105 protein-coding genes and 1 pseudogene (2 of these 106 cut by a window edge) are annotated in these 113,343 nt (G+C 60.6%); 52 read left to right on the top strand and 54 right to left on the bottom strand.

What is annotated here, in order from left to right; genetic code table 11:
* Together JFU48_RS24815 and JFU48_RS24810 are read right to left on the bottom strand one after the other, a co-directional pair.
* Window positions 1-277, bottom strand: partial view of a methyltransferase family protein gene (locus JFU48_RS24815; protein WP_201137979.1) — the 5' end (the start) only. The gene continues 383 nt to the left of window position 1, outside the view; the window shows 277 of its 660 coding nt (coding positions 1-277); it begins with the start codon at window positions 275-277; its stop codon lies off the left edge, out of view.
* A 221-nt stretch (window positions 278-498) separates the two neighbouring features.
* On the bottom strand, window positions 499-1,461 hold the full coding sequence (locus JFU48_RS24810) for a LysR substrate-binding domain-containing protein (protein WP_201137978.1): 963 nt from the start codon (window positions 1,459-1,461) through the stop codon (window positions 499-501).
* A gap of 113 nt (window positions 1,462-1,574) precedes the next feature.
* Between JFU48_RS24810 and JFU48_RS24805 the strand changes: the two genes are divergently transcribed.
* From JFU48_RS24805 to JFU48_RS24795, 3 genes are read left to right on the top strand one after another with little or no spacing between them, the layout of a single operon-like run.
* Window positions 1,575-2,597 carry an aldo/keto reductase gene (locus JFU48_RS24805; RefSeq protein WP_103520265.1) on the top strand — a complete coding sequence of 341 codons (1,023 nt, stop codon included), beginning with the start codon at window positions 1,575-1,577 and terminating at the stop codon, window positions 2,595-2,597.
* Window positions 2,594-3,391 carry an SDR family NAD(P)-dependent oxidoreductase gene (locus JFU48_RS24800; protein WP_103484697.1) on the top strand — a complete coding sequence of 266 codons (798 nt, stop codon included), beginning with the start codon at window positions 2,594-2,596 and terminating at the stop codon, window positions 3,389-3,391. The genes JFU48_RS24805 and JFU48_RS24800 overlap by 4 nt, the downstream gene beginning before the upstream one ends.
* Window positions 3,392-3,421: 30 nt before the next feature.
* Entirely contained in the window at window positions 3,422-3,832 is a 411-nt protein-coding gene (locus JFU48_RS24795; RefSeq protein ID WP_103520255.1) for an SRPBCC family protein, read from the top strand.
* A gap of 239 nt (window positions 3,833-4,071) precedes the next feature.
* On the opposite strand, the gene JFU48_RS24790 is transcribed toward JFU48_RS24795, so the two are convergent.
* The gene (locus tag JFU48_RS24790; RefSeq protein ID WP_103484695.1) at window positions 4,072-5,466 is read right to left on the bottom strand and encodes a sensor histidine kinase; all 1,395 of its coding nucleotides are present in this window, start codon (window positions 5,464-5,466) and stop codon (window positions 4,072-4,074) included.
* Window positions 5,444-6,127, bottom strand: coding sequence for a response regulator transcription factor (locus tag JFU48_RS24785; protein WP_003223938.1), 684 nt, complete (start codon window positions 6,125-6,127; stop codon window positions 5,444-5,446). Before JFU48_RS24785 ends, JFU48_RS24790 begins: the two co-directional genes overlap by 23 nt.
* A gap of 306 nt (window positions 6,128-6,433) precedes the next feature.
* Here JFU48_RS24785 and JFU48_RS24780 point away from each other — a divergent pair, with 306 nt between their 5' ends.
* The 5 genes from JFU48_RS24780 (at window position 6,434) to hcnC (ending at window position 11,369) form a co-directional block, all read left to right on the top strand.
* Window positions 6,434-7,375, top strand: coding sequence for a hypothetical protein (locus JFU48_RS24780; protein ID WP_003223942.1), 942 nt, complete (start codon window positions 6,434-6,436; stop codon window positions 7,373-7,375).
* Between the two features lie 237 nt (window positions 7,376-7,612).
* The gene (locus JFU48_RS24775) at window positions 7,613-8,152 is read left to right on the top strand and encodes a hypothetical protein (RefSeq protein ID WP_201137977.1); all 540 of its coding nucleotides are present in this window, start codon (window positions 7,613-7,615) and stop codon (window positions 8,150-8,152) included.
* 244 nt (window positions 8,153-8,396) lie between these two features.
* Entirely contained in the window at window positions 8,397-8,711 is a 315-nt protein-coding gene (gene hcnA, locus JFU48_RS24770; RefSeq protein ID WP_047602019.1) for a cyanide-forming glycine dehydrogenase subunit HcnA, read from the top strand.
* The gene (gene hcnB, locus JFU48_RS24765) at window positions 8,708-10,117 is read left to right on the top strand and encodes a cyanide-forming glycine dehydrogenase subunit HcnB (RefSeq protein WP_201137976.1); all 1,410 of its coding nucleotides are present in this window, start codon (window positions 8,708-8,710) and stop codon (window positions 10,115-10,117) included. The genes hcnA and hcnB overlap by 4 nt, the downstream gene beginning before the upstream one ends.
* The gene (gene hcnC, locus JFU48_RS24760; protein ID WP_201137975.1) at window positions 10,110-11,369 is read left to right on the top strand and encodes a cyanide-forming glycine dehydrogenase subunit HcnC; all 1,260 of its coding nucleotides are present in this window, start codon (window positions 10,110-10,112) and stop codon (window positions 11,367-11,369) included. Before hcnB ends, hcnC begins: the two co-directional genes overlap by 8 nt.
* 123 nt (window positions 11,370-11,492) lie before the next feature.
* Here the strand turns inward: hcnC and JFU48_RS24755 are convergent, their stop codons facing one another.
* The gene (locus tag JFU48_RS24755; RefSeq protein ID WP_003223951.1) at window positions 11,493-13,301 is read right to left on the bottom strand and encodes a monovalent cation:proton antiporter-2 (CPA2) family protein; all 1,809 of its coding nucleotides are present in this window, start codon (window positions 13,299-13,301) and stop codon (window positions 11,493-11,495) included.
* Between the two features lie 1,264 nt (window positions 13,302-14,565).
* Here JFU48_RS24755 and JFU48_RS24750 point away from each other — a divergent pair.
* From JFU48_RS24750 to JFU48_RS24700, 11 genes are all read left to right on the top strand, one after another.
* Entirely contained in the window at window positions 14,566-18,213 is a 3,648-nt protein-coding gene (locus JFU48_RS24750) for an indolepyruvate ferredoxin oxidoreductase family protein (protein WP_201137974.1), read from the top strand.
* A gap of 60 nt (window positions 18,214-18,273) precedes the next feature.
* Complete coding sequence (locus JFU48_RS24745) at window positions 18,274-19,350, top strand: AfsA-related hotdog domain-containing protein (protein WP_242486705.1); 1,077 nt, start codon at window positions 18,274-18,276, stop codon at window positions 19,348-19,350.
* Window positions 19,347-20,528 (top strand): oxidoreductase, encoded by a 1,182-nt coding sequence (locus JFU48_RS24740; RefSeq protein WP_201137973.1) that lies wholly within the window; start codon window positions 19,347-19,349, stop codon window positions 20,526-20,528. Before JFU48_RS24745 ends, JFU48_RS24740 begins: the two co-directional genes overlap by 4 nt.
* On the top strand, window positions 20,525-21,298 hold the full coding sequence (locus JFU48_RS24735; RefSeq protein ID WP_201137972.1) for an SDR family NAD(P)-dependent oxidoreductase: 774 nt from the start codon (window positions 20,525-20,527) through the stop codon (window positions 21,296-21,298). Before JFU48_RS24740 ends, JFU48_RS24735 begins: the two co-directional genes overlap by 4 nt.
* Complete coding sequence (locus JFU48_RS24730; protein ID WP_103484690.1) at window positions 21,298-22,116, top strand: SDR family oxidoreductase; 819 nt, start codon at window positions 21,298-21,300, stop codon at window positions 22,114-22,116. Before JFU48_RS24735 ends, JFU48_RS24730 begins: the two co-directional genes overlap by 1 nt.
* 41 nt (window positions 22,117-22,157) lie before the next feature.
* Entirely contained in the window at window positions 22,158-22,472 is a 315-nt protein-coding gene (locus JFU48_RS24725) for a hypothetical protein (RefSeq protein WP_103484689.1), read from the top strand.
* 18 nt (window positions 22,473-22,490) lie between these two features.
* Entirely contained in the window at window positions 22,491-23,846 is a 1,356-nt protein-coding gene (locus JFU48_RS24720) for a long-chain fatty acid--CoA ligase (RefSeq protein ID WP_201137971.1), read from the top strand.
* A gap of 36 nt (window positions 23,847-23,882) precedes the next feature.
* On the top strand, window positions 23,883-24,125 hold the full coding sequence (locus JFU48_RS24715; RefSeq protein WP_103520245.1) for an acyl carrier protein: 243 nt from the start codon (window positions 23,883-23,885) through the stop codon (window positions 24,123-24,125).
* Complete coding sequence (locus tag JFU48_RS24710; RefSeq protein ID WP_201137970.1) at window positions 24,122-25,177, top strand: ketoacyl-ACP synthase III; 1,056 nt, start codon at window positions 24,122-24,124, stop codon at window positions 25,175-25,177. Before JFU48_RS24715 ends, JFU48_RS24710 begins: the two co-directional genes overlap by 4 nt.
* Before the next feature lie 97 nt (window positions 25,178-25,274).
* Window positions 25,275-25,898, top strand: a complete 624-nt coding sequence (locus JFU48_RS24705; RefSeq protein ID WP_201137969.1) for a hypothetical protein — start codon at window positions 25,275-25,277, stop codon at window positions 25,896-25,898.
* Window positions 25,899-25,958: 60 nt separating this feature from the next.
* Complete coding sequence (locus tag JFU48_RS24700) at window positions 25,959-26,873, top strand: LysR family transcriptional regulator (protein ID WP_025111506.1); 915 nt, start codon at window positions 25,959-25,961, stop codon at window positions 26,871-26,873.
* On the opposite strand, the gene JFU48_RS24695 is transcribed toward JFU48_RS24700, so the two are convergent.
* Window positions 26,863-27,630 carry a substrate-binding domain-containing protein gene (locus JFU48_RS24695; protein WP_201137968.1) on the bottom strand — a complete coding sequence of 256 codons (768 nt, stop codon included), beginning with the start codon at window positions 27,628-27,630 and terminating at the stop codon, window positions 26,863-26,865. The genes JFU48_RS24700 and JFU48_RS24695 overlap by 11 nt on opposite strands.
* 12 nt (window positions 27,631-27,642) lie before the next feature.
* Window positions 27,643-28,935 carry an MFS transporter gene (gene tcuC / locus JFU48_RS24690; protein WP_201137967.1) on the bottom strand — a complete coding sequence of 431 codons (1,293 nt, stop codon included), beginning with the start codon at window positions 28,933-28,935 and terminating at the stop codon, window positions 27,643-27,645.
* 473 nt (window positions 28,936-29,408) lie between these two features.
* Between tcuC and JFU48_RS24685 the strand changes: the two genes are divergently transcribed.
* From JFU48_RS24685 to JFU48_RS24675, 3 genes are all read left to right on the top strand, one after another.
* The gene (locus tag JFU48_RS24685; protein ID WP_003223974.1) at window positions 29,409-29,717 is read left to right on the top strand and encodes an RcnB family protein; all 309 of its coding nucleotides are present in this window, start codon (window positions 29,409-29,411) and stop codon (window positions 29,715-29,717) included.
* A gap of 101 nt (window positions 29,718-29,818) precedes the next feature.
* A complete protein-coding gene (locus JFU48_RS24680) occupies window positions 29,819-30,283 on the top strand; it encodes a hypothetical protein (RefSeq protein WP_201137966.1) in 465 nt (154 codons plus the stop codon).
* A 99-nt stretch (window positions 30,284-30,382) separates the two neighbouring features.
* Complete coding sequence (locus tag JFU48_RS24675) at window positions 30,383-30,721, top strand: FKBP-type peptidyl-prolyl cis-trans isomerase (protein ID WP_115990136.1); 339 nt, start codon at window positions 30,383-30,385, stop codon at window positions 30,719-30,721.
* A gap of 82 nt (window positions 30,722-30,803) precedes the next feature.
* Here the strand turns inward: JFU48_RS24675 and JFU48_RS24670 are convergent, their stop codons facing one another.
* From JFU48_RS24670 to JFU48_RS24655, 5 genes are all read right to left on the bottom strand, one after another.
* Window positions 30,804-31,139, bottom strand: coding sequence for a hypothetical protein (locus JFU48_RS24670; RefSeq protein ID WP_201137965.1), 336 nt, complete (start codon window positions 31,137-31,139; stop codon window positions 30,804-30,806).
* Window positions 31,140-31,147: 8 nt separating this feature from the next.
* Entirely contained in the window at window positions 31,148-31,291 is a 144-nt protein-coding gene (locus tag JFU48_RS30360; protein WP_342216051.1) for a pyocin S6 family toxin immunity protein, read from the bottom strand.
* Between the two features lie 246 nt (window positions 31,292-31,537).
* Window positions 31,538-31,987: a GNAT family N-acetyltransferase gene (locus JFU48_RS24665; protein ID WP_003223986.1), complete on the bottom strand. Its 450-nt coding sequence runs from the start codon at window positions 31,985-31,987 to the stop codon at window positions 31,538-31,540.
* Between the two features lie 353 nt (window positions 31,988-32,340).
* Window positions 32,341-32,610, bottom strand: a complete 270-nt coding sequence (locus JFU48_RS24660) for a hypothetical protein (protein ID WP_201137964.1) — start codon at window positions 32,608-32,610, stop codon at window positions 32,341-32,343.
* 157 nt (window positions 32,611-32,767) lie between these two features.
* Window positions 32,768-33,145 (bottom strand): DUF6124 family protein, encoded by a 378-nt coding sequence (locus JFU48_RS24655; RefSeq protein ID WP_201137963.1) that lies wholly within the window; start codon window positions 33,143-33,145, stop codon window positions 32,768-32,770.
* A gap of 696 nt (window positions 33,146-33,841) precedes the next feature.
* Here JFU48_RS24655 and JFU48_RS24650 point away from each other — a divergent pair.
* Window positions 33,842-34,117: a metal/formaldehyde-sensitive transcriptional repressor gene (locus tag JFU48_RS24650; RefSeq protein ID WP_003223990.1), complete on the top strand. Its 276-nt coding sequence runs from the start codon at window positions 33,842-33,844 to the stop codon at window positions 34,115-34,117.
* A gap of 12 nt (window positions 34,118-34,129) precedes the next feature.
* On the top strand, window positions 34,130-35,059 hold the full coding sequence (dmeF, locus tag JFU48_RS24645) for a CDF family Co(II)/Ni(II) efflux transporter DmeF (protein WP_201137962.1): 930 nt from the start codon (window positions 34,130-34,132) through the stop codon (window positions 35,057-35,059).
* Here dmeF and JFU48_RS24640 read toward each other — a convergent pair.
* Complete coding sequence (locus JFU48_RS24640) at window positions 35,056-36,159, bottom strand: cytochrome P450 (RefSeq protein WP_201137961.1); 1,104 nt, start codon at window positions 36,157-36,159, stop codon at window positions 35,056-35,058. The two genes, dmeF and JFU48_RS24640, sit on opposite strands and share 4 nt — an antisense overlap.
* 78 nt (window positions 36,160-36,237) lie before the next feature.
* Between JFU48_RS24640 and JFU48_RS24635 the strand changes: the two genes are divergently transcribed.
* The 3 genes from JFU48_RS24635 to JFU48_RS24625 all read left to right on the top strand — a co-directional run bounded on the left by JFU48_RS24635 (window position 36,238) and on the right by JFU48_RS24625 (window position 39,108).
* Window positions 36,238-36,996: an ArsR/SmtB family transcription factor gene (locus JFU48_RS24635; protein ID WP_201137960.1), complete on the top strand. Its 759-nt coding sequence runs from the start codon at window positions 36,238-36,240 to the stop codon at window positions 36,994-36,996.
* 73 nt (window positions 36,997-37,069) lie between these two features.
* A complete protein-coding gene (locus tag JFU48_RS24630; RefSeq protein WP_003223994.1) occupies window positions 37,070-38,290 on the top strand; it encodes a putative DNA modification/repair radical SAM protein in 1,221 nt (406 codons plus the stop codon).
* Window positions 38,287-39,108, top strand: coding sequence for a TIGR03915 family putative DNA repair protein (locus JFU48_RS24625; protein WP_201137959.1), 822 nt, complete (start codon window positions 38,287-38,289; stop codon window positions 39,106-39,108). Before JFU48_RS24630 ends, JFU48_RS24625 begins: the two co-directional genes overlap by 4 nt.
* 160 nt (window positions 39,109-39,268) lie before the next feature.
* Here JFU48_RS24625 and JFU48_RS24620 read toward each other — a convergent pair whose 3' ends face one another.
* The 5 genes from JFU48_RS24620 to JFU48_RS24600 all read right to left on the bottom strand — a co-directional run bounded on the left by JFU48_RS24620 (window position 39,269) and on the right by JFU48_RS24600 (window position 45,562).
* Window positions 39,269-40,288, bottom strand: coding sequence for a branched-chain amino acid aminotransferase (locus tag JFU48_RS24620; RefSeq protein WP_003223996.1), 1,020 nt, complete (start codon window positions 40,286-40,288; stop codon window positions 39,269-39,271).
* A gap of 319 nt (window positions 40,289-40,607) precedes the next feature.
* Complete coding sequence (gene lpdA / locus JFU48_RS24615; RefSeq protein WP_201137958.1) at window positions 40,608-41,981, bottom strand: dihydrolipoyl dehydrogenase; 1,374 nt, start codon at window positions 41,979-41,981, stop codon at window positions 40,608-40,610.
* A 4-nt stretch (window positions 41,982-41,985) separates the two neighbouring features.
* The gene (locus JFU48_RS24610) at window positions 41,986-43,266 is read right to left on the bottom strand and encodes a dihydrolipoamide acetyltransferase family protein (RefSeq protein ID WP_201137957.1); all 1,281 of its coding nucleotides are present in this window, start codon (window positions 43,264-43,266) and stop codon (window positions 41,986-41,988) included.
* A complete protein-coding gene (locus tag JFU48_RS24605) occupies window positions 43,267-44,325 on the bottom strand; it encodes an alpha-ketoacid dehydrogenase subunit beta (RefSeq protein WP_003224000.1) in 1,059 nt (352 codons plus the stop codon).
* Between the two features lies 1 nt (window position 44,326).
* Entirely contained in the window at window positions 44,327-45,562 is a 1,236-nt protein-coding gene (locus tag JFU48_RS24600; RefSeq protein WP_003224001.1) for a 3-methyl-2-oxobutanoate dehydrogenase (2-methylpropanoyl-transferring) subunit alpha, read from the bottom strand.
* Between the two features lie 185 nt (window positions 45,563-45,747).
* On the opposite strand from JFU48_RS24600, the gene bkdR reads away from it, so the two are divergent.
* Window positions 45,748-46,236 (top strand): Bkd operon transcriptional regulator BkdR, encoded by a 489-nt coding sequence (gene bkdR / locus JFU48_RS24595; protein ID WP_016985245.1) that lies wholly within the window; start codon window positions 45,748-45,750, stop codon window positions 46,234-46,236.
* Between the two features lie 3 nt (window positions 46,237-46,239).
* On the opposite strand, the gene JFU48_RS24590 is transcribed toward bkdR, so the two are convergent.
* Both JFU48_RS24590 and JFU48_RS24585 read right to left on the bottom strand, forming a co-directional pair.
* Window positions 46,240-47,097, bottom strand: coding sequence for a tyrosinase family protein (locus JFU48_RS24590; protein WP_201137956.1), 858 nt, complete (start codon window positions 47,095-47,097; stop codon window positions 46,240-46,242).
* 126 nt (window positions 47,098-47,223) lie between these two features.
* Window positions 47,224-48,087: an MBL fold metallo-hydrolase gene (locus tag JFU48_RS24585; protein WP_201137955.1), complete on the bottom strand. Its 864-nt coding sequence runs from the start codon at window positions 48,085-48,087 to the stop codon at window positions 47,224-47,226.
* Between the two features lie 91 nt (window positions 48,088-48,178).
* On the opposite strand from JFU48_RS24585, the gene JFU48_RS24580 reads away from it, so the two are divergent.
* The 5 genes from JFU48_RS24580 to JFU48_RS24560 all read left to right on the top strand — a co-directional run bounded on the left by JFU48_RS24580 (window position 48,179) and on the right by JFU48_RS24560 (window position 53,717).
* Window positions 48,179-48,520 carry an ArsR/SmtB family transcription factor gene (locus JFU48_RS24580; RefSeq protein WP_007965280.1) on the top strand — a complete coding sequence of 114 codons (342 nt, stop codon included), beginning with the start codon at window positions 48,179-48,181 and terminating at the stop codon, window positions 48,518-48,520.
* 168 nt (window positions 48,521-48,688) lie between these two features.
* The gene (locus JFU48_RS24575) at window positions 48,689-49,933 is read left to right on the top strand and encodes an NAD(P)/FAD-dependent oxidoreductase (RefSeq protein WP_201137954.1); all 1,245 of its coding nucleotides are present in this window, start codon (window positions 48,689-48,691) and stop codon (window positions 49,931-49,933) included.
* Between the two features lie 9 nt (window positions 49,934-49,942).
* Window positions 49,943-50,743 (top strand): sulfite exporter TauE/SafE family protein, encoded by an 801-nt coding sequence (locus JFU48_RS24570; RefSeq protein WP_201137953.1) that lies wholly within the window; start codon window positions 49,943-49,945, stop codon window positions 50,741-50,743.
* A 179-nt stretch (window positions 50,744-50,922) separates the two neighbouring features.
* Window positions 50,923-52,578, top strand: a complete 1,656-nt coding sequence (locus JFU48_RS24565) for an MFS transporter (protein WP_003224008.1) — start codon at window positions 50,923-50,925, stop codon at window positions 52,576-52,578.
* On the top strand, window positions 52,575-53,717 hold the full coding sequence (locus JFU48_RS24560) for an HlyD family secretion protein (protein WP_201137952.1): 1,143 nt from the start codon (window positions 52,575-52,577) through the stop codon (window positions 53,715-53,717). Before JFU48_RS24565 ends, JFU48_RS24560 begins: the two co-directional genes overlap by 4 nt.
* A gap of 121 nt (window positions 53,718-53,838) precedes the next feature.
* On the opposite strand, the gene copD is transcribed toward JFU48_RS24560, so the two are convergent.
* On the bottom strand, window positions 53,839-54,696 hold the full coding sequence (gene copD / locus JFU48_RS24555; protein WP_201137951.1) for a copper homeostasis membrane protein CopD: 858 nt from the start codon (window positions 54,694-54,696) through the stop codon (window positions 53,839-53,841).
* Window positions 54,697-54,699: 3 nt separating this feature from the next.
* Entirely contained in the window at window positions 54,700-55,062 is a 363-nt protein-coding gene (gene copC / locus JFU48_RS24550) for a copper homeostasis periplasmic binding protein CopC (RefSeq protein ID WP_103520729.1), read from the bottom strand.
* Between the two features lie 138 nt (window positions 55,063-55,200).
* On the opposite strand from copC, the gene JFU48_RS24545 reads away from it, so the two are divergent.
* Window positions 55,201-55,821, top strand: coding sequence for a TetR/AcrR family transcriptional regulator (locus JFU48_RS24545; protein ID WP_201137950.1), 621 nt, complete (start codon window positions 55,201-55,203; stop codon window positions 55,819-55,821).
* Between the two features lie 251 nt (window positions 55,822-56,072).
* On the opposite strand, the gene preA is transcribed toward JFU48_RS24545, so the two are convergent.
* The 3 genes from preA to hydA form a co-directional block, all read right to left on the bottom strand.
* Complete coding sequence (gene preA, locus JFU48_RS24540; protein WP_201137949.1) at window positions 56,073-57,347, bottom strand: NAD-dependent dihydropyrimidine dehydrogenase subunit PreA; 1,275 nt, start codon at window positions 57,345-57,347, stop codon at window positions 56,073-56,075.
* Window positions 57,348-58,715 (bottom strand): FAD-dependent oxidoreductase, encoded by a 1,368-nt coding sequence (locus JFU48_RS24535; RefSeq protein WP_201137948.1) that lies wholly within the window; start codon window positions 58,713-58,715, stop codon window positions 57,348-57,350.
* 158 nt (window positions 58,716-58,873) lie between these two features.
* A complete protein-coding gene (gene hydA / locus JFU48_RS24530; protein WP_201137947.1) occupies window positions 58,874-60,313 on the bottom strand; it encodes a dihydropyrimidinase in 1,440 nt (479 codons plus the stop codon).
* Between the two features lie 625 nt (window positions 60,314-60,938).
* Here hydA and JFU48_RS24525 point away from each other — a divergent pair.
* From JFU48_RS24525 to JFU48_RS24515, 3 genes are all read left to right on the top strand, one after another.
* The gene (locus JFU48_RS24525) at window positions 60,939-62,423 is read left to right on the top strand and encodes an NCS1 family nucleobase:cation symporter-1 (RefSeq protein ID WP_201137946.1); all 1,485 of its coding nucleotides are present in this window, start codon (window positions 60,939-60,941) and stop codon (window positions 62,421-62,423) included.
* A 142-nt stretch (window positions 62,424-62,565) separates the two neighbouring features.
* Complete coding sequence (locus tag JFU48_RS24520; protein ID WP_201137945.1) at window positions 62,566-63,849, top strand: Zn-dependent hydrolase; 1,284 nt, start codon at window positions 62,566-62,568, stop codon at window positions 63,847-63,849.
* Window positions 63,850-63,975: 126 nt separating this feature from the next.
* Window positions 63,976-64,893, top strand: coding sequence for a DHH family phosphoesterase (locus JFU48_RS24515; protein WP_201137944.1), 918 nt, complete (start codon window positions 63,976-63,978; stop codon window positions 64,891-64,893).
* A gap of 8 nt (window positions 64,894-64,901) precedes the next feature.
* Here JFU48_RS24515 and JFU48_RS24510 read toward each other — a convergent pair whose 3' ends face one another.
* The 9 genes from JFU48_RS24510 to JFU48_RS24470 form a co-directional block, all read right to left on the bottom strand.
* Window positions 64,902-65,111 (bottom strand): hypothetical protein, encoded by a 210-nt coding sequence (locus JFU48_RS24510; RefSeq protein WP_003224027.1) that lies wholly within the window; start codon window positions 65,109-65,111, stop codon window positions 64,902-64,904.
* A gap of 215 nt (window positions 65,112-65,326) precedes the next feature.
* Window positions 65,327-66,715, bottom strand: a complete 1,389-nt coding sequence (locus tag JFU48_RS24505; protein WP_201137943.1) for an amidohydrolase family protein — start codon at window positions 66,713-66,715, stop codon at window positions 65,327-65,329.
* A 13-nt stretch (window positions 66,716-66,728) separates the two neighbouring features.
* Window positions 66,729-68,084: a nucleobase:cation symporter-2 family protein gene (locus JFU48_RS24500; RefSeq protein WP_201137942.1), complete on the bottom strand. Its 1,356-nt coding sequence runs from the start codon at window positions 68,082-68,084 to the stop codon at window positions 66,729-66,731.
* Window positions 68,085-68,326: 242 nt separating this feature from the next.
* Window positions 68,327-69,367 (bottom strand): CobW family GTP-binding protein, encoded by a 1,041-nt coding sequence (locus JFU48_RS24495; RefSeq protein ID WP_201137941.1) that lies wholly within the window; start codon window positions 69,365-69,367, stop codon window positions 68,327-68,329.
* Between the two features lie 102 nt (window positions 69,368-69,469).
* Window positions 69,470-70,114, bottom strand: coding sequence for a UbiX family flavin prenyltransferase (locus JFU48_RS24490; protein WP_201137940.1), 645 nt, complete (start codon window positions 70,112-70,114; stop codon window positions 69,470-69,472).
* Complete coding sequence (locus JFU48_RS24485) at window positions 70,111-71,496, bottom strand: UbiD family decarboxylase (RefSeq protein WP_201137939.1); 1,386 nt, start codon at window positions 71,494-71,496, stop codon at window positions 70,111-70,113. The genes JFU48_RS24490 and JFU48_RS24485 overlap by 4 nt, the downstream gene beginning before the upstream one ends.
* Before the next feature lie 243 nt (window positions 71,497-71,739).
* Complete coding sequence (locus tag JFU48_RS24480) at window positions 71,740-72,645, bottom strand: amidohydrolase family protein (protein ID WP_003224037.1); 906 nt, start codon at window positions 72,643-72,645, stop codon at window positions 71,740-71,742.
* Window positions 72,646-72,649: 4 nt separating this feature from the next.
* Window positions 72,650-73,579, bottom strand: coding sequence for an amidohydrolase family protein (locus JFU48_RS24475; protein WP_201137938.1), 930 nt, complete (start codon window positions 73,577-73,579; stop codon window positions 72,650-72,652).
* Between the two features lie 337 nt (window positions 73,580-73,916).
* On the bottom strand, window positions 73,917-74,807 hold the full coding sequence (locus JFU48_RS24470; RefSeq protein ID WP_201137937.1) for a LysR substrate-binding domain-containing protein: 891 nt from the start codon (window positions 74,805-74,807) through the stop codon (window positions 73,917-73,919).
* A gap of 118 nt (window positions 74,808-74,925) precedes the next feature.
* Here JFU48_RS24470 and JFU48_RS24465 point away from each other — a divergent pair, with 118 nt between their 5' ends.
* From JFU48_RS24465 to JFU48_RS24445, 5 genes are all read left to right on the top strand, one after another.
* Window positions 74,926-75,390 (top strand): (2Fe-2S)-binding protein, encoded by a 465-nt coding sequence (locus JFU48_RS24465; RefSeq protein WP_103522350.1) that lies wholly within the window; start codon window positions 74,926-74,928, stop codon window positions 75,388-75,390.
* Window positions 75,390-77,603, top strand: a complete 2,214-nt coding sequence (locus JFU48_RS24460; RefSeq protein WP_201137936.1) for a xanthine dehydrogenase family protein molybdopterin-binding subunit — start codon at window positions 75,390-75,392, stop codon at window positions 77,601-77,603. The genes JFU48_RS24465 and JFU48_RS24460 overlap by 1 nt, the downstream gene beginning before the upstream one ends.
* A 5-nt stretch (window positions 77,604-77,608) precedes the next feature.
* Window positions 77,609-78,502, top strand: a complete 894-nt coding sequence (locus JFU48_RS24455; protein ID WP_103484650.1) for a LysR substrate-binding domain-containing protein — start codon at window positions 77,609-77,611, stop codon at window positions 78,500-78,502.
* 187 nt (window positions 78,503-78,689) lie between these two features.
* Window positions 78,690-80,186 carry a helix-turn-helix transcriptional regulator gene (locus JFU48_RS24450; protein ID WP_201137935.1) on the top strand — a complete coding sequence of 499 codons (1,497 nt, stop codon included), beginning with the start codon at window positions 78,690-78,692 and terminating at the stop codon, window positions 80,184-80,186.
* 134 nt (window positions 80,187-80,320) lie between these two features.
* Window positions 80,321-80,578: a DUF1652 domain-containing protein gene (locus tag JFU48_RS24445; protein WP_003224047.1), complete on the top strand. Its 258-nt coding sequence runs from the start codon at window positions 80,321-80,323 to the stop codon at window positions 80,576-80,578.
* A gap of 1,155 nt (window positions 80,579-81,733) precedes the next feature.
* On the opposite strand, the gene JFU48_RS24440 is transcribed toward JFU48_RS24445, so the two are convergent.
* Both JFU48_RS24440 and JFU48_RS24435 read right to left on the bottom strand, forming a co-directional pair.
* Window positions 81,734-82,501 carry an SDR family oxidoreductase gene (locus tag JFU48_RS24440; protein ID WP_007965755.1) on the bottom strand — a complete coding sequence of 256 codons (768 nt, stop codon included), beginning with the start codon at window positions 82,499-82,501 and terminating at the stop codon, window positions 81,734-81,736.
* Window positions 82,502-82,523: 22 nt separating this feature from the next.
* Window positions 82,524-83,591: a phosphotransferase family protein gene (locus JFU48_RS24435; protein WP_103484642.1), complete on the bottom strand. Its 1,068-nt coding sequence runs from the start codon at window positions 83,589-83,591 to the stop codon at window positions 82,524-82,526.
* Window positions 83,592-83,781: 190 nt separating this feature from the next.
* Between JFU48_RS24435 and JFU48_RS24430 the strand changes: the two genes are divergently transcribed.
* The gene (locus JFU48_RS24430) at window positions 83,782-84,177 is read left to right on the top strand and encodes a DUF4280 domain-containing protein (RefSeq protein WP_003224052.1); all 396 of its coding nucleotides are present in this window, start codon (window positions 83,782-83,784) and stop codon (window positions 84,175-84,177) included.
* Between the two features lie 145 nt (window positions 84,178-84,322).
* Here the strand turns inward: JFU48_RS24430 and JFU48_RS24425 are convergent, their stop codons facing one another.
* The 12 genes from JFU48_RS24425 to tssB form a co-directional block, all read right to left on the bottom strand.
* Window positions 84,323-84,865 (bottom strand): toxin-antitoxin system YwqK family antitoxin, encoded by a 543-nt coding sequence (locus JFU48_RS24425; protein ID WP_103521746.1) that lies wholly within the window; start codon window positions 84,863-84,865, stop codon window positions 84,323-84,325.
* A 12-nt stretch (window positions 84,866-84,877) separates the two neighbouring features.
* Window positions 84,878-86,887, bottom strand: coding sequence for a type VI secretion system Vgr family protein (gene tssI / locus JFU48_RS24420; RefSeq protein WP_201137934.1), 2,010 nt, complete (start codon window positions 86,885-86,887; stop codon window positions 84,878-84,880).
* Between the two features lie 49 nt (window positions 86,888-86,936).
* Window positions 86,937-87,452 carry a hypothetical protein gene (locus JFU48_RS24415; protein WP_003224057.1) on the bottom strand — a complete coding sequence of 172 codons (516 nt, stop codon included), beginning with the start codon at window positions 87,450-87,452 and terminating at the stop codon, window positions 86,937-86,939.
* A 59-nt stretch (window positions 87,453-87,511) separates the two neighbouring features.
* The gene (locus tag JFU48_RS24410; RefSeq protein WP_103484645.1) at window positions 87,512-88,147 is read right to left on the bottom strand and encodes a hypothetical protein; all 636 of its coding nucleotides are present in this window, start codon (window positions 88,145-88,147) and stop codon (window positions 87,512-87,514) included.
* A 129-nt stretch (window positions 88,148-88,276) separates the two neighbouring features.
* Window positions 88,277-88,849: a hypothetical protein gene (locus JFU48_RS24405; protein WP_003224062.1), complete on the bottom strand. Its 573-nt coding sequence runs from the start codon at window positions 88,847-88,849 to the stop codon at window positions 88,277-88,279.
* Between the two features lie 58 nt (window positions 88,850-88,907).
* Complete coding sequence (gene tssH / locus JFU48_RS24400) at window positions 88,908-91,448, bottom strand: type VI secretion system ATPase TssH (protein ID WP_201137933.1); 2,541 nt, start codon at window positions 91,446-91,448, stop codon at window positions 88,908-88,910.
* A 1-nt stretch (window position 91,449) separates the two neighbouring features.
* Window positions 91,450-92,475, bottom strand: coding sequence for a type VI secretion system baseplate subunit TssG (gene tssG, locus JFU48_RS24395; RefSeq protein WP_201137932.1), 1,026 nt, complete (start codon window positions 92,473-92,475; stop codon window positions 91,450-91,452).
* Window positions 92,439-94,232: a type VI secretion system baseplate subunit TssF gene (tssF, locus tag JFU48_RS24390; protein ID WP_201137931.1), complete on the bottom strand. Its 1,794-nt coding sequence runs from the start codon at window positions 94,230-94,232 to the stop codon at window positions 92,439-92,441. Before tssF ends, tssG begins: the two co-directional genes overlap by 37 nt.
* Window positions 94,216-94,659 carry a type VI secretion system baseplate subunit TssE gene (gene tssE / locus JFU48_RS24385; RefSeq protein WP_201137930.1) on the bottom strand — a complete coding sequence of 148 codons (444 nt, stop codon included), beginning with the start codon at window positions 94,657-94,659 and terminating at the stop codon, window positions 94,216-94,218. Before tssE ends, tssF begins: the two co-directional genes overlap by 17 nt.
* 15 nt (window positions 94,660-94,674) lie before the next feature.
* Window positions 94,675-95,172 carry an Hcp family type VI secretion system effector gene (locus tag JFU48_RS24380; protein WP_003224073.1) on the bottom strand — a complete coding sequence of 166 codons (498 nt, stop codon included), beginning with the start codon at window positions 95,170-95,172 and terminating at the stop codon, window positions 94,675-94,677.
* A gap of 92 nt (window positions 95,173-95,264) precedes the next feature.
* Entirely contained in the window at window positions 95,265-96,749 is a 1,485-nt protein-coding gene (gene tssC, locus JFU48_RS24375) for a type VI secretion system contractile sheath large subunit (protein WP_003224074.1), read from the bottom strand.
* 29 nt (window positions 96,750-96,778) lie between these two features.
* On the bottom strand, window positions 96,779-97,321 hold the full coding sequence (gene tssB, locus JFU48_RS24370; protein WP_003224075.1) for a type VI secretion system contractile sheath small subunit: 543 nt from the start codon (window positions 97,319-97,321) through the stop codon (window positions 96,779-96,781).
* Between the two features lie 227 nt (window positions 97,322-97,548).
* Between tssB and JFU48_RS24365 the strand changes: the two genes are divergently transcribed.
* Genes JFU48_RS24365 through tssA form a run of 5 tightly spaced genes read left to right on the top strand, consistent with a single transcriptional unit; the run spans window position 97,549 to window position 105,065 of the window.
* On the top strand, window positions 97,549-97,995 hold the full coding sequence (locus JFU48_RS24365) for a hypothetical protein (RefSeq protein ID WP_003224076.1): 447 nt from the start codon (window positions 97,549-97,551) through the stop codon (window positions 97,993-97,995).
* 46 nt (window positions 97,996-98,041) lie between these two features.
* Window positions 98,042-99,373: a type VI secretion system baseplate subunit TssK gene (gene tssK / locus JFU48_RS24360; protein ID WP_003224077.1), complete on the top strand. Its 1,332-nt coding sequence runs from the start codon at window positions 98,042-98,044 to the stop codon at window positions 99,371-99,373.
* A gap of 18 nt (window positions 99,374-99,391) precedes the next feature.
* The gene (locus JFU48_RS24355; RefSeq protein ID WP_103521738.1) at window positions 99,392-100,168 is read left to right on the top strand and encodes a DotU/TssL family secretion system protein; all 777 of its coding nucleotides are present in this window, start codon (window positions 99,392-99,394) and stop codon (window positions 100,166-100,168) included.
* Window positions 100,165-103,986, top strand: a complete 3,822-nt coding sequence (locus tag JFU48_RS24350) for a type VI secretion system protein (RefSeq protein WP_201137929.1) — start codon at window positions 100,165-100,167, stop codon at window positions 103,984-103,986. The genes JFU48_RS24355 and JFU48_RS24350 overlap by 4 nt, the downstream gene beginning before the upstream one ends.
* Entirely contained in the window at window positions 103,983-105,065 is a 1,083-nt protein-coding gene (tssA, locus tag JFU48_RS24345; protein ID WP_003224080.1) for a type VI secretion system protein TssA, read from the top strand. The genes JFU48_RS24350 and tssA overlap by 4 nt, the downstream gene beginning before the upstream one ends.
* Here tssA and JFU48_RS24340 read toward each other — a convergent pair.
* The 5 genes and pseudogenes from JFU48_RS24340 to JFU48_RS24325 form a co-directional block, all read right to left on the bottom strand.
* Window positions 105,062-106,030, bottom strand: a complete 969-nt coding sequence (locus JFU48_RS24340) for a 2-hydroxyacid dehydrogenase (RefSeq protein ID WP_103484407.1) — start codon at window positions 106,028-106,030, stop codon at window positions 105,062-105,064. The two genes, tssA and JFU48_RS24340, sit on opposite strands and share 4 nt — an antisense overlap.
* Window positions 106,031-106,200: 170 nt before the next feature.
* Window positions 106,201-106,629: a hypothetical protein gene (locus JFU48_RS24335; protein WP_003224082.1), complete on the bottom strand. Its 429-nt coding sequence runs from the start codon at window positions 106,627-106,629 to the stop codon at window positions 106,201-106,203.
* Window positions 106,630-106,643: 14 nt separating this feature from the next.
* Window positions 106,644-106,879: pseudogene (locus JFU48_RS30050) on the bottom strand (DUF4822 domain-containing protein); the annotation flags it as partial.
* 357 nt (window positions 106,880-107,236) lie between these two features.
* A complete protein-coding gene (locus tag JFU48_RS24330; protein WP_201137928.1) occupies window positions 107,237-107,761 on the bottom strand; it encodes a cysteine hydrolase family protein in 525 nt (174 codons plus the stop codon).
* Between the two features lie 220 nt (window positions 107,762-107,981).
* On the bottom strand, window positions 107,982-108,365 hold the full coding sequence (locus JFU48_RS24325) for a tautomerase family protein (protein ID WP_201137927.1): 384 nt from the start codon (window positions 108,363-108,365) through the stop codon (window positions 107,982-107,984).
* A gap of 230 nt (window positions 108,366-108,595) precedes the next feature.
* Here JFU48_RS24325 and JFU48_RS24320 point away from each other — a divergent pair, with 230 nt between their 5' ends.
* From JFU48_RS24320 to JFU48_RS24305, 4 genes are all read left to right on the top strand, one after another.
* Window positions 108,596-108,790 (top strand): hypothetical protein, encoded by a 195-nt coding sequence (locus JFU48_RS24320; protein WP_003224085.1) that lies wholly within the window; start codon window positions 108,596-108,598, stop codon window positions 108,788-108,790.
* 49 nt (window positions 108,791-108,839) lie between these two features.
* Window positions 108,840-109,010 carry a hypothetical protein gene (locus JFU48_RS24315; RefSeq protein WP_003224087.1) on the top strand — a complete coding sequence of 57 codons (171 nt, stop codon included), beginning with the start codon at window positions 108,840-108,842 and terminating at the stop codon, window positions 109,008-109,010.
* Between the two features lie 253 nt (window positions 109,011-109,263).
* Window positions 109,264-110,544, top strand: coding sequence for an HAAAP family serine/threonine permease (locus JFU48_RS24310; RefSeq protein ID WP_003224089.1), 1,281 nt, complete (start codon window positions 109,264-109,266; stop codon window positions 110,542-110,544).
* An 81-nt stretch (window positions 110,545-110,625) separates the two neighbouring features.
* Window positions 110,626-112,272: a SulP family inorganic anion transporter gene (locus JFU48_RS24305; protein WP_201137926.1), complete on the top strand. Its 1,647-nt coding sequence runs from the start codon at window positions 110,626-110,628 to the stop codon at window positions 112,270-112,272.
* Window positions 112,273-112,345: 73 nt separating this feature from the next.
* Here the strand turns inward: JFU48_RS24305 and acnB are convergent, their stop codons facing one another.
* Window positions 112,346-113,343: the 3' portion of a bifunctional aconitate hydratase 2/2-methylisocitrate dehydratase gene (gene acnB, locus JFU48_RS24300; protein WP_045122402.1), read on the bottom strand. 1,612 nt of this gene lie beyond the right edge of the window; only the last 998 of its 2,610 coding nucleotides appear in the window; the start codon falls outside the window, past its right edge; it ends in the stop codon at window positions 112,346-112,348.

Genomic DNA, 113,343 nt, shown 5'->3' with positions numbered 1-113,343 from the left:
TGCGGTCGCAGTACGCCGGGAGAAATCCGCTGACCAGCCCAATCACCCCGAACGCTGGAATCACCCAACGATTGGCCCGATCCTCGCGCTCGCCAGAACTCATATTCACAGAGGTAAACAGTGACGCCACCACCATCACCACCGTGGCCAGCGCCACCAGCACCAGCGCCCCATGCGAAAAGAACACCGCCGGCCCGCCAATGCCCCACACCGCAAGGCCCAGGTAGGCGAGGGTGGCCAGCACCGCAACCACGGTCATTTGCACAGACATCTTCATGGGCACCTCACGTCGATAGCTGATCACCTGAGTGTAGATCGCCACCGACTCCCCGCAGGCCTTCGCCTGCTCGCGATGGCGTCAGGTCAGCTGACATCAATGTTGAATGTACCGACCCCTTCGTGAGCAAGCCCACTCCCACCCTGGATCGCGGCCAGCCGAAAATCCCTGATCCACCGGCAATCCCCGGTGGGAGCGGGCTTGCTCGCGAATGCGGACTGTCAGCCGACAGTGATGCTGGATCTGCCAACGCTATCGCCCGCAGGCTGGCTGCCACAGGGGAGTGTGTGTGGGTCGTAGGGGACCGGGTCGGTCAGGACCTTGCGAAAGGTCTCCACCAACGGTCGCAGGTTGATCCGGTGCCACGCCGCCCACAGCGGTGTGGTGAATACCAGCCATGGCACTTCCCGCAGTATTACGCCGGGCGGGGCGTTGTGGCTCAGGCCTTTCTGGATCATCGCGATCCCCAGCCCGGACGCCACCAGTCCCAGCGCGGTGAACGGCTCGGTAGCCTGCATGCGCACATCCGGCGTGAACCCGGCGCGGATGCAGGCACTCACAAACTCATTGTTCGCGCCCTGACGCGATTGCACGCCGATCCATTCCTGATCGGCCAGATCTTCCGGGCGCAGCGCGGTGTGTCGGGCCAGCGGATGTTGTTCCGGCAAAGCCAGCAGCATCGGATCGTCGAGCACCTGAAAACCCAGCAGATCCGGATCGTCGTCGCTCGGCGGCTCGCTCACCAAGGCGATATCGAGGCTCCGCTGACGCAGGCCTTCAAGTTGTTCGGTGGAACTCAGGTTGTACAACGCGACATGCACATTCGGCCGATCGACCCGCAACACCCGCAGGGCATTGGGCAGCACCCCGGCGTGCATGGCGTTCTCGCTATAGCCGATGCACAACCCGCCTTCTTCGCCCCGGCCCAGGCGTTTGCCAAGGGACTCCAGGCGACTGGCGTGGGTCAGCAGGGCGCGGGTCTCGGCGAGAAAGGTCTGGCCATCGCGGGTCAGACGGATGCGCTGCTGGCTGCGCTCGAACAGGGTCAGGCCCAGGCGTTCTTCGAGCTGGGCAATCTGTCGGCTCAGCGGCGACTGGGAAATATGCAGCCGTTCGGCAGCGCGGCCGACGTGTTCTTCTTCGGCGACGGCAACGAAGTAGCGCAACTGGCGGATGTCGATCATGTCAGACCTATAGGGACTCAAGTGCTGCGCATTATGTCTTGGACGGTCTCGGTGTCGCAATCTACGATCTGCTCAACGGTCACACCGACCCAGACACCTGTGAGGACAATTCAATGAGCTTGAAAGACAAACTGCCCGGCCAGCTCGGCTTCGGCACCGCACCGCTGGGCAACATGTTCCGCGCCATCCCGGAAGACGAAGCGCAAGCCACCGTGCATGCCGCGTGGGATGCCGGCGTGCGCTACTTCGACACCGCGCCGTTCTACGGCTCGGGCCTGTCGGAAATCCGCCTGGGTGAGGCGCTTAAACAGTACCGGCGCGATGACTATGTGCTCAGCACCAAGGTCGGCCGAGTGATTCTCGATGAAGTGGAAGATGCAGCCGCTCGCGATCTGGGCGAAAAAAGCGGCGTGTTCGAACACGGTCGCCCGAACAGGATCGTCAACGACTACAGCGCTGACGCCACGCTGCGCTCGATCGAAGACAGCCTCAAGCGCCTGCAGACCGATCGCCTCGACATCGTCTGGGTCCATGACATCGCCCAGGACTTCTATGGCGATCAATGGCTGGAATACTTCAATCAGGCCCGCACCGGCGCGTTCAAAGTGCTGACCCGACTGCGCGAAGAAGGCGTGATCAAGGGCTGGGGCCTGGGTGTGAACAAGGTCGAGCCGTGCGAACTGACGCTCGACCTGACGGAAGCGCAACCCGATGGCTTCCTGCTTGCCGGGCGCTACACCTTGCTCGATCACGAACGTGCGCTACAACGTCTGATGGATTCGGCACGGGCGCAGAACGTCGAGATCGTGGTCGGCGGCCCTTACAGCTCGGGGATCCTGGCCGGCGGCGCGCACTTCGAATACCAGAAGGCCAGCCCGCAGGTCATCGCCAAAGTCGAGCAGATCAAACGTATCGCCGCTACTTTTAACGTCGATGTAAAAGCGGCAGCCCTGCAGTTCTCGCTGGCCAATCCCGCCGTTGCTGCGGTGATTCCGGGTGCGAGCAAACCGGGGCGCATTGCTGAAGATGTCGCGGCATTGTCGGCGCTGATTCCCGCCGGTTTCTGGCAGGCCATGCGTGACGCAAAACTGGTGTCCGAACGTGCACCGTTGCCAATCGATGAGGTGAAAGCATGAAAATAGATCTGAGTGGAAAACTGGCGATCGTCAGCGGCAGCACCGCCGGTATAGGTCTGGGCATCAGTCAGTCGCTGGCCGAAGCCGGCGCCACGGTGGTGGTGATCGGGCGCGAAACGGCCAAGGTCGATCAGGCGCTGGCGAGCATCCGGCAGAAGGTACCGGGTGCGCAACTGCGCGGTCTGACGGCCGATCTGGGTACTGCCGAGGGCGCGGAAAAATTGTTCGCCGCCGAACCTCGTGCGGACATCCTGGTGAACAACCTCGGGATCTTCGACGCGGTGGATTTCTTCGACACGCCGGACAGCGAGTGGACGCGCTTCTACGAGGTCAACGTGATTTCCGGCGTGCGCCTGTCGCGGCATTACGTGCCGGCAATGGTCGAGCAGGGCTGGGGCCGGGTGATCTTCCTGTCTTCGGAATCCGGCGTGGCGACTCCGGCCGACATGCTCAACTATGGCGTGACCAAAAGCGCCAATCTCGCGGTGTCCCATGGCCTGGCCAAACGTCTGGCTGGCACGGGCGTGACGGTCAATGCGATCCTGCCGGGGCCGACCTTCACCGATGGCCTGGAAAACATGCTCAAGGACGCCGCTGCCGAGTCCGGTCGCAGCCTGCGCGATGAGGCCGACGCCTTTGTGCGCAAGGCGCGTCCGACTTCGATCATCCAGCGCGTGGCCGATGTCGCAGAAGTCGCGCATCTGGTCACTTACATCGCTTCGCCGCTGTCCTCGGCCACCACGGGCGCGGCCCTGCGGGTCGATGGCGGCGTCGTCGACAGCATGGCGATCTGAACCCGAACTCTTCTGGAGAAACCTTTATTTATGGCAACTGCATCAGCAACGATCGACATCCCGGCCTCGGCCGATCAGGTCTGGCAATTGATTGGCGGCTTCAACACGCTGCCAGACTGGCTGCCGTTCATTCCCAAGAGTGAGCTGAGTGAAGGCGGACGTGTGCGCACCCTGCAAACCGCTGATGGCGGCGTGGTGATCGAGCGTCTGCAAGCGTTCGATAACGGCGCGAAGACCTACAGCTATTCGATCGAACAGGCGCCGTTTCCGGCGACTGATTACCTGGCGACGATCAAGGTCGAAGCCCAGGGGCAGGGCGCCCGGGTAACGTGGTCGGGACGCTTCAACGCCAAGGGTGTGAGCGAGGAAGAAGTGGTGGCGCTGTTCAACGGCATCTATCAGGGTGGCCTTGAGGCGCTGCGGGCCAATTACCCGGCCTGATCTGACAAAGATCTGAATGTGGGAGCGGGCTTGCTCGCGAATGCGCAGGGTCATCCAATAACGATGTCGACTGACCCGACGCCTTCGCGAGCAAGCCCGCTCCCACAGAGGGATTGTGTTCTGGCAGCGAATTGTAGGAGTGAGCCTGCTCGCGATAGCGGTGAGTCATACAACAAATATGTTGGCTGATTCACCGGCATCGCGAGCAGGCTCACTCCTACATTGCATCGCGGTGATTCTCAGGATTGCGAAATCAGACTCTGTCGACAATCCAGCACCAGCTTCGCGCCCCCCAGCTCACTGCTGCCGACCTCAAGACTGAAGCCATGCAGGCTGACAATCGCCGCCACAATCGACAAACCAAGGCCAAAACCACTCTGCGGTTGCCCACCCTCGGCCCGATAGAAACGCTGAAACACCGCCTCACGCTCGGCCTCGGGGATCCCCGGTCCGGAATCGTGGACCTCGATTCGCGTATGCCCGCCATCATTCACGCCACGCAAAATCACCGTGCCGCCCGCCGGGGTGAACTTGATCGAGTTGCTCAGCAGATTCGCCAGCGCCTCGAACAGCAACGCCCGGTCGCCGTTCAACGGCGGCAGGGTTTCCGGCATGTTCAGTACGAACAGCAGTTCGCCTTCCTCGGCCAGTGGCAGGTAGAACTCATGCAGTTCTTCGAGCAGTTGCACCGGATCGAGCTCGACAAATCCTGAGCGCCGTTGACGGTCTTCCAGCTCGGAAATCCGCAGCAATCCGCGAAACCGCGCCATCAACGTATCCGCCTCGGCCAGCACCAGATCCAGTTGCGCCGCCTCCTGTGAACCTTCACCGGCCTGTTGCTGCATCCGATACAACTGCGCGCGCAAACGCGTCAGCGGGGTGCGCAAGTCGTGGGCGATGTTGTCGCACACGCCTTTGACTTCATGCATCAGCCGCTCGATGCGATCGAGCATGGCGTTGACGATGGCGGCGAGCATGTCCAGTTCGTCGCGGCGATTGGACAGCGGCAAGCGGTGAGTCAGGTCGCCGGCCACAATCGCCTGGGCGCTGTCCTGAATCGCCCGAATCCGCCGCATCGGACGACGGCGCAGCAGATGCCAACCGGCAATCCCCGGCAGGATCGTCAGCGACACACCCCAGAACAACGCGTGCAGAATGATCCGCGTCACGGCGAACAACGAACCGTTATCGCGCAACAACACCAGCCAGCGACCGTCGCGGGTCTGGGTTGCCACCGCGTCGCAGCTGTCGGCGGGCAGGGTCGGGTCGTCGGAATCGGCGCAGTCATCCAGGGTGTGGATCTTGCCGTCCAGCGGCAGGCCTTCGGGCAACTGTTGCAAGGCACCGCCGAGGTACACGCCCTGGGCGTCGAACAGACCGTAGGCGTCGATGCCGCGGATGTCGAAGGTCATGCTCGCGGCGAGCGCTTCTTCCAGCTGCTCACCGCGAAAGTGCGAAAACAGATGCTGACGTTGCATCAGCGAATGTTTGGCGAGGTTGTCGAGGTAGCCGGAAACCTCGAAATACATGACCCCCATGAGGATCGCGCTCCATGCCACGAACAGCGAACTGTACAGCGCCAGCAAGCGGCTGCTGGAGGAACGCCAGCCGTCAGACGGGTTCGGCAATGACATAACCCGAGCCCCGTACCGTGCGAATCAGCGGGACATTGCCGGCCGCGTCGATCTTCTTGCGCAGACGACCGATGTGTACGTCGATCAGGTTGGTGCCCGGGTCGAAGTGGTAACCCCAGACTTCTTCGAAAATCATCATCCGCGACAGGATCTGGCCGCTGTTGCGCATGAGGAATTCCAGCAGCTTGTACTCGGTCGGCAGCAGCGTCAGCACCTGCTCGGCGCGGCGCGCTTCGTGGCTGATCAAGTCCAGTTCGAGGTCGGCGACCTGCAATGTGGTGGCCTGAGTGGCGACGCTGTTCTGGCGGCGCAGCAGCACCTCTACGCGCGCGGCCATCTCGTCGGTGGCGAACGGTTTGGTCAGGTAGTCATCGCCGCCAGCGCGCAAGCCGCGTACACGTTCATCGACATCGGAGAGCGCGCTGATCATCAGAATCGGCGTGGCCACGCCCATGGTCCGCAGCGTGGTAACGATGGCCAGGCCATCGAGTTCCGGCAGCATGCGGTCGAGGGTGATCAGGTCGTAGTTGCCGCTGACGGCACGGTCCAGGCCTTCGCGGCCGTTGTCGACCCAATCCACTTCCAGGCCGTGGCTGCTGAGTTCGGCAACGATTTCACGGGCAGTCACGGCGTCGTCTTCGATGGTCAAAATACGAGTCATAGAGCAGGCCTTGATCGGTTCAAACGGAATGGCAGCATTTTGCCAGGTATTTTCCGGCGCGCTTTAAATTAACTTTCATGTATAGCCTGTCACAAACGCAAATCCGGACGTCTGCGCGATTTGGCAGCAATGCAGAAAACCCGCCGAATTGCCTGGATTGTTGCAAATTGCATGGTCTTAGGAAGTTCATTCTTTTTAACTGATTGAAACCTAACGATTTATTTAAAGTTGGCAAATGGCACGGTCGCTGCAATTCCTCCGATGACGAGTTGTAACACCATTTTTCATGCCTGGAGCACTACAACAATGAATAGATCCTCTGATGGGTTTTATCCTGCCTTCGAAGGAGAGTCGAGCAACGTGTCAGGCGTGTCCTGGGGCGCGATTTTCGCGGGCGCAGCGGCGGCCGCAGCACTGTCGATGATTTTGGTGCTGCTTGGTTTCGGTTTGGGATTCTCTGCCGTTTCACCTTGGGCCGGAGAGGGCGTCAGCGCCAAGAGCCTGGGGATTTCCACGATTGTCTGGCTGGCGGCGACGCAAATCATTGCCTCGGGTCTCGGTGGTTACATCGCCGGTCGCTTGCGCGTGAAGTGGGCCAACATGCACGGTGATGAAGTGTATTTCCGTGATACCGCCCATGGCTTCCTCTCCTGGTGTGTTGCCACATTGGTTACTGCAGTGCTGGTGATCGGCTCGGTCAGCAGTGTGATCAGCGGTGGCGTTCAGGCCGGTGCCAGTGTCGCCGGTGGCGCAGCTAGCGCGATGACTCAGGCTGCCGGTACCGCAGCGGCCAACACCGACAGCAATCAGTACGGGTATTTCATCGACAGCCTGTTCCGCGATGATCGTCCGGCGTCCGTCAGCGATGACGCCGCCCATGGCGCTGTGGCCCGGATCTTCGTGCAGAGCCTGTCCAATGGTCAGCTCAGCCCTGAAGACCGCACCTACCTCGCACAACTGGTTGCGCAACGGACCAACCTGAGTCAGGCCGACGCCGAGAAACGTGTCGATGACGTGTATGCCCGTACTCAGAAAGCCATCGCCGATGCCAAGGTCAAGGCTCAGCAAGCTGCCGATACCGCCGCCAAAGTCGCTGCCTGGACTTCGCTGTGGACATTCATTGCGCTGTTGGCCGGTGCGTTCTTCGCCAGCCTCGCCGCCACTTACGGCGGTCGTCGTCGGGATGCGGTGGAGTACGTCGAAGTCGAGACCTACACCGCTACTACCACACTGCCTCCAGTTCGTTAAACAAGGAGAATCACCATGCGCTCTCTACTACTGTTTTTCCTCGGTGTGCCGATCCCGATCATCATCCTGATCGCCCTGTTCGTACACTGATCCAGATGCTCTATTGAGGTTCATGCCTCGGCCGCTTTCACTTCACGGTGAAAGCGGCTTTTTGCTTTCCGGGGTTCAACAAGGCGAGAATTGGCGGCTGGAGCGCAACGCTCCATCCCTGGATCTCTCTACTTAAGGAAAAGCACATTGGACAAGAAGGAATTCAAACGTCAGGCAATGCAGATGCTGGAGGCCGGGCGCTCGAAAACCGAGACCTTCAAGGCGTTGTCTGGTGGCGCGGTCAAGGACAAGGTGCTGGCCTACTGGATCGGCTCACGCCCGGATCCGCAATTGCTCGAGCGGCATGCCGGCAAAATCAAAATACTGCTCGGGCTGATCTACGCGCAGGCGTTGTTCGGGCTGGTGGGCGGCTATTTTCTGGGACTGACGATCAGCGCCGGTTTTGCAATCGTCCTCGGATTGCTCGCCGGGGGGATTTCGCTATTGTTCGCCTGGGGTTTTTATCGCAACTCGGCGCAGACCTACACCGTGTACACGTTGCTGTCGATCAGCCAGGTGCCACGGATGTTCAAGGATTACGCCGAAGACCCGGTGTCGGTGATCATCGGCGTGGTGACGACGCTGGCCATGGTGTTTTTCGTGGCCTGGGTGAAAAACCTGCTGTTTCCCGACCTCGGTTTCATGGGGTCGAAGAAGATCAAGGGCCAGTTTGTCTTCTCCAACTGAATCGTTGAACAATCCGACCACTTTCACTGGCCTGGATCAATATTTGCGCCGGCAACTTCGCCTAACGTAAATGATCCAGGCCTTTGCTGAGGTATGAACTACAGTGCTTCACGCGCACTTTGCTGCGCTGACGAAGTACCCGCGAGCCCGCCCCGAACCAACAATTAAACGGGCCGCACGGTGTAGAGCAGCAAGGAGCTGACGTAACACTTACCCCTGAACCTTTTCACGGATGAACATCGTAATGCACTGCCTAGAACGCACCTTCGATATCCAGCCCCTGACCCAGGCGGATATGACCGTCCACATCAACGGCCAACCGGTTACCGCGGCCATCGGCGAAACCGTCCTCAGCGTCATTCAGTCCCTCGGCGTGCGTCAGGTCGCACGCAACGATCACAACCAGATCAGCGGCGCCTACTGCGGCATGGGCGTGTGCCAGTGCTGCCTGGTGAAAATCAACGGTCGCCACAAGCGCCGCGCCTGTCAGACCGTGGTGCGCGACGGTATGCAGATTGAAACCCAGGTCAACCGCATCAACGAGCAGGAGGTCGTATGAGCCTGCAACCGGTGATCGTCGGCGGTGGTCCGGCGGGGATGGCGGCGGCCATTGAACTGGCACGCCACGGTGTGCGCTGCACCTTGCTCGAAGAAGCCTCGCGCCTCGGCGGCGTGGTCTATCGCGGGCCGCTGCGTGACGGCGTGCAACTGGATTATCTGGGGCCGCGCTATTCCGAAGCGCTGAACAAACTGCACGGTGATTTCCAGGAGCAATCCGGGCTGATCGATGTGCGCCTCAATCACCGCGTGGTCGGCGCCGAAGGCACCCGCGCGCTGGTGGTGCTCGACGGCGATGAGCAACTGCACGAGATCGCGTACCCGCAATTGCTCCTGGCTGCCGGTTGCCATGAGCGCAGCGTGCCGTTTCCCGGCTGGACCCTGCCGGGGGTGATCATGCTCGGCGGCCTGCAGCTGCAAATCAAAAGTGGCGTGGTCAAGCCGCAAGGGCCGGTGATCATCGCCGGCACCGGGCCGCTGCTGCCGCTGGTGGCGACGCAGTTGCACGCGTCCGGGGTCAAGGTCGCGGGCGTGTATGAAGCCTGCGCTTTCGGCAAGATCGCCCGCGAAAGCCTGGCGCTGCTGAACAAACCGCAGCTGCTCCTCGACGGCCTGAGCATGCTCGCGTATCTGAAACTGCACGGTATCCCGATGAACTACGGCTGGGGCGTGGTCGAAGCGCACGGCGAAGGCGAGCTGAAGAGTGTCACTGTCGCGCCGTATTCGGCCAGTTGGGAACCTGATCTGACCCAGATCGAGCGCTTCGAAGCCCAGACCCTGGCGGTCGGTTACGGCTTCATCCCGCGCACGCAACTCAGTCAGCAGATGGGCCTCGATCACGGCTTCAGCGACGACGGCTACCTGCGCGCCAACTCGAACAACTGGCAGCAAAGCAACGAGCCGCACGTGCACCTCGCCGGCGACATGGGCGGGATTCGTGGCGGTGAAGCGGCGATGCTCGCCGGCAAGATCGCGGCGACCTCGATCCTGCTGCAACGCGGGGTGATCGAAGAAGAACTGGCGCGGGTACGCCGCGACCGTTATCTGGGCAAACTCAAATCCATCGTGCGCTTCCGTGCAGCCATCGACCGCTACACCGAACGCGGCGTCGGCCAGACCGCTTTGCCGGCCGCCGATACGGTGATCTGCCGCTGTGAACACGCGACCCGCGCCGACATCGATCTGGCGCTGGAACAGGGCGTGCAGGACATCGCCAGCCTGAAAATGCGCACCCGCGTCAGCATGGGCGATTGTCAGGGACGGATGTGCGTCGGCTACTGCAGCGACCGCCTGCGCCAGGCCACCGGGCGCAAGGACGTCGGCTGGCTGCGCCCGCGCTTCCCGATCGATCCGATTCCTTTTTCCGCGTTCCAGTCCGTCGGCACGGAGGCCACTTCCCATGAGTAAGTTCTACGACGTGATCATTGCCGGCGGCGGCGTGATCGGGGCGTCCTGCGCCTATCAATTGTCCAAGCGCGAAGGTCTCAAGGTCGCGCTGATCGACGCCAAGCGCCCGGGTAACGCGACCCGCGCTTCGGCCGGTGGCTTGTGGGCCATCGGCGAGTCAGTGGGGCTGGGCTGCGGGGTGATTTTCTTCCGCATGATGTCGGCCAACCGCAAACGCGAAACCCAGGGTGCGGCGGTGGCGGTGGACGCCAGCACCCCGCACATCCTGCCGGAGTCGTTCTTCGATTTCGCCTTGCAGTCCAACGCGCTGTACCCGCAACTGCACCGTGAGTTGATCGACAAGCACGGGATGGATTTCAAGTTCGAAAAGACCGGGCTGAAATTCGTCATTTATGACGACGAAGACCGGCTCTACGCCGAGCACATTGTCAGCTGTATTCCGCATCTGGCCGATCAGGTGCGCTGGCTCGATCAGGCGGCGCTGCGCGAAGCCGAACCGAGTGTCAGCCACGAGGCCCGGGGTGCGCTGGAGTTTCTCTGTGATCACCAGGTCAGCCCGTTCCGACTCGCCGATGCCTACATGGAAGGCGCGCGGCAGAATGGCGTCGACATTTACGTCAACACCAACGTCACCGGCGTGTTGCACCACGGCAGCCGCGTGACTGGCGTGCAGACGGCCGAGGAGGGCGTGTTTCACTGCAAGACCCTGATCAACGCCGCTGGTGCCTGGGCGGCGGATTTGAGCGAGTGGGCCACCGGTGTGCGGATTCCGGTGAAACCGGTCAAGGGCCAGATCCTGCTGACCGAGCGCATGCCGAAAATCCTCAACGGCTGCCTGACCACCAGCGACTGCTACGTGGCGCAGAAGGACAACGGCGAGATCCTGATCGGCAGCACCACCGAAGACAAAGGTTTCGACGTCACCACCACCTACCCGGAAATCGCCGGGCTGGTGCAGGGCGCGGTGCGTTGCTTGCCGGAACTCAAGGACGTCAATCTCAAGCGCACCTGGGCCGGGTTGCGTCCGGGTTCGCCGGATGAGCTGCCGATCCTCGGGCCGATGCGTGGGGTGGAGGGTTACCTGAATGCCTGCGGACACTTCCGCACCGGCATCCTGACTTCGGCGATTACCGGGGTGCTGCTGGACAAACTGGTCAACCACGAAGCACTGCCGCTGGATATCACACCGTTCCTGGCGGACCGGTTTGAGACTGCACCGGTCAAGCAAGAGCGTGAATTGGAAATGGCCTGAGCCCATCCACAATTCCTGTAGGAGTGAGCCTGCTCGCGATGGCGGTATGTCAGTAACAGAGATGGCTACTGATAGATTGCAATCGCGAGCAGGCTCACTCCTACAATTGGAATTGTGGTGAATTCAGGCCTTGCGCGCTTCCTCTTCCAGTTGATCCGACTCGAACAACCGCGCCAGCTCCGCCCGGGCTTCCTGGGCGGTCTGCAGGACTTTGGCGGCGTCGTCGTAGACCGCGTGCTGGGCTTCCAGCACCTGTTCGTCGTGGTGCTTGAATCGCTTGATCCGCGCATCGGCCTGGGCCTGGGTCAGACCGAGGCCGACCAGCGTGCGGCGGCTCATCTCCAGACTCGAATAGTAGGTTTCCCGAATCGGCTCGGCGCCGACATCGACCAAGCGGTGTACGTGCTGACGGTTACGTGCGCGGGCGATGATCTTCATGTGCGGATACAGTTTGCGCACGATCTCGGCCGTCTTGATGTTGGTCTCCGGATCGTCCGTGGCAATCACGAAATACTCCGCCTCGCCGACCTTCGCCGCATGGAGGATTTCCGGGCGCATCGGGTCGCCATAGAACACCGGCACACCGCCAAAACTGCGCGACAGCTCGATGGTTTCCACCGACGTGTCCAGCGCCACGAACTTGATGTTCTGCGCGCGCAGAATTCGCGCCACGATCTGGCCCATCCGACCCATGCCGGCGATCACCACGCGCGGAGCCTCGGTGTCGATCTCGCGGAATTTCTCCGGCACCTCCACCGGCTGCACCTTGGGGCTGACCAGTCGCGCACAGATCAACAGCAGCAAAGGCGTCAACGCCATCGACAGGGTGATGGTCAGCACCAGCAGGTCATACAGGCGCGGCTCGAACAGGCCCTGATCGCGCCCGATCTTGAACACCACAAAGGCAAATTCACCACCCGCCGCGAGCACGATACCGAGGCGAATCGCACTGACCTTGGTCAGCCCGCCGGCCAGACGCCCGACCACAAACAGCAGCGGCAACTTCAAACCGATCAGCAGCAGCGTCAGGCCCAACACGGTGATCGGTGCGCTGAGCAGCAGACTGAGGTTGGCGCCCATGCCGACGCTGATGAAAAACAGCCCGAGCAGCAGGCCCTTGAACGGCTCGATCTGCGCTTCCAGTTCATGCCGATATTCCGAATCCGCCAGCAGCAGGCCGGCGAGGAAAGCCCCGAGCGCCATCGACACGCCGACCAGATCCATCAGCCACGCCGTGCCGATCACCACCAGCAATGCGGTGGCGGTGGAGACTTCCGGCAGACCGGTTTTTGCCACCACGCGAAACACCGGGCGCAACAGATAACGTCCGCCGACCACCACCACGGCGATCCCGCCGAGCACCTGCAAACCATGATTGAGGCTTCCCGCGCTGCTGGTTTCGTGGCCGCCGCCAGCGAGCATCGGCACCAGTGCGATCAACGGGATCGCGGCGATGTCCTGAAACAGCAGAATCGCAAACGCCAGCCGCCCATGGGGGCTGGTCAGTTCCTTGCGCTCGGCCAGACTTTGCAGGCCGAAAGCCGTGGACGACAGCGCCAGGCCAAGACCCAACACAATCGCACTGTTCAGTGGCTGACCGAACACGTACAACGCCAGCACGCCGATCACCGCCGCCGTCAGTAGCACCTGCGCCAGGCCCACGCCGAATACCGACTTGCGCATCACCCACAAGCGGCGTGGCGACAGCTCAAGGCCGATGATGAACAACAGCAACACCACGCCCAGTTCCGAGATATGCGCAACGCTCTGCGGATTGCCGATCAGGCCGAGCACCGACGGGCCAATGATTACCCCCGCCAACAGATAACCGAGCACCGCGCCCAATTGCAGACGCTTGGCCAAAGGCACGGTGAGCACGGCTGCGAAGAGAAACACGACAGCGGCTTGTAACAGGTTGCCTTCATGGGGCATGGACTGACTCCTGACAGCGATACGGCGGGGGTGACAAGGATAAAGGCTGACTTCCTGCCACACCACAAGCACTGTCGGGCAGCGATTCTTTAATCAATGTCTTTTTTTGCGCTAGAACGGCTTGGCATCGATGAGTATCAGGCGCCTTGAAAGTTGTTGCACGGGCAAAGGCGCTTTTCCAGTTATCCGCTTATGTAAAGTAATACTTTGGTCTTAGAGCGCGCGGGCGTGATATTGCCGAGCCATTGCGTGACTAACCGATAATTGCTGGCGATGGACGAAGTTTTGCGTCGAGCAATCGATTGAAGAGTGGCCGTGTGTTAATTCAAAAGTTGGACAGCTGATTCGATAATGTAAAACCTGGAGCATCATGCCATGGGCAATGCACTGTGATGATTGCGTGAACCAGATAGTTCATAGTTTGCGATTTACCATTAAATGTTTGTTACAACGATTGACAAGATGAGCGCTCCGAACCTACTATTTTTTGCCCGAGATGCTGGCTGTTTTATAACGGCTGTAATAAAGCGACCAGGACGGTCGTGTGAAGTTTTCATAAGGAATGAAACTTTGTATCTGGATTCCATTGGATCGGAACCGCTTCGATTTCGGCTCGATCAGCTCGTCCCCGGCATTTGCCCGGGAGCAGCTCAGGATCGTGCAGCGGCTGAAATCGCGACGTCATTGTCGCGTCGTCAAAATCATGACAATTACTCGATAGAACCCCGGGAATTCGTGGGTTCAGCCGAGAACATCTCCTTTTCAAAAAGCCGAAAAGCCCCTGTGCACTCGCTTGCTTTCCAAGCCGCAGGTGACGCATTCGGCTGTGCGGGTCTGTGCGTTGAAAGTAAGGTATTCACAAGGATTTGAGACTTTTTACTTGTATTTGATGGGGCAGTAACTCAAGTCAATCATTTTGTGGTGAACAACTGTTTGCGTGTTTTCCGCAACTATCGCCTGTGCAAAATGGCGAGGCTGAGTTGTGCTCGCATTGGTGAGAATACAAGTAGGTTTAAAGTAAAGTTTTCATAAGGAATTGAAGATTTGTACCGGGTTCTGCGCTGACTATTAAGAAAGATTGAAATAACTCGATGTGTTCCCGAGATGTCGCGGAACCGTGCGAGTGCGTCTTTCTGCGCGTCTGATCAGGTATTCATATCGCCCGAATCACCGTCGTGTTGCGGTCGAAAGTTTTGATGCAACCCTCTGCTGTAGTGCGCAAATAAGCACATTCAATGTGAAGTTTTCATAAGGATTTGAAACTGTGTACTTGGATTCCATTGATTCAGAACGTCAACGCCTGCAACCCGACAAACTCGCCGCTGATGAGGCGCAAACCACCTTATCGCGGATCGAAAACTATGACAGCCGCTCGATGTACTGCCGGGAACACGCGCAGCCCAACGAGCGCATCTTTCTCAGCGGCCAGCAGGCCCTGGTGAGATTGCTGCTGTCCCAGGCTGCCCTTGATCGATCCAACGGCATTCGCACCGCGGGATTCGTCAGTGGTTATCGCGGCTCGCCGCTGGGGGGCGTGGACCGCGAGCTGGTCAAGGCCAAGAGTGTTCTGGAAAACGCGAATATCCGCTTTCTGCCGGCGATCAACGAGGATCTGGCGGCAACGGCCCTGATCGGCACCCAGCGCGTCGAAACCGATCCGCAGCGTCTGTATGACGGCGTGTTTGGCATGTGGTACGGCAAGGGCCCGGGCGTCGATCGATCCGGCGACGCGATCAAACACGGCAGTTCCTATGGCTCGTCGCCCAACGGCGGGGTACTGGTGGTTACCGGCGACGATCACGGTTGCGTGTCGTCGTCGATGTCCCACCAATCCGATCGCACGCTGATGGCCTGGGGCTTGCCGGTGATTCACCCGGCGGGACTGGCCGACTACGAACGCTGCGGCCTGTGGGGCTGGGCGTTGTCGCGTGTGTCCGGTTTGTGGGTGGGTTTCAAGGCAATCACCGAGACGGTCGAGGCAACCACTTCGGTTGAGTCCTCGCCGCTGCCCGAATTCGTCACCCCCGAGATCAATCCGGGACCGGACGGTCTGCACTGGCGCTGGCCGGATCTGCCGGGCATGCAGATCGAACGCCGCACCGCTTTCAAATTCGATGCCGCCCGGGCCTTTGCCCTGGCCAACCCGATCGACACGGCGGTCACCGCGCCGGCACAACCGACACTGGTCATCGCTGCGGTCGGCAAGGCCTATGGCGATGTACGCCAGGCCTTGCAGCAATGCGGCATCGCCCTCGAACAGCTGGAAAATGCCGGCGTCGCATTGCTCAAGATCAACCTGGTTTATCCGTTGTCGCCGGTGCTGGACGCCTGGACCCAGCGCGCCGGCAAGGTGCTGATCATCGAAGAGAAGCAGGCAATCGTCGAAGAGCAGCTCAAGCAGAAGTATTACAACGCTGCCCACGACCAGCGTGCGGTGATCATCGGCAAGACCGACGAAAATGGCGCAGCGCTGATCTCCGATCACGAAGAGCTGCGCCCGTCGCGCATCGCCGCGCTGCTGCAGCAGCGCCTGCCAGCTCTGGGCATCGAACCGAGCCTTCCGGATTTCTGGCTTACGCCCTGCGTTTCGCGGGTTGAAGACTGGATCCGCCGCACGCCTTATTTGTGTTCGGGTTGCCCGCACAACACCTCGACCCAGGTGCCCAAGGGCAGTGAAGCGCGGCTCGGTATCGGCTGCCATGCCATGGCCGCACGCATGCCCGAACGCTCGACCACCGGCAGCGTGCAGATGGGCGGGGAAGGGGTCGACTGGCTGGGGCAGGCGCCGTTTGTGCAGACCCCGCACATCTTTCAGAACATTGGCGACGGCACCTTTTTCCACTCCGGATTCCTCGCGGTACGGCAGGCTATCGCGGCCGGCGCGACCATCACCTACAAACTGCTCTACAACGACGCGGTGGCCATGACCGGCGGCCAGCCTATCGACGGCAAGCTGACGGTGAAAAAAGCCGTCGAGCTGCTCAAGGCCGAAGGCGCCCAGCGAATAGTGGTGGTGGCGGACGACCTGCAACGCTATCAGGCGCATGACAGCCTTCCTCAGGGCATCGAAGTGTTTCACCGTGAAAAGCTCGAGCAAGTGCAGCAGCAGTTGCGCGACACCCGTGGCGTCAGCGTGCTGATTTTCGATCAGGTCTGCGCAGTCGAAGGGCGTCGACGCAAGAAGCAATTGCCGGCGCCGTTGGTGAAGACCGAAGTGGTGATCAACGAAGCGGTCTGTGAAGGCTGTGGCGATTGCCAGGTCAAATCCAACTGCCTGTCGGTGATCCCGGTGCAAACACCGTTCGGCGCCAAACGCCGCATCGATCCGCACTCGTGCAATACCGATCTGTCGTGCATCAAGGGGTTCTGCCCAAGCTTCGTGACGGTGACCGGCAAGCCGCGGCAACGTCCGCGCAAACTGGCCGACAGCGCCGAAGTGCTGGCGCGGGCCGAAGCGCTGGCGCTGCCGCAGGCACCACGGTCGCTCGATAGGCCGTATGAAATGCTTCTGGCCGGTGTCGGCGGTACCGGCGTCGTGACCGTGGCGCGGGCCATTGCCATGGCGGCCCACCTCGACGGCCGTGCCGTCAGCGTGCTCGATTTCACCGGGTTCGCGCAGAAGGGCGGTGCGGTGTTGAGCCATGTGCGTCTGGCCGGTCATGCCGATGCGTTGCACCAGCATCGCATCGATATCGGCGGCGCCGACCTGCTGCTCGCGGCCGATCTGGTGGTGGCCAGCGAAGACGATGCACTGGCAACGCTGCGGCGGAAAAAAACCGTGGTCATCGCCAACAGTGCACTGACCCAGACCGGTGCGATGCTGCGTAACACGCAACTGAATATTGAAACCGACGCGATACAAGCGTTTTTGAAAGAGAAGGTCGGCGCCGAGCAGTTCCACAGCCTGGACGCCGGGCAATTGGCGAACTCGCTGGTCAGCCCGCTGCAGGCCAACATGTTGTTGCTCGGTTACGCCTGGCAGAAGGGCACGGTACCGGTGTCGCTGCCGGCACTGCAGAAAGCCATCGATCTGGCCGGCAGCGCCGCTGCCAACCATCTGGCTTTCGCCTGGGGACGGTTGTGGGCTCAGGATCCGGCGTTTGCCGCGCCTTATCTCGATCAGCCAGTGGATGCCGTGTCGACGATTGCGATCCGCGACATCAGCGACATGCGCGGCCGCCGCGAAAGCCTTGAGCAACTGATCGACAACCGCAGCGAGTTCCTGACGGCCTATCAGAACGCAGCGTATGCGGCGCGTTATCGCAACGTCATCGAGCAGCTGCGGGCGCTGCCGGCGGCCGGTGATGAGAGTGCCCTGACCGAAGCGGTGGCACGCAACCTGTTCAAGTTGATGGCCTACAAGGACGAGTACGAAGTTGCGCGGCTGCTCACCACCCGCAGTTTCACCGACTCGCTCAAAGCCCGGTTCGACGGTGGCATTCGCCTGAAATTCCACTTTGCCTTGCCGCTGCTGCGCAAGAAGCAGGAAAGCACCGGCGAGCCGAAAAAGGTCGCTTTCTCCGGCTGGATTCTGCCGCTGCTGAAAGTGCTGGCCAAGGGCCGAGTGTTGCGTCACACCCGGTTCGATCCGCTGGGCTTTTCCGCCGAGCGTCGCGAAGAACGCCGCTTGCTGAGTGACTACGAGCAAACCCTGCAACGCCTGTTACCGAAACTGAACTCGGACAATCTGTCGGCGTTCGTCGCATGGGCGAACCTGCCGGATTCGATTCGCGGCTACGGCCACGTCAAGGAGCGTTCGATCGCGGCAGCACGTCTGCGCGAGCAACAACTCATTGAACAGATTCTGGCGGACAAACCGGTCATTCACGGTGTCGAGTCGTGGCAGCCATCCACCGTCATCGCCAGGCAACTGAGCGCAGAAGAGGAACGCGACGTAATGGAAGCCTCCTGACGGAGGCTGGCGCCAGCCCCGCACAAGAAAAAATACAACAACTACCGAGATGAGCTGACCATGATGAATAACGACAGCATTTCCCCCGACCTTCTGCACAAGGGTTCGGCTGACGACGTTTTGATTTGTGCACCGAGAGACGCATTGCCGCTGTATGTGAACGAAGCACTGATCGAGGCCAATGGGCATAACCCGTTGGTGCGCAATTACGTCGCGGGCGGCAACCAGCAGCGGCGCTTCGAGATTGCGCCCGTGCTGCAGAAGAAGAGCCGGATGGACGGCGTCGGTGCCGATGATGAATGGAACCAGGTGCGAGCGCTGCCTTACCAGATCGTCGCCGCGCAACTGGAATCGGCTGAAGCCGGGATCGACAGCCTGGAGTTTGCCGTCGCTGCCCTGTGCGAATCGATCGCGCCGATCCGCCGCGCCAGTTCGTTTCGCTTGATCAATAACGCCGACAACTACTTCTTCTATCGCAAGGCGCACGAACATGTGCCGGGGACGATGTTCATCGAAGCGGCGCGTCAGGCGGTCTATCACCATTTGTACCATCACACCGATCATGCACGCGGCGCCGTCACCGTCAGCGTCAATGAGCTGAACGCGAGCTTTTTCGCCTACGCCGAGCTGATGTACCCGATCGAACTGGTGGTCGACAACATGACCCCGAGCGATGCCACCTCACCGAAGAAAATCCATCTGCGGGTTGCGTTCTATCAGCGCCAGACGCTGTTCGCCACGGTCGATACCAAGGCCACGGTGATCGATATGCCGCTGTTCGAAAAGACCCGCAATATCTTCATCTACTCCAATGACTGGTTTGCACCGCTGCAGTCGTCGAAGCTGGCCTGCACGATCAGCGACCAGCAGGGGCGCAAGGCTCAGGTGCAATTGTTGGGCCTGGGCAAGACCGGTTGCGTAACGACCACGGCGGATCTGCCCGACCCGGTCACTCTGCACATCCTCTACGAAGGCAAGCTGAGCTTCACCGCCAGCATCCGTCGTGCCGGACAGGGCGAGCATGCGTCGTGGGAGTTTGCCGAGGTGGATTTCAGCGGTTTGCAGGTGATCAGCGACATGATCAAGCGCGGCTTTGTTCACCTCGATGAGCCGGCGCTGGCGGCGCTGAAGCAATGAGCAAAGAAAACCCAAGCTTGCAGGCGGCCACCCAGGCGCTGCATTTCGGCGCGCATGCAGTGGCGAAAAACCGACTGTATTTTTCTTCGCTCGGCATGGATCTGTGTGACGAACACGGCTTTCCGCTGCCAGCGTTTTTTTCGGTTTATCAAGCCTTGATGGACGGCGGCGCCGGCTTCGGTTTTCTCGGCAATGCCAGCGTGGACGCCGATGCGCGGTACAACAGCCGCGGTCTGCGCCTGACTTCGGCAGCCCACGCGCAGGCCGTGCGGCCGCTGTTTGAAGCGGCACGGGAGCGTGGTTTTCCGCTGGGGGTGCAATTGCAGCATTACGGGCCGCAGTCTTTGCCGTCGAAGCAAGGGATCATTCTGACGCCCAGCGGTATCGCCTCGCCGACAGTGCTCAGTGCCCATCCCCAGGCACGGGCAGTGGCGATGTCAGAGGCGCAGATTCAGCGCTGCATCGAGCAGTTCTGCGCTGCCGCCCGTTACGCGCAACAGGCCGGCGCCACGCTGATTCAGTTGCAGGCGTCCAACGGCTATTTGATCAGCAGCTTTCTCTCGCCAAAGACCAATCAACGCGAGGATGACTGGGGCGGTACGCCGCTCAAGCGCGCGAGGTTGCTGCTGGCGATTGTCGAAGGCATTCGCCAGGCCACCGACCACAAAGTGGCTGTCACCGTGCGCCTGGGCATGGACGACGGCCTCGATGAAGAAGGCCAGCACGCGGCGCTGTTGGGTGACGTCGTCGCGGCGCTGGAAGCCAGCGGGGTCGCAGCGATTACCTGCTCGCTGGGTATCAGCGAGACCTTCCGCTTCTTTTTCAAGAACACCGAACAAGCCTTGGCCATGTCGCGGGAGGGCTGCCGCTATCTGAAACGCTTCGTGCGCATTCCGCTGGGGTTTACCGGCTCGGTGGCAGATGTGGTGCAAGCCAACGAAATCATCGCCAGCGGCGATGCCGATTTTGTCGGCTTCGGCCGCGCCATGCTCGCCGACAACCATTTTGTCGCCAAGCAACTGGCGGGGCGAGCGGATCAGGTCAACCGCTGTCGAGGCGATGCCTTTTGTTTTCGCGACAAAAAAGAACCGATGGCCGAGCGCGTCTACTGCTGCGTCAATCCTGACTATCGACGGCCAGAACAACTACAACAGCACTACGAGGAAAACCTGAAATGAACTTCACCGCCAAGATCGCCCTTGTTGTCGGGGGCACACGCGGGATCGGTTTCGATGTCAGCCAGAAACTCATCGAAGCCGGCTGCATCTGCTACATCACCGGCCGCAACGAAGACGACGGCCTGACGGCGCAAAGTCGCCTCGGCGACAACTGCACGTTCATCAAAAGTGACGTCACCGACGAAGCCTCGGTCATCGAGCTGTTCCGCATCATCAATGACAAACACGGCCGACTCGATCTGGCCGTGAACAATGCCGGCGTCACCTCCAGACATGCACCGATCCGCGACATGGATTTCCCTGACTGGAAACGCGTGCTGGAGATCAACCTGCTGGGCCCGCTGCTGTTGCTCAAGCACGAGACCAATCTGATCTCGAAGCATGCGGGTGGCTCGATCGTGAACGTCTCCTCCTGCGCCGGTCTGCTGGGAGTTGCCAGGCAAAGCGCCTATTCCACCAGCAAGGCTGCGCTGAACATGTTGACTCAGGTTTGCGCGATTGAATGCGCTGAAGAGGCTTTGCCTGAGCGGCATTCGATTCGCGTCAACGCCGTGTGCCCGGGCCCGACGCTGGGCGGCATGAACTCCGAGGAACGCCTGAAAGCCAATCCGGAATCCACCAAGCACAAGTTGCAGGTCACGGCGATGAAGCGCTTCGCCAATCCCGGTGAAATCTCTGCCGCGATCCTGTGGCTGCTCAGTGATGCCTCTTCGTTTGTCACTGGCACCGTAATGCCGGTAGATGGCGGCTTCTCCGCCGGTAAATTCTGATGCACACGGTCAAACGCAATCCCGGCGCTGGCTCGCGCGAGAAGGGCAAACACCGGGTGTTCATCACCGGTGTGAGCAGCGGTATCGGCGAGGCGCTGGCGCAGCTGCATTTGCAAAACGGCCATACGGTTTTTGGCACCGCACGGCGTCAGCCCTATGCACTGATGGACCATCCGAATTTCCGTTTTCGGCCGTTCGATCTCTCGCGGCCGAGTGAGATGGGCGAGCTGTTCAAGGACAACTTTGCCGAGGTTCTGGAGCAAGGCGTCGACCGGTTTTTCCTCAATGCCGGGGTCAGCGGCAACGTGCCGGGACGTGGCGGTGACTTCACCCTCGACGAATTGCAGCATGTGCTCAACGTCAATGTGCTGGCCAACAAAGCCATTCTCGATCTGATGTTGTCTTCGGCCCAGCGGCCGGCGACCTGCGTGCTGTCGGCCTCGATGGCTGGCGTGCGCTTTCGCGCGGGTACGCTGCCGTACAGCCTGTCGAAAGCCGCGCTGGCGGCATTGGCCGGCGTCTACGCCGAAGAAAACCCGGAGATCTTTTTTGCCGTACTCGGCCTGTGCAACGTCGACACCGGTTTGTCGCGGCAGGTAAGTTTCAGCCAGCGCACCGCTGACTTCGCCGACCTCAAGTCGCTGCAACAACGCGCCCTGGCGCCCGGCTACATGGTGTCGCCGGCGCAACGTGCGAAAGACATCCTGGCGGTGATTGACGCGCCCGAAGCTTACGGGATCAAGAGCGGAATCTTCGTCGACATGCGTACGGCGCTGGCCGATCACCAGAAAGCGCACCCGCCATTGTCCCAAGCGTAGTGAACGCAGGGACCTGCATCAGCCAATAAAGGAATGTTGGAATGTTCAATCAAGTCAAAGCGCTGACCGAGTCAGCCGTTCGGCAACAGGATCTGTTGTTGAGCACCCCGATCGATTTGTCCCGTGGGGAAGACAGCCGTCTCTATGGAGTGGACGGCAGCATCGACTCCCTGACCCTGGTTTCGATCATCGTCGATGTCGAGGAAAAACTGCGCAGCCAGCTGGGCGTCGACGTGCGTCTGGCCGATACCACCGACCTGCCCGACACCGCCACACCGTTTGCCACGCTGGGCACGCTGATCGCCTACATCATGGATCGGCTGTCGGCGGCGCAAGCACAAGCTCAAGCGGTTTGATCGAACGACGGGGTGTGTATGCAAGTTGAAGAATTTTTGGCTCATCTGCAAAGCGCCGGCAACCAAGCGGCGATTGTCAGCGATGAGGGGCGCTTTACCTATGATCAGTTGCATCAGCAGATAACCGCCTACGGCGAAGAGCTGGCGGCAAAATCCGTGCGCGATTCGAGTGTGTTGCTGGTCGACAACTACAGCTTCAACAGCGTGTGCATGCTGTTCGCACTGTGGCTGCACAACAACGTGGTCGCGCTTTCCGTACCCAAAGACGAAGAGCAACTGGCGAATCTGGCGGGCGCTGCGGGGGCACGGTTTTCCATGATCGGCGGGGCGCCGGAGTTTGCGGTTATCCGTCACGACAACAGTCGGGTGCCGCCGACCGTCGACGGCCTGCTGTCGCGTCGTCAGGCCGGTTTCATCGTGTTTTCCTCAGGTTCGACAGGTCCGGCCAAAGGCGTGGTGCATGCCATTTCGCCGTTCTTCGAGCGCTACCGGAGTGCCGAGCGTTGCGGCGCGATTCTGGCGTTTTTACTGTTCGATCACATCGGCGGTCTGGTCACGGTTCTGCAGGCGCTGGCTACCCACGGCACGTTGATCCTGCCCAAGGAGCGCTCGCCGCAAGAGGTCGGTCGCTGCATCGAATCGTTCAATGTGCAGAGCCTGCATGTATCGCCGACGCTGCTCAATCTGGCGACGGTCACCGGCGTCTTCCAGAAGTGGGACACTCGTAGCCTGGAGCGCATCTATTTCGGCTCGGAGCCGAGTTCACCGCAAGCGATCCAGCGCATTGCCAGCCTGCTGCCACAAGTGCAGTTGCAGCAGTTGTATGGGATGTCGGAAATTGGCGTGCTGCCATGTCGCAGCAAGGACGGAGACAGCGCGTGGATGAAGATCGACGACCCGAACTACAGCCTGCGGGTGGTCGACGGCATTTTGCAGGTGCGCGGGGCGACCAACATGCTCGGCTACCTGGCCAGTGCCGGTGACCTGTCGAGCGATGGCTACCTGATCACCCACGATCTGGCCGAGGAACATGAAGGCTACTTTCGGGTGACCGGGCGGGCGGTCGATCTGATCAATGTCGGCGGCAAGAAGGTGTTTCCGTCGCACGTGGAAAGCGTGCTGATGGGCCTGGAAAACGTCTCCGACGTGGTCGTCTACGCGCAGCCGAATCCGCTGCTCGGGCAGATCGTTGCCGCGCGGTTCACGCTGATCGAGCCGGAGGCGCTGGAGGCGTTCAAGGTTCGCTTGTATCAACACGTTCGCGGTGTCCTGGCGCAGGAGCAACTGCCCAGGGTGGTCTCCATTGCCGAGACCCCGCTGTACACCAGCCGTTTCAAGAAAATGCGTCACCCCGGCGTTCTCGCCCAGTCGTGAGACCGGTTTACTCATCACGTTATAAGGAAATGACAAATGGTTGATCTGGTAAAAATGCGCAAAAGCATCGCTGAAATCCTGTTCATTTCGCCGGCCGAACTGCGCGGTGAAACCGTGCTGGAAAACAGCGAGAACTGGGACTCGATGGCGCGAATCGGCATCGTCGCCATGGTGTTCGAACAGGCCCGCGTGAGCGTGTCGGGCGAAGAGATCGAGCGCGTGGTCACTGTGCAGGATCTGTTCGATCTGATCGACGGGAAAATCAAGGACGCCGCATGAGCCTGCTGACCATTGAGGGCGTCGCCATCCGTGCGGTCACGGCGGCACTGCCTGAGCGGCGGGTGACCGAGGCGGACTTCGCCGAGCTGTTCGGCGCCAAGGAAGTTGAGCGCATCGCGAAAAGCACCGGCATCCATTCGATCCGCGAAACCAGAACCCTGCACACCTCCGATCTGATCATCGCCGCGTGCCTGAACCTGCTCGATCAAGGGCATGCTGCGGCAGAGGAAATCGATGGTTTGATCGTGGTGACCCAAACCCCGGATTCCTGGGTGCCGGGTGTCGGTTTCGTGGTGCAGCAGGCGCTCGGCCTGCCACAGCATTGTCTGGTGCTGAACGTGGCCGCTGGCTGCTCCGGCTACATCAGTGCGCTGGTCCAGGCGGGCGCGCTGATCTCCTCTGGCGCCTGCAAGAAGATCCTGCTGTGCACTGGCGACGTCACCACGCGGATCCTCGACGAGCGCGACCGTCATGTGAAAATGCTGTTTGGTGACGCCGCTTCGGCGACCTTGCTAGAAGCGGGTGAAGGCAAATTCGAATTCATCTGCGGCGCCGACGGCAGCGGCGGTACTGCGCTGCAGTCCGACATTGCCTACGCCAGAGAGGAGGGCAATCCGGTCTGCGCGACTATCCAGCGCTTGCAGATGGACGGCACGGCGGTGATGAACTTTGCCCTGAACCGGGTACCGCAGACCGTCAAGGCCTTGCTCGATGCCACGGGGTTGAGTCCGGCTACGCTGGACTTGCTGGTGCTGCATCAGGCGAACGAGTTCATGCTCAACTACCTGCGGCGGATGATTGGTGTGGCGGCGGAGAAAATGCCGGTCGACATCGATGGCGTCGGCAACACCAGCTCCACCTCGATTCCGATCGTGTTGTCGCGCCACGCCGCGATGGGTACGCCGCAGGCTGAACACGTTGTGCTGTGCGGTTTCGGTGCCGGGTTGTCGTGGGGCGCGTTGAAGGCGGACCTGCGCCAGACTGTCGCCGTGGCGCCTTGCGATGTGGCGGAAAAAATCGCTCAGGCAGTCAGTGAGCGTTTGCAAGCCTGAATAAAGCAATACACGGCGGCTTCGCGGCGATGCCCGCATCCACCCGCAAAGCTGCCGTGCCCGGGTTCAAATCGACTGATCGAACGAGACAGCTGTCATGAGCCGCACCTTTTTCAACGCACTGGGCATCATCGGGCGCAAGGACAATCTGCTATGGGAATATCCTTCGCCGTTTCTTCCGCTGTTCCAGTTTCACGAGCGCCATGAGTCAGGCCCGATTCGTGCGCAACCCGAGGCCATCATCGCCGCAGTTTGCGCGCTGAACATGCGCGATGACCGCGTCGTCGATGCGCTGCTGTCCCTGCGCGAACTGCCGGGGAAAATACTGCGCACGTTTGGCGACCGAACAGTGCCACAGGAAACTGCGCCGTTCGGCTTTGACGCTTTCACCTTGCTCGAACGCACTTCGACTGAAGTGTCTCTAGGCCTGGCCGGACGCTTCTGGCGCCCTGATCTGAAGACCGGTCATATCGCTGACGCTCAAGCATTCAAAGTCCTGGATGACCCACACGTAGCCAAACTGCTGCTGCGTTTTCAGGTCGTCGAACATCCTCAAGGCATGCGTACGCTGCGCACCGAAACCTTCGTGTATTGCGCCACCACGCGCAGCAAAATGCTGTTTACCCCTTACTGGCTGTTGATTCGTCTGGCCAGCGGCTGGATTCGGCGGCGCAACCTTGCTGCCATCCAGCGGCAATTTTCGACGGAACGGGTTGTGTAAAAACCCGCATCAATTGGTTACATTGATAGCCTCTGCGAATCAGTCTCTCCGAGTCCCGCCATGGCCATCAACTTCGACCTCAACGACCTGCAAGCCTTTCGCGCTGTGGTCGAACAGGGCAGTTTCCGCAAGGCCGCCGACACTGTGCGCCTGTCTCAACCGGCCCTGAGCCGACGTATCGAAAAGCTCGAAGACGCCCTCGGTGTAAAACTGTTCGAACGCACCACGCGCAAGGTCAGCCTGACCCAGGCCGGGCGCGGCTTCATGCCCAGCGTCGAGCGTTTGCTCGATGACCTGGACGTGGCGTTGCTGGGCATCAGCGAAGTGGCTTCGACCCGGCTCGGTCATGTCACCGTGGCCTGCGTGCCTTCGGCGGCGTACTACTTCATGCCGCGAGTGGTCGCCCGCTATCACCAGCAATTCCCGCGTATCAAAGTCAAAGTCCTCGACTCCAGTGCCCACGACGTGCTCAGTGCAGTGGTCAACGGCGAGGCGGATTTCGGTTTGAGTTTCATGGGTACCCAGGAGGCCAAAGTCGAATTCGAACCGCTGGTGCAGGAAAGCTACGTGGTCGCCTGTCGTCGCGATCACCCGTTGGCCGGACGCAGCAGCGTGACCTGGGACGAGTTCTATCAGCAGGATTACATCTCGCTCGACAAGACTTCGGGCAACCGTTTTCTGCTCGATCAGGCCTTGAGCGGCGTCGTGCCGCAACGCCCGAGCATCTGCGAGACACGGCATGTGACCACGATGATTGGGCTGGTGGAGGCGGGGCTAGGGGTGGCGGCGGTGCCGCTGATGGCGATGCCCGGGCCGGATCATCCGATCCTGACCCGGGTGCCGCTGACCGATCCGCAGGTGATGCGCAGTGTCGGCATCATCAAGCGCCGGGATCGTACGTTGACCCCGGCAGCACTGGAGCTGGAACGGCTGGTGGTGGAAATGAAAGTCCAGCCGCCGACGATCAGCGCTTGACCGAATCCAGTCCGGTGGCTTGCACGTCAGCCTGGGCGGCAGGTGCGGCGAGGTAGTCGAGCAAGGCCTTGGCCTCTTTTGGATGCTGCGCGCCGACCGGAATGCCGGCGGCGAAGCGGGTCACCGACTGCACCGACTCCGGAATCTTGCCGACAAAACTCACCCCTGGCACCGGCAGCAATTCGCTGACCTGCTGGAAGCCCAGTTGATAATCGCCCGTGGCAACCACCGAACCCACCGGGACTTTCGGGATCATCTTCGCTTTCGGTTTCAGTTGATCCTCGACACCGAGTTTCTTGAACAGCTCCTTCTCGATGTACACGCCGCTGGCGCTGTCGGAGTAGGCCACCGATTTTGCGTCGAGCAGGGTTTTCTTCAGGCTTTCGACGTTGCTGATGTCCGGCTTCGGCGCGCCTTCACGCACCACCAGACCGATCCGCGAATCCGCCAGTTCGACCCGCGAGGCCGGGTCGACCTTGCCTTGCTTGATCAGGTCATCGAGGGCATAGCCGACCATGATCACCACGTCGGCGTGCTCACCGCGGGCGAGACGGTTGGGGATCGCTTCCGGGGCTTTGCCCATCGATGGCCCGAGCTGGGTATCGAGGGTATTGCCGGTGGCGGCCGCGAATTTCGGGCCGAGGATTTTGTAGGCGGCGGTGAAGCCGCCCGACGTCATCACGTTCAGCTGTTCAGCATGGGCCAGGGCGCTGAAAGCGAAGAGGGCGATGGCGCTGAGATTGATCAGTTTTTTCAAGGTGATTGCTCCTTATGCGGCAACCGCTTGCAAACGGCCGCCTGCGCGGCGATAGAGGTACAGCGTGGCGCACAACGCACACAGTGCGCCGACGCTCATCCAGTAACCCGGCGCTGCCTTGTCGCCGGTGTACTGGATCAGGAAGGTCGACATCGCCGGAGTGAAGCCACCGAAAATTGCGGTCGCCAGGCTGTAAGCCAAGGAAAAACCGGCCACCCGCACCTCCACCGGCATGATCTCGGTCAGCGCCGGAATCATCGCGCCGTTGTACATGCCGTAGATGAACGACAGCCACAACAGCGACAGCAACATGTGACTGAAGCTCGGCGCCTGCACCAGGTACGACAGCGCCGGATAAGTCGTGGCCAGGGCCAGCAGCGACATGGCGATCAACACCGGACGCCGGCCGATACGGTCGGACAACATGCCGCCAATCGGCAGCCAGAAGAAGTTCGAAACGCCCACCAGCAAAGTCACCAGCAGCGCATCGGAAGTGCTCAGGTGCAGCACGGTTTTACCGAAGGTCGGCGCGTACACGGTGATCAGGTAGAACGCGGTGGTGGTCAGCGCGACCATCAGCATGCCGCCGAGCACCACCACCCAGTTCTGGCCGAGGGTGCGGAACACTTCTTTCATGCTCGGACGGTGTTTGCGCGCGGCGAACTCTTCGGTTTCCGCCAGGTTGCGGCGCAGCAGGAAGATGAACGGCACGATCATGCAGCCGACGAAAAACGGAATCCGCCAGCCCCAATCGGCAATCACATCCGGTGCCATCCACGCGTTCAGCGCATAGCCCAACGCCGCAGCCACAATGATTGCCACCTGCTGACTGGCCGACTGCCAAGCGGTGAAGAAACCTTTGCGGCCCGGCGTGGCGATTTCGGACAAATACACCGAAACACCGCCCAATTCCGCACCGGCGGAGAAGCCTTGCAACAGCCGCCCGATCAACACCAGCGCGGGAGCGAACAGACCAATGGTTTCGTATCCGGGCACCAGCACGATCAGGATCGTACCGCTGGCCATGATCGACAGGGTGACGATCAGACCTTTGCGCCGACCGACATCATCGATGTACGCGCCGAGCACAATCGCCCCCAGCGGACGCATCAGAAAGCCTGCGCCGAACACGGCAAAGGTCATCATCAGGGAAGCGAACTCACTGCTCGCCGGGAAGAACACTGCCGCGATCTGCGTGGCGTAGAAACCGAACAGAAAGAAGTCGAACTGTTCGAGGAAGTTGCCCGAGGTCACCCGGAAAATGGCGCCGGCCCGCGAGCCGCCGTGTGGGATTGAGGCTGTCATAGAAAAGAACTCCACCGCTTTTATGACGTGCGCGACGTGGAAGCGGCGCACGGTTGTTATTGCGGCGGATGGTCGCGCAGGTGTTACAGGATGTTAATTGCATTGTTGGCATGGATTGATGTGCAGAGCGGATCAATCCCCTGAAACACCACCAGGCCCTGCGGGAGCGGGGTCGAGCACAAATCTTGTTAGCACCACCAAACCTGTAGGAGTGAGCCTGCTCGCGATGACTTTTGTTCAGGCGATGAAGATGCTGAATGTACCGGCCCCTTCGCGAGCAAGCCCGCTCCCACGGTTTCGCGGGTCGATCACAAATCCTGTTTCATCACGGACCCGGTGGGAGCTGACTTGCCAGCGATGACGATCTGCCGGCCAACTACAATCCCCCAACCAGCCCAGGCAAAAAAACAAGGAATGATTCCCTGACTCAGCAGTCGGAGTACAGGCAAAACCCATCTGAAGGAGGTTCACCGATGAACAGCAAAACCCTAATCGCCAGCCTGGCCCTCGTCGCCGGCATTGCCGGGATCAGCCCACTTGTTCAAGCGGCGCAAACCTCAAGCGAACAGGCTGTCCAGTCGCCGACCAGCGACCGCGAGTTGAAGGTCAACGACCGGGCACCAGACATTTATCAGCGCAGCGACAAAGCGTTGAAAAACTGGAAACAGAAAGGCCTGAAAGCCCCGGTCGATCAGGCGCAATGGGTGCAGATCAACGACAAGTACGTGATGGTCATGATCACTAACGGCACCATCGTTGAGATGCAGCCTGTCGAGCGTTAAGCGCTTCGGCAACAATTGGCCATGGACGGTCGATTGCATTCGGGCGCCATTCGGGTAAAACGCGAAGGGCGTTTCGAGTGACTGGATGTCAGGAGCAATCGTTGGAAAAGAAACCGCTTTATCGCAAAGTAAATACCACCGCCCATAACGTCTGGCGCAACAATCAGGGCAGTCACTATCGGTATGAGCGTAATACCAAAGCCGAGAAACGTAGCGAGGCGACGCGGGGTTCGATGCATGGGATCAAGCATCACGGCTACGATTACACGCCATTATTTCGCTTTCTGTTATCTCGTGTCGGAGGTAACTGGGATGAGATTTACAGCGAAGCGGTTGCGCGCCTTGATCGCCCGGAGCCAGTGTTCTGGATGGTGTCCATCCATGAAGACGATCGCGAGGACATCGTGCAACTGGGTGAGTCGAGCTACTTCAATGGTCTGTACGTCGATGAACAAAAGCGCCTGCAAATCGTCAATCCGGATTTGAAGGCCGAAGAGATGAAGCCTCATTGCCAATGTTGCACCCACACTTTCAATGGCGTTGTGTTTGGCTTGCCTCCTGACTGAGTGTTTCCACTCGATAGACCGCCAATCATTGGTTAATGAGTTGCGAACTGCTGCCGTTTCTGGGAAAACGGCCGCCAGTTAAGCAATTGAGTGAATGTCATGACGGATGAACTGCAGGTAATCGATCTCCAAGTGGGCGAGGGCAAGGCTGCCGTCAAAGGCGCGCTCATCACCACCCACTACACCGGCTGGCTGGAAGACGGCAGCGAGTTCGACTCTTCCCACAGCCGTGGCAAACCTTTTCAGTGCGTGATTGGAACGGGCCGGGTGATCAAGGGTTGGGATCAGGGACTGATGGGGATGCAAGTGGGCGGCAAGCGCAAACTGCTGGTGCCGGCGCATCTGGGCTATGGCGAGCGGACGATGGGCAAGATTCCGCCACATTCGAATCTGGTGTTCGAGATTGAGTTGTTGGAGGTTTTGACGCGGGAGGATTGAGAGGAACAAGTGTCGAAGCTGTCCGGATGAGGGGCGGGGACCCTCATCCCAATCTCTGTAGTTTGAGTGTTCGTTTGACGGGTCAGGTGAATGTGTCGATATCGTCAAGCGTGTCCTCAATGATGCCCTTCAGAGCAGGGAACTTCCTCTGAACGGTTTCGAGCGCGGGCAGGACGGTTTCAGTATTCATTTCGCCATGGCGGCGAGCGATATGACCGAGAGCGGTGACCGCAGACGCCACAATCGCTTCGGTTTTGTTGGTGAGATATTTCAGGCAGGTGTCTTGAGCCCAGGCTCTGTCGGTTTCATTCAGACCGATAGACACCAACGCGCAAATGACATTCTCGTCCAGGTCGCTGGCAAGATGTCTTATGGCTTCATCATGGCTGAGTGATGGGTCTTGATAGATGAGGCTCATTGTCAACGTTACCCCCTTACGCCAATTAACAGGTCAAGTTCCGTCGGTCGCTGTTCGTTCAGTTCTTTGGCAATTTGTTGAATTTGGGATTCTGTAAGCAGCCATTCGCCATCCGGACTTTCGTCAAAGTTCTTCCAGCCTAGGACAGCCAAAACCTTAGGCTCGAATTGAGGTTTGACTGCAGCTCATATTTTAAGGCGTCATCCTCGACGTCACCTTTTAGAAAACCGCTAATCCATAAAAAACATAAATATCCTTCCCCTTGTTTTGGGTCGATCTTTGGGGGCTGCGGGATCGATCTGTTCCCCAGTTACGTGGTTGAACTCGCCAAGGCGTTTGCCTTGCTTGTTGCATAACTCGATCGCCGGATAGAACTGGGTAAATAGTTTGGGCTAATCCTACAGCCGTTTCTCCATAACGATGGTGCGCTCCGCCCCATGAAACTCGTCGCGGATTTTCTGATAACCCAACGCGGTATAAAATCTTTCAGCTGTAATCGACGATGGCACACGTACAGTTCCAATACCTGCGCTGGCAGCAGTTGTATGAATGAAATCCATCAAGTACCGCCCGATACCCCTTTTTTGGTGAGCTGGGTCAACGAAAACACTTCTGACGACATCACCGTCGAGACCGGCAGTACCGATAATGTTTTCGCCCAATAAGGCTACGAAGACCTTACGCTTCGTAAGCTGTGTGGTGATGGCTTCAGGATAAAAGCTCTGCTCAACCTGAGCGATCACATCAGGCGGATAGTCCTGTGAATTTGACTCCCGCAGGGTGGTGATAACTACGCGGCTTATCGCTGCTGCATCTCTGCTCGTGGCGGGGCGAACGTGGCATTCCATGCTGAGACCTCAATCCTAAAGGATTACAGCTTAGCGCTTCGCAATGTGCCTTCCCCGGACGCTTACGCTTAATTAACTTATCACCCGTTAAGTAAATCGTTGAGACTTGACTGAGTAAGTGTGCGCATCAGTCAGGCGAGCAGACGCTTGAAAAGGCACTTGGCGTCGGGTGAGTAACTCTTCATGGGTTAGCCTGTTTTCTCGGGTTTGACCTTCGGATATTCGATAGCAGAAAGGGCGTCTTCGCGAGCAGGCTCGCTCCTACAGCTGATCTCTGTCGTTCGTGAAGCTCGACTACAACGCCGATCCAAAGTGGGAGCGAGCCTGCTCGCGAAGAACGATCACGCGATCACTCAGGCTGCAATTGCCATCGCGTCTAGCATCTCAGCCACTGTCTTTGCAAGTGACGGAAATCGGCATTTCACCCGCTGTAGCGCTGGCAGCACAGCCTCCATTTCAAGCCCATCAAGTTTCCCTAGAGCGTTCACGGCCGAGGCCACAATTGTTTCCTGCTCGCTTTCAAACAACACCAGGCATGCGTTCTGCGCCCAGCGGCGATCCCGTTCGTTGAGGCCCATGGCGACTAATGCGGCGACGACGTGGTCATCTGGTTTATTGGCCATGTGAAATTCTCCTTTGCGTCGTTTTCCTTGTGGCGAGGGAGCTTGCTCCCGCTGGGTTGCGAAGCGACCCCAAGCCCCATCGATCCGGTTCGGATCCGGATTTTCGACTGCTGTGCAGTCGAGCGGGAGCAAGCTCCCTCGCCACAGGGACGCTTTTTCAATTGCTGATCGGGGGCTCGAGGTTGTCGAGGGCGCGGTTCACGGCGAGTTCGCCGAGCATGACTACTTGCTGGATGCCGAGCACGGTGTTGCGGTAGGGCGCGTCGAGCAGGCCGGCGAAGTCGCTGAGCATGATGCTGGCCGAGGCCATGGATTCGCAGGCGTGGGCCAGCAGTTCTTCGTTGTCCATGTTCGGGGCGACGACGAACATGTGGCTGGGTTTGCGCTCGGGCGGGGCTTGCGGTTTCAGGTAGTGATCGAGGGCGCGTTCGGCGGCTTCGTGGAGTTTTCTGGAATTGGGGTCGGAGTAGGGGGATGTTGATTCCGGGTCAGGTATTGCGTTCGCTTCTGGCGGATTTGGTGTGACTTTGAACATTTGCGAGACCTTTATATAGAGGCTGCCCACCATCGCGACTAAACGAAGAGAGAGGCAGCTATGCGCAGGTTAGTCGACCGGTGGTCTCACAATCTCCGGCGCGCCCGAAGGCGCCCTGCGCACAGCCACCATTGAGTTCAGGCGTACGAGCGGCCTGAATGTATGGATGCTTTACGAAATGTGAGACAACCGAGCGACTAAACCCGATCACTGACCATTCAGTGACGCGAACCAAGTTACCGATGCCCCCCAAACCGCACAAGCCGGCGGATTCTGGCGTAGTTGTAGGCAAAGGCGCAAGGCGATGTAGCCTCTTGGATGATGCTGAAATGATGCTGCGTTTTTCAGGCTGCCATCGCCAGCAGGCTGGCTCCCTCAGGGGATTTGTGATGGGCGATGAACCTGAGCACTCCACCGGACAATTGTGGGAGCGGGCTTGCTCGCGAAGAGGCCGGCACATCCGGCATCTTTGTTAGCAGACACACCGCCTTCGCGAGCAAGCCCGCTCCCACCGGGGGATTTGTGTTGGACGATGAACTCGAGCGCACCACCGGACAATCATGGGAGCAGGCTCGCTGCTATAAAGGGATTGAGGCCGCTTTCAGCATCCCGTTCATCCTTTGAATTCTCACCGAACTTGCGATTGCCCGAGCCATCGGCGACCATGCCCGCCATATAGGGGTAGGGGGTATAGGTATGTCGCACATTCATGAACATAAAGACGAACTGCTGAACCGCGTGCGGCGCATTGCCGGGCAGGTGCAGGCCGTTGAAAAAGCGCTGGAGGGCGATGCCGATTGCGCCAAGACCTTGCACCTGGTGGCGGCAATTCGTGGGGCGGTCAACGGTTTGATGGAGCAGTTCATCGAGGCCCACACCCGTGAACATGTGGCGCATCCCGACCTCACTGACGAACAGCGTGCCCAGGGCGCCGAAGATCTGCTGCAAGCCATCCGCCGTTATTCCAAATAGAGCACCAGCATCATGAGCCTGACCCCAAGCGCTGACCGTTTCAGCCACGATCACCAGTTTCTCGGCGCGTCCCACGATGAAAACGCCCGCCGCACCTTGTGGGTGGTGGCGCTGACGTTTGTGATGATGATCGGCGAGATCGCCGCCGGTTACCTCACCGGTTCCATGGCTTTGCTGGCCGACGGTTTTCACATGGCAACGCATGCCGGGGCGTTGGGCATCGCCGCCGCAGCGTATGGTTTCGCCCGGCGCAACGCCAACAACCGTCGCTACAGTTTCGGCACCGGCAAGGTCGGCGATCTGGCCGGTTTTGCCTCGGCGATGGTGCTGGGGCTGGTGTCGCTTGGCATTGCCGGCGAGTCGATTTTTCGATTGTTCGAACCGACCACTGTGGCGTTTGGCGAAGCAACCGTGATCGCGATTGTCGGGTTGGGCGTAAACGTCCTCAGCGCCTTCCTGCTGATGGGCCATCATGGCCATGACCACGGCCATCAGCATGACCACGGCCACGATCATCACCACCATCACGACAACAACCTGCGCTCGGCCTACGTCCATGTACTGGCCGATGCCCTGACCTCGGTGCTGGCGATTGCCGCGTTGCTGGCCGGGCGCTATCTCGGTTGGGTATGGCTGGATCCGGTGATGGGGATTGTCGGCTCGATTGTTATCGCGAAATGGGCCTACAACCTGATGCGCGACAGCGCCGCGGTGCTGCTCGACACCACCGACGAACCGGTGGCTGCGGAGATCCGCGAGCTGCTGGAAACCTCGGACGATGTGCGCATCAGCGATCTGCATGTCTGGCAGGTTGGCCCGCAGGCGCGGGCGGCGATTGTCAGTGTGGTCGCGGCGGCGGGCGTGACGGCGGAGGCTATTCGCGAACGGCTGGCGCCGGTGCATGAGCTGTCGCACCTGACCATCGAGCTGCGCAACGCTTAAGGCTGCACCGCGCTGAACAGTGGAATCCGCCCATTGAGGGATGGGCGGTAATGCCACGTCAGTTGTTGCAGATTCACACCCTGATCGAGGATTTCTCTGACAGTCGCAGCGGCAATGCTCAACGCCAGCGTCTGCCCCGGACACAGATGCCGCCCGCTGCCAAAACTGAAACTGCGCCGGTCAGGACGATCCAGCAGAAACCGCTCGGGCTCTGCATTCAACAAAGGATCGCGGTTGGCCGAGGCCAGCAGCAGCAGAATCACCTCACCGGCCTCAAGCCGCACGCCATCGATCTCGCAAGTCTTTGCGACAAAGCGCCGGGTGTTCTGCACCGGCGGATCGAAGCGCTGAACCTCGGCCAACAGTGCGTCCACTGCGGCATGGCGCAATTCGGGCTGACGTCGCAGCGCAATCAATGCATTGCCGATCAACCCGGCAGTCGCTTCAAACGTCTGCGAACAGAGACCGATCAGGTTGGCGATCAGGGTTTCTTCGTCTCCTGCAAAGCGCTGCTCGATAGCCTTGAGCAAAACGCTATCGGCTTCGGCCAGCAACTCGATGAAATAGCCGTGCAATTGCTCCGCCGCCGCATGCGCCGCCGCCAGTTGCAGGTCATTGCTCAGCGGCGACAGGCAGGCGACGAAATCCGCGGTCAGCTCACTGATGGCGCGGCCCTGCGTCGGGGTGAAGCCGAGCAGCGCCGCGACCACGCACACCGGGCCGCGAAACATTGCCTTATATAAGCCATCGGCGTCCGCCGTCATCAATCGCGCCGCCACCAGCGTGCGTACCAGGTTGTCATCGATCAACTGCAGCGCCGGTTCCACCGCAGAGCGCGGGCAGCGCTGACGTTCGCCATCGTTCATCCGCATCAACTGCCCGAACACCTTGCCGGCCATCCCCGAGGCAATCGCCTTGGGCACCGGTTCCTGCAGCGGTCGCACCCGACAGTCGGCATGCGTCAGCACTGCGCTCACCGCGCGGGCGCTGCTGGCGACCCACAGTTTCAATCCATGATCAAAGGTCAGTCCGCCCTCGGCGCGCAGTTTGGCGTAGTAGGGATAGGGATCGGCATGCGTCGCAGCGATGATCGGGTCCATGGTTCACAGCCTTGTCGTCGGGAAAGTGATGCGAGTATCTTCAGTTCGCAGCGACGACGATTCGTCGGGGAGCGAAATATGCACGCAGAACATCAAGACATCGGCATCTCACAGGTGGCCGCCGCTATTGCCGAACCGGCACGCACGAAAATTCTCTGCTCGCTGATGGACGGCCACGCCCGCACCAGCACGGAATTGGCCGCCGTCGCCGAGGTCAGCGCCTCCACCGCCAGTGCGCACCTGGCCAAGCTCAAGGATCTGGCCCTGGTGCGCTTGCATGTGCAGGGCCGCCATCGCTATTACAGCCTCGCCGATCAGCGCGTGGCCCAGGCGCTGGAAGCGTTGATGGTGATCGGCCAGAACGCCGCGCCGATCTTCAAACCGCACACCCCGGATCGCCTGCAATTCGCTCGTACCTGCTACGACCACATGGCCGGAACGCTGGCGGTGTTGCTGCACGACCGTATGCTTGAGGCGGGGTGGCTGGTGGAAACCGATGAGCGGGCTTATCGCTTGAGCGACAGTGGCGAGGCGTTGTTTGCGAGCTTGGGGATTGAGGTGCAGGACTTGAGCACCTTGCGCCGCAAGTTTGCCTGCCCGTGCCTGGACTGGAGCATGCGCCGGCCGCATCTGGGCGGTTCGCTGGGGGCGGCGTTGTTGCAAATGGTGCTGAAACGCAAGTGGGTGACGCAGGATCTGGACAGTCGGGCGCTGGCACTGACCGTGGCGGGGCGAAAGGAAATGGGCCTGCGGTTTGGTCTTGAGTTGCCATTAGACGCGCAGAGCAAAAGATCGCAGCCTCCGGCAGTTCCTACAGGTAACCGCGCACCTTTGTAGGATCCTGTATTTGCACCTTGTGCCAATCCAATAGACTCGATACTGTACGCATAACCAGTATCGAGTCTTCGCCATGCAACTCATCGACAAGCTCAGCATTCTCGCCGACGCCGCCAAGTACGACGCCTCCTGCGCCAGCAGCGGTGCGCCCAAGCGCAGCTCCGAGGGCAAGAGCGGGTTGGGCTCGACCGACGGCATGGGCATCTGCCACAGCTATACGCCGGACGGCCGTTGCGTATCGTTGCTGAAAATCCTCCTGACCAACTTCTGCCTCTACGACTGCCAGTATTGCGTCAACCGCCGCTCCAGCGATGTACCGCGTGCACGCTTCACCCCCGAGGAAGTGGTGACGTTGACCATGGATTTCTACCGACGCAACTGCGTCAGCGGACTGTTTCTCAGCTCCGGGATCATCCGCTCGGCGGACTACACCATGGAGCAACTGGTGCGTGTGGCGAAGCTGCTGCGCGAAGAGCATGAATTTCGCGGCTACATTCACCTCAAGACCATTCCCGAGGCCGATCCGGCATTGATCGAGGAGGCCGGACGGTACGCCGATCGCCTCAGCGTCAATATCGAACTGCCCACCGATGCCAGCCTGCAAACCCTGGCCCCGGAGAAACACATCGGCTCGATCAAGCAGGCGATGCACACCATCTACACCGGCGAGCAGACCGTGCTCAACGAGCCGCGCTCGGCGAAATTTGCCCCGGCCGGGCAGAGCACGCAGATGATCGTCGGCGCCGATGACACCGACGACAGCACGATCCTGCATGGCGCCCAGGCCTTGTACGGCAATTTCCGCCTGCGCCGGGTCTACTATTCGGCCTTCAGCCCGATTCCCGACAGCCCGAAAAGCGTGCCATTGGCCGCGCCACCGCTGATGCGCGAGCATCGTTTGTATCAGGCCGACTTCCTCTTGCGCAGTTACGGCTACAGCGCCGATGAGCTGCTCAAAGGCCCGGGTAATCTGGCGCTGGATATCGATCCGAAGCTGGCCTGGGCGCTGCAGAATCGCGAAGTGTTTCCGCTGGATCTGAATCGCGCCGAACCGGCGCTGATCGCGCGCATTCCCGGCATCGGCCTGCGCACCACCGAACGTCTGGTGCAATTGCGCCAGCAACGGCGCATCCGCTATGAAGACGTGGCACGCATGCGCTGTGTGTTGGCCAAAGCCAAGCCGTTCATCATCACCAGCGACTACCACCCGCAACAGGCCGAAGTCACCAGCCAGATGCTCTACCAGCAATTGCGCGACCGGCCGCAGCCGCAGCAGATGGGGTTGTGGGGATGATCAATCTCGATTGCGACGACCTGTTCGACACCTGGCGCCAGCAGGCGCGCTGGCTGCTCAGCCATGAAGTCGACCCGAGTCTGGTGAGTTGGGCATCGGAAGGGGTGAGCGATCTGTTTGCCAGTGACGTACATGTGCCGGAGGGGCAGGGGCCGTTTCAGGCACGTATCCCCCGTGCATTGCTCGATACCCTGGAACAAGCTGCACGCTACCGGGGTGACCAGCGCTGGAGTCTGTTGTATGAAGTGCTGTGGCGAGTCAGCCATGGCGATCGCACGGCGATGATGGCCGGCGACAAACTCGGCAGCGAGTTGCAGCGGCGGATCAAGCAGGTGCAGCGCGAAGCCCACCATTTGCATGCGTTCGTGCGTTTCATCGAACGCCCGCAGGATCAGCCAGGCCCGCAATATGTGGCGTGGCACGAACCGGCCCACGACATTCTGCACAGTGCCAGCGAGCATTTCATCGGACGGATGGGCCGCCACCGCTGGTTGATCGCCACGCCTCGTGACGGGGTTTATTACGATGGCGAGCGACTGATCCATCAGCGCCAGTGCCCGGTGGAATGGCAGCAACTGGCGCAGAACATTGATGACCCGCACGGCGAGTTGTGGCTGACGTACTACAGCCACATCTTCAACCCGGCGCGGTTGAACGAGAAAGTCATGCAGGGGCACTTGCCGGTACGGTTCTGGAAGAATCTGCCGGAAGGGGAGTTGATTCCCGGATTGATCACCCAGGCGCGGATGGGGAAGCAGCAGAACGGACAGGCCAGCGGGATTGCCGCGCGGGGCGGCAAGCGGATTGCCTTGAAATAGAAAATCAAAAGATCGCAGCCTGCGGCAGCTCCTACATGGGTATCGCATTCCATCTGTAGGAGCTGCCGAAGGCTGCGATCTTTTGATCTTTATCATCACTACGAAAAAGCCCCCCATCAATCACTTGATGGGGGGCTTTTGTGCATCAGCGGCCGTCAGATCAAACCTTGACGATCCAGCCCGCTGGCGCTTCGATGTCGCCGGTCTGTACGCCAGTGAGCTCTTTGTAGAGCTTCTGGGTGACCGGGCCGACTTCGGTTTCGCTGTGGAACACGTGCAGGTGGTCGTTGTAGCTGATCCCGCCGATCGGCGTGATCACCGCAGCGGTACCGCAAGCACCGGCTTCCTTGAAGTCCGACAGCTTGTCGATCAGCACGTCGCCTTCCACCACTTCCAGGCCCAGACGAGTTTTCGCCAGTTCGATCAGCGACAGGCGGGTGATGCCCGGCAGCACGGATGGCGAGTTCGGAGTGATGAACTTGTTGTCGTGGGTGATCCCGAAGAAGTTGGCGGAACCGACTTCCTCGATCTTCTTGTGGGTCAGCGGATCCAGGTAGATGGCGTCAGCGAAGTGCGCTTTCTTGGCCTGGGAGCCCGGCATCAGGCTGGCGGCGTAGTTGCCACCGACCTTGGCCGCACCGGTGCCTTGTGGGGCGGCGCGGTCGAAGCTGGAAATCTGGAAATTGTGCGGCGTCAGGCCGCCCTTGAAGTAGGCGCCGACCGGGATCGCGAACACCGAGAAGATGAACTCCGGAGCGGTACGCACACCGATGTTGTCACCCACACCGATCACGAACGGACGCAGGTACAGCGCGCCGCCGGTGCCGTATGGCGGGATGAAGCGCTCGTTGGCGCGAACCACTTCCTTGCACGCTTCGATGAACTGCTCGGTCGACACGTGCGGCATCAGCAGGCGAGCGCAGCTGCGTTGCATGCGAGCGGCGTTCTGGTCGGGACGGAACAGGTTGATCGAGCCGTCCTTGCAACGATAAGCCTTCAGACCTTCGAAGCACTGCTGGCCATAGTGAAGGGCAGTCGAGCCTTCGCTGATGTGCAGCACGTTATCTTCGGTCAGGGTGCCTTTGTCCCACTCGCCATTGCGAAAGTACGACAGATAGCGTTTGTCGGTCTTGATGTAGTCAAAACCCAGCTTGTCCCAATTGATGCTTTCGTTACCCATGACACCCTCTATCACTGAACAACCGTCGAAACGGTTCAAGGCTTCTGACGTTTTTTTGGATGGGCACAACAATACTTCATTCTTGAGCGGTTTCGCAGCCCGGACGATGGAGGGATGGCAAAAATAGTAGCTTGCTTACTAAACCCCCTTCATTCCTGCATGTTTCACCTCTTTTGTGGCGAGGGAGCTTGCTCCCGCTCCAGTGCGCAGCACTGGTAAAACCGGACACCGCGGTGCTTCAGGTGCACAGGGGTGGCTGGGTTTGGGGCCGCTTCGCAGCCCAGCGGGAGCAAGCTCCCTCGCCACAGGGGTTCAGCGTTTACAGGTGCAACGCATGCCCCAAAGCACGCAGCGCTGCTTCCTGCACCGCTTCACCCAAGGTTGGATGCGCATGAATGGTGCCGCCGATGTCTTCCAGGCGCGCGCCCATTTCCAGGCTTTGCGCGAACGCGGTCGACAACTCGGATACGCCAACCCCGACCGCCTGCCAGCCGACAATCACATGATTGTCGCGACGCGCGACCACGCGCACGAAGCCGCTTTTCGATTCCAGGGTCATCGCCCGGCCATTGGCAGCGAACGGGAAGCTGGAAACGATGCAGTCCAGCCCCGCAGCCTTGGCTTCGTCCGGGGTCTGGCCGACCACCACCAGTTCCGGGTCGGTAAAGCACACGGCGGCGATGGCGGTCGGGTTGAATTCGCGGGATTTGCCGCTGATCAGCTCGGCGACCATCTCGCCCTGAGCCATGGCGCGGTGCGCGAGCATCGGTTCGCCGCTCAGGTCGCCGATGGCGTAGACGTTGCGCATGCTGGTCTGGCAGCGGCTGTCGGTCTTGATCGCCGAGCCGTTCATGTCCAGGTTCAGCGCTTCGAGGTTCCAGCCTTGAGTGTTCGGCTTGCGACCCACCGCCACCAGCACCTGATCGGTTTCCAGATTGAGGGTGTCGCCGTTCGGCTCACGCACCTGCAAGGTGCCGTCGAAACCCAGCACGCTGTGCTTGAGATAAAGCTTCACGCCCAGTTGCTTCAGTGCTTCGTGTACTGGCTGGGTCAGTTCGGCGTCGTAGGCCGGCAGGATACGATCCTGCGCCTCGACCACACTGACCTCGGCGCCGAGCTTGCGGTAAGCAATGCCCAGCTCCAGACCGATATAACCGCCGCCCACCACCACCAGGCGTTTCGGCACGGACTTCGGCGCCAGTGCTTCGGTGGAGGAGATGATCGGCCCGCCGATCGGCAGGATCGGCAGGTTGACGCTGGTCGAACCGGTGGCCAGCACCAGATGCTCGCACTGGATGCGCGTGTCGCCGACCTCGACGGTTTTGCCGTCAACCACCTTGGCCCAGCCATGGATGACCTGAACCTTGTTCTTTTTCAGCAACGCGGCAACGCCGGTGGTCAGGCGATCAACGATGCCGTCCTTCCACTCGACGCTCTTGCTGATGTCGAGGGTTGGTGCCGAGACGCTGATGCCCAGCGCCGAATGCTCGCTGTGATGGCGGGTCTGGTGGAACTGCTCGGCCACGTGAATCAACGCTTTCGATGGAATGCAGCCGATGTTCAGGCAAGTGCCGCCCAGCGATTGGCCTTCGACCAGAATCGTCGAAATGCCCAGTTGTCCGGCGCGTATTGCCGTGACGTAACCGCCGGGGCCGCCGCCGATGATCAGCAGCGTGGTGTTCAAGGTTTGCATGGCATCACTCCACAAACAGGGTCGCGGGTTGTTCGAGCAGACCACGGATGGCCTGGATGAAGAGCGCCGCGTCCATGCCGTCGACCACGCGGTGATCGAAGGAGCTGGAGAGGTTCATCATCTTGCGGATCACCACCTGGCCTTTGACGACCATCGGGCGTTCGACGATTTTGTTTACGCCGACGATCGCCACTTCCGGCAGGTTCAGCACCGGCGTGCTGACGATGCCGCCCAGCGCACCGAGGCTGGTCAGGGTGATGGTCGAGCCGGACAGTTCGTCGCGGCTGGCCTTGCCATTGCGTGCGGCGTTAGCCAGACGCGAGATCTCGGCGGCGCTGTCCCACAGGCTGCGCGCTTCGGCGTGACGCACCACCGGTACCATCAGGCCAACATCGCTTTGTGTGGCGACGCCGACATGCACCGCGCCGAGGCGGGTAATCACCTGGGCTTCGTCGTCGTAACGCGCGTTCATCTGCGGGAAGTCGCGCAGAGCCACGACCAGTGCGCGGACGAGGAACGGCAGCAGGGTCAACTTGCCACGGCTGGCGCCGTGTTTTTCATTGAGGTGCGCGCGCAGTTCTTCAATCGCGGTGACGTCGATTTCCTCGACGTAGCTGAAGTGCGCGGCACGCTGCGTGGCGTCCTGCATGCGCTGGGCGATCTTGCGGCGCATGCCGATTACCGGAATCTGCTCCTCATCGTGACGCTGGGCGTACGCGGCGGCTGCCGGCGCCGAAGCGTTCGTTTGACCCTGGGCCAGATAAGCGTCGAGGTCTTCGTGCAGCACGCGACCGGCCGGGCCGGTGCCGCGTACCAGACGTAATTGAATGCCCAGATCCAGCGCATGTTTGCGCACGGCCGGCGAGGCCAGCGGACGTTCATCGGCTTCACGGGCAACCATCGGGCCCTGGCAAGCCGGAGCCGGACGCGGTGCAGCAGCGGCAGCAGGTTTACTTTCGACTACCGCTTCAACTTTCGCTGCAGCAGGGGGCTCTTTCGCGGCAACAGGTGCTGGCGCGGCGGACTCTTTCAAGTTGCCGGCACCTTCAACCTCAATGCTGATCAGCACACTGCCGACCGCCATCACTTCACCCGGCTGACCGCCGAGCGCAATCACCTTGCCGTGTACCGGCGATGGAATATCGACCATCGCCTTGTCGGTCATCACATCCGCCAGCACCTGATCTTCAACCACCAGGTCGCCGACCTTGACGTGCCACTGCGATAGTTCTACTTCTGCGATGCCTTCGCCGATGTCCGGCATCTTGATAACGTGCGTGCCCATTCAGACCTCCATGACCCGTTTCAACGCCGCGCCCACTCGGGACGGCCCTGGGAAATACGCCCACTCTTGCGCGTGCGGGTAGGGGGTGTCCCAACCGGTGACGCGCTCGATCGGCGCTTCCAGGTGATGGAAGCAATGCTCTTGCACCAGCGACACCAGTTCGGCGCCGAAACCGCAGGTGCGGGTGGCTTCGTGGACCACCACGCAGCGACCGGTTTTCTTCACCGACTTGACGATGGTTTCCAGGTCCAGCGGCCACAAACTGCGCAGGTCGATGACTTCGGCGTCAACACCGGATTCTTCAGCGGCGACTTGCGAGACGTAGACGGTGGTGCCGTAGGTCAGCACGGTCACGTCCTTGCCCGGACGGGTGATTGCGGCAACGTCCAGCGGTACGGTGTAGTAACCGTCCGGCACCTGGGCTTGCGGGTGTTTCGACCACGGGGTTACCGGACGGTCGTGGTGGCCGTCGAACGGGCCGTTGTACAGGCGTTTCGGCTCGAGGAAGATCACCGGGTCATCGTTTTCGATGGAGGCGATCAGCAGGCCTTTGGCGTCATACGGGTTGGATGGCATGACGGTGCGCAGGCCGCAGACCTGAGTGAACATCGCCTCGATGCTCTGGCTGTGGGTCTGGCCGCCGTAGATCCCGCCGCCGCAGGGCATGCGCAGGGTCATCGGCGCGGTGAACTCGCCGGCCGAGCGATAACGCAGACGCGCCGCTTCGGAAATGATCTGGTCGGAAGCCGGGTAGACGTAGTCGGCGAACTGAATTTCGGCCACCGGACGCAGGCCGTAAGCGCCCATGCCCACGGCCACGCCGACGATGCCGCTTTCGGAGATTGGCGCGTCGAACACCCGCGAGGTGCCGTACTTGGTCTGCAGGCCTTCGGTGCAACGGAACACGCCGCCGAAGTAGCCGACGTCCTGACCGAACACCACCACATTGTCGTCACGCTCAAGCATCACATCCATGGCCGAGCGCAGGGCCTGGATCATGGTCATGGTGGTCGTGGTCATGGCGGTTTCCAACTGAATATTGTTGTTGTGATCGTTCATGTCAGATCCCCAACTGCTGACGCTGGCGCTTCAAGTGCTCCGGCATCTCTTTGTAGACGTCTTCGAACATGGTCGCGGCGCTTGGAATCTGCCCGCCGGCGAGGGTGCCGTACTGTTCGGCCTGTTTCTGCGCGGCAATCACTTCGGCTTCGAGTTCGGCGCTGACGGCGGCGTGCTCTTCTTCCGACCAGTGGCCGACCTTGATCAGGTGTTGCTTCAGGCGGGCAATCGGGTCGCCCAGCGGGAAGTGGCTCCAGTCATCGGCAGGACGGTATTTCGACGGATCGTCGGAGGTCGAGTGCGGGCCGGCGCGGTAAGTGACCCATTCGATCATGGTCGGGCCGAGGTTGCGCCGGGCGCGCTCGGCAGCCCAGGCGGAAGCGGCGTAGACCGCGTAGAAGTCGTTGCCATCGACCCGCAGCGAGGCGATGCCGCAACCGACGCCGCGTCCGGCGAAAGTGGTGGCTTCACCCCCGGCGATGGCCTGGAAGGTCGAGATCGCCCACTGGTTGTTGACCACGTTGAGGATCACCGGCGCGCGGTAAACGTGAGCGAAGGTGAGGGCGGTGTGGAAGTCCGATTCGGCGGTGGCGCCGTCACCGATCCACGCCGAGGCGATTTTGGTGTCGCCTTTGATCGCCGAAGCCATGCCCCAGCCGACGGCCTGAATGAATTGGGTCGCGAGGTTGCCGGAGATGGTGAAGAAGCCGGCGTCCTTGACCGAGTACATGATCGGCAACTGCCGGCCCTTGAGCGGATCACGCTCGTTGGACAGCAGTTGGCAGATCAGGTCGACCAGCGGCACTTCGCGGGCCATCAGAATGCTTTGCTGACGGTAGGTCGGGAAGCACATGTCGTCGATGTTCAAGGCCAGGGCCTGGGCGCTGCCGATGGCTTCCTCGCCAAGGCTCTGCATGTAGAACGACATTTTTTTCTGGCGCTGGGCGACCACCATGCGGTTATCGTAGATCCGCGTCTTGAGCATGGCGCGCATGCCCTTGCGCAGGATCTCGACCGGCACGTTTTCAGCCCAGGGGCCGAGGGCGTTGCCCTGATCGTCGAGCACACGAATCAGCCCACGCGCCAGGTCGGCGGTGTCGGCAGGTTCGACGTCAATGGAAGGTTTGCGCACCGTGCCGGCATCGGTCAGATGCAGGTAGGAGAAGTCGGTTTTGCAGCCTGGGCGGCCCGAGGGTTCAGGGACGTGCAGACGCAGCGGTTCATACGCTTGGGTCATGGCTTCTACGCTCGATCTTGTGAATTTCTTGTAGTGAGCTGGCAATCATTCTTGGGTGAAAGAAATCTTGTCCTACAACAATCATAGGCCCGGCCAAGAAGAATATTTCTCTCTGTTTCGTTGCGCTGGAGACGATTTGCAGATAGAAAATCTGCATAAACATAAAAAACAGGTGGTTTTGTCTCATGCGCAAACTGGACCGTACCGACATCGGCATTCTCAACAGCCTTCAGGAGAACGCGCGCATCACCAACGCCGACCTCGCGCGCTCGGTGAACCTGTCGCCGACACCGTGTTTCAACCGGGTCAAGGCGATGGAAGAATTAGGCCTGATTCGCGAACAGGTGACGCTGCTGGATGCCGATCTGCTGGGCCTGCACGTAAACGTGTTCATTCACGTCAGCCTGGAGAAACAGGTCGAGGAAGCGTTGCAACATTTCGAAGAGGCGATCTCCGACCGCCCCGAGGTGATGGAGTGCTACCTGATGGCCGGCGACCCGGACTATCTGATCCGGGTGCTGGTGCCGACCATTCAGTCGCTGGAGCGGTTCATGATGGACTTTCTGACCAAGGTGCCGGGGGTGGCGAACATCCGGTCGAGTTTTGCCTTGAAGCAGGTGCGTTACAAGACGGCACTGCCGTTGCCGGCGAATGGGTTGACCTTGGGCAGTTGAGCGTCATATCTCGTCGTAACGGTAGTCGAGTTCACTGGTGTAGAGGGTTTGTTGAACGGTATAGGTTTCTGCCCAGGGCGGCGGTTCATTGACTGGATGGAAAACCAGCAGCGTGTCGCTCATGTCCGGCAAGCCAGCCGCGCTGGCAAACCCCGGTGTGGTGGGATGTTGATGTTTCCAGCGCTCCCACAACAGGTCGAGATAACAGTGGTGCAGGAAGAATATCGGGTCGTTGGGAGAGGTCGCTTGCGCCATGCTGCCACCTATCCAGGCATGTACCGGATTGTGCAGTTCGCTTTCCGAGACGTTCTCCCAGCCACTTTGTTCCAGCCAGTAAGGCGTCCTGTTGAGCGTGGCGATGACCTGCAGCGGCGTGGGCAGCACGCCGGATGCTCCAAGGTTGCGGAGAATGCCGGGGTTACCCGTGCCTTCGTCCCAGACCCTTACAACAAATTGGGACTGCTCATTGGAAAACGGGCCACTGGTGACGCGCTGTTCTTGCAGGCCGTCGCCGTTTGAACCCATGAAATTCGAGGTGAAAGGGTTGTCGGCCCCGGTCAGTTGCCAGTTCCAGTAAGGCAGGGTGATGCCCGGATCATTGGCGGCGAGCTGCAGAGCCCGCTCGAACTGACGGAGCAGGATTCGATGCCACGGATAGAACAGGGGACTTTGATGCGGATTGGGAATGAGCGGATTGCCGAGCCCCATCGAATTTTTGTGGATCTGGACAAAATCATCGTAACGGCTTTGCTCGCCGGGTCGCAGCACGCTGTCGACGTTGTTTTTCAGGATCAGGATGGCGTTGATGAACGCGGATTTCTGTTGCGGGGTCATGTCTCGGTGATTGCGACGAATATCCATATTGCGAAAAGCTCCATTGAATGTTTGCCCAATGGAGTTTGATCGCTGGCAGGATTTTCACCAGTTCATCGCTATCGCCAGCGTTCGTAGGAAAAATAATCCTGTAGCCGTGCGAGGGATTTTTTCCTATAGGGAATTGATCGGAATCTTCAGGTAAACCACACCATTGTCCTCGGCCGCCGGAAAATTCCCCGCCCGTACATTCACCTGAATCGCCGGCAGCAACAGTGTCGGCATGCCTAGCCCGGCATCGCGCTTGGTACGCATCTCGACAAACGCCGCCTCATCGATCCCGTCATGCACATGAATATTGCTTCTGCACTGCTCACCGACGGTGGTTTGGCACTGTGACTCGCGGCCTTCGGGCGGGTAGTCGTGGCAAACGTAGAGTTTCACACTGGCAGGGAAGGCCAGCAGTTTGTGGATCGAGTTGAACAGTTGATGCGCGTTGCCGCCGGGGAAGTCGCAGCGGGCGGTGCCGACGTCAGGCATGAACAGCGTGTCGCCGACCAGAATCTGTTCGCCATCGATCAGGTAGGCCATGTCCGCCGGGGTGTGGCCGGGGACGTGCAGGGCGGTGGCCTTGAGGTTGCCGATCATGAACGACTCGTTCGGGGCGAACAGGTGATCGAACTGCGAGCCGTCGACGCAGAATTCCGGTTCCAGATTGAATAGCGCCTTGAACACGTTCTGCACTTTGCTGATCGACTGGCCGATCGCGATCCTGCCGCCGAGTTCGCGGCGCAGGTACGGCGCGGCTGACAGGTGATCGGCGTGGGCGTGGGTTTCCAGCAGCCATTGCACCTGCAAGCGGTGTTCACGGACGAAAGCGATGATTTTGTCGGCCTGCACCGTGCAGGTGCGCCCGGCGGCGCCGTCGTAATCGAGTACCGGATCGACGATTGCACACTGCCCGCCATCGGCTTCATAGACCACATAGCTGTAGGTCGAGGAGGCGGGGTCGAGGAAAGCTTCAATCTGCGCGGGCATGGACACCAACCTGAACAAGGGAAATGGGTTGCAACACTTTATCTAAAAACATAATGTTCGCAGCTTAAGTGACCTTTAAGGCATCGTGCAAATGCAATCCAGTCTGACCGAATGTGAAGTCGCCCAGTTGCGGGCGTCCGCCTCCAAGGCCTGTGCGCTGCTCAAGGCGCTGGCCAATGAGGATCGCCTGTTGATCCTTTGCCAGTTGACTCAGGGCGAGCGCAACGTCGGCGAGCTGGAAAAAATGACCGGCGTGCGCCAGCCGACGCTGTCCCAGCAACTGGGCATCCTGCGCGATGAAGGCCTGGTGGCGACTCGTCGCGAAGGCAAGTACATCTTTTACGGTCTGGCCAGTCCTGAAGTGATTCAGGTGATGAAGACCCTCTCCGGGCTGTATTGCGGGGCGGTGCTGAAAAGTCTGGGCCATCAATAAATGTCAGCTAACACCTCCATCCCCTGTGGGAGCGGGCTTGCTCGCGAAGGCGTCGTATCAGTCGACATTAATGTTGAATGATCTACCGTTTTCGCGAGCAAGCCCGCTCCCACATTGGTTTTATGTGAAGGCCAAGAAATCCTTGCGTGCAGCAATAAGGAACAAGCAATGAACGATCAACACTGGGGCCCATCCATCAGTGCAGATATCGTGGTCATCGGCGGCGGCACCGCCGGCATCGGCTTCGTCGCCAGTCTGCTCAAGCGTGATCCCACTCTGAAAATCACCGTGATCGAGCCAAGCGCCCAGCATTACTATCAACCGGCGTGGACGCTGGTCGGCGGTGGCGCCTATGACGTCAAGGACACCGCACGACCGATGGGCCAGGTGATGCCGCGTCAGGCCACCTGGATTCAAGCGGCGGTGACTGCGGTCGATCCCGACACACGCCAACTCACCCTCAACGATCAACGCCGCGTCAGCTACCAGAACCTGATCGTCTGTCCCGGCTTGCGTCTGGCCTGGGAGAAGATCGAAGGCTTGCAGGAAAGCCTCGGCCAGCACGGCGTGACGTCCAACTACAGCTATCAGCATTCGCAGTACACCTGGGATCAGGTGCAGAAACTGCGCGGCGGTAAAGCACTGTTCACCCAGCCGGCTATGCCGATCAAATGCGCCGGGGCACCGCAGAAGGCGTTGTACCTGTCGTGCGATCACTGGCGCAAAACCGGCGTGCTGAACAACATTGACGTCGAATTCAACCTGGCCGGCGCGGCGCTGTTCGGTGTCGCGACCTTCGTGCCGCCACTGATGAAGTACATCGAAAAGTACAACGCGCAACTGGCCTTCAACGCCAACCTGGTCAAGGTCGACGGCCCGGCGAAAACCGCGTGGTTCGAGATCAAGGACGCTGACGGCAACGTCACCACACAGGCGAAAAGCTTCGATCTGCTGCATGTTGTGCCGCCGCAGGTCTCGCCGGATTTCATCGCTCAGAGCTTGTTGGCCGACGCTGGCGGCTGGTGCGAAGTGAACCCGCACAGCCTGCAGCATCTGCGCTACCCGGAAGTGTTCGCCATTGGCGACATCTGCGGCACCAGCAACGCGAAAACCGCGGCGGCCGTGCGCAAGCAGGTTGTGGTGGTCGCGGAAAACCTCTTGGCGTTGCGCAAGCAAAAGCCTATGCCGCTGAAGTACGACGGCTACGGTTCCTGCCCGCTGACGGTGGAGAAGGGCAAGGTGATCCTCGCCGAGTTCGGCTACGGCGGGAAGTTGCTGCCGACCTTCGCGCTCGATGCGACCGTGCCGCGCCGCTCGGCGTGGTTTCTCAAGGCGACGCTGCTGCCGTGGTTCTACTGGAACGGCATGCTCAAGGGCCGCGAGTGGCTGACCGGTCTGTCCAAGGTTGACTGAGTAAATCCTATGTTGCTGGCAAGTCTGTTTGGCGTGTTGATGGGGTTGATTCTCGGGCTCACCGGGGCGGGCGGCGGGATTCTCGCGGTGCCGGCGCTGGTGCTGGGCCTTGGCTGGACAATGACGCAAGCGGCGCCGGTCGCGTTGTTCGCGGTCGGCAGTGCGGCGGCGGTCGGGGCGATTGATGGCTTGCGCCATGGGCTGGTGCGCTATCGCGCAGCGCTGCTGATTGCGGCGCTCGGTGCGGTTTTTTCGCCGGTGGGGATTTATTTCGCGCACCAGTTGCCTGAGAAGATTCTGATGATCCTCTTCAGCCTGCTGATGGTCATGGTCGCTTGGCGCATGCTGCGCCGTGAGCGTCAGCACGAAGGGCCGAGCGATCACGGCCACGCGAGCTGGGGCCAGAAAAACTGCATGCTGAATGAAGAGACCGGGCGTTTCGACTGGACCGCCAAATGCACCGCGACACTGGCGGCATTGGGCGCGGTCACGGGCGTGGTGTCGGGACTGCTCGGCGTCGGTGGTGGCTTCCTCATCGTCCCGGCGTTCAAGCAACTGACCGACGTGCAGATGCGCGGGATCGTTGCGACGTCGTTGATGGTGATCAGCCTGATTTCCGCGATTGGCGTGATCGGCTCCTTCCATGCCGGAGTGCGCATAGATAGCCTTGGCGTGGCGTTCATCGTCGCCAGCATCGTCGGCATGATCATCGGCCGCAAACTCTGCGCCCGGGTTCCGGCGCGGACATTGCAGGTGGGCTTTGCCAGTGTGTGCCTGGTGGTCGCGGCCTACATGCTGCTGCGCGCCTGATACAAAAAACCGGCCCGACATCTGACCCTGTAGGAGTGAGCCTGCTCGCGATAGCGGTTTAGTATTCAACATTGATGCTGACTGACACTGCGCTATCGCGAGCAGGCTCACTCCTACAGGGGATGTGTGTTTTGTCGTTGATTGCGGCAAACTCAGACATCCCCAAACAAGGCCTTTCAATGGATCGATACGCCCCGCGCAACTGGCAGCCACACGAGAAGCCCAGTCTGCCCGGTTCCCCCTCGACGCCGCTGCACTCCAACCCCAAGCGCCTGGCCTATGCGCTGGTCGGGTTGCTGGTGGCGGTGACCGGTGGTTTGGGCAACTCGCTGGTGGTCGCCAACCTGCCTTACCTGCAAGGCGCGCTCGGCGCGACTACGGCGGAGATGGCCTGGCTGCCGGCCGCCTACGTGATGACCAACGTGTCGATGAACCTGCTGCTGGTGAAGTTTCGTCAGCAGTTCGGCCTGCGTGCATTCACCGAAGTGTTTCTGGTGCTGTATGCGCTGGTGACCTTCGGCCACCTGTTCGTCAACGACCTGAGCTCGGCCATCGCGGTGCGTGCGGCGCACGGCATGGTCGGTGCGGCACTGAGTTCGCTGGGTCTGTATTACATGATCCAGGCGTTCCCGGCCAAGTGGCGGCTGAAGGCGTTGGTGCTCGGGCTCGGCGCCTCACAACTGGCCTTGCCGCTGGCGCGCCTGTTCTCCGAGGACTTGCTGCAGATTGCCGAATGGCGCGGCTTGTACCTGTTCGAATTGGGCATGGCTTTGCTGTCGCTGGGCTGCGTGCTGTTGCTCAAGTTGCCGCCCGGTGACCGCTTCAAGACCTTCGAACCGCTGGATTTTCTCACCTTCGCGATTCTCGCCAGCGGCGTGGCACTGCTTTGCGCGGTGTTGTCGCTGGGGCGGATCGATTGGTGGCTGGAGGCCAACTGGATCGGCTATGCGCTGGCGGCCTCGATTGCCCTGATCCTCGCGGGCCTGGCGATCGAGCACAATCGCAGCAACCCGATGCTGATGACCCGTTGGCTCGGCAGTGGCACGATGATCCGCCTGGCGCTGGCGGTGACCCTGATTCGCATGGTGACCTCGGAGCAGTCCACCGGCGCCGTCGGCTTCATGCAGAACCTCAACATGGGTTATGAGCAGTTGCACAGCCTGTACGTGGTGATGCTGATCGGCAGCGTTGCCGGGCTGGCGACCAGCGCGCTGACCATCGATCCCAAGCACCTGCTGATGCCGCTGATCATCTCGCTGGCGCTGATGGCGACCGGTTCGGTGATGGACAGTTTTTCCAATAACCTGACCCGCCCGGCGAACCTGTATTTCAGTCAGTTCCTGCTGGCCTTCGGCAGCACGTTTTTCCTCGGCCCGACCATGGTTTTCGGCACGCGCAACGTGCTGACCAACCCGCGCAACCTGGTGAGTTTTTCGGTGTTGTTCGGGATCTGCAACAACCTCGGCGGCTTGCTCGGCGCGGCGTTGTTGGGCACGTTCCAGATCGTGCGCGAGAAATTCCACTCCAGTCATCTGGTCGAGCACCTGACGTTGTCCGATCCGCTGGTGGCTGCCCGCGTGCAGAGCGGCGGTTCGGCCTATGGCTCCTTGCTGGCCGACCCGAGCCTGCGCAATCTGGCCGGGATTCGCAGTCTGTCCAACGCGGCGACCCGCGAAGCCAACGTACTGGCCTATAACGATGTGTTCATGCTGATCGCCGTGATTGCGGTGCTGACCATGATCTGGCTGTCCATTCGTGCGCTGTGGCTGATGAGCACCACCAAAGCCGTCGACCCAGCGCCTTCCGTACCTCCTAGCGGTGCCTCCAATTCATGACCGAACCGACCACCACAACCACCAATGCCATCGCCGCCACCCCGGAAGGCGTGGCGCCGCCGTCCTCGCCGAACACCGAGCCACGCTCGTTGCGGGTGCGGGTCATCTCGTCGCTGGGCTTTGCCGCGATTGCCATCGTCGGCGTGCTGATCGTGCTGTACGCCTGGCAGTTGCCGCCGTTCAGCAGCGCGGTCGAGACCACCGAAAACGCTTTGGTGCGCGGCCAGGTGACGATCATCGGCCCGCAACTCAGCGGTTACGTGTTTGAAGTGCCGGTGCAGGACTTCCAGTACGTGAAGGCCGGCGATTTGCTGGTGCGCCTGGACGACCGGATTTATCAGCAGCACCTCGACCAGGCACTGGCGCAACTGGCAGTGCAGAAGGCCTCGCTGGCCAATGTGGTGCAGCAACGCAACAGCGCCGAAGCGACGATCAAGCTGCGTCAGGCGGTGGTGGCCGACAGTGAAGCGCAGTTGCGCAAAAGCGAGGCGGATCTGCGCCGTAACAGGGAGCTGGTGAGGGACGGTTCGGTGTCCAAGCGCGAAATGGACGTGGCCCTGGCGGCCAACGCGCAGGGCATTGCGGCGGTGGCGCAGGCCAAGGCCAACCTGGAAATCGCCCGTCAGGACCTGCAAACGGTGATCGTCAATCGCGGCTCGCTGGAAGCGGCAGTTGCCAGCGCTGAAGCGGCGGTGCAACTGGCGCGAATTGATTTGTCGAACACCCGCATCGTCGCCCCGCGTGACGGCCAGCTCGGGCAGATCGGCGTGCGCCTGGGCGCTTACGTCAACTCCGGGGCGCAACTGATGGCGTTGGTGCCGAACCAGAAATGGGTGATCGCCAACATGAAGGAAACCCAGATGGACAACGTGCGGGTCGGGCAGCCGGTGCGCTTCACCGTCGATGCGCTGAACCACCGCAGATTCACCGGCCATGTGCAGCACATCTCACCGGCCACAGGTTCGGAATTCGCTCTGTTGCAGGCAGACAATGCCACCGGCAACTTCGTGAAAATCGCCCAGCGAGTGCCGGTGCGGATCACCATTGATGAGGGCCAGCAGGAAGAGGAACGCCTGCGACCGGGGATGTCGGTGGTGGTCAGCATCGATACTGCAGCGGGCGACACACAACCGCATTGACCTCCACAGATCCCCTGTAGGAGTGAGCCTGCTCGCGATAGCGTTATGTCAGTCACTGAGGTGTTCACTGATATACCGCTATCGCGAGCAGGCTCACTCCTACAAGGGAGTCGCGGCGCTTTCAGGTTGCAATCATCGGCGGCAGGGTACCGAGTAGCGACACGGCGGCAACCGCACCGATCCCCAACAACCACTCCAGCACCACACTGCGCTTGAGCGCGCCCATCCGCTGTTCGCAATCATCAATCCGCAAGCGGTTGAACAGCGCCAGGGCGAGCATGCCTGCCACCAGCAAGGCCTTGATCAGCAGAATCAAGGCAAACCCGGCGAACAAGGGCGTCGGCCACCATTGGCCAGTCAGCACGCGCACGTTGATCAGCCCGGTGATCAGCAGCCCCCCAACGATCGCGTAACCGACACCGCTGAAGCGTTGCAGGATCCGGCTCATCGCTTCCCCAGGTTGACGCAGGATCAACACCAGCAACAACAATCCGCCGAGCCATGCGGCCACGCACGTCAGGTGAATGATCTGGTTGAGAATCAGCAGTTGCCCGCTCAGACCATCGAGCATCGCACCGTGACCGACCGGTGCCAGCGTCGCCAGCAACAATCCGCTCAAGCCCAGGCGCAACGGCACGCTCGATCGCCAAGGCGTAAATAACAACGCCAGCAACAGCGCGTTGATCAGCAGATGCCAGCGCCAGACCTGCCCGAAAAAGGTATTGCCGAGCACCACTTCAATGGTGTCCGGGTCGAACGCGGCCGCCGCCGAGCCGGCCATGCTTGCGGTGATCAACAGCGCCCAGGTGACACCGCTGAGCAGCGCAATCGCCGTCAGCCAGCGCGCCAGTTGTGTCAGATGCCGATCCAGTGTCGGCACGGGCGCCTTGAGCAGCAGCGGCCGGAACAGCCAGGCGCCGAACACCATCAATACCGCGCTGAAATGCACAAAGCGACACAGCACCAGCGCCTCACTCATGAATTATTGGCCGACCTTGAATGTGTAGGCGCCTTCGCTCTTGTGTGTGTCGACCGACACCGCGTGCCATTCGACTTTGTATTCACCGGCGTCGAGTGGTGCGGCGGGAGTGACGATCAGGGTTTTCTTTTCGTTCTCGGTGGTCAGCGCTTTGATCGCGACCGGGGCGCCATCGTGGGTCAGGCTGACTTTGGTGAAACTGGCTTCGACACCTTCGGAGAAAGTCAGGCGCAGATCGGCCGGTGCGGCGACGGTGCTGTCGGCGGCCGGCGTTGCACTTTTCAGGTGGGCGTGGGCGAAAACCGAAGATGCGGCGAACAGCGAAGCGAGCAGGGCCGTGGTGGTCAGGACATTCTTGAACAGCATCGCGGATACCTCTGAGGCAGGACAAAGAAGCCTCAGTTTAGCCATCCGCAGACTTGCGCACGAAGTTTTATTTACAGCGGTCGCCCCCAGACCAGAGCGGATGCTAGTCTTCAACAACGTCGTTGTCAGGGAGCCCTCATGGGCAATCACAAGATCGAGATTCGTCGCAGTAACGTCGAGAAAATCCTGCTGGCGGCGGAAAAAGTCTTCGCCGAAAAAGGTTTCGGCGGCACCGCCATGGCCGACATCGCCGCGGAAGTGCAACTGCCGCGTTCCAACCTGCATTACTACTTCTCGACCAAAAGCGAACTGTACAGCGCGGTGCTGTTTGACCTGCTGGAGGTTTGGAAACAGGACGCGCTGTGCTTCGAGATGTTCGATGACCCGCGGGTGGTGCTCAGCAGTTACATCCGCGCCAAGATGAACCACTCGCGCAGCCGGCCCTATGGTTCGAAAGTCTGGGCCAACGAGATCATCCACGGCGCCCCGACCCTCGGTGAGGCGCTGGATGTCAGCCTGTATGAGTGGGCGAAAATGAAGGAAGCGAAGATCCGCCAGTGGGTCGAGGACAAGCGGATTCTGCCGGTGGAACCGTCGAGCCTGCTGTACATGATCTGGGCCTCGACCCAGCACTATGCCGACTTCGATCATCAGGTGAATATTTTGAACGAGCATCAACCGCTGTCGGACATGCAGTTCGAGCGGGCGGTGCAGACGGTGACCAGTGTGATTTTGCGCGGGATCGGGTTGGAGCCCTGAAGCAAGAGCTGACCCTCACCCCAACCCTCTCCCGGAGGGAGAGGGGGCCGACCGAGGTGTCTTACGAGTTACATCGACCTGAAAAATCCAGTCGAATATGGACTCAAAAAGCCGTCCGTGCCTGTGCATGTATCGATTATGGATTCAAAGTAAATCGCTCAAGTCGGTGGATTTCTGAAATATCCCCCAATCAGTCCCCTCTCCCTTTGGGAGAGGGTTAGGGTGAGGGGGCTGTTGGATCAGCCGGGGATCTAGACGGCAACGTGGTAAGGATTCCTCGGATCATGATTCCAGTCCAGAAACGGCTTGCCGGTTTCCATCGGCACCATCTCGATACAGTCCGCCACCGGACAAGTGATCTGGCACAAGTTACACCCCACACACTCATCATCGATCACTTCATATTTATGCGTGCCGTCAGCCAGCTTGAGGCTGCTGATCGCCTGGTGTGAAGTGTCTTCGCAAGCAATGTGGCAGCGCCCGCAACCGATGCACGCGTCCTGGTCGATCTTCGCGATCACCTGGTAGTTGATGTCGAGGTACTTCCAGTCCGTGGTATTGCCCACCGCGCGGCCGGAAAACTCACTGATGCTGGCGTAGCCCTGACTGTCCATCCAGCGCGATAGCCCGTCCTTCATCTCCTCGACAATCCGGAAGCCATGCAGCATCGCCGCCGTGCACACCTGCACCGCGCCGCTGCCCAGCGCCATGAATTCCGCCGCATCACGCCAACTGCCGATGCCACCGATACCGCAGATCGGCAGGCCTTGGGTCTGCGGATCACGAGCGATCTCGGCGACCATGTTCAGCGCAATCGGCTTGACCGCCGAACCGCAATAACCGCCGTGGGTGCTTTTGCTGCCGACGGTGGGCAGGGCGACCATGTGTTCCAGATCGACGCTGGTGATCGAGTTGATGGTGTTGATCAGCGACACCGCATCGGCGCCACCGCGATGCGCAGCGCGGGCGGCGACGCGGATGTCGGTGATGTTCGGCGTCAGCTTGACGATCACCGGCAGCGAGCAATAGGTCTTGCACCAGCGGGTGACCTGCTCGACGTATTCCGGCACCTGACCGACCGCCGCGCCCATGCCGCGCTCGGGCATGCCGTGCGGGCAACCGAAATTCAGCTCGATACCGTCGGCGCCGGTGGCTTCCACCAGCGGCAGGATGTGTTTCCACGATTCCTCGACGCACGGCACCATCAACGAGACGATCAGCGCGCGATCCGGCCAGTCCTTCTTGACCTGGGTGATCTCGCGCAGGTTGATCTCCAGCGAGCGGTCGGTGATCAGTTCGATGTTGTTGATCCCCAGCACTTCGCGGTTGTTGCCGTAGTGTGCCGAGTAGCGCGACGAGACATTGACCGCTGCCGGGTCCTCGCCGAGGGTTTTCCAGACCACGCCACCCCAACCGGCCTCGAAGGCGCGCACCACGTTGTAGGCCTTGTCGGTCGGCGGCGCGGAAGCCAGCCAGAATGGATTGGGGGCTTTGATACCGGCGAAGACTATCGAGAGATCGGCCATTTACGCAGCCTCCACGTTGAGCATCAGTTGCGCGTTGATCGCCTCGGCGGCGAGTTTGCCATGCTGTACGGCTTGCACGGTGAGGTCCTGATCGAGGCTGGTGCAGTCACCGCCGGCATACACGCCGGGAATGCTGGTGCGCAGGTGGTCATCGACCTGAATCCGCTCGCCTTGACGCTTGAGTTCGCGGGCCAGCGGATCGGCGAGGGCGCTGCTGTCGAAGGCCTGGCCGATGGCTTTGAAAATCGCATCGGCGGCCAGCTCGAAGGTTTCGCCAGTGGTTTGCAGACGACCGTCGACCAGTTCGGTACGGGCGAAACGCATACCGCGCACTTGGCCCTGATCGTCTAGCAAGACTTCCTCCGGTTGCGCCCAGGTCAGCAGGCGCACCTGATTGGCTTTGGCGATGTCTTGTTCGTGGCCGGTGGCGCCCATGTCCGCCGCTCCCCGGCGATACACCAGATTCACGTCACGGGCACCGAGGCGGGCCATCTGCACGGCCATGTCGATCGCGGTGTTGCCGGCGCCGAGGACGATGCAGCGCTCGGCCAGTGGCAGTTGCGTCAGGTCATCGGCCTGGCGCAGTTCGCGGATGTAGTCGGTGGCGGCGAGCAGGCCGGGCGCGTCCTCGTGGGGCAGGCCGAGCTGTTTGCTGGCATTGAGGCCGAGGCCGAGGAACACCGCATCGAACTGCTGATGCAGCTCGCTGAGGGTCAGATTCTCGCCGAGTTTCTGCCCGTGACGGATTTCGATGCCGCCGATCTGCAGGAGGAAATCCAGTTCCTTCTGCGCATAGTCGTCGACCAGTTTGTACTTGGCGATCCCGTATTCATTGAGGCCGCCAGCCTTCTCCCGGGCTTCGAAAATCACCACGTCATGCCCGTGCATCGCGCTGCGGTGGGCGCAGGACAACCCCGCCGGCCCGGCGCCGACCACGGCGATGCGTTTGCCGGTAGCGGCGTTGCGCTGAAACGGGTGCTCGGTGAAGTGCGCGTTGTCCACGGCGTAGCGCTGCAGCAGGCCGATCAGCACCGGCGCGCATTCCTGCGCATTGTTGCGTACGCAGGCTTGCTGACAGAGGATTTCCGTTGGGCAGACCCGCGCGCAACTGCCGCCGAGGATGTTCGCCGAAAGGATTTTCTGCGCCGCACCGGGCACGTTGTCCTGATGGATATTGCGGATAAACGACGGAATGTCGATTTCGCTGGGGCACGCGTTGACGCACGGGGCGTCGTAGCAATACAGGCAGCGCGAGGCTTCCAGATGCGCCTGCCGGGCGTTGAGCGGTGGCGCCAGATCAGTGAAATGGCCGGCGAGCGCGGCCGCGCTTTCGTGCGGATGCGGGAGATGGTTCAGGGTCTCGATCACGGTTTTTTGCCTCACGGTTATTGAGGTTCTCTGCCTCTGATGGGCAGTAGTTTTTGTGGTGTCTGAACTGGCGCTATCGCGAGCAGGCTCACTCCTACAATTGGAATGCGTACACCTGTAGGAGTGAGCCTGCTCGCGATGAGGCCGAAGGCCTCGCTTTAGCGCTTAACGGCAGTCGGGCGATGTTGCTCAGCCCGCTTGCTCAGCAAATCAAACACCGCCGGATACGCCGGCCGTTCGATATACCGCCCGGCCCCGCGCTCGGCGCGCAGGTCGCCGTCGGCCCAGACCACTTTGCCCTGGCTGACGGTATGGCTCGGCACGCCGCGTACGGTCTTGCCTTCGAAGATATTGAAGTCCACCTGCTGATGGTGGGTCTTGGCGGAGATGGTGCGGCTGCCTTGCGGATCCCACAGCACCAGGTCGGCATCGGCGCCGACGCGGATCGCGCCTTTGCGCGGGTAGAGGTTGAAGATTTTCGCGGTGTTGGTGGAGGTGAGGGCGACGAAGTCCTGCATCGACAAACGTCCGCTGTTGACCCCTTCATCCCACAGCACCGCCATGCGGTCTTCGATGCCGGCGGTGCCGTTGGGGATCTTGCTGAAGTCGTCGCGCCCGGCGGCTTTTTGCTCGGCGCAGAAGCAGCAGTGGTCAGTGGCGGTGGTGTGCAGATTGCCGCTTTGCAGGCCATGCCACAGCGCTTCCTGATGCCCGCGCGGGCGGAACGGCGGGCTCATCACGTAACCGGCGGCGGTCTGCCAATCCGGGTGCTGGTAGACGCTGTCGTCGAGCAGCAAATGCCCGGCCAGCACTTCGCCGTACACCGGTTGACCCTTGCTGCGGGCATAGGTGATTTCGTCCAGCGCTTCCTTGGTCGAAACGTGCACCAGATACAACGGCGTGCCGATGGTTTCAGCGATGCGAATCGCCCGGCTCGCCGCTTCGCCTTCCACCTGCGATGGCCGCGACAATGGATGCGCCTCCGGCCCGGTGATGCCCTGGGCCATCAACTTGCGTTGCAGGTGATAGACCAGCTCGCCGTTTTCCGCATGCACAGTCGGCACCGCGCCGAGTTCCAGACAGCGCTCGAAACTCGCCACCAGCGTGTCGTCGGCGGCCATGATCGCGTTCTTGTAGGCCATGAAATGCTTGAAGCTGTTGATCCCGTGATGGCTGACCAGCTCGGCCATTTCCTCACGCACCTGTTCGCTCCACCAGGTGATCGCGACGTGGAAGCCATAGTCGGACGCAGACTTCTCGGCCCAGCCGCGCCACTGGTGAAACGCTTCCATCAGTGACTGCTGCGGATTGGGAATCACGAAGTCGATGATCGATGTGGTGCCCCCGGCCAGACCCGCCGCAGTGCCGCTGTAAAAGTCTTCGCTGGCCACGGTGCCCATGAACGGTAGTTGCATGTGGGTGTGTGGATCGATGCCGCCGGGCATCAGGTATTGGCCGCTGCCGTCGAGCACTTCGGCGCCGGCGGGAATATCCAGGTTTTGACCAATGGCTTTGATCACGCCGCCGGCGCAATAGACGTCGGCGCGATAACTTTCATCATGGGTAACAACGGTGGCGCCACGGATCAACAGAGACATTCCGAGTTCCTCGCAGGCATGACCGACTTGTGCCGGTTCTAAATGTTTTATTGATGTACAACGCTGATCGGCGTATTCCTGTCAGCGCTGTCAGGAATAGAAGCTAGTCGCAGTTCTGCAATTGATCAAGATTATTTTTTATAAGCTTATTGCTGTTTTAAGTGTATGAAAAATAACGATAAAAAACATAAATCACCAAAATGGTGAGGTTGTTCACCATTTTGACGCACTTGACAGGATGGAAATATGAGCAAGATTTCCTATGTGAAATCAGCTGCTTGAAGTTGAGCTGCGGCTGAGCGCCGGTGATGAAAAAAAGTGCAGTGCACCAGATTGAGTCCTGACCGTTCGAACAACTTGGCAAACGTTTAGTCTGAGCGTGCAGACAAGTTTTCGAGGACGCTTCCGGTGAATAATTAAAACCGTGACATATCAGAAAGTTGCAATGCGTTTGAACCACGGCCCGATGCGTAAGCGGGGTATCCGGCACGTTTATTGATGCCGCCGCTGACACCCCGGCCGGTGCAAGAAAGTTGTCAGTTCCTCCGGCCATCGTCCGGTTCGCACCTTGGTGTGCAGCCGTCTGATGAGCAAAAAAAATAATCAGAAGAACAGTGGAGCGGCCATGCAACAGAACAGATCGCAAGTGACCGAGCGCGACGGCTTGTTCGAACTCGAAGCCGGCAGCGACGTCCTCGACAGTCCCCGTTACAACCACGACATGGCACCGACCAAGGTGCGCGAACGAACCTGGAACAAATGGCACATCACCGCACTGTGGATCGGCATGTCGGTGTGCGTGCCGACCTACACCCTCGGCGGGGTGCTCACCGCCTATTTCGGCCTCACCGTCGGCGAAGCGCTGATGGCGATTCTGCTGGCCAACGTCATCGTGCTGATTCCGTTGACGCTCAATGCCTTTCCCGGCACCAAGTACGGCATTCCCTTCCCGGTGCTGCTGCGCTCGTCGTTCGGCGTGCTTGGCTCCAACGTGCCGTGTCTGATTCGCGCGCTGGTGGCGTGCGGCTGGTTCGGGATTCAAACGATGTTTGGCGGATTGGCGATTCACCTGTTTCTCGGCTCGATTTTCGACGGCTGGAAATCCCTCGGTGGAACCGGCGAGGTGATCGGTTTCATGATTTTCTGGTCGTTGAACCTGTGGGTGGTGATCCGCGGCGCCGAGTCCATCAAGTGGCTGGAAACCCTGTCTGCGCCGTTGTTGGTGGCAGTCGGCATCGGTCTGCTGGTGTGGGCCATGCCCAATGTGTCGATGACCGAGTTGCTGGCGATTCCACCGAAACGCCCGGAAGGCGCCAGTGTGGTCAGTTACTTCGCTGCCGGGCTGACCGCGATGGTTGGTTTCTGGGCCACGCTGTCGCTGAACATTCCCGACTTCAGCCGCTACGCCAAAAGCCAGAAGGATCAGATCCTCGGGCAGATTTTCGGCCTGCCGCTGACCATGTTCCTCTTCGCCTCACTCGGTGTGGTGATGACCGCCGCTTCGGTGAAACTGGTCGGCGTTACGGTGTCGGATCCGGTCAGTCTGATCGGCCATATCCAGAGCCCGATGTGGGTTGCGTTAGCCATGGCGCTGATCATCATCGCCACGCTGTCGACCAACACCGCCGCGAACATCGTTTCGCCGACCAATGATTTCCAGAACATCGCACCCAAGGTGATCAACCGCACCAAAGCGGTGTTGCTCACCGGCTTCGTCGGGTTGGCGCTGATGGCTCACGAGTTGCTGAAAAAGTTGGGCCTGATCGTGTCCGATGTCAGCCTGGAAACCGTGTATTCCAACTGGCTGCTGGGCTATTCGAGCCTGCTCGGGCCGATTGCCGGGATCATGGTGGTGGACTATTTCCTGATCAAGAAACAGCAACTGGACCTCGCCGGGTTGTACCGGGACGACGTGTATCCGGCGTGGAACTGGGCCGGTTTTACCGCGTTTGGCGTGCCGGTGGTGCTGACCTTGCTGTCGTTGGGCAGCGATGCGTTCAGCTGGTTTTACAGCTATGGCTGGTTTACCGGCTCGGCGCTGGGTGGGCTGATTTATTACGGGTTGTGTTCGATGCGAAGCAGCCCGTCTGTTGTGAAATCTTCGGTGTGAGGGATGGCCCCTTCGCGAGCAAGCCCGCTCCCACATTTTGGAATGCGTTCACCTGTGGGAGCGGGCTTGCTCGCGAAGGCGGCCTCAAACCCACCAAAGAATTACCTGAAGACACTCATAAGAACTGCCTGAGGAGATCAACATGAACGCAGCCGTAGACGTTCTGCAATCCACCCATCAGCACATCAACCGCGACCGCCTCTGGGCCTCGCTCATGGAACTGGCCAAGCTCGGCGCGACGGTCAAGGGCGGGGTCTGTCGCCTGGCCCTGACCGACCTCGACCGTCAGGCCCGCGACCTGTTCGTGCAATGGTGCAAGGACGCCGGGTGCAGCGTCACGGTGGATGAAGTCGGCAATATCTTCGCCCGTCGCCCGGGACGCAATCCGAACCTGCCGCCGGTGATGACCGGCAGCCACATCGACACCCAGCCCACCGGCGGCAAGTTCGACGGCTGCTTCGGCGTGCTCGCCGGCGTCGAAGTGCTGCGTACCCTCAATGATCTCGGCGTAGAAACCGAAGCGCCGCTGGAAGTGGTGGTCTGGACCAACGAAGAAGGCTCGCGCTTTGCTCCGTGCATGATGGGCTCCGGGGTGTTCGCGGAAAAATTCACCCTCGAAGAAACCCTGGCCAAGGTCGATGCCGATGGCGTCACCGTCGGCGAAGCCCTGAACGCCATCGGCTATGCCGGACCACGCAAAGTCAGCGGGCACAAGGTGGGTGCCTATTTCGAAGCACACATCGAGCAAGGCCCGATCCTCGAAGACGAGCAGAAAACCATCGGCGTGGTACTCGGCGCCCTCGGGCAAAAATGGTTCGACCTGAAACTGCGCGGCGTCGAAGCCCACGCCGGGCCAACCCCGATGCACCTGCGCAAGGACGCTCTGGTCGGCGCCTCGGTGATCGTCGGTGCGGTCAACCGCGCGGCCCTCGGCCACCAACCCCATGCCTGCGGCACGGTCGGTTGCCTGCAAGCCTATCCCGGCTCGCGCAACGTCATCCCCGGCGAAGTGCGCATGACCCTCGACTTCCGGCATCTGCAACCGGAGCGACTCGATTCGATGATCGCCGAGGTGAAGCAAGTCATCGACGCCACTTGCGAAGAGCACGGATTGACCTATGAACTAACGCCGACTGCCGACTTCCCGCCGCTGTACTTCGAAAAAGGCTGCGTCGAAGCCGTGCGCGGCGCGGCGCAAGGCCTGGGCCTGTCGCACATGGACATCGTCAGCGGCGCGGGACACGACGCAATCTTCCTCGCCGAACTCGGCCCGGCGGGAATGATTTTCGTACCGTGCGAGGGCGGGATCAGCCACAACGAAATCGAAAACGCCGCGCCGGACGATCTGGCGGCCGGGTGTGCGGTGTTGTTGCGGGCGATGCTCGCGGCTTCGGCGATGGTGGCCGCTGGTAAAGCCGCGGCCTGAAGATCAAAAGATCGCAGCCTGCGGCAGCTCCTACAGTTGGATTGCATTCAACCTGTAGGAGCTGCCGAAGGCTGCGATCTTTTTATGTCACCCCAATGTCATGGAAATGTGCGACGTTTGCGCCCCATGAAAATCATCACCTCCGGCGCCTCCTATCTGGACATCGACGCCTACGCCTGCTGCATTGCCTACGCAGAATTGCTCAACCTGCAAGGCAGTCCCGCCCGCGCGGGCAGCAGCGCAAAACCCAACAGCAGCGTGTCGCCGACCGTTCTGAGTTGGGGCGCTGCTTTTCAGCGTTACACGCCGCAAGCAAACGACGAATTCGTGTTGGTCGATGTGTCCGACTATCACCACTTCGACCCGCTGGTGGTGCTCGACCAAGTGGTCGAGGTCATCGATCATCATCCCGGTTACGAGCCGTACTGGGCAGAGCGACTGGGTTCCGCCGCCGACATCCGCCCGATTGGTGCAGCGGCGACGCTGGTTTTTCAGCGTTGGCAAGCTGCGGGTCTGCTCTCGCGAATCAGCGAGCAAAGCGCGAAATTGCTGGCCACGGCAATCCTCGATAACACGCTTAACCTCACCGGGCAGATGACCTCTGAGGCGGATATTGAAGCTTATGAGGCATTAATGCAGCGGGCGAATCTGCCGGCAAACTGGCCCGAGCGGTATTTCCTCGAATGTCAGGCCGCCATCGAAGCAGACCTGCAGACCGCGTTGGCGGCGGATCAGAAGCGCTTCAAACCGGACAGCAACCTGCCACAGGTCTTCGCACAGATGACGGTGTGGGACGCCGATGCGTTGCTTCACAAACATCGCAACGAGATCGGCGGCTGGATGGTCGGGCAGGGCGATGACTGGTTGCTGAACGTCATCAGCATCCGTGACGGCAAGAGTTGTTTGCTGGCTGAGCCGCTGCTCAGCCAGCAGAAGCTGGATCGGTTGTTGCCGCTGCAATGGCAGGCGGGGATGGCACTCGTGAAACCGTCGATGCTGCGCAAGGAACTGCTGAAACTGGGGCTGAACCTCAAGCCGCTCTGATGCGCTGATCAACCGGGCCGGTCATTCTTGCCCGCTGTGCCCTGGCGTCTGTCGGGGCCGTTGGGGTTGCCGACATCCAGCAACCTTCGTTCGACCAAAACATTCTCCAGTGCCTGACGCTCGACCGGCGCCATTTGGTGTTCGCGCTTTTTCAACTCCAGCAGGATCGGGCTGGACCAGGTGCGATAAGTCTGTTCGATGTTGCGACGCGACGTCATCAGTCTCTCCTTGATCAAGAGCCCGGTGGAGCTGGCAGGGGCTCAATCCGATGAGGGAGTAACCTTAGTCGACAAACCCCGAGTCCGCGAATGTGGCGTTGTTCCCTGTAGGAGTGAGCCTGCTCGCGATAGCGGGGCGTCAGTAGCGCAAATGTCAACTGACACACCGCTATCGCGAGCAGGCTCACTCCTACAGGTTTTGCATAGTCTGCGGATCAATCGTCGATATTCATCATCGCCTGCACACCTTCCCACGCCTCGGCACGCATCCGTTCGATATCCAGCCCCGGAATCACGCCGTTATCGACCACGATCCGGCCACCAACAAGACTGTATTTCACGCTGATTGGCTCACCCGCCACCACCGGTGCGACCGCACTGTCGTGGAAGCCGAAGAAGCGTGGGTGATCAAGGCTGTAGATCACCAGATCCGCCGCTTGCCCGACCTCCAGCGTACCGACCGCGCCCAATCCCAATACCTGCGCACCGCCCGCCGTGCCCCAGTGGATCACGTCTTCGACGGTGGTCGCTGAGGCGCCCTGTTCGGCGCGGTGGATCAGCCACGCGGTGTTGGTTTCGCCGACCATGCTTCCGGATTCGTTGGACGCCACGCCGTCGACGCCGAGGGAGATCGGCACGCCGGCATCAAACATTTGCGGCACCGGCGCGACGCCGCTGCCGAGGCGAGCGTTGCTCACCGGGCAGTGCGAGATACCGGTGCCGGTCTGGGCGAGCATGCGGATTTCGCCGGGTTGCAGGTGCACGGCATGGGCAAACCAGACGTCGGGGCCGAGCCATTCGTGTTCGGCGACGAATTCCACCGGCAGGCAGTTGTACTTGTCGCGGCAGAAATTCACGTAGTTCTGCGTTTCCGACAAATGCGTGTGCAGACGCAAACCGAGGCCGCGTGCGGTGTGCGCCAGTTCGCGCAGCAGGGTCGGCGGCAGCGAAAAGGTTGGCGTGGTGGGTGCGACGACCACCCGGCGCAGGGCGTCCGGGGTGTCCTGGTGATACAGCGATTTCAGCCGTTCGATGTCGCCGACCATTTGTTCGAGGCTTTCCGGTTGCAGCGCGGTTTTCGAGAAGCCCGGGTGGGCGCTGGCGGACTCCAGCGCGCCACCGCGACACAACACAAAGCGCAGGCCGAATTCGTCGGCCAGATCGAACAGCAAATCCCCGGTCTCGGTGCTGCCGTGGGCGTGGTAGAGATAGTGGTGATCGGCGCAGGTCGTGACGCCGGACAGCAGCAGCTCGACCATGCCCAGACGGGCGGCGATGCGCGCCAGTTGCGGGGTGAAGCGGTTCAGGCGTGGATATGGCACGCTCGCCAGCCAGCCTTGCAGGTCCTGATTCAAGCCTTCGGGCACGGCTTTGAGCAGGTTCTGGAACAGGTGATGGTGGGTGTTGATCCAGCCTGGATAGACCACCGAATTGCGCGCGTCGATCACCCGCTCACCGGGTTGTGGCTCGAGGTCGGCGGCCATTTCGGCTATGCGTCCGTTGACCACACGAATGTCCACTGCGCCGGCCCGGGCACGCGGGCCGCGCAGGCCGGTCATCACCGCGACCGGGTTTTTGATCAGGGTGTTTTGAAGTTGAGTCATGGGCAGGTTCCAGTCAGAGAATGTGCGAGGCGGATTTGCCGGGTGTGGTTTCTGGCACGCTGACGCCGTTGAGCGCCGCGTTGAGCAGCACCGACACCAGGCAGGCGATGACCACGCTGCTGTGCAGGAACGGCTGTGACCACTCGGGCATTTGTTTGAACAGGGTGGGCGCGAGCACCGGTACCAGCGCGGCGGCGATGGTGAAACCGACGATCAGCACGTTGAAGCGATTGCGCTCGTAATCGACCTTGGCCAGGGTCTGGATGCCCGCCGCCGCGACCACGCCGAACATCGCAATGCCGGCGCCGCCCAACGCCGCGGTCGGCATCGAAGCGATGATCGCCCCGGCCTTGGGCACCAGCGCAATCGAACACATCAGCAGGCCACTGACGGCGACCACCCAGCGGCTGCGCACACCGGTCAGGATCACCAGACCGACGTTTTCCATGAAGGCGATGAACGGGAATGCGGCGAACATCCCGGCGATGGTGCTGGCCAGGCCATTGGCGCGCAGGCCGTTGATTACCTGCTTGTCTTCCACCGGTTTGTCGACGATGTCGCCGATGGCCACGAACAGCCCCATCGACTCGACCATCTGCACGATCATTACCACCACCATGGTCGCGATGGGGATCAGGCTGAAAGTCGGCAAACCGAAGTAGAACGGGTAGGGCACGGTCAGCCACGGCGCCTCTTCGACACTGTGGAAATTGCCCATGCCCAGACCGTGAGCCAGACCGGCGCCGACCAGCATGCCCACCAGCACCGCCATGTTGCGCAGCAGCGGACTGCCATAGCGATTGACCAGCAGAATGGTCAGCAGCACCACCACCGCCACCGCGAGAAATGCCGGGGCGCCGAAGTTGCTCGCGTTGCGTCCGCCACCGACCCATTCATAGGCGATCGGGAACAGCTGCAAACCAATCACCGTGACGATGCAGCCGGTGACTACCGGCGGGAAAAACCGCCGCAATCGGCCCACGAACGGCGCCATCAGCATGGTGAAGATCCCGGCACCGATCACCGCCCCGCAAACCCCGGCAAACCCCACGTCGGGGTTGCTGCCGATGGCAATCACCGGGCCGACGCTGCTGAACGCCACGCCTTGCAGAATCGGCAGACGCACGCCGAATTTCCAGAAGCCGACGGTTTGCAAAAGGGTGGCGATGCCGGAGCAGAACAGCGTGGTACTGATCAGCACCACGGTATCGGCGTGGGACATTTTCAGGGCACTGGCGACAATCAACGGCACGGCGATGGCGCCGATGTACGAGACGGCCATGTGTTGCAGGCCGAGGGTGAGCATCTGTCGCACCGGCAGAACGCGGTCGACGGGGTGCACGGTGGAGGAAGGAGTGGCTGACGACATGGGGAATCACCTCTAGCTGTTGTTATTCGGTACAGAGGGGTATTCGTCTGATGCTGTCTTAGAGGCACCGCAATCCTTGTGGGAGCGGGCTTGCTCGCGAAAGCGGTGTGTCAGTTGACATCATTGTTCAATGACCCACCGCTTTCGCGAGCAAGCCCGCTCCCACAGGTGTTGTGTTGTTCAAAAAACGGCATCAGTCATTCGTGCTGCGAAGCCGCCATCCACCGGCTCCGATGCCTTGTTCAGCCTGCCAGGCAGGCGGCAAAGCCCTGGTTCAGCGCCGCGCGATCCAGGTCGCGGCCGATGAACACGATCTTGCTCGAGCGAGGCTCCGTGCCCCACGCGGTCGAGGCGCGAAACTCCACCAGGCTGTGCACGCCTTGCAGCACGTAGCGTTGGTCTTCGTTGGCCACGGCGAGCACGCCTTTCATGCGATAGAGGTTGTCGGCCTGGGACGAGCGCAGCTCGCTGATCCAGCGGTGGAACGCAATCAGATTGACCGCTCCGTCGACGGCGATGCCCACCGATGACACGTTCGGGTCGTGTTCGTGGTCTTCTGATTCATGGTGGTGGTCATGGTCGTGATGCTCAGGTTCAGCGCCGATTTCCATGAGCTTCTGCGTGCACTCGAACGCGCCGATGCCGAGGATTTTCGTCAGGTCGATCTGTGCATGAGTGGAGGTCACCAGATCCGCCGTGGCGTTCAAGCTACGGATCTTGCCGCGCAGGATTTCCACCTCGTCGCTGCTGACCAGATCGACCTTGTTGATGACGATGCGGTCGGCGCAGACGATCTGATCCACCGCCTGATTATCGACGCCATCCAGTTGCAGATCTTCCAGGTGCTGGGCGATGTGCTTGGCGTCGACCATAGTCACGATCGCATCGAGTTCGACTTCCTCGGCAATCGGGTCATTGATGAAAAAGCTCTGCGCCACCGGGTACGGATCGGCCAGACCGCTGGTCTCGATCAGGATGTGATCGAGACGCACCGGCCGCGCCACCAGCTCGCGGACGATGCGCACCAGATCCTCGCGAACTTCGGCGGTACAGCACACGCAGCCGTTGACCATCTCGTAGATTTCTTCGGTCTCGGAGCTGAGCACCAGATCGCCGTCGATCCCGACCTCGCCGAACTCGTTTTCGATCACGGCAATCTTGCGCCCGTGGTTTTCCTTGAGGATGTAGTTGAGCAGGGTGGTTTTGCCGGCACCGAGAAAACCGGTGAGGATGGTCACGGGGATTTTGGTGTTGGGGGTTGGGGCGTTGAAGGGGGTGTTCATCTGGAGCTCCTTTGATTGGCGTTTGTGGCGAGGGGATTTATCCCCGATGGGTCGCGAAGCGGCCCCAAAATCTGCAATTGCGCTGTGTCAGGAAAACCTCATTCACAGGTTTTGCGACTGCTGCGCAGTCGGTCGGGGATAAATCCCCTCACCACAGGTATTCATTTCCACATTGGGTTCTCGGTGTTCTCTCCAGCGGGTGGCAACCCCGGCATCGAGGCCGAACAGGTCGAGCACTCTGCCGAGGCTGTGATCGACCATCTGTGCAAGGCTTTCGGGCCGGGCATAAAACGCCGGCACTGGCGGGGCGATGATTCCGCCCATCTCGGTGACGGCGGTCATGTTGCGCAGGTGGGCGAGGGTCAGCGGCGTTTCGCGGGCCATCAGCACCAGGGTGCGGCGTTCCTTGAGGGTGACGTCGGCGGCGCGGCCGATCAGCCCGGACGAAGTGCCGGTGGCGATCTCCGCCAGCGTACGCATCGAACACGGCGCGACCACCATGCCCAGGCAGCGAAACGAGCCACTGGCGATCCCGGCGGCGACGTCATCGGCGCGGTGGTACTGGCTCGCGAGCGCGGTGACCTCGGCCAGTTTGTAGTCGGTTTCATGGGCCATGGTCAGCAGCGCGGCGCGGCTGATGATCAGGTGGCTTTCGATGTCCAGTTCGGCGAGCAATTGCAGCAGGCGCACGCCGTAGATGAAGCCGGACGCGCCGCTGATGCCAACCACCAGCCGCTGGCGGTTCACGATGCCAGCCCTTTGAGCAGTTGCCGGGCACGTTCGAGCACGTCCTGATCGAGCTGCGCCTTGATCCCGTCGAAGCCCGAGCCACGGGTGGCGTCCAGGCCCATGCGCGAAGTGGTGCCGTTGACCGAGGACGACGGATCCAGTGGGCTGCCGGGCAAACCGTCGATCACGAAAATATCCAGATGCGGCTGGAAATGCGTGGCCAGCGCCCACAACACCTGGCTGTCGTCAGTGATGTCGATATCGCTGTCCACCGCGATCACGCTTTTCAGGTACGGGTCCCAGCCGAGCAGGGCGAGCATGATCTGCCGCGCTTCGCCGTCGCGGCTCTGATCCAGCGCCACATAGCAATGAAAGTGCGTGCCGGAATTCGGGTAATGCACGGCGGTGACGGCAGGGAAGCGCGCCTTGAGTTTTTCGCTCATTTCCGCTTCGCGGGGTAGCCGGGCGAGGGTCAGGTGTTCGGCGTAGCGGCCGCCCATCACGTCCACCAGCCACGCGTCCTTGCGCCGTAGCAGGGTGTCGACGCGCAGCACGTTGTTTGTCGAGCGATCCGAGGAATAACCGCTGAACTCGCCGAACGGGCCTTCTTCGGCGTAGGCCGTCGGGTCGATGGCGCCTTCGAGCACAAATTCGGCGTAAGCCGGTACGCCGATGCCATAGCGCGGGGTTTTCACCAACTCCAGCGGCGCGCCGAACAGGCCACCGGCGACGGCACGTTCATCGGCGCCATACGGCAGGCGTGCGGCAGCAGCGAGCATGAACAGCGGATGCGCACCGACCACCATCGCCACGCGCAGTTCTTCACCGCGTTCACGGGCGGTCTGCAGCATTCGCCACAGGTGTCCGCGCGAGTGCAGGCTGGTCGCCAAGGACTGGCGGGCGTGGCGCATCGAGCGGTGGTAACTCATGTTGGCGATGCCGGTCAGCGGGTCCTCGGCGATGATGATCGCGTTGGTGATGTACGGGCCGCGGTCGCTGGCGAAGTGCTTGAGCATCGGCAGCAGCGCCAGATCCACGGCTTCGCCTTCGAACACTTCATCAAGCACCGGGCCGGTTGCCACGTAGCGCGGGGCGATGGGCTGGTTGGCGCGGCTCTGGAAGGTTTCGTGCAATTGCGCCGGGGTGACGTCGAACAACCGGGCAATGCGTGTGCGGGAGGCGAACAGATTGGTCGCCACCGGCACCTTGAGGCCGCCGACGTTTTCGCAGATCAGCAACGGATCGCGGCCCTGTGCGGCGAGGGCATCGACCAGGGCAGTGACGTCCTGATCGGCAGAAAGCGCTTGGGTGATGGTCAGCACATCGTCCGGGTACTCACGGCGATAGGCGTCGATGAAAACGTGAAAATCCTGCGTGTCGCCGAGCGTCGAACGGGTCATGGTTTCACCTCGTAAAAAGCAGGCACGCGGGGGTGAGAGCGCGTTCGATCGAGCAGCCGTTGGCCTGCCGGTCGAGGGAACGCCGGGTCATCTTCGTGCCTGTAAAGTCGCTGTGTAACTGGGTTGAACACACATCCCTTGTGGGAGCGGGCTTGCTCGCGAATGCGGTGGGTCAGCACCTTCATTGCTTAATGACACACCGCTTTCGCGAGCAAGCCCGCTCCCACATAGGATTGTGTACGGCTACAAGTAGGTGGTGGTCAGGCGTATGTCGGCCTCAACCAGGTCTTTGGGCGGTGGTGTCGGCTCGATCCCGCACAACCGGGCGATGTTGTTGCCCAGGTAGTCTTCGAGATGATCCTCATCGATGCCCAAACCCTGCGGTGCCGGTGAGCACAGCACCTCAAGCTCCCTTAGCCACATGCCCGGTTCGTTCGGCGGCGAGTCGGTGCCGAACACGATCTTGTTGCGCGGCAGTTCCTTGGCGAATTCGACGATCCGCGACTGGAAGCACCAGCCGGATTCGCAGTACACGTTTGGCGTGTCCATCGCCATCCAGAACGCCTCGAACGAGTAGTTGCCGCCGGTCTGGATGCCGAAGTGACCAATGATGAAATTGACCATCGGGAACTCGCGGATGATCGGGTAGAACATCGTCGGAATGGTGTACGGGCCATCGCCCGTATGGATCAGCACCACGATGTTGTACTTGGCGCAGACTTTCATTGCCGGACGCAACCAGTCCAGCGCCCGGTCCGGACGATAGCCGTGCATGTTGGCGTGCAGCTTGAGCATCTTGAAGCCGTATTCCTTGATGTGGAATTCCAGCTCCGCCGCACCGTTTTCCGGTCCCCAGCGCGGGTTGAAGTTGAAGTTGCCGATGAAGCGATCCGGGTACTTCACGCACAGTTCGGCGACGTACGACATGTAGTCACGCACGCCCTCGCGGCCCCGGCGGTTGCCGTCGCGATAACCGGTGTTGCCCGGTGGCGGCTGGATGAAGCCCATGTCGATGCGGCGCGGTTTGCCGTTGATCATGTACGGGCCGTCCATCAGCTTGAGCATGCGCTCGCCGGTGAACGGTTCGCCGGTGTGGCGCCAGGCCTCGTCGACCAGGTTGGTGGGGTGCAGATGGGTGTCGATGATCATCGGTTCAGCTCCTGGCCAGTTGCGTGGTGACGGGGCGCTTGAGTTGCGCCTCTGCTTCGGAAACGGAACGCGGCGGTGCGGTTGGCTCGAGGCCGATCATCCGCGCGGTGTTGTTGCCCAGGTACTCCTCGAGGGTGTCTTCGTCGAGGTTGAGGCCCTGCGGCGGCTCGTGGCACAACACTTCGAGCAGGCGCAGCCACATGCCCGGTTCGTTCGGCGGGGTGTCGGTGCCGAAGAGGATCTTGTGCGTTGGCAGGACCTTGGCGAACTCGACGATCCGCGATTGCAGGCACCAGCCGGATTCGCAGTAAACGTTGGGCAGTTCCATCGCCCATTGCATCGGTTCGAACACGTAGACCCCGCCGGTCTGCACGCCGAAGTGGGCCATGATGAAATTCACGTTGGGGAATTCCTTGATCATCGGCACCCATTCCGACGGGATGCTGTACGGCCCGTCACCGGTGTGCAGCTTGACCGGAATGCCCAGCTCGGCGCATTTCTCGAAGCACGGGCGCACCCAGTCCAGTGCACGGTCAGGCCGGTAGGCGTGCATGTTGGCCTGCATCTGCACCATCTTGAAGCCGTGTTCCTTGACGTAGCGCTCGATCGCCTCGACGCCGTTTTCCACACCGCAGCGCGGGTTGTAGACGAAGCAGCCGATGAAACGATCCGGGTAGGTCTGCACCATTTTCAGGGTGTAGGCCATGTAGGCGTCGATGGATTCACGGCCCGAGAGTTCGCCGTCGGTCCAGGTGTAAATGGTGTTGCCCTGCGGCGGCTGGATGAAGGCTTTGTCGATACGGCGAGGTTTGCCGTTGACCATGTACGGGCCATCCATCATCTCCAGCAGACGCTCGCCGGTGAACGGGTCACCATCATGCCTCCAGGCGAGGTCCACGAGATCCGTGGGATAGCAGCTGATATCGATGATCATTGAAGTCGATCTCCTGATAGCGGGGAAGGGAGCCTTGCGGCTCTCGGCATCCACGCCCCGGGCTATCGGCCATTTCTATGCGCAGCACTCGCGCATTCCCTCGCCTGTTCGCATCCGGCCCGGGTGGGTGGTTGCTGAGGGCGAGTATTGGAAAGGGCGGAGGGGTTCGTACAATATTAATTGGGCGCGGTGGTGATACTTGGGCGATATGGTTTTGGTTTTTGTGGTGGTTGTGCTGACCCCTTCGCTGGCAAGCCAGCTCCCACAGGTTTTGTGTCGTGACAAAGATTGGATTAACAACTCGATCACTGTGGGAGCGGGCTTGCTCGCGAAGGCGTCAGGACTGTGTACGCGCAGCCAATTGCCTGATCACCTCAACCACCGGCGCCACGCGCTCGGCCTGCCCATGCGGCCACACCGCGTAGAGGTTGTAATGCGCAGCAATCTGCGCCTCGTTCAACGCCACCAGCCGTCCACCACGCAACGCATCGGCGGCGAGTAAGCCGCGTACCAGTCCGGCGCCCACCCCGGCTTCGGCAGCCGCAATCAGGTTCGCCGCATTATCGAAAATCACCCGCGCCGCTGGCTCTACCGGCGGCATCCCGGCCGCATCCAGCCACGGAATCCACGACCTTCGCGTATACCCCAACAGCGGCAACTGCAGAATCTGCTCCGGGCTCAGCGGTAACTGCAGACCATAGCGCTCAAGCAGCGCCGGCGAAGCCACGGCCAACACCCGATCGCCGCAGATCTGCGTCATCTCGCAGTCATCCCAATCGCCATAGCCGTAACGCAACGCCAGATCGACCCGCTCGAAGCTGCCGCGATCACTGCGCGGCATCGACAGCAGCGTCACCTCGTAATCCGGCAGTCCGTCGAGCAATTCCGGCAGGCGCGGATTGAGCCAGCTCTGCGCCAGTTCGCTATCGACGTCTAACGTCAGGCGCTGCGCCACGCTGCGGTTTTTCACCGAGGACAGCGCCCGGTCGATCTGCGCCAGCCCATCCGCCAGCACGCTGGCAAACAACTGCCCGGCATCGGTCAGGTTGCTGCCGCCGCCTTCACGCACGAACAGCGGCTGGCCGATGAATTCTTCGAGCGCGCGGATTTGCTGGCTGATCGCGCTGTGCGTCAAGTCGAGCTTGCGCGCCGCGCTGGAGAAACTGCCACTGCGCGCTGCGTGGATGAACGCGCTCATGGACTGCACCGACGGGTATCGCTTGTACATGTTGTTAGTCCTGCTTACACCGGTTGGCAGAAATCGTCGCTGGCCGCGTGTTGCGTGGGCTTCCAATAATCGGTCACCAGGCCCGCACAAAGACGGGCCGCTCTTTTGGAGCCTGACAATGATCGCATTCACGGTAAACGGCGAACGACGCGAGCTGGATGAAGCGTCCCCCTCCATGCCCTTGTTATGGGTACTGCGTGATCAACTGAAACTCACCGGCACCAAATTCGGCTGCGGCATGGGCCTGTGCGGTGCCTGCACTGTGCACCTGGACGGCGTCGCGGTGCGTTCCTGCCAGTTGCCGCTGGCCGCCGTTGCGGGCCACAGCATCACCACCATCGAAGGTCTGTCACCGAGCGAAAGCCATCCGCTGCAACTGGCCTGGGTCGCCGAAGATGTGCCGCAATGCGGCTACTGTCAATCCGGGCAGATCATGTCGGCGGCAGCCTTGCTCAACACGGGAGCGGCGGTGACCGACGATTCGATCCGCAATGCGATGTCGGGGAATATCTGCCGTTGCGGCACTTACGGGCGGATCAACAAAGCGATCAAACGTGCGGCGAACGCGCCGAAGGGGGCGTGATGAGCCTGCGCGACGAGACCTTGATCGAACCGTCACGCCGGGTGTTTCTCAAGCAGGCAGCGACGGTCGCTTCGGGCCTGGCGATTGCCTTGTACCTGCCATCCGGCAGCGCCGCCAGCGACCCGAATAACCCGGCGCCGGCCAGCGAATTCGAGCCCAACGCCTGGGTGCGGATCTTCCCCGACGGCACGGTAAAACTGGTGGTGCACAAGCACGATTCCGGCACCGGCACGCAAACCGCACTGGCTGCGTGTGTGGCCGAGGAGCTGGATGTGAACCCGATGACCGTGCAGGTGATCACCCCGGAAGATCCGTTCTTCGAGACCTACATTCACCCGATCTGGAAAGTCTTCTCCACCGGCGGCAGCACCAGTGTTTCGCTGGAATACGAGCGCTTGCGCATGGCCGGGGCCACAGCGCGGGCGTTGTTGATCGCCGCTGCGGCGAAGCACTGGACAGTCAGCCCGGACAGCTGCAGCACCGAAGAAGGTCGGGTGGTTCATCTGTCCAGCAAACGCAGCCTCGGCTACGGCGACCTGGTCGGGGTGGCAGCGCGTCTGCCGGCACCGGCCCACGTCAGGCTGAAGGATCCGGCGCAGTTCAAATACATCGGCAAACTGCGGCACAAGCGTGATGCCGCGGCCAAGGTCTGCGGGCGCTTCAAGTACAGCATCGACGTGCAGTTGCCGGGGATGCTGGTGGCGGTGATTCAGCGGGCGCCGGTGGTCGGGGCGAAAGTCGTCAGCGTGGATTCGGCGGCGGCATTACAGGTGCCGGGCGTGCGCAAGGTGATTGCAGTCCCCGGGCGCCCGGATGTGCTCGGCGGCAATCTGGAAGGCGTTGCGGTGCTGGCCGACACGTTCTGGGCGGCGCAGCAGGGCCGTAAAGTGTTGGAGATCAAGTGGAGTGATTCGCCACTGGCCGGGTTCGACAGCGCGGAACTGGCCAAGGCTCAAGCGGCTGCTATTACCGATCCGAAAAGCCAAACCATCACGGCCATGACGCATGGCGATGTCGGCGCGCAATGGCCGCACGCGGCGAAGCTGATCGAAGCCGATTACCGCATGCCGTACAAGGTGCAGAACCCGCTGGAGCCGATCTGCATCACCGCGCAAGTGCAGGGCAACGCAATCACCTATTGGGGCGGCGTGCAGGTGCCGTCGTCAGCGCTGGAAGCCGCGCAAACCGTGTGTGGCATCGCCAAGGACAAAGTCACCATCAACGAACTGGTATCCGGCGGCAGTTTCGGTGCGCGGGAAGCCAAATACTGGTTATTCGAGGTGGCGTATCTGGCGCAGCAAACCGGGGTGCCGGTGAAGTTGCTCAACAGTCGTGAAGACGAGATGCACGCATTGTTCAATCACCCGGCCACACTGCACCGGGTCAAAGGCGCGTTGGATGCCCAGGGCAACCTCGCTGCGCTGCAACTGCACGCGGTATCACCCGCCTCGCCGGAGCAGTGGGAGCCGGGCTACTTCGAACGCCCGGATCACATGGATTACAGCACCACCGAAGCGATCACCGCGTGGGACTTCGCCTATCGTCCGCCGCATCTGGAGCTGAACTGGGTCAAGCACGAAAGCCATGTGCCCAGCGGCTGGTATCGCTCGGTGAGCTTCATCCCCAACGTGTTCGCCGTCGAGAGCTTCATGGACGAGTTGGCGCATGCGGCAGGCGCGGATCCGCTGGCGTTCCGTCTGGCCAACATGCAGGAGCGGCCACGGCATGTGGCGGTGCTGAAACAGGCTGCCGAACGCGCCGGATGGGGCCAGCCGTTACCGCCCGGCACTGCGTTGGGCATTGCGACCAATCAGGGTTACACCAGTTTTATCGCAGTAGTGGCGCGGGTCGCGACGGTCGATGGCAAACCGAAAGTCGAGAAGCTGACCTGTGTGGTCGATTGCGGTCTGGCGGTGTCGCCGGGCGGGGTCGAAGAGCAGATCTACGGCGGACTGATGTGGGGCTTGGGCCATGCGTTGTTTGATCGCCTCGATATCCAACAGGGCAGGGTGGTGCAGAGCAATTTCCACGACTACCGCGTGACACGCATGTCGGACATGCCGGCCACCGATATCGTGGTGCTCGATGGCGAACCCGGCAAACCCGGTGGCGTCGGTGAGCTGGGCAGTCCGTCGGTGGCGCCAGCGATTGCCAACGCGTTGTTTGCGCTGACCGGCGTGCGCCAGCGTTCGACACCGCTGAGTCTGGGGTAGGCGCCATGGACCTGCGCCTGCTGCGGTATTTCATGGCCCTGGCCGATGAGCTGCATTTCGGTCGGGCGGCGGAGCGTTTGCACATCTGCCAGCCGCCGCTGAGCCAGCAGATTCGCCTGCTGGAGGAGGAGCTGGGCACGCCGTTGTTCGAGCGCAGCCATCACCGGGTCGAGCTGACAGCGGCGGGGCAGATGCTCAAGGAGCAGGCGCCGCTGGTGTTCGAACAGCTGGAACGGGCGCTGGACCTGACCCGCCAGACCGGGCGCGGGCAGCTCGGCGAACTGGAAATCGGCATGATCAGTTCGGTGATGGTCGGCGTGCTGCCCACGGCGTTGCATCTGTTTCGCGAGCGCTATCCGCAGGTGAACTGGCGACTGCATGAAATGACCCCGGCGGCGCAGGTCAAGGCGTTGAAGGAAAAGCGTATCGACGCCTGCGTGTTTCGCGTCGGTTATGACGATCCGTTGCTGCGCAATGAGTTGCTGATCTACGAGCCGATCCATGTGGTGATGCCGGCCGATCATCCGCTGGCCGGTCGCGAGGTGCTGGCCCCCGCGGATCTGGCGCAGGAACCGTTTGTCGCGCTGGAGCTGAAGCAGTCGCGGTTTGCCAATTTCCTTTATCAATGCTGCATCCAGGCCGGGTTCACCCCGCAGATCCGCCAGCAGGTGATTGAGGTGCAGACCTTGCTCAGCCTGGTGCGCGCGGGTTTCGGGGTGGCGCTGCTGCCGGCCTCGATCGAGCAGTTGGCCCCGGCGGGGCTGGTGTTCCGCAAGCTGACGCCGGCGCTGCCGGAGGTGCCTTTGTATGCGACTTACCGTGCGGATGATGCTTCGCCGGTGCTCAGGCTGTTTCTCGATACGTTGCGCGAGTTGGTGGAAACCTCCGGCCAACGCTAATCTCCCTGTGGGAGCGGGCTTGCTCGCGAAGGCGGAGTGTCAGTTAAAAATCAGTTGAATGACACACCGCCTTCGCGAGCAAGCCCGCTCCCACAGGGGGATTGTGGTGGTGCGGGAATTTATGTTCGGCACGATCACGGGCGCCTGCGGTCGTAATCTTCACACGCGCATTCCCTGTGGAGATCCAATGAGCCAGGAAGTCCTGACCCGCGAAACCAATCGTCGCCAGTTGCAGCAGATCATCGCCGGGCTGTCCGACGGGGTGATTCTGTTGGAGCTCGATCAGAGCATCCTCTGGGCCAACGAGGCGGCGCTGGCCATGCACGGTGTCAGCCGGATCGGTGAGCTGGGCACTAATGCCGATGAGTACGCCAAGCGTTTCAGCCTGCGCTATCGCAACAATCATACGGTGCCCCCGGAACACTACCCGATCAGCCGCGCGGCGCGCTGCGAAGCCTTCAACGACGTGCTGATCGAGGTGTCTGCCGTGGACGATCCCGAGCACGTATGGGTGCACAACGTGCGCAGCATGATCCTGACGGACCGCGAAGGGCAGCCGGAGTCGCTGGTGCTGATCATGAGCGACGTCACCGATTGGGCCAACGCCGAGCAGCGCTTTGAAAAAACTTTCAATGCCAACCCGGCGCCGGCGGTGATCTGCCGCCTCAGCGATTTGCGCTACATCAAGGTCAATCCGGGTTTCCTGGAAATGACTGGCTATACCCGCGACCAGGTGATCGGCACCTCGGCCTATGAAATCGATATTTTCGAGCAGGCCGAGCAAAGGGATCTGGCGATTCAGCGCCTGCGCGATGTGGCGACCATTCCGCAAATGCAGGCGCAACTGCGCCTGCCCGATGGCGGCAGCAAGCAAGTGATCGTCGCCGGGCAGCCGTTGGTGCTCAATGATGAGGATTGCATGCTGTTTTCCTTTGTCGATATGGAGCTGCGGCACAAGGCGGAAGTCGCGCTGCGTCAGAGTGAAGAGCGCTTCGCCAAGGCGTTCCGCCTGACCCCGGTGCCGATTCTGATCTGCAGCGCTGACGAGCAGCAGGTGATCGATGTCAATCAGGCCTTCCTCGACACCCTCGCCTATGACAGCGATGAGGTGGTGGGCAAAACCGTGACGCAACTGCATTTCATCGACGACGATGGCGCGCGGGCCCGGCTGCTGACTGCCCTGGCGAAAAGCGGTCGGATTGATCGGGTCGACGTCCGGGTGCGCAAGAAGGATGCAGAGCTGCTGGAGTGCGCGGTGTCCGCCGACACCGTGAATATTCAGGACACGCCGTGCTATCTGCTGGTGCTGATGGACATCACCGAGCGCAAGCGCACGGAATTGGAGTTGGTGGCGGCGATTGAAGAGGTGATGAAAGACGCTTCGTGGTTCAGCCGGACGCTGATCGAAAAACTGGCCAATGTGAAGAAGGTCAACTCGCCGCAACTGCCGAGCGTGTCCTTCACTGACCTGACGGCGCGCGAGCGCGATGTGCTGGGGCTGATCTGCGAAGGGTTGGCCGACAAGGAGATCGCCGCGCGCCTGAAGCTGGCGCCGAATACCGTGCGCAATCATGTGGCGACGGTGTATTCCAAGCTCGATGTGCACAGTCGCAGCGAGGCGATTGTCTGGGCACGGGAGCGTGGTCTGTTTTCTGGCGAGCGCGGCACGAAGGGGCAGCGGTAGGTGCAAATGCACTATCCGATACGGTGCAAATGCAGGTTCTGGTGCGGGGGGGCAGTTCTTAGTCTGTTGGGGTGCGATACGAGCCTGTTGGCTTGGGATCGTCTCCCTTCGAAACAGCTAAAGGAACAGGCTCCATGATGAATCTTGCGCAGTTGCGCGCCAGCCTCGAACAGAGTTTTTCGCCATTGGCGTGCGAGTGCTCAGTGGATGGGGATCATTCACTGACGGTGAAGTTGTATCACCCGGGTTCGGGGCAGGTGGATCTGGTGATCAGCGGGTTGAAGCTCAATGCGTTGCGGACGCCGGAGGCTGTGGCGGCGTTGATTGATGAGTTGCGGTATGAGTTGGAGAGTAATTCTTTGCGGGCGGCTCGGGATCCGGATATGGCCTAGGGTTTTGGTGTTGGTTTGTTTTGGGTGTATATCCGTTGCTGCGGTTATGGCTGCTTAGGGTTCCGCCCTTACGGCGGGTCACTTTTGGCAAACGCCCCAAAAGTAACCAAAAGGTCTATGCCCTGACGTTCGGCCCTCGCCTAGGCTCGGGTTCCTTCGCTGCGGGATTCATCCGGGGGGCAGCGCCTACGGTTTGCTTCGCTGCACCTCCTCTCGCTGTGTTTGGCTGCGCCAAACGGTCGCTGCGCTCCCACCCCCGGATAAATCCCTCCACTCAGCCTGCCGACGGGCCCTCAGATCAAAAGCGGTACTCGAGCTAACGCTCATTGTGTTGAGTGGGGCGGCTTCGCCGCATGGGGGGCGCGCTCTCTGAATTGCAGGAGTCAGCCTGCTGGTGAAGGCGGCCTGACAGCCAACCAATTTACAACTGAACACACCCATTCCAACTGTGGGAGCGGGCTTGCTCGCGAAGGCGGCCTGACAGCTGACCCATTTCAGTCAGGAATACTCAACCCCTGTGGCAGCTGGCTTGCCAGCGATGGCGGCCTTCCAGTCAAAAAAATCTTGGTGATGTACCCCTCCCACACAGATTTTCCTCCCCGCAAAATCGACAGCCAATTCCTCCATCTCCCTCCATTTCACTGGCGCTTACAGGGTGGTCGGCTATAAAGAATGAGTGGTCAGGTCTTCCGTCATGCGCGGTATTCGTGCGCGATTGCGGAAGTGGCTCTTCCATTCATCGCGGGTCGTCCTATGAATAATCCTGGGAAACGCGTGTATCTGCCGTTGTCGCTGGCTTTCTCTGTCGCGCTGTTAAGCGGCTGTGCCAGTCCTCCGCCACCGCCTCCTGCTGCACCTCCACCACCGCCGGTGCGTACCTGTCAGACTCTGGAAAACACTCAGGTGTCTGGCGATATGTACGTTGACGAGCAGGTTACTCGCCATATCACCACCACCCGGTGTGTCACGCAGTAGTGCTGTGGGGGCTTGCCGGTGCACTTTGTCAGGCAATTACCCAAGGTCACTGTCTTACAGATAACCCCTGTGGGAGCGGGCTTGCTCGCGAAGGCGGTGTGTCATTAAAGGCAATGCTGCCTGACACTCCGCCTTCGCGAGCAAGCCCGCTCCCACAGGGTTAATCATTTGTCAGAGAAATCAGGACAGGAACCCGCCATCCACATTCAGCGAAACCCCGGTGGTGTAGCTTGATGCGTCGCTCGCCAGGTACAGCACCGCACCAGCCATTTCACTCGGGTCGGCCACGCGCTTGAGCGGGATCTGCGTCAGCGCCTGCTTGAGGATCGCGTCGTTCTTCACCAGCGCCGAAGCGAACTTGGTGTCGGTCAGGCCCGGCAGCAGGGCGTTGCAACGGATGCCGAACTGCGCGCATTCCTTGGCGAAGACCTTGGTCATGTTGATCACCGCTGCTTTGGTCACCGAATAGATGCCCTGGAACACGCCCGGTGAAATCCCGTTGATCGAGGCGACGTTGATGATGCTGCCGCCACCGTTTTCGCGCATCAGCTTGCCGGCTTCCACCGACATGAAGAAGTAGCCACGAATGTTGACGTCGACGGTCTTCTGGAATGCGCCCAGATCGGTGTCCAGCACGTTGCAGAACTGCGGGTTGGTCGCGGCATTGTTGACCAGAATATCGAGGCGACCGAACTGTTCCTTGATCCCGGCGAACACCTGGCTGATCTGTTCCATTTCCCCGATATGGCAAGCCACGGCGGTGGCTTTGCCGCCGGCGGCGATGATGGCGTCGGCGACGTGCTGGCAGCCTTCGAGCTTGCGGCTCGAGACGATCACGTGGGCGCCTTGCTGGGCCAGCAGTTTGGCGATGGCTTCACCGATGCCACGGCTGGCGCCGGAGACGAATGCGATTTTGCCGTCGAGGTCGAACAACTGAGTCTTGGACATAAAGGTTCCTTGGTGTGGGCCGTCAGAGGCTCGATTTCGCAATGACCTGCAGGCTCATCTGCTCCAGCAGTTTGTTCATGTGAATGAACTGCGCGAAGCGTTTGTCCTGGGTCTGGCCGTGGTAGAAGCGGTAGTAGATCTGCTGCACGATGCCGGCCAGGCGGAACAGGCCGTAGGTGTAGTAGAAGTCGAAATTGTCGATCTGGATGCCCGAGCGTTCGGCGTAGTAATCGACGAACTCGCGGCGGGTCAGCATGCCCGGGGCGTGGCTCGGCTGGCGGCGCATCAGTTGCACGGGCGCCGGATCATCTGCCTGAATCCAGTAGGCGAGGGTGTTGCCCAGGTCCATCAGCGGATCGCCCAAGGTCGTCAGTTCCCAGTCGAGCACGCCGATGATCTGCATCGGGTTGTTCGGGTCGAGGATCACGTTGTCGAAGCGATAGTCGTTGTGGACGATGCTCGACGTCGGATGGTCGGCCGGCATCTTGTCGTTGAGCCAGGCTTTGACTTTCTCCCAGTGCGGCGCGTCCGGGGTCAGGGCTTTTTCGTAGCGCTCGCTCCAGCCCTTGATCTGGCGGGCGACGTAGCCTTCCGGCTTGCCCAGATCGCCGAGGCCGCAGGCGTTGTAGTCAACCCGATGCAGCTCAACGAAACGGTCGATGAAGCTCTTGCACAGTGCTTCGGTTTTCGCCGCATCGAGGCCCAGTTCCGGCGGCAGGTCGGAGCGCAGGATGATGCCCTTGACCCGCTCCATCACATAGAACTCGGCACCGATCACCGACTCGTCGGTGCAGTGCACGTAGGCTTTCGGGCAGTACGGGAAACCGTCGCGCAGTTGATTGAGGATGCGGAATTCGCGGCCCATGTCGTGGGCGGATTTGGCCTTGTGGCCGAACGGCGGCCGGCGCAGGACGAATTCCTGCTGCGGGTATTCCAGAAGGTAGGTCAGGTTCGACGCACCGCCAGGAAACTGGCTGATCTGCGGGGTGCCGGTCAGGCCCGGAATGTGCGCCTTGAGGTACGGATCGATCAGGCTGGCATCGAGTTCTTCGCCATCGCGGATCCGGGTGGACTGGTCAGTAAGCGCCATGCTTATCCCTTCTGCTTATTTTGGAGGCCAGACATCATTGGCTAATCTAATGGTGCGCTCGGGTGCTAACAAGCGCGGGTCGGTCTTATAGGTTAGCGTGTTGCACGATAATCACCTTTGGGAATGTGCGCGGCGGGCTGTGGGCGACTAAGGTTTAGCGGGTATGCCGTGTCCAGCAAGGAGCTTTGAAATGGGCTGCCCGCAAGTCTGTGCCAGCGCCACCCTGCAATGCAGTTTCGGCGCCGCGCCGGCGGTGCTTAACGTGCTGCCGGTCAACCGCACGCTGACCGGCGGGATGCCGGCGGCGAACATCATGGATCACATCCCGCTGGTCAATATCATGCCGTTCGGTGTGTGCATGAGCATGGCCAATCCGATGGTGGCGGCCGCGACGGCTGCGGCATTGGGAGTGCTGACGCCGATGCCGTGTATTCCGGCGACGGCGACGCCGTGGATTCCCGGCGGCGCACCGACCCTGTTGCTCGGCGGGATGCCGGCGATCGATGCCAACAGCACCCTGATGTGCAACTGGGCGGGGGTGATCAAGATTGCGATGCCGGGGCAGATGCAGATGCTCATTCCTTGAGTTTTGTGCTGGATGTGCCGGCCTCTTCGCGAGCAAGCCCGCTCCCACAGGGTTTTGTGTTGTGAATGGAATCGTGTGAACACCACTGGCCACTGTGGGAGCGGGCTTGCTCGCGAAGAGGCCAGTCCTGGCAAAAAGAAAACCCTCAAGCCTGCTGCGGATCCATCCACCGCTGATACCACCAGCGCACCCGCGAAATCGGCTTGCCATCCGCCCCCAGCGGCCGGCCATCCTCGGCGAACCCGGTTTCCGGCTCCATCAGTTGACCATTCAGATACCGCGCCTCAGCCGCCGGTTTGCCGTTCGGATGAAAGCGCTGATAACGCCCCTCACGCACGCCATCGCGGTAAAACTCGGCCTCGGCCACCTGCCCATCGGGAAAGTAGTTGAACGCCTCGCCGTGCAATAACCCGCGCCGATACGTCGCCTTGCGCTGCAACCAACCCTCGGAGGAATAGAAATTCGCGACCCCTTGCAGCTTGTCGTGCACGAATGGCATCTGCGCCGAGACCTTGCCGTTGGGGTGATAGAGCAATGACATGCCCTGCAGCTCTCCCTGGTGGTAATTCAGATCGGCCTGCTTACGTCCGTCATCCTTGAGCTGCAGCGCGCCGTCGAGCTGACCGTCCTGCAAGCGGCCCTTGAGCTGTTTGTCATCCTCCTGCAAATCCAGCGGTGTGATCGCCATGACGGCTCCTTGTCAGTTGACCTGCACCAGACCGCCCTTGATGGTCAGCATGCCGCCACCGTCCACGGTCTGTGAGGCGGCGCCCTTGTTGGTCAGGCTGATCCCGGCGTCGTTGGTCAGCGTGGTTCCGGCCTTGTTGTCCAGCGACGTACCGGCCTGATTGGTCATGGCCGTGCCGGCCTTTTGCGTGATCGAGGTGCTGGCCGAGGTCGCCAGGTCAGCGCCGCTCTTGATGGTGAAACTGCCACCGCTTTGCAGGGTGAGGGTGCCGCTGACCTTGATCGTCAGGTTGCCGTCCACCGTCAGGCTGTAGTCGCCGGTGACCTTGTCGGTGTAGTTGCCGCCGGTGCTGTGGTTTTGATCGGCACCGACTTTCACCGTACGGCTGTCCTTCACATCGAGGCTGTCGCTGCCGGTCTGAATCGTGACGCTGCGCTTGCCTTTTTCCAGGGTCACGGTTTCGTCGCCGTCCTTGACCGTGCGGGTGCGGGCGTTTTGTACGGTGAGGGTTTCGTCATGGCCGACGGTGGCGGTGGTGTCGTTGAGCACATTGATCTTCAAGTCTTTCTGCGCCTGCAGAAACACTTCTTCGGCATCCTTCTTGTCCTCAAAGCGCAGCTCGTTGAAACCGCCACCACCCTTGGACGATTGAGTCTTGATCCCCGACTGCGTCTGATTGGCCGGCAGCGCATAGGGCAGGGCGTTGTCGCCGTTGTACACGCAACCGGTGACCAGCGGCCGATCCGGGTCGCCGTCGATAAAGGTCACGATGACTTCCTGGCCGATACGCGGCACGAACTGCATGCCGAAGCCCTTGCCGCTCCACGGCAACACCACGCGTACCCAGCAGGAGCTGGTTTCGTCATTCTTACCGTCGCGATCCCACGGGAACTGCAACTTGATCCGGCCGTATTCGTCCGTCCAGATTTCTTCGCCGGACTTGCCGACGACGATGGCAGTCTGCGGATGCATGCGCGGTTTCGGTGTGCTGCGTTGTGGGCGAAACGGCGTGGTTTTGGGGATGGCTTCGAAGCGGTTGCGATAGCTTTCGTGGCTGGCGTCGTGGGTGACCCTCGTGACGATCCAATCGATGTTCAGGCTCGCGTCTTCGTGGCCGTCGAGAGTGAACCAATGGCCCGGGATCAACCAACGACAATCGCTTTCACCGACGAAGCGTTTCTCCTCACTGCGAAGCCCGTCGACCCGTTGTTTGGTCAGCGCATCACCCCGGGCTTTTGCGTTGTAGCCGCCGGGATGCTCATAGATCGAACGCGGTCCGGCCACGGCTTCGGCCTGGCCGAAGAGCGAAGTGGTCGGCGTGGTGAATTCGTAATCCGTTGCCTTGTAAACGCCCGCCACGGCTTGTAGGCAGACCTGGCCTGAGCGGATGCCATGCAACTCACGCTCACCCATTTGCTGGCCCAGATACTTGACTTTCGGGCCGTTGGGGATCTGTACGAAGGCGTCATTGCTGTCGCCCAGCACCAGCGTGTGCTTGCCCTCGTCGTGGGTGAAAAACCAGAAGATGCCTTCCTCTTCCAGCAGGCGAGAGACGAAGGCGAAATCGGTTTCGCCGTACTGCACGCAGTATTCGCGGGGGGTGTAGCTGCCGGTCAGAGAGAGTTTGAAATCGGTGAAGCCGTGGGCCTTGAAGATCGTGGTGATGATGTCCGAGGTGGTGAGGTTCTGGAATACCCGGTTGTTGCTGGCCAGGGTCAGCCACCAGAGCCACGGACGCAATACGAGTTGATAGCGCTCGGCGGTGGCGTCAGCAGGGAGTTGGCGGATTTCGGCGACCAAGGCATCGAACGGGCGCAACTTAGCGTCGTTGTGCAATGTGGTGGTGACGTGAGTGGCGACGGCGCTGGTCAGGGTGAGGGGGGGGCCGTCGTTGAGGCCGTTGAGGGTTTGCGAACAGAGCGAGTTGAGGGCTTCTTCACCGGACAACCACTCAGGGTAAAGCGCCGACAGTGCGGCGGCGGTCAACGAAAGCGTTGCGTTACTGTCGGTGGCACGAGGCATTGGGCGGCCTTGATGAGGTGGTTGCAGCGTTCATGAAGCGGATTCGGTTCTAAAGAGAATTAAAGTTCAAATTGGGCATCATCGACATCACTGCCTCCATGTCACTTTGTTTTCGGAACTGCTTCCATAACCCAGGGAAATGGTCGTTGGCAGGCTGTAGCCAATTAAACAGAGGGCTTTTATAAAAGCAGGTACCGTCACTGACGGCTTGTTGCGGCAGATCCCGAGTCGTGCCCCATACAATGGCGTTGGGCCTTAGGTTCGCCAAGCCTTGAGCAATAGGTTGAAGTTCACCAATACTAATATGTGTTTCTCCAACTTCGCAGGCTGCGAGCACAATAAAGCAACTACCGCAATTGCCGATCATGTTGTGCAAGCCGGTATGTCTGTCCATTTTTACCATGGTGCTGCCGTGGCCAATAATAATTAGCATTCCTCCAAAGGCATCTCTCCAGCCGAGACTCGTCGGGGCAATCAGATCGCAAATGCCAGAGTATTTTGCCCACAGCTTTTTTGCTGCTTTCTTTCCGTCCTCATCGATGTAAGTCAGTAGTGTGTCTTTCATGTTTGCTGGCTCATTGAATTTAATCGCGGGCTGCCATGCTGTTTTAATAGATGGCGTTTTTATGGTCGCTCATACGGTGGTTCTTTTTTTAGTTCGATAAAAGCCAGATTGGCTCGGTCACCCGAGAGTGTTTTCAATGTTCTCTGTGGGGTGTCATTGCCATCCAGTGTTCCGAATTTTTTAAGAAAAACGATGGAGAAAAAGTACTCCGGATGGTTGGCTGCCAGCGTTGCGAATTTGGCAGTGCAACTCAAAGGCCAGCCATGTAGCGAATGACTTGGCTTTCTGTCAGTCGGCGTACATGGGCTGTGTGTGAGGTAAACGGTTACATACTTGACGTCTTCGGCGATGGCGACGGCTGTATCAAAATAATCGATAAGAAACTCTTCCGCGTGTCCTTCGGGCACAACGCCAAGTTCTGCGGGGTCTCCCTCTGCGAGTTCCGCGTTGATAGCGACTTGCCGAGCATCAATGGCTGCCTGCATTTCGTTTCGGGGCACATTGCTGATTTGAAGTTGGACGTAAGCCTTTATCAGTTGCGCGCCAGCGTCCTCCTTTGACTCAAACAGAAAACACGTTTTGCACATTTTGTGGTTGTTGTGCTGGAACGTCAGGAGCGCGTGGACTTTTTTATTTCCAGTGTTGCGTTTGTGCAGCTCTGCAATACCTTCTTGAACGGAATTAAACTGTTCCATGGTCTTCAATCCTCGAAAAGGGGGGCGAAAAAGGGCACGAATCTATTTTTTTCATAAATAAATCTGTCCCCTTTGATTTCGTTCCCTTTGATTCATTGATGTGCCCTCTGTTGGAAAATGCGGGTGAGATTATTTGTGGTAGTTGGTTATAAAGTTGAAAGGTGCAGAAAGTTGTTTTGAGCGATCGATGGGCAGTCCGTGTGGGTACGTGTCAATGTTGCACAGGTAAGCCTTGAATTGACCCTCCACATCTCGAGACCATGAGTCCCCGCGATTCAAGGTGAGATCAAGCAGTTCGCAATTTTTTTGGCTGGTGGCTATGACCACGACCCATCTGTGATCAGCAACAAAACCGCCTAATTTGTAAACGTCACGGGTGATCGATTCCTGTAAGTTTGCGCCGCCGAATAAGCCGTTCGTGCTTTCTACTTTTATTTCAATGGCGTAGGTCTCATCTTGCAGTTCGAAATAGAAATCGACCTTTTCGCTGGAGTAAGGCTCTGGGTAACTGATTTCGCGAATTTTCGTTGTGATGCCGTAACCACGTCGTAGATGGTGAGCTATCTCAACTTGCGCAGCGCTCTCCCAAGGACCTTCAGAAACCCAGCTCTTCGTAAATTGACTTGGTTCATCGGTATCTTGCAGCTTTGGGTGTACACCTGCTGCCTGCAGCACCGCATTCAAAAAATCCGCTTCTGTCATTACTCCGTCTCCTGCGCGGGTGCCATTTTTGTGTTTCGTCAATTCTCGTTGGCGGCGGTCATTCCAACACCCACTCCGCCAACTTCCCCGTCACCTGCGTCATCAACACATTCTCGACATCCCGCGCACCCGCCGCGCTGCACTTGGCGAGCACCGCTTTCACAATTCCCGAATCAAACTCGAACTGTTTGCCCGTCGCCGCCTTGTAGCGGCCACGCAGTTTTTCCAGCTTCGCCAGCACAATACCTTCCAGCGTCGCCTCATCCAGCGGCCGATACGCAACCACCGTCATGCGCGCCAGAAACGCCGGGCGGAAGGCTTGCAAAAGGACTTTGTGCAGCGCTTCGTTGAAAGCTTCAGAGCCGATCTGTGACGCGGGAGTGTCGAGCAACAGTTCAGCGCCGACATTGCTGGTGGCGAGCATCACGGTGTTTTTGAAGTCCACCACCAAACCGGTGCCGTCCTCCATCAAGCCTTTGTCGAACACGTTGTAAAACGCTTCCAGCACATCCGGATGCGCCTTCTCGATTTCATCCAACAACACCACCGAATACGGTTTGCGCCGCACGGCTTCGGTGAGCACGCCGCCGCTTCCGTAACCGACGTAGCCAGGCGGTGCGCCCTTGAGCTGGCTGACGGTGTGGGCTTCCTGATATTCGGAAAGATTGATGCTGATCAGATTGCGTTCGCCGCCATATAAAGCATCCGCCAAGGCGTACGCGGTTTCGGTTTTGCCGACGCCGGTGGGGCCGACCAGCAGGAACACCCCCACCGGTTTTTGCGGATCGGTCAGCCCGGCGCGATAAGCCTGCAAACGTTGGGCGATGGTGTTGAGCGCGGTGCTTTGCCCCATCACCCGTTGGCCCATGCGGGTGCCGAGGGTGCGCACGGCATGGGCTTCGTCGGCGAGCATTTTGCCGACGGGGATGCCGGTCCATCCGGCTATGACGGCAGCGACGGTTTTGGTGTCGACTTGTTCGGGCACCAGCGGATCGTCCTGGCGGATCGCATCCAGTCCCGCCTCAAGGCGCAGCAGCTCGGCGGCCAGATGATCGATGCGACTGTCGGTGGCTTCATCGGGTTTGTCACTGTCGGCGCGTTCGCTGAGGTCGAGCAGTTCGCGGCGGGTGTCGAGCAGCTCGCGCACCGCTACGCGTTCTTCGCTCCAACGGGTTTCCAGTTCGCGGATGGCTTGCACGTTGCCGCCAGATTCGCTTTCCAGCAGGGTGATGCGTTCGCGATGATCCAGCCCCGTGGCTTGCTCACGCCGCAAACGTTCGACTTCGTCCTTGAGGCTGTTCTGCCGGTGGCGCAGGCTTTCCAGCGGCGGTGGCACGTCGTGCTGGCCGAGGGCGACCCGGGCGCAGGCGGTGTCGAGGACGCTGATGGCTTTGTCTGGCAATTGGCGGCCAGAGATGTAGCGGTGCGAGAGTTTCACCGCTTCATGGATCGCCGCGTCGAGCACTTGCACGCCGTGGTGCTGTTCGAGTTTGGCGGCGACGCCACGGAGCATTTCCACGGCGGTAATTTCGTCTGGCTCCTCAACCTGCACCAATTGAAAGCGGCGGGCGAGGGCGGGGTCTTTTTCGAAGTATTTTTTATATTCCATCCACGTGGTGGCGGCGAGGGTGCGCAACTCGCCGCGAGCCAGTGCCGGTTTCAAAAGATTGGCCGCATCGCTGCCGCCCTCGGCTCCGCCTGCGCCGATCAAGGTATGAGCCTCGTCGATGAACAGGATGATCGGTTTGTCGGCACTGCGCACCGCGTCGATCACGCCTTTGAGCCGCTGTTCGAATTCACCTTTGACCCCGGCGCCGGCCTGCAACAGACCGAGGTCGAGCACGCGCAAACTGACTTCCTGCAATGACGGCGGCACGTCGCCGGCAGCGATGCGCAGGGCCAGACCTTCGACCACGGCGGTTTTGCCCACGCCCGGTGCACCGACCAGAATCGGATTGTTCTGGCGGCGGCGAAGAAGAATGTCGATGCACTGACGGATCTCACCGTCTCGGCCAACGATCGGGTCGATGCGTCCGGCATGTGCATCGGCGGTCAGATCCTGGGTGTATTGATCGAGCACCGAGTCCTGCCGTGGCGCGGCGCTTCCCGTTGAAGTGGTTCGCGGACCGACATGCTCACGAGAGTGCTCCGTCCACTCTAATAAATTGGCCCGCAGCGCTTCCTTGGGAATCCGCAGCAACGATGAGGCGCTGTTGAGCAACAGACTGCGGCGCTCGTCGCGATCAATCAACGCCAGCAACAACAGCCCGGAGCGAATACTGTCGAGGCCCAGCACACTGGCCTGCACCACCGCGTCTTCCAGCAACCCTAAAGTGTGCGACGACAACGCCGGCGTACGCGTGCTACCCGCCTTGAACAGGTCCAGCGCCTTGTTGATTTCCGCGGTCAGCGCATCCCGCTCCAGGCCGAAACGTGGCAGCAGAAACGCAAAATCGCCGCCCTCGATGTCGAGCAGTTCCAGCAACAGATGCTCGATCTCGACAAAGTGATGCCCGCGCTGCAAACAGCGCTGGGCGGCGCGTTCGAGGGCGCGGCGGTTGTCCGGGTTGAGGCGTCCGATCAGGCTGGCGAGTTCCATGTCAGGCGATCTCCAACTGACGAAGACGGGTTTCGATGCGCTGCACCGCGAGGCTGGCCTGACGCTGCAAACCACCGTTCCAGCTGAGCAGGGGCGGTGCCTGGCGCCCGAGCTTCAGCGGCCCGGCACCGCGCACCAGCAGCACCAGCGTCACGTCCAGATCCGGGCCGAAGTACAACGCCGCAAGGCTGGCCAATGCGGGGTGCGCTTCGCCGTCCGGCAGAAATCGGCTCGCCTGTGTTGAGGGCAGCGGCCCGAGGGTCAGGCGAATACCGGCGTGTTCATCCCAGACTCGAGTGCCTGCTACCGCCGTACGCCCCAGTTGCAGATTGCGCCCACCTGGCTTGATGACACTGCGGCTGGCAGGCGGAATTTCGCGCCAGGCGCCTTCATAGGCACTGAGTTCCACCGGCATGGCGAACTGCTCGCGGACAATCGCTGCGAACCCGGCCAGCGAGCGCCGGCAATCGGCGAACAACGCGGTGCAGGCCAGCACTGCACAATCGGGAACCGCCTGACGCTCCTGCAAGGCCTTGGGCAACAGGCCGGTAAGGGCGCGCAATTGTGCCTGTACCGGCGAGGCGCCCGGTGTGACAAAGCCAAGCGCGATGCGGTGCTTGCGCATCACCTTGTAGAGCAGGCTGAGCAGCCGATGCTGGAACAGATCGAGGAACTCGGCCGGGGCGTGATCCTTGGCCCGCGCCCGTTGTTGCAGCCACTCCTGATAGGCATAGGGCAGCGGGCCGTCGGGGCCGCCGAGGCCGAACATCGGGGTGTCGAGGATTAACGGCTGGCCCGGTTCTTCGCGCAGGTTTTCGATCTGGCTGGTGGGAAACAGCGGTGTCAGCGGTCCGCGCAATTTCAGCGCTTCGGCCTGGGGCGAGGTGCCGCTGCCCAGGGATTCGGCTTGCGGTTGTTCGCGCTCGAGCAGTAACAATGCCTGCAACAATTCGAACGCCTGCGGATAGCGGCGCAGTCGTTGGCTCAGGGTCAGAGCGACAGGGGCATGCCGGCTTGGGGTTGCCATGCCTTGATCTCCTTGTCGGACTGCATCAACACCGTGCGCACAAAGCGATTGGCTGTGGCGTACACCGAAAAGAACTGCGCCAGCACGGCAGAAAACAACACCGCGCTGCTACCGACGAAGTGCTGCGGATCGAGCTGCAACTGCACCTCCAGCCCATTGCGCCAGCCGCGCCAGGCATCGACGCCGACATGGCCGATCACCCGTTCGCAACGCAGGCTCAGCAGGCCCTCGATCTGGCGCAGCGCACTGGCTTCGTCGCGCAGGTTGTGCAGGTGCAGCATTTCTTTCAAGGCGTCGAGTGCCTGCGGGCCTTCGACCAGCGACAAGTGATTGAGGGTCAGTTGCGACACCAGTCGCCAGCGTGAATCACCGTCCAGACGCGGCAGGCTTTGCGGGCTCGGCGGGTTGCGCAGGCGTGCCCAGGCGATTGGCCCGGGACGTTCGAAACCCAGCGGTGTGCCGGCGGGCAGGCTCTGCGCCAGATGCCGGTTGGTACACAGCAGTTCGGCGGTGAGGCTGTAATCCGGCAGTTCGCTCAACGGGTCGAAACGGGTGTCGACCACACTCACCAACAGGTCGCTGCCGAGCCGGTTCGGGGTCATGCTGCTGACCCGTCGCGCATGCCAGTAGCGTTGCTGATCGCCACCGCTATGCTGGCTGCCGTAATACGCTGGCAGCCGTTGCACACCGTTGCCGGAGCTGGCGCGCAGGCTGCGAATGCTGTGGATCTCGACGCTGTTCTCGCGGTGACTGTCGGCAATCAAACGGTACTCGCTGCGGGTGCCGTCCGGGCGCAGTGGCTCGGAGGTCCGCGGGAACAGGTTGATCGCCGGAGCGCAGCCCAGGGCGATATCACTGGCCTGCAAATGCAGGCGGCTGGCCGGAGCGCGGTCGAAAACGATGTACAGGTACAGCGTCTGGCTGTCGCTGCTGACGCCGCTCAACGGCAGATCGAAAAATTGAAATTTGTCCGGGAAAGCAAAGTACTCCGCCAGCAGGCGCATGCCCGGGTGCACGCCGTCCTCGTCCGGCAGCAGGACCTCGTCATCGCTGAAACCGACGATCGTCGGCAAACCGTTCACCGGGGTCGGAATACTTCCTGGCGAACCGGCCAGCACCTGTACCGCGTGAGCGCCGAGCAGGTCATACAGACAGGCATTGATCACCGGCGAAGCGGTGAGATGAATGCGCAGTTGGCCGATGCCCAGTTCCGTCCATTGACTCTCGCCCAGGCAACGCAAGCTCAGGCGCAATGCCGAACGCGCCTGCACGACACCGGTCAGCGCCTGGGCTTCATCGCCGCCGAGCAATAACGCTTCGCTGACCTCTATCGGCCACAAATGCACGGCGGCCGAGGTGCGAAAGTGGATGCTCTCACCCTTGCTGGTGGTGACGAACAATGGGGTGTCACGGGGCAGGGGATAGCCCTCGTCGAGGTTGCCCTTGCTCGGGTCCGGCTCGAACTGCACGATGGCGCAGGAGGGCAATGGCCGCACGGCCAATGGATAAAGCTGTTCAAGCAAGGCATCACTGAACTCTGCATAGTCGTCGTCGAGTCTGCGTTGCAGACGTGCGGCGAGCAGGGCAAAGCCTTCGAGCAAGCGTTCGACATGCGGGTCGGGACACTCGCCCGGTGACAGCTCAAGGCGCCGCGCGACTTTCGGATAACGCTCGGCAAACTGGCTGCCGGCATGGCGCAGCCAGGTCAGCTCGCGCTGGTAGTAGTCGAGCAGTTGCGGGTCAATCGAGTCGCTCATGGCGCACCTCCAACCCTTGGCTGCCAGGTTCGATGACAAACGCCACCGGCCAATATTGCAGGCCGCTGCGCAGCTCGCCGAGCAGACGGATGCTTAAACGTTGCGGCTGGTCGGGCAGGGGATTGACCTGGACCTCGCCCAGTTTCAGGCGCGGCTCGAAATGGTTGATGGCTTCGCGGATCTCCCGCGCCAGTCGACGACGGTCATCGCTGCGCTGTTGTTGCAGGGCGCTCCAATCCGCAATGCCGTAGTCGATAACGCTCGGTGGCTGGGTGAGGGCGCGCGGGCCACGACGGGTGTTGAACAGGCGCGCCAACTCGGCATGCACCGAGTCGAGCAAACCCTGGCGATCGAACGCCTGCACGCTGTCGACCTCGCCGGATGCGAGGCGTTCGAACAGCGGCGGGAGCATGCCGGTGCCTGCCATGACCAAGGCGCCGGGTTAGCTGACGAGCTTGTTGGCGGCCATGTCCCACGTCGACGCGGCAGTGCCTTCCTTGGTGCCATCGTCTTTCTGTGCGGTGAGTTCCCATTTGATTTTGGTGAAGTTCAGCGACAGGGTTTCTACCGGTTTGCCCCCGGTACCGCCGCTGACACTGACGTTGGAAATCACTACGTTGGTCAGGGTGTAGATGATGAACGGCAGCAGTTGCCCGCTGCCTTCGGCGGCGTTGCGGCCGATGGTGATCTTGGCTTCCGGAATCGGTTTGCCGGCACAGCAGTATTCGTTGAGGGACGGCGTCGAGGTATCGACGAATTTGGTCAGGGTGAACTCACCGACGTGGGGTTTGCCCGAGGTTCGCTCGGAGTTGCTGACGTCGTTGGTCACTTGCATGGCCACGTTGTGGCTGTAGGACATGACTTCGATTTTGTCCGTATAACCTTCGAGCAGGCTGTCACCTTTGATGTCGCCGCCAAGGTCGAGAATGATTGCATCCATCGCTTGAAACTCCTGAAGAAATTCACAAATAGACTGAGCTCAGAACCTGTGGCGAGGGAGCAAGCTCCCTCGCCACAGAGGTTTCATCAACTTCAAGCCGCTACCGGTGGCGGCAGGGTCGCCACCAGACGGATCGATGCAGTCAACTCCTCCAGCTGGAAGTGCGGCCGCAGGAACACCGTCGCCCGGTAGGCGCCCGGCTTGCCGGCCACTTCGGTAACGTCCACCCGCGCTTCACGCAACGGGTACTGCGCCTTGATTTCCTGCGGCGCGTTGTCGTTGATCAGCACGTAGTCGGCGATCCAGTTGTTGAGGTAGGTCTGCACGTTGTCGCGGGTCATGAAGCTGCCGACCTTGTCGCGCATGATGACCTTCAGGTAGTGAGCGAAACGCGAGGCTGCCAGCACGTACGGCAACATCGCCGAGATCCGTGCGTTGGCGTTGGCCTCGTTGGTGTTGTAGACCTTGGATTTGTTGGTGGTCTGACCGCCGAAGAACACGGCGACGTCGCTGTTCTTCTTGTGGCACAGCGCGATGAAACCGAGGTCGTTGAGTTCTTTTTCGCGGCGGTCGGTGATTGCCACTTCGGTCGGGCACTTCAGTGACAGATCGCCGGAACTGGTGCGGAAAGTGTGCGCCGGCAGGCCCTCGACCGCGCCGCCGCCTTCAGCACCACGGATCGCCGCGCACCAGCCGTACTTGGCAAAGGCTTCGGTGATGCGTTGCGACAGCGCCCACGCCGCGTTACCCCACAGGTATTTGCTGTGGTCGGTGCCGTTGACGTCTTCAACGTAGGTGATGCCTTCCACGGGGGAGGTGTCCGGCCCGTAAGGCAGGCGCAGCAGGAAGTGCGGCAGCACCAGCGACACGTAGCGCGAGTCTTCACTTTCGCGGAACGAGCGCCACTTGATCAGCTCCTGGCTCTCGAAGACTTTCGACAGGTCACGTGGCACCGCCAGTTCGGTGAAGCTGTTCATGTCGAACAGCCGTGGGCTGGCAGCGGCAATGAACGGTGCGTGCGCGGCAGCGGCGACGTTCGACAGTTTTTCCAGCAGACCGATGTCCTGCGGATGGCGGCCGAAGGTGTAGTCGCCCACCAGCAGGCTGAACGGGTGTCCGCCGAAGGTGCCGTATTCCTCTTCGTAGATCTTTTTGAACAGCGCGCTCTGGTCGAATTCGACGGCTTTTTCCAGGTCGTTCTGCAGTTCTTTCTGTGTGACGTTGAGCAGGCGCAATTTCAGCCGGGTGCTGGTTTCCGTGTTCTGCACCAGCATGTGCAGGCCGCGCCACGAGGCTTCGAGTTTCTGAAAGTCGGTGTGGTGCAGCACCTCGTTGAGCTGGGCGCTGATCAGTTGGTCGATCTGGCTGATGCGGTCATTGATCATCGCCACAGTGTCCTTGTCGATGGCCATGCCTTCGTCAAGCACCTGGGTGGCGAACTCCGCGAGCATGTCGCGGGCGTAATCCTGCTGACTGTCATCGTGAGCCATGCGGCCCTCGGCGATGATCCGGTCGAGCAGGGATAAGGTTTCGGCTGCAGCATTCTCGCTGGCTTGATTCTGGGCGGCGGCGGGCATGACGGATGCTCCCTCGGTTAAATGGATGCTCAGGCTTGCGGTTCGGCCGGGGCCTCGGCGTCAGCGGCCGGGGTAGCGGTGTCTGGGCGGGCCGATTTGATCTCTTGCAAGCCTTCGGTGTTGGCGATGACGTCGCGCAACAGCTTGTCCAGATCATCATTGCCATCGAGTTTGGTCAGCAGGTCGCGCAGACGCTGGCGAGCCTCGAACAGGCGGCGCAGCGGAGTGATTTGTTCCACCACCTTGACCGGATCGAAGTCGTCGATGTGTTTGAAGTTCAGCTCGATATTGAGCTTGCTGTCGTCGCCGGTGATGGTGTTGTTGACCTGCAGGGTGGCGCGGGGAGCGATCGAGGCGAGCACTTCGTTGAAGTTGTCGCGGTCGATTTCGGTAAAACGCCGTTCAGTCAGTTTTGCCAATGGTTTAAGTGGCTTGCCGGAGAGGTCAGCCAGAATTCCGACCACCAGAGGCAATTCCTTTTTTTCGATGGCGTTGCCGATTTCGACGTCGTAGGTGATTTGCACTCGGGGCGGGCGGACCCGGTCGAGCTTGTGCTGAGTACTTTCTGCCATGGTGGCTGACTCCGATGCGAAGGCGGGCGCAATGCATCGGGGAGGCCCGTTCATCGCTTTCCCTTACTGGACCGTAGGTTAGAAAGGGTGGCAGATGACCTGTCGTTCCTTTGACAAACCTTCCTCATTCGGCTCTGGGAACCGAACTACCCAAGACGCTAGAACAGGTCTATAAAAATGCAAGCGAAAAGCTTTTTTGGACTGTCTCGGGAAAAGGAAAATTCATTTTGTGCAGACGATTTTTGAGTGTTGTTTTGTTTGCGCTGCTCGCCGGTTGTTCTTTTTTCGGGCCGAAAGTCGATCTGGACAGCCTGACCCTCGACGTCGCGCCCAAGGCCAATGACGACACGCCCATTGCCGTGGATTTCGTTGCAGTCAACGATCCGGATCTGCTCAAGCAGCTATCGGGCATCAGTGCCAGCCAGTGGTTTGCCGGGCGCGACCAGTACCAACGCGACTATCGTCAACTGATGAGCGTGTGGGGGCTGGAGCTGGTGCCGGGGCAATTCATCGACCGCCAGACCTTCCCGCTGGGGGGCAAGAAGGCGGCTGGACTTTTGGTCTTCGCCAGCTATAACACACCCGGAGCGCACCGCTTGCGGCTCGACGATCAGCGCGAAGCCTGGCTCAAGTTCGACAGCCGCGAGATGAGCCTGGTCAGCAAGGAAAACTGAAACACACCGCTCGCCGCCGGGTTGCGGCATGGTCGAAGGGAGTCGTATGAGTCTGCTACCTGACGCGGTCTGCTGGCATGAAGGCATGCAATTGCTGCCGCAGCATTTTCAGTTGCAGGGCCTGCGTGCCGAAGCCCTCGGTGCGCATATGGCGCAAGCGTGCAACCCGTGGTTCTGGGGCGTCAGTCGCATGGAGTTCGATCCCTCGGCGTTGAGCGCCGGGGTGGTTCGCGTGCTGGCGTTGCAAGGCACCATGCCTGACGGTCTGCCGGTGGATCTGCAAGCCGGTATCGGCCCGATTCTGGAACTCGATATTGGCCCGGCCATCAACGCCACCGACGATGCCACCGTCACCGTTTACCTGGCGATCAGTCCGTTGTGGCGCGCCGGGCAACTGCTGCCGCTGAAGGGACGCCTGCAATCCGTGGTCGGTGAAGCGCTGCCGGATCTGACCAGTGGCGAGTTCCCGGAATCGATCACCGTGTGGCGACCCAACCCACGCCTGTGCACGCAATTGAACAAGGCCGATTCGATTTGCCTGCCGCTGCTGAAAATCCGCAAGGAAGGCGGAGGTTTTCTGCCGCTGGCCTATACCCCGCCGACTCCGATCCTGTTGCCCGATTCGCCGCTGGGCCGGCGCGTCGCCGGATTGTGTGCACGGGCGCGGGAAAAGTGCATGTTCCTCGGCGGTCGATTGCGTCAGGCGCAACAGGCCGGCAATCAGGACGATGCGCTGGAGATTCGCCGGCAATTGACCGCGTTGTGGGCACGGCTGCCGGAAGTCGAAGGCACACTCAACAGTCGCATCGCCCATCCGCAGAGTTTGTATGTGCAGCTACTCGGACTGGCCGGCGCCTGGTCGGCACTCGATCCGCTGGCCGGGGTGCCGGCGTTCGCGCCGCTGGATTTTCTGGAGTTGCAGCGCGGTTACGACGCGGTGCTGCAATGGCTGGAAATCACCCTCGAACTGATCCGCGCCGGCTATCGCAGCCTGCCGTTCGAGCGCGGCGAGCAAAGCTTTTCAATTCAGTTGCCCGATGAGCAACCGAGCCAGCGGCTGGTCATCGGCCTGCGCATGCCCAACGGGGCCAGCGAGCAGGCGGCCAGTGAATGGCTGCGCAGTGCAATCATCGCCTCGGCGCCGCACGTTGCCTTGCTCAGCCGCCAGCGCATGAGCGGATTGAGCCACCAGGCCATGAGCCGCAGTGAACAAGTGGCCTACAGCGTCGGCGATGACACGCGGCTGTTTGTGGTCACGGCCGAAGGCGCGTGGTTCGACGCGCAACTGCCACTGATGATCGCCGCGCCAGCAGCGAAGTTGACCAGCAGTCCGTGGCAGGTGGTGCTGTTTGTTGCGCAGACGAGTGAAAGTGCCTGATCACACAAGGAACGCAGCATGTCGGAAGGGACTGCCGGGGCCGGAACGAGAAATCTGAGTTTGCAGGACGCGCCGCTCAGCAGCGCATTTCGGCAGACGTGGCAGCAATGGTCGCTGGACTGGAGCCAGTTACCCAAGGATCGCGAGGACGAGGCGGCTCTGGTCGAAACCGTGGTCGAGCTCTCGACTCAGGCCTCGCAACGATTGTGGCGCACGGCGTACTCACGGGTGGGGGATTCGGCCACTGAGCAAGTCAAGGCGCTGGTCTATGCCTTTGTCGCGCTGGTTGATGAAACCCTGTTGTTCAGCCCGTGGCCGGGGCAATCGGCCTGGCAGAGCAAACCTCTGGAGTCGCGCCTGTATTCGACGCGCCAGGCCGGCGAGCAACTGCCGGCGGCGATTCAAACAGTGCTCGATGAACAACAACCGACCGCTCGCGATCTGGCCAACGTCTACCTGCAGTGCCTGATCCTCGGTTTTCATGGGCGACTGCGCGGCGAACACAGCCAGGCGCAGTTGGAGAAGTGGCGGTTGGCGTTGTTCAACTTCGCCTGGCAAGACGAGGCCGACTATGCCGATGTCAGTCAGCGCCTGGTACAACCCTCGCAGGTACCGCCGTTGCAGCTACCGGTACGCACGGCGTTGCCGGACGGCTTTCGCCTGGCGCTGGGGATTGTGGCGATGGTGCTGTTGCTGACCGGGATCGGCCAGTTTCTGTGGCGTGACATTCGTTCGGAACTGGAGCCGGTGCTGCAGATGAGTGATTCAGTGGCGGCCCCGGAGCAAGATTCATGAGCACTTTGACGATTGTCGCGTGGGTGGTCGCGCTGTTGTTGCTGCTGGTGATCATCGCGGTCGCGGTGTGGTGGCTGCGCACCCAGAGCGGCGCGGCGATCCGCAGTTTCTACGCTTCGGTGCGGCACATGGAGCAAGAGCAGGGCACCCATGATCGTTATCAAATGCCGTGGTTGTTGATGCTCGGGGATGAAATCCAGGGCACGCAACTGGTCAACGAATGGCACCTGCAACCCACCGACAAACCGGCGTGGTTCGGCCGCTGGTGGTCGGACCCCGAGGGCGCGGTGCTGGTGGTGCCGCAAGCATTGTTCTTGCCTGAGGACGGCATGCACCTGCAACGCGGCGGCTGGTGGCGTCTGCTCGGGCTGATTTTACGCCTGCGCAGCAAACGTCCGCTGGACGGGGTGATCTGGACGGTGCCGGTCAGTCGTCTGGACAACCTGGAGCAGGCCACCCAACTCGGTCTGGCGGCGCGTCGGCGCTTCATCGATCTGCTGCAACGGTTCGGTTTGAGTGTGCCGGTGTATGTGATCGTCACGGGTCTTGAAGAACTGCCCGGGTTTCAGGAACTGATCAGTGCACTGCCGGATGAGGCCCGTGATCGCACCCTGGGCTGGTCATCGCCCTACGCGCGCGATGCGGTCTGGCAGGGGCAATGGAGCGACCAGGCGCTGGACAGTTTGCACCGGGCTCTGGCCGAAGCGGTGATCGAAATCGGCACTTTGTCCGGGCACCTGAGCGCGGACCTGTACGCGTTGCCGGAACGTCTGGAAAGCCTGCGCCGTGGCCTGCAGAACGTATTGGAGCCGGTATTTCAGGGCAACGCGCAGGGTGAGGCGCCGTGTTTTCGCGGCGTGTATTTCAGCGCGAATCAGCCGGCCGATGATGCGCTCGACGGGTTTTCCGCCGATGACAGCGGCTTGCAGCGCAGTGCGTTCGTGCGCCAGTTGTGGCGCCAGCGCCTGGTCGGCGAACGAGGGCTGGCCCAGGGTGTGCCGCGCCTGTTGCGCTTGCGTCAGCGCTGGCAGCGGATCACTGCCGGCGTCGCGCTGGTGGTCGGAGTGTTGTGGGCGGTGGCGATGATTTGGGTCTGGCACGATTCGGTACGCGATGCTCACGAACTGGCGCGGCTGATGCAGGGCGCGCAGAAGAGCTATGTCGCCGTCACCGACGAAGCGCATCGCATCGAGCCGACGCGGCGCAATGTGCAGAGCTTCTGGCGCGTGCTGGAAAAAGCGCCCCACTGGCACTACGTGTCGTTGGTGTTTCCGACCTCGTGGTTCTCCTCTTTCGATAGCCGGATCGAACAGGAACTGTTCCGCTCGACCCAGCGCCATATGCTGGTGCCGCTACACGATCTGCTGGTGGCGGAGCTGGCGAAAATCAAGGCGATTCGCAGCACTGATCGGCGCTCCAGCGTCGAAAGCGAAGACCCGGCGCAATGGCAGAACTACCAGAAGGCCACGGATCTGGTGGATCGCGCATTGCGTCTGGAGCAACAGAATCAGTTGTTCGGTGAAGTGCAGAACAACCAGCGAGTGCCACTCGATGACCTGGTGCAACTGAGCAACAGCGCGCTGTCACTGAATCTCAACGCCGCCACCTTGCCCCATGCCGCTTATTACAACCGACTGCTGGCGGCAGGGGATGGCGGTGATCTGCAGGCGCTGGACCTGAGCGTCGAGCGGCCGCTGATTGTCAGCAACTTCACCGGGCTGATGGAACGCTGGCTCGATCAGTATTTCCTCGCCGACAACTTTGTCAGCAAGGCCGGTTACCTCAAACTGCATCTGGAGCAACTGGAGGCGGGCAGCGGCAACAGCCTGAGCGAGCTGGAAGATCTGCGGGCACTGATTGATGATCTGCAAGCGGCGATCACCCTGACCAACTCGACCTGGAGTCGCGGCAAGGGCCAGGAACTGGTACCGGGCTACCGCGACTTTCTCGACAAGGTACGCAAGAGCACATTGCTCGGGCCTGCCGTTGAACAACAACTCGACGCCCAGGCGAGCAAGTTGCAGCAGAGTTTTCGCGATCAGTGGATCGCCCAGGTCGGTTCTCGCGGCAATCTGCTGGTGCAGCAGGGCAGCGGGCAACTGGCGTTGCAGGATCAGGTGGTGAAACTCAACAACGCCGTGCAGGCGCTGTTCAGGCGCGACTTCGTTTCGATCGCGATGCGCGCCACGCAGGACAACGTCAATATGCAGGGCCAGACCGTCGACGGCGATGACCTTAATACCTCGTTGAGTTACTTCGCCAGCTACAAAAGTTATGTCGCCGAAGAGCTGCCGCGCATCCCGCCGGTGTATCGCGATGCCTTGCTGCAAGCGGCCGAAACTGCCGCCGCCCAGGCGATGTGGCTGAGCCTCAAGGATCACAACGACCAGACTCATCCGTACGCGGTATTCAACGTTCAGGCCGAACAGGCGATGGCCCTGCAAAAAGCCTTTGTCGAGGTGCACCGCAGCGACCTCGCCGCGCGTCTGCAAGGCGCATTGAACCGGCGGGCGCTGGCGCAGATCGTCAGCGGTCTTGAAGAAATCACCGCGCAACCGTTGTTCGGTGGCCGTACCGAAATCAGTCAGTGGAACGGTTCGAAAAACCTCGGCCTGCAGCTGTACGGTGCCAGTGATGTGCAGGATCTGAAACTGAGTCTCAAACAGCAGTTCAACACCATGCTCGGCATCACCGAACGTCGCGCGCCGGCCCTGCAGTGGCTGATGACCCAGCAGGGCAACCTGTCGGCGCTGGATTACGAGCGAGTGACCCAGTTCAGCGCGCTCAACGATGAATTGCTCAAGTACAAGGACGCCAACCCGGCGAGTTCCCCGGCGCAGATCGAGCAATTGGTCAGTCGTGATTTCATCGAGATGGACACCGGTTCCTGCCTGCAGGTTCTGCAAACGGCCAACCTGGCGGGTGGGCGTGGCACGCTGGCGATGCGTGCGGTGGAGTTGCAGCAGTCGGCGATGCAGCGTTGCCAGTTCCTGCAACAGCAAGAAGCGGCCACGGCCTGGAATGAACTGGCCAACTATTTCAATCAATACCTGGCCGACCGCTTCCCGTTTGCCAACGGGGTGCAGGCGCAGGACGCCGACCCGTCACGGGTCCAGCATTTTCTGGAAATCATCGATAAGCGCCTGCCGGTGGCGCAGGCCGGACTGGTCTTGAGCCAGACTCCGGAGCGCCTGGCCGCCGAAGACTTTCTCAACCGCCTGAAGCAGGCCAGCGTGTGGCTGACTCCGCTGTTCGTGCGCGACAAGAGCGGCATCCTCGGGGTGGAACTCGACGTGCGCTGGCGCACCGACCGCGAGGAAGAGAGAGGCGCCGATCAGGTGATTGCCTGGGGCTTGCTGGCGGGTAATCAGCAGATCAACTACCCCGGCGTCGAACAGCCGAACCTGCGCTGGATGGTCGGCCAACCGATCCGCCTGACCCTGCGCTGGGCACGCAACGGCAAGGAGCGCCCGGTCAACGATCCGCTGCAACCGAACCTGGTGGTGCGCGACATGGAGGCCGGTTGGGAGTACGGCGGGCCGTGGTCGCTGCTGCGCTTGATGCGTGCGCACTTCTCGGTGCAGCGTCAGCCGAATATGGATTACACCGATTTTCCGCTGGCGTTGCGCCTGCCGGTTACGGCGGCGACTGACAGCGTCACCAGCGAATTCACGCGGATGTTCGTGCGCCTGTCACTGATGAGCCAGGGCTCGAAATTGCCGCTGTCGATCTCGCCATTGCCTACCCGCGCACCGCGTTCACCCTTTCAGATGACCAACACAACCGCTGCCCTCGAAGCCTCCAAGGAGAATCTGTGAGCCTGCCTTTGACAACCTTGCCAGAGCTGATCGACCAGTTGCTCGCGCCGATCAGCGCCGAGGCGCCGTGTGGTGTCGATCTGCGTTATGAACGCGAGTTCGACCAGTTGCGCGATCTGCGCCGCGAAGACGATGCGAGCCTGCCGACCGGGGTCTGGCAATCGACGCTCAAGCGCGCGAACTGGCCGGAAGTCGAGAAGCTGACCACCTGCTTGCTGCTGGAGCGCAGCAAGGATTTGATGCTCAGCGCCTGGCTCGGTGAAGCGTGGCTGCACCTGCAAGCGCTGGACGGGTTGCCCGGTAGTCTGGCGCTGATCGCCGGATTGTGTGAACGTTTTCCCGAGCACCTGCACCCGCAAGCCGAGGACGGCGATCAGTCGTGGCGGGTGATTCCGCTGGAATGGCTGGTGCGCCGGTACTGTGAAATTTTGCTGACCCGGGTGCCGTTGTTCGGCGCGAACAACAGTGATTTCGAGGTTTACACCCTTGAAGTCTGGCGTCGCCTGAAAGTGCAGCAGGTTCAGGTCAATGACAGTAAAGGCGCAAAGACTTCGGCGGAAAATGCGCGCAACGAGCAGAAACGGCTCAGCGAGCAGATCCGCGCGACACCGCTGGCATTCTGGCTGCGCACGCAGGGCAGTCTGCTGTTGAGTCTGCAACACCTGCAACGTCTCGATGCGTGGAGCGACGCTTATCTGGGCGGTCAAGGGCCGGGCTTCGGGCCATTGCAGCAAACCATTGAGGCGCTACTGACGTTGGTTCAGGAGTTCATCGCCATGCACCCACAACAACCGACGCCCGCGCCCGCACCACTCGAGACGCCTGTCGCCGTGGCGCAGGTTGTCGAAGAGGCGCCGGTGGCTCAGGTGTTACGCGAGCCGGCCAGTCGTGAGGAGGCTTACCGCCAATTGCTGCTGATCGCCGAGTACCTGGCGCGCACCGAGCCTCACAGCCCGGTGCCGTACCTGATTCGACGCGGAGTCGAGTGGGGTAATAAACCATTGAGCGAATTGCTCGGCGAGCTGATCAGCGCCGACGCTGAATCGCGGCGTTTGTGGACGTTGCTCGGCGTGCTTTAGCGCACGCGTTGATGGCCTGTTTTCGGCGGTAACTGAATCGGCGTCAGCACGGGTTGCCCCGAGAAGAATGCCGTAAGGTTTTTCCCCACCAGTTCCACCGTGCCTTGCGTGGCCTCCGGCGACAGACCGGCGACATGCGGGGTCAGTATCACGTTGCCGAGCGTTTTCAATGCGTCCGGTACTTGTGGTTCGTGGTCGAATACATCCAGCGCGGCGCCGGCGATTCGCCGTTGTTCCAGCGCCGTGATCAGCTCGGCGGTGGCGATCACACTGGCGCGAGCAATATTGACAATGAATCCTGCAGGTCCGAGCGCGTCGAGCACCGGACGCGTCACCAGATGCTGAGTGCCAATCCCGCCCGGCGTGGCGACAATCAGAAAGTCCGAGGCCCGCGCGAGTTCGGTCGGCGTCGAGCAGAAGGTGTAGGGCACATCGCTGCGCACCTGGCGGTTGTGGTAGCTGATCTGCATGTCAAAACCGAGGTGCGCGCGCTTGGCGATCGCCATGCCCACCGCGCCGAGCCCGAGAATCCCCAGGCGTTTGCCGGCCAGCGACGGGCGCATGATCTTCGGCCATTCACCCCGACGCACGGCGGCGTCGCAGCGCGGAATGTCGCGCACCAGCGCCAGCAGCATCGCCATCGCGTGGTCGGCCACCGACGAGGCGTTGACCCCGGCACCGTTGGTCACGGTGATGCCGCGATCACTGGCAGCCTGCAGGTCGACATGCTCGTATCCGGCGCCGATCACGGTGATGATTTTCAGCGCGGGCAGGGCCGCGATTTCGTCGGCGGTCAGGCCCAGCGGGCCACGGGTCAATACCGCATCGATGCGGCTACCGTGGCTGGCGATGGCTTGCGCTCGTTCGGCAGGCGTGGGGGCGAGGATCAGGTGAAAGCCCTGATGCTCGAGAATCGGCAAATAGTCATTGATGGTTTCAACCAGTACCAGAACGGTTGCGGGCATTGCGCGGCTCCTGTGATCGTCGGCGGGGCAGGTTGCGAAATTCGGTTCAGAGTGCTGAATGCGGAGCGGCTTGGCAATCATGCTGATGCGCGTTGTGTGTTCTGATTCTGGACGGCTTCGCGCAAGAAGCAAGGGCGGCAGCACACCGGCTATCCAGTGTGCTGACGGGATCATTGCGCTGTTTGGGCTTTGGTTTGTTCGGCCAGGGCAATCGGTTTGAAATCGTAGGTGGGATAGAACTCGGTTCGGTAACTGCCCCACGCGGTGTTTTCCAGTGCGAGGTTGACTTCGGCCAGGCGCGATGCCGGGAAGCGCACGGTGACTACTTGGCCGATGCCCATCATGATTTTCCAGCTCACCACTTCCACCCCGGCCGGGGGAAAGGTTTTATAGAACCCCTGTTGCGCGAGCTGGGCCTTGAGTTCGCTCAGCGGTCGCGACTGATCGTGTTTCAGGAACACGGTCAACATCATCGCGTTGTCTGCTGTAGCGACAGCATCCTTGACCGGCGGGGTGGCAGCTTGCGCACTGACGCCTGCGCAATAGGCCGAGGAGATCAATAGCGTCGACATCAGCAATGCTTTCATTGTTTTTTGCATGGTGGACTCCTGGTTTATTGTTGGGTGGCGGACTTTGTCTGGACCGTTCCGGTATAAGGCGCATGAACGACGTAGATCCGTACAGGCGGATTCTCATTGCGCATGTCGCGTGGCACTTCCCGGTAATAAAGAAATAACCACCACCGCCGTTGTTGTATTTTGATTCGCCCGTGTCGGTGTGGAAGAATTCATAACGATTGCGTTCGGGATCCCATGTCGAGATTCCCACTACGCCCGGGTAATTCGCTTTGCGTTCTTTGATTCCCTGAACTCAATGCCAGAAAAATATAGGCCCGTAGTTGTGAGTTATTCAATGGCTGAGTATTCGCTTGTAACAAAGAGTTGTTATTTTGCATTGCGTAACGTTTTGTTCGATTTGTTTTTGCTGATTTAGGTTGTAGGAGTTATCTGAAATCCCGGAATGAATTTAATTCGGGATGGGCGTTAGATGAAATCAATGCCCAGAACTATGGGCAGTCGTCGGTTATTGACTTCGGTGAACGCGGATCAACATCAAACATCCTTGTAGGAACACCGATGCAGTTACAAATACTGCATTGACGTAACCGCACTACAGTGCAGCGATGTCAATTCGCAGGGCGGCGGGTCAGAACGTCACGTCGACACTGTTGATCAACCGGGCGAAGGCAGCGCCGAGGGTTGCGTTGTGGTGATCGATGATCGCCTGCGCGGCGAGTGCGGGGGTGTCCATGCACGTGTGAGCGTCGGCTACGAGCACGGGTTTGAAACCGAGGTCGGCAGTGGCGCGGCAGGTGCTGTCGATGCAGAACTGGCTTTTCATTCCGACGATATACAGGTCATCGATCTGCGCCGATTCGAGCCGGCGCGCCAGGTCCGTGCCGTGGAAAGCATTGGGGCGGGATTTGTTGAAGAGGGTATCGACTTCTGCATCCAGCTCCAGTGCCGGCAGCAATTGCCAGAATGGGCTGCCCGCAGCAACCGGCGAACCTTCCGGCCCGGTGTGGCGCACGGCGAAGATTGGCACGTATTGTTGGCGAGCCAGAGCAATCAGGTGTTGGATATTGGCGAGGAGGCGCTCACCGTCATGGGGTTTTTCCGGGCCATGGAACAGACCGACCTGCATATCGATGATCAACAGTGCTGCGGACATGGTGTTTCTCCTTGAGTGACTCACTGGTTTGCAACAGCAGCCGCACGGACGGGAGAAACAACAAGGCCCCGTCCATTGCTGGCGGGGCCTTGGGTTTGCTGCGCTGGTTTTACCTCACGCACAAACACCACGACCCGCCGGTGGCGGTCGTGGTGGTACGGGTGAGGTGCAGCGCGCAAACGTTCATGTGGCCGATGATGCGGGGGCCCTTGGCGGGCTGTCAACTGGCGTACTGGGCGATGCCGTTGCCGAACGACCAGTTCTCTTTTTTGACCTCAACCAGATTGATGAACACGTCTTCCAGGCGAATGCCCAGATGGGTGTTCAGGTTCTGGGCGATGGTCTGGTACAGGGCTTTTTTCTGCTCCAGGTTCCGGCCTTCGTTGAGGGTGATCTGGATGATCACCAGCTGATCGGTGCGCTGGATGCCCAGGTATTGCGGGTCGAAGATGAAATGCTCGCCGTCGTGTTCGTTGAGGACCTGGAAGTTATCGTGCTCCGGGACGTTGATGGCGCTGCGCATGGCGGCGTAGATCTGTTCGCCGATGCGTTTGGCGAAGGTGGGATCGGCGTGTTTTTTGATTTCGACGCGGACGAGGGGCATGGGTAGAGACTCCGTGGGGCAGGGGACTCCTCTCACGCTAGAGCATGCCGGCCAAATTGAAAGTGTGGAGTGATGAATGCGCCGCTGTTTTTGTATGAGGCTGCCTACAATTTTCGCGGATTTTGCCTACGAATTTGGCAGATGCATCTGCTATCGGAATGGCGATGAACGCGAAATCATGTGGGCACAAAGCAGCCCGGGCAGGGACTGCCAGCAGCCAAGGAAGGCGAATGCTCAAGAACGATCTTGAAAATCTGGAACTCGACAGGCTGGAGAATGAGTCAAGAAAGCTTGTGGCCGAGAGGAAAAAGCTCTTGGCGGAGGAAAAAAAGCTTAATAGAGAGACAAATTTATATCCGCTTGCGGTAACAGCTGGGGTGGTGACAGCAATCACCGCAGTAGCAGGTGTTTTCTTCAAGTTTTGATTGTTCGTTCCACAACCGTCCGACCAATGATCCAAAAAGGAAAATCCACATGAGTACCTATGACCGCAAAGCCAGAATGGAAGAGCTGGAACGTGAGCACGATGAGTGGGAAGAAAGAATGCGTATTAAAAACAAGGGCGATATGTACCCAATCTGGGGATTGTTGGCGTTCGGCCTGTTTTGCATGTCACTCGGATTTCTCCTGGCTCGATCGATCTGATCAAGTCCTGTCGTTCGAATTGGCGCTGAAACTTGCCGGAAAACGACATCTTGCGTATCCGTAGCCGACAGGATTTTTCCCGAAAACGACAACCCGCTGATCTGCTCCGTACAACCATTCCTCAGCTAAGTCTTTGCTTCTGCTCATTTATCGCGGAGAATCGCGCCCCTGTTTCGGCCGGAGCATGTCTGTCGGTTTTTTCCGACGCGTCCTGACCGAGTGGCAAGTGACCGGAATGCGGAGATCCGACCGGATGAATGATCAGGCCAATAGCGTCGACGAACGCTATGAAGCGGCAGCACCAGCTGAACTGTCGAGCTGGAATCGCCATGACACCACGTGGATGTTGGGACTGTTCGGGACGGCCATTGGCGCCGGTACCCTGTTTTTGCCGATCAACGCCGGTCTGGGTGGCTTCTGGCCGCTGGTGATCCTCGCGCTGCTGGCCTTCCCGATGACGTTCTTCGCCCACCGAGGCCTGACCCGCTTCGTACTCTCTGGTCGCGAAGGCGCGGACATCACCGACGTGGTCGAGCAGCATTTCGGCATCAAGGCCGGCGCGCTGATCACCCTGCTGTACTTCTTCGCCATTTTCCCGATCCTGCTGATCTACAGCGTCGGTCTGACCAACACGGTCGCCAGTTTCCTCGACCATCAACTGCACATCACGCCGCCACCGCGCGCGCTGCTGTCGTTCGTGCTGATCCTCGGCCTGCTGGCCGTTGTGCGTTGCGGCGAGCAGGTGATCGTCAAGGCGATGAGCCTGATGGTGTACCCGTTCATCGTTGCGTTGCTGTTCCTCGCGGTGTACCTGATTCCGCACTGGAATGGCGGCATTCTCACCACCGCTTCGCAAGTACCGGCGCCGTCGGCGCTGCTGCACACGCTGTGGCTGGCGATTCCGGTGATGGTGTTCTCGTTTAACCACTCGCCGATCATCTCGGCGTTTGCGGTGGACCAGAAGCGTCGTTACGGGGTCAACGCTGACCAGCGCAGCTCGCAGATCCTCTGCCGCGCCCACCTGCTGATGGTGGTGATGGTGCTGTTCTTCGTCTTCAGTTGCGTGCTGACCCTGTCGCCGGAACAACTGGCCGAAGCCAAGGCGCAGAACCTGTCGATCCTGTCGTACCTGGCCAACCACTTCAGCAATCCGACCATCGCGTTCGCGGCGCCGTTGATTGCGTTCGTGGCAATCTCCAAGTCGTTCCTCGGCCACTACATCGGTGCCAGCGAAGGCCTCAAGGGCCTGATCGTCAAGAGCGGCAAGCGTCCGGGCGCCAAGGCGCTGGATCGCATCGTGGCGGCGTTCATGCTGGTGGTGTGCTGGATCGTCGCGACCCTGAACCCGAGCATCCTCGGCATGATCGAGACCATCGGTGGCCCGGTGATCGCCGCGATTCTGTTCCTGATGCCGATGTACGCGATCCGTAAAGTCCCGGCGATGGCACGCTATCGCGGTCAGGCGTCGAACGTGTTTGTCACCGCCGTAGGTCTGGTGGCGATTTCGGCGTTGATTTATTCGCTGACGGCGTAAGCCAAAGCTCCAGATACTCAGCTACAGTGGCCGCTGTGCGTGATGCGCATAGCGGCTTTTTTTTCGTCTGGAGACAGTGGATTGTCGAGCGCGCCCCAACCTGTAGAACCACCCAATCGCTGGCAGGACATCCTCGCCGGTCTGTCGATTGCCGGTCTGTTGTTGCCCGAAGCAGTCGCTTATTCCACCATCGCCGCGCTGGCGCCCCAGGCCGGGGTGATCGCCTTGTTTGCCGGGTTACTCTGTTATGGGCTGTTTGGCACCAGTCGTTTTGCGATTGTTTCGGCCACTTCTTCCTCGGCGGCGGTGTTGGCGGCGGCGACTGCAACCCTGGCCAATGGCGATCCGCAGCTGCGTTCTACGCTGGCCATCGGGCTGGTACTGGTCAGCGGTGGGTTGTTCTTGCTGGCCGGGATATTCCGCTTGGGCACTGTCACGTCGTTTATCGCCAAGCCGGTGCTGCGTGGGTTTGCCTTCGGCTTGGCCCTGACCATCATCCTCAAGCAGGTCGCCAGCGTGGTCGGCGTGCATCTGACCGACGCCAATCTGGTGCGCTTCGCCCCGCAATTACTCGAACAACTGCCGCAATGGAACTGGCCGGCGGCGGCTGTCGCCGCGGTGGCGTTGCTGCTGTTGGGACTGTTTTCGCGCTTCCCACGGGTCCCCGGTGGTTTGCTGGTGGTGGTGATCGGCATTGTCGCCGGGCAATGGCTGAACCTGCCGGCTCATGGCGTGAGCATGATCGGTTTAATCGACCTGAGTCTTGAAGTGCCGAGCCTGCCGGTGTTGCCGTTTGCCGACTGGCTGCGACTGGGTGAGGTCGGGTTCGCGCTGGTAATGATTCTGTACGCCGAGTCTTACGGTTCGATCAGCTCTTACGCGCTTAAGCACGGTGATCGTGTGACCTCCAACCGTGATCTGCTGGCGCTGGGTGCCTCGAATCTGTTGTCGGGATTGTTCCATGGCATGCCGGCGGGGGCCGGGTATTCGGCGACGTCGGCGAACGAGGCTGCCGGTGCGACTTCCCGCTGGGCCGGTGGGGTCGCGGCGCTGGTGGTACTGGTGATCGTGCTGACGGTACTGCCGTGGATCGCTCTGACGCCGGAGCCGATTCTGGCGGCGATCGTGATTCATGCGCTGGCGCGGGGCTTGAGTCTGCAGCCGCTGGGGCGCTATTTCGTCTGGCGCCGGGATCGGGTGCTGGTGCTGTGCGCGGTGGGGGCGGTGCTGGTACTGGGCATTCTCGACGGGTTGCTGGTTTCGGTGGCCATCAGCGTGCTGCTGATGCTCAAACAGATGTCGGCGGCGGACATTCAGGTGCTCGGGCGGATCGACGGCGGGCATGATTTTGTCGATCTGCAACGCCATCCAACGGCGACAACCGAGCCGGGAGTGTTGATTGTGCGGCCCAGTGAGGCGTTGTTCTTTGCCAACGTCGAGCGGATTCTCGGTGCAGCGTTGCGCCTGATTCGCCATTCGGAGGCGCCGGTGCACACGGTGATCCTGAGTCTGGAGGAAACCCCGGACCTGGACGGCACCAGCATCGAGGCGATGCAGGAGTTTTTCCTGCGGGTGCATCAGGAAGGCAAGCGGTTGATTCTGGCGCGGCTCAAGCATGAAGCACTGGCGGTGCTGGAGGCGTTGCCTGAAGTGCAAGCAAATGGCGTGACGCTTAGCGGGCTGAGCGTTGATGGCGCGGTCCGGCAAGCCCTCAAACTCAACACTTAACCCCCGGTATTCCAAGGTATAAAAAAACGCCGCGCATCTCACGATGGGCGGCGTTTTCTATTGCTTTGTAACGTTAGGCTTGAACGACCGGAATCTTGGCGTTCGCAGCTGCTTCACGGAACTCGGCGATCTGGTCGAAGGACAGGTAGCGGTAGACATCGGCCGCCATGCTGTCGATCTTGCCAGCGTATTCCATGTACTCCTCGACGGTCGGCAGGCGACCCAGGATCGAAGCCACGGACGCCAGCTCGGCCGAAGCCAGGTAGACGTTCGCGCCGTCGCCCAGACGGTTCGGGAAGTTACGGGTCGAAGTCGAGACCACGGTGCTGTTCGGCTCAACGCGTGCCTGGTTACCCATGCACAGCGAGCAGCCTGGCATTTCCATGCGCGCGCCGGCCTTGCCGTAGATGCCGTAGTAGCCTTCTTCGGTCAGTTGGTGAGCGTCCATCTTGGTCGGCGGCGACAGCCACAGACGGGTAGGCAGCTGACCCTTGACCTGATCCAGCAGTTTACCGGCAGCGCGGAAGTGACCGATGTTGGTCATGCACGAACCGATGAACACTTCGTCGATCTTCTCGCCAGCAACGCTGGACAGCAGACGGGCGTCGTCCGGATCGTTCGGTGCGCACAGTACCGGCTCGTTGATGTCGGCCAGATCGATTTCGATGACTTCGGCGTATTCGGCGTCGGCATCGGCTTCCATCAGCTCAGGATTGGCGATCCAGGCTTCCATCGCTTGCGCGCGACGTTCCAGGGTACGTGCATCGCCGTAGCCTTCGCCGATCATCCAGCGCAGCAGGGTGATGTTGGACTGCAGGTACTCGGTGATCGACTCTTTCGACAGCTTGATGGTGCAACCGGCAGCCGAACGTTCGGCCGAGGCGTCGGACAGTTCGAACGCCTGTTCCAGGGTCAGACCTTCCAGACCTTCGATTTCCAGGATGCGGCCGGAGAAGGCGTTTTTCTTGCCTTTCTTCTCGACGGTCAGCAGACCGTTCTGGATGGCGAAGTAAGGAATGGCATGAACCAGGTCACGCAGGGTGATGCCAGGTTTCATTTTGCCTTTGAAGC

Origin of the sequence: Pseudomonas sp. TH49 (assembly GCF_016650625.1) — a bacterium.
Taxonomy (GTDB): Bacteria; Pseudomonadota; Gammaproteobacteria; order Pseudomonadales; family Pseudomonadaceae; genus Aquipseudomonas; species Aquipseudomonas fluorescens_H.
The sequence above is the reverse complement of the archived record's forward strand: the minus strand, read 5'-3'. Positions and strand labels throughout refer to the sequence as shown.

What these genes read in the sequence shown, in the direction of transcription:
- JFU48_RS24640 (WP_201137961.1), bottom strand. Translation starts at nt 36,159, where the DNA reads ATGGACCCGATCATCGCTGCGACGCATGCCGATCCCTATCCCTACTAC.
- JFU48_RS24520 (WP_201137945.1), top strand. Translation starts at nt 62,566, where the DNA reads ATGAACGCAGCCGTAGACGTTCTGCAATCCACCCATCAGCACATCAAC.
- JFU48_RS24340 (WP_103484407.1), bottom strand. Translation starts at nt 106,030, where the DNA reads ATGCCCGCAACCGTTCTGGTACTGGTTGAAACCATCAATGACTATTTG.
- JFU48_RS24780 (WP_003223942.1), top strand. Translation starts at nt 6,434, where the DNA reads ATGAATAGATCCTCTGATGGGTTTTATCCTGCCTTCGAAGGAGAGTCG.
- hcnB (WP_201137976.1), top strand. Translation starts at nt 8,708, where the DNA reads ATGAGCCTGCAACCGGTGATCGTCGGCGGTGGTCCGGCGGGGATGGCG.
- JFU48_RS24425 (WP_103521746.1), bottom strand. Translation starts at nt 84,865, where the DNA reads ATGGCGATCACACCGCTGGATTTGCAGGAGGATGACAAACAGCTCAAG.
- hydA (WP_201137947.1), bottom strand. Translation starts at nt 60,313, where the DNA reads ATGTCTCTGTTGATCCGTGGCGCCACCGTTGTTACCCATGATGAAAGT.
- JFU48_RS24475 (WP_201137938.1), bottom strand. Translation starts at nt 73,579, where the DNA reads ATGATCATCGATATCAGCTGCTATCCCACGGATCTCGTGGACCTCGCC.
- JFU48_RS24310 (WP_003224089.1), top strand. Translation starts at nt 109,264, where the DNA reads ATGAATGATCAGGCCAATAGCGTCGACGAACGCTATGAAGCGGCAGCA.
- JFU48_RS24635 (WP_201137960.1), top strand. Translation starts at nt 36,238, where the DNA reads ATGCACGCAGAACATCAAGACATCGGCATCTCACAGGTGGCCGCCGCT.
- JFU48_RS24570 (WP_201137953.1), top strand. Translation starts at nt 49,943, where the DNA reads ATGTTGCTGGCAAGTCTGTTTGGCGTGTTGATGGGGTTGATTCTCGGG.
- JFU48_RS24565 (WP_003224008.1), top strand. Translation starts at nt 50,923, where the DNA reads ATGGATCGATACGCCCCGCGCAACTGGCAGCCACACGAGAAGCCCAGT.
- JFU48_RS24585 (WP_201137955.1), bottom strand. Translation starts at nt 48,087, where the DNA reads ATGCCCGCGCAGATTGAAGCTTTCCTCGACCCCGCCTCCTCGACCTAC.
- JFU48_RS24545 (WP_201137950.1), top strand. Translation starts at nt 55,201, where the DNA reads ATGGGCAATCACAAGATCGAGATTCGTCGCAGTAACGTCGAGAAAATC.
- JFU48_RS24430 (WP_003224052.1), top strand. Translation starts at nt 83,782, where the DNA reads ATGGGCTGCCCGCAAGTCTGTGCCAGCGCCACCCTGCAATGCAGTTTC.
- JFU48_RS24380 (WP_003224073.1), bottom strand. Translation starts at nt 95,172, where the DNA reads ATGGATGCAATCATTCTCGACCTTGGCGGCGACATCAAAGGTGACAGC.
- JFU48_RS24610 (WP_201137957.1), bottom strand. Translation starts at nt 43,266, where the DNA reads ATGGGCACGCACGTTATCAAGATGCCGGACATCGGCGAAGGCATCGCA.
- copD (WP_201137951.1), bottom strand. Translation starts at nt 54,696, where the DNA reads ATGAGTGAGGCGCTGGTGCTGTGTCGCTTTGTGCATTTCAGCGCGGTA.
- JFU48_RS24805 (WP_103520265.1), top strand. Translation starts at nt 1,575, where the DNA reads ATGAGCTTGAAAGACAAACTGCCCGGCCAGCTCGGCTTCGGCACCGCA.
- JFU48_RS24730 (WP_103484690.1), top strand. Translation starts at nt 21,298, where the DNA reads ATGCACACGGTCAAACGCAATCCCGGCGCTGGCTCGCGCGAGAAGGGC.
- JFU48_RS24445 (WP_003224047.1), top strand. Translation starts at nt 80,321, where the DNA reads ATGATGAATCTTGCGCAGTTGCGCGCCAGCCTCGAACAGAGTTTTTCG.
- hcnC (WP_201137975.1), top strand. Translation starts at nt 10,110, where the DNA reads ATGAGTAAGTTCTACGACGTGATCATTGCCGGCGGCGGCGTGATCGGG.
- JFU48_RS24450 (WP_201137935.1), top strand. Translation starts at nt 78,690, where the DNA reads ATGAGCCAGGAAGTCCTGACCCGCGAAACCAATCGTCGCCAGTTGCAG.
- tcuC (WP_201137967.1), bottom strand. Translation starts at nt 28,935, where the DNA reads ATGACAGCCTCAATCCCACACGGCGGCTCGCGGGCCGGCGCCATTTTC.
- JFU48_RS24785 (WP_003223938.1), bottom strand. Translation starts at nt 6,127, where the DNA reads ATGACTCGTATTTTGACCATCGAAGACGACGCCGTGACTGCCCGTGAA.
- JFU48_RS24440 (WP_007965755.1), bottom strand. Translation starts at nt 82,501, where the DNA reads ATGTCCAAGACTCAGTTGTTCGACCTCGACGGCAAAATCGCATTCGTC.
- JFU48_RS24315 (WP_003224087.1), top strand. Translation starts at nt 108,840, where the DNA reads ATGAGTACCTATGACCGCAAAGCCAGAATGGAAGAGCTGGAACGTGAG.
- JFU48_RS24755 (WP_003223951.1), bottom strand. Translation starts at nt 13,301, where the DNA reads ATGCCCCATGAAGGCAACCTGTTACAAGCCGCTGTCGTGTTTCTCTTC.
- JFU48_RS24665 (WP_003223986.1), bottom strand. Translation starts at nt 31,987, where the DNA reads ATGGAATGCCACGTTCGCCCCGCCACGAGCAGAGATGCAGCAGCGATA.
- JFU48_RS24575 (WP_201137954.1), top strand. Translation starts at nt 48,689, where the DNA reads ATGAACGATCAACACTGGGGCCCATCCATCAGTGCAGATATCGTGGTC.
- tssE (WP_201137930.1), bottom strand. Translation starts at nt 94,659, where the DNA reads ATGGCAGGCACCGGCATGCTCCCGCCGCTGTTCGAACGCCTCGCATCC.
- JFU48_RS24320 (WP_003224085.1), top strand. Translation starts at nt 108,596, where the DNA reads ATGCTCAAGAACGATCTTGAAAATCTGGAACTCGACAGGCTGGAGAAT.
- JFU48_RS24510 (WP_003224027.1), bottom strand. Translation starts at nt 65,111, where the DNA reads ATGACGTCGCGTCGCAACATCGAACAGACTTATCGCACCTGGTCCAGC.
- JFU48_RS24515 (WP_201137944.1), top strand. Translation starts at nt 63,976, where the DNA reads ATGAAAATCATCACCTCCGGCGCCTCCTATCTGGACATCGACGCCTAC.
- JFU48_RS24335 (WP_003224082.1), bottom strand. Translation starts at nt 106,629, where the DNA reads ATGCAAAAAACAATGAAAGCATTGCTGATGTCGACGCTATTGATCTCC.
- JFU48_RS24720 (WP_201137971.1), top strand. Translation starts at nt 22,491, where the DNA reads ATGCAAGTTGAAGAATTTTTGGCTCATCTGCAAAGCGCCGGCAACCAA.
- JFU48_RS24415 (WP_003224057.1), bottom strand. Translation starts at nt 87,452, where the DNA reads ATGAAAGACACACTACTGACTTACATCGATGAGGACGGAAAGAAAGCA.
- tssH (WP_201137933.1), bottom strand. Translation starts at nt 91,448, where the DNA reads ATGGAACTCGCCAGCCTGATCGGACGCCTCAACCCGGACAACCGCCGC.
- JFU48_RS24560 (WP_201137952.1), top strand. Translation starts at nt 52,575, where the DNA reads ATGACCGAACCGACCACCACAACCACCAATGCCATCGCCGCCACCCCG.
- JFU48_RS24630 (WP_003223994.1), top strand. Translation starts at nt 37,070, where the DNA reads ATGCAACTCATCGACAAGCTCAGCATTCTCGCCGACGCCGCCAAGTAC.
- JFU48_RS24710 (WP_201137970.1), top strand. Translation starts at nt 24,122, where the DNA reads ATGAGCCTGCTGACCATTGAGGGCGTCGCCATCCGTGCGGTCACGGCG.
- tssI (WP_201137934.1), bottom strand. Translation starts at nt 86,887, where the DNA reads ATGCCTCGTGCCACCGACAGTAACGCAACGCTTTCGTTGACCGCCGCC.
- preA (WP_201137949.1), bottom strand. Translation starts at nt 57,347, where the DNA reads ATGGCCGATCTCTCGATAGTCTTCGCCGGTATCAAAGCCCCCAATCCA.
- JFU48_RS24350 (WP_201137929.1), top strand. Translation starts at nt 100,165, where the DNA reads ATGAGCACTTTGACGATTGTCGCGTGGGTGGTCGCGCTGTTGTTGCTG.
- JFU48_RS24660 (WP_201137964.1), bottom strand. Translation starts at nt 32,610, where the DNA reads ATGGCCAATAAACCAGATGACCACGTCGTCGCCGCATTAGTCGCCATG.
- JFU48_RS24715 (WP_103520245.1), top strand. Translation starts at nt 23,883, where the DNA reads ATGGTTGATCTGGTAAAAATGCGCAAAAGCATCGCTGAAATCCTGTTC.
- JFU48_RS24795 (WP_103520255.1), top strand. Translation starts at nt 3,422, where the DNA reads ATGGCAACTGCATCAGCAACGATCGACATCCCGGCCTCGGCCGATCAG.
- JFU48_RS24670 (WP_201137965.1), bottom strand. Translation starts at nt 31,139, where the DNA reads ATGAGCCTCATCTATCAAGACCCATCACTCAGCCATGATGAAGCCATA.
- JFU48_RS24705 (WP_201137969.1), top strand. Translation starts at nt 25,275, where the DNA reads ATGAGCCGCACCTTTTTCAACGCACTGGGCATCATCGGGCGCAAGGAC.
- JFU48_RS24810 (WP_201137978.1), bottom strand. Translation starts at nt 1,461, where the DNA reads ATGATCGACATCCGCCAGTTGCGCTACTTCGTTGCCGTCGCCGAAGAA.
- JFU48_RS24725 (WP_103484689.1), top strand. Translation starts at nt 22,158, where the DNA reads ATGTTCAATCAAGTCAAAGCGCTGACCGAGTCAGCCGTTCGGCAACAG.
- JFU48_RS24525 (WP_201137946.1), top strand. Translation starts at nt 60,939, where the DNA reads ATGCAACAGAACAGATCGCAAGTGACCGAGCGCGACGGCTTGTTCGAA.
- JFU48_RS24700 (WP_025111506.1), top strand. Translation starts at nt 25,959, where the DNA reads ATGGCCATCAACTTCGACCTCAACGACCTGCAAGCCTTTCGCGCTGTG.
- tssG (WP_201137932.1), bottom strand. Translation starts at nt 92,475, where the DNA reads ATGGCAACCCCAAGCCGGCATGCCCCTGTCGCTCTGACCCTGAGCCAA.
- JFU48_RS24330 (WP_201137928.1), bottom strand. Translation starts at nt 107,761, where the DNA reads ATGTCCGCAGCACTGTTGATCATCGATATGCAGGTCGGTCTGTTCCAT.
- JFU48_RS24405 (WP_003224062.1), bottom strand. Translation starts at nt 88,849, where the DNA reads ATGACAGAAGCGGATTTTTTGAATGCGGTGCTGCAGGCAGCAGGTGTA.
- tssF (WP_201137931.1), bottom strand. Translation starts at nt 94,232, where the DNA reads ATGAGCGACTCGATTGACCCGCAACTGCTCGACTACTACCAGCGCGAG.
- copC (WP_103520729.1), bottom strand. Translation starts at nt 55,062, where the DNA reads ATGCTGTTCAAGAATGTCCTGACCACCACGGCCCTGCTCGCTTCGCTG.
- JFU48_RS24735 (WP_201137972.1), top strand. Translation starts at nt 20,525, where the DNA reads ATGAACTTCACCGCCAAGATCGCCCTTGTTGTCGGGGGCACACGCGGG.
- JFU48_RS24500 (WP_201137942.1), bottom strand. Translation starts at nt 68,084, where the DNA reads ATGTCGTCAGCCACTCCTTCCTCCACCGTGCACCCCGTCGACCGCGTT.
- tssC (WP_003224074.1), bottom strand. Translation starts at nt 96,749, where the DNA reads ATGCCCGCCGCCGCCCAGAATCAAGCCAGCGAGAATGCTGCAGCCGAA.
- JFU48_RS24620 (WP_003223996.1), bottom strand. Translation starts at nt 40,288, where the DNA reads ATGGGTAACGAAAGCATCAATTGGGACAAGCTGGGTTTTGACTACATC.
- JFU48_RS24505 (WP_201137943.1), bottom strand. Translation starts at nt 66,715, where the DNA reads ATGACTCAACTTCAAAACACCCTGATCAAAAACCCGGTCGCGGTGATG.
- JFU48_RS24605 (WP_003224000.1), bottom strand. Translation starts at nt 44,325, where the DNA reads ATGAACGATCACAACAACAATATTCAGTTGGAAACCGCCATGACCACG.
- JFU48_RS24465 (WP_103522350.1), top strand. Translation starts at nt 74,926, where the DNA reads ATGATCGCATTCACGGTAAACGGCGAACGACGCGAGCTGGATGAAGCG.
- JFU48_RS24800 (WP_103484697.1), top strand. Translation starts at nt 2,594, where the DNA reads ATGAAAATAGATCTGAGTGGAAAACTGGCGATCGTCAGCGGCAGCACC.
- JFU48_RS24650 (WP_003223990.1), top strand. Translation starts at nt 33,842, where the DNA reads ATGTCGCACATTCATGAACATAAAGACGAACTGCTGAACCGCGTGCGG.
- dmeF (WP_201137962.1), top strand. Translation starts at nt 34,130, where the DNA reads ATGAGCCTGACCCCAAGCGCTGACCGTTTCAGCCACGATCACCAGTTT.
- JFU48_RS24485 (WP_201137939.1), bottom strand. Translation starts at nt 71,496, where the DNA reads ATGACCCGTTCGACGCTCGGCGACACGCAGGATTTTCACGTTTTCATC.
- JFU48_RS24470 (WP_201137937.1), bottom strand. Translation starts at nt 74,807, where the DNA reads ATGTACAAGCGATACCCGTCGGTGCAGTCCATGAGCGCGTTCATCCAC.
- JFU48_RS24625 (WP_201137959.1), top strand. Translation starts at nt 38,287, where the DNA reads ATGATCAATCTCGATTGCGACGACCTGTTCGACACCTGGCGCCAGCAG.
- JFU48_RS24460 (WP_201137936.1), top strand. Translation starts at nt 75,390, where the DNA reads ATGAGCCTGCGCGACGAGACCTTGATCGAACCGTCACGCCGGGTGTTT.
- JFU48_RS24675 (WP_115990136.1), top strand. Translation starts at nt 30,383, where the DNA reads ATGACGGATGAACTGCAGGTAATCGATCTCCAAGTGGGCGAGGGCAAG.
- hcnA (WP_047602019.1), top strand. Translation starts at nt 8,397, where the DNA reads ATGCACTGCCTAGAACGCACCTTCGATATCCAGCCCCTGACCCAGGCG.
- JFU48_RS24495 (WP_201137941.1), bottom strand. Translation starts at nt 69,367, where the DNA reads ATGAACACCCCCTTCAACGCCCCAACCCCCAACACCAAAATCCCCGTG.
- JFU48_RS24655 (WP_201137963.1), bottom strand. Translation starts at nt 33,145, where the DNA reads ATGTTCAAAGTCACACCAAATCCGCCAGAAGCGAACGCAATACCTGAC.
- tssB (WP_003224075.1), bottom strand. Translation starts at nt 97,321, where the DNA reads ATGGCAGAAAGTACTCAGCACAAGCTCGACCGGGTCCGCCCGCCCCGA.
- JFU48_RS24435 (WP_103484642.1), bottom strand. Translation starts at nt 83,591, where the DNA reads ATGGCGCTTACTGACCAGTCCACCCGGATCCGCGATGGCGAAGAACTC.
- JFU48_RS24580 (WP_007965280.1), top strand. Translation starts at nt 48,179, where the DNA reads ATGCAATCCAGTCTGACCGAATGTGAAGTCGCCCAGTTGCGGGCGTCC.
- JFU48_RS24600 (WP_003224001.1), bottom strand. Translation starts at nt 45,562, where the DNA reads ATGACCCAAGCGTATGAACCGCTGCGTCTGCACGTCCCTGAACCCTCG.
- JFU48_RS24790 (WP_103484695.1), bottom strand. Translation starts at nt 5,466, where the DNA reads ATGTCATTGCCGAACCCGTCTGACGGCTGGCGTTCCTCCAGCAGCCGC.
- JFU48_RS24455 (WP_103484650.1), top strand. Translation starts at nt 77,609, where the DNA reads ATGGACCTGCGCCTGCTGCGGTATTTCATGGCCCTGGCCGATGAGCTG.
- lpdA (WP_201137958.1), bottom strand. Translation starts at nt 41,981, where the DNA reads ATGCAAACCTTGAACACCACGCTGCTGATCATCGGCGGCGGCCCCGGC.
- JFU48_RS24480 (WP_003224037.1), bottom strand. Translation starts at nt 72,645, where the DNA reads ATGATCATCGACACCCATCTGCACCCCACCAACCTGGTCGACGAGGCC.
- JFU48_RS24740 (WP_201137973.1), top strand. Translation starts at nt 19,347, where the DNA reads ATGAGCAAAGAAAACCCAAGCTTGCAGGCGGCCACCCAGGCGCTGCAT.
- JFU48_RS24355 (WP_103521738.1), top strand. Translation starts at nt 99,392, where the DNA reads ATGTCGGAAGGGACTGCCGGGGCCGGAACGAGAAATCTGAGTTTGCAG.
- JFU48_RS24590 (WP_201137956.1), bottom strand. Translation starts at nt 47,097, where the DNA reads ATGGATATTCGTCGCAATCACCGAGACATGACCCCGCAACAGAAATCC.
- tssK (WP_003224077.1), top strand. Translation starts at nt 98,042, where the DNA reads ATGAGTCTGCTACCTGACGCGGTCTGCTGGCATGAAGGCATGCAATTG.
- bkdR (WP_016985245.1), top strand. Translation starts at nt 45,748, where the DNA reads ATGCGCAAACTGGACCGTACCGACATCGGCATTCTCAACAGCCTTCAG.
- JFU48_RS24685 (WP_003223974.1), top strand. Translation starts at nt 29,409, where the DNA reads ATGAACAGCAAAACCCTAATCGCCAGCCTGGCCCTCGTCGCCGGCATT.
- JFU48_RS24325 (WP_201137927.1), bottom strand. Translation starts at nt 108,365, where the DNA reads ATGCCCCTCGTCCGCGTCGAAATCAAAAAACACGCCGATCCCACCTTC.
- JFU48_RS24745 (WP_242486705.1), top strand. Translation starts at nt 18,274, where the DNA reads ATGATGAATAACGACAGCATTTCCCCCGACCTTCTGCACAAGGGTTCG.
- JFU48_RS24410 (WP_103484645.1), bottom strand. Translation starts at nt 88,147, where the DNA reads ATGGAACAGTTTAATTCCGTTCAAGAAGGTATTGCAGAGCTGCACAAA.